Raw genomic sequence first — 115,343 nt, forward strand, 5'->3', positions numbered from 1 at the left:
AAAATAATATTTATATCTTCCTTATTTTCTTCCAGCACCTTTTTTCCAGTCTTAGTTTCCAAATATTTTACATAATCCTGATTATAAAGATTTTCATCTTGAAATTTAGCCTTCAGTCTCTTTAGAATAGACTCTTCAGGATTTACAAAGGCTAATTCAGGAGCTTTTCCATTTTCAGATCTGTCTCTTTTATACTCTTCGCTATCCCAAACTTCCTCAAATTTCTGTCCATTAAATGTGAATACTCCCACTTTGCTGGTATTTTCAACATTTTCTATTTTTGTAGTATTTGAGGTTGAAACAGATTTTTGCATTTGTACTGGTTTTGATTGAGAATTATTTGAAATATTATTTTTAGGTTTCTGCTGAACTGTAGCCTGTTTATTTATATTTTTATTATCAGTCTGAGTATGATTTTTCTCCACAACTTTATGTCCAACTTCACAATTATCCTTGAATCCAATAATTACTGATAAGTCATGTCCTGCTAAATTTTCAGCATAAAGCAGTGAAGGCATGGAATTTCCATCTACTGGTATTCCCCATACTCCTTTAAAGTTATTTTCCAAAGCATTAGACATTGCACCTTGTCCACATAAATGCGATGCTGCAAGCATTCCAGATGATGTAAGCAAAAAACTTTTTCCTCTCAAATCTTCTGCTTTATAGCCTTGATTTCTTTTTTTCATTATTATTGTTTTTACTCTTGCTTCAGAAGCTGTTACTTTTCCTGGTGCTTTGTAAACTGCATTTCTAGGAACTGCTACATTTTTACAAATTTTATCCTTATGTTTTTTCAAAGTTGCCCATCTCATTTTTACAGAACGCATAATTACTTCATCTTGTGCTGCTGGAGTATTCAAAAAACTTTGTTTTCCTGTTAACTTCCATTTTGTGGCACCTTCACCAATAAATCTGGCATTTGCCCAAGTTGATCCTTTTGGTAGCCATCCCATATCCATCAAAACATCAGTTCCTATTTGATATTTTCCAATATAGTATTTTTGGTCTGCTAAATCATATTTTCCTCCACTTTCCAGCTTGGCTAATTTTTCAAAAAATGCAACCGCACTATCCCCAATATCTACTCCATTAAATTTTCTATTTACCACAATCAATTTCCCCCTTTAAATCTTAAAACTTTCACAAAATTAATTTTATCAATTTAAATAAAATTATTACATTCCTTCTTTGTTTGCTATATTCTTATTTATAATTAATTTTATCATAAACTATTTTAACTGGCTTTTATGTATATATCCTTTCATATAATATCCCCCGTCTTTATTATAAAAATACACATATTTCCAGGCACCTTCATTTAAAATTTCCTCAACTGTAACGTTATTCGCTAATTTATGAATTATTGAGCTATCTGAACCATTGTTTTCTCTTACATTAACAACATTTTCCTTTGAAGTCGTTATAAAAATTTTACCTGTTCTCTTAGGTGATACTAGCCCAAAATCTCTAACTTCTTCACGCCATAAATGTTCACTTTTCATATCCGTTATCACATAATTGGTCCCCCCACTTGCTGCAACTATTGATAAAAACAGATTATTTCCATCAATGCTTTCCAATTGTGAATCTAAATTTACTATATCTTTTACTATTATTTTTCCATTTTTTGTAAAAAAAGTTTCACTATTTGATTGTCCCGCATAAGCATAAGGATATGTAAGAGTGTATATTGAGTAAATATTATTTGTAAAAAAAGCTGCCCCCTCCACTTTATCATCTGCTTCTTTAGAATTTTTATTATATTCATCAACTATCTTGTAAATTTCTTTTGGAAGTTTATCCAGTGCAATTTCCTTTGTAGAAAGCTCTTTTATAATCTTTACTGTTTCAAAACCGTTTATTTTGCTCTCAAATTCTGAAAAATTAGAATATTTTATCATATTTTCTCTCTTTGCAGTAAGTTCCGAGTATCTTTCTTCTATAAATATTTTTTTAGGAATCATAAAATTACGATAATTTTCATATACATAATCCACAATTTCTTTTGGAACTTCACGTAATTCCAGCCTTTTTAAGTTTTTTAATCTAGAAATTTCCTCAACTCCGTTTTTTAACGGATTAAAACTTACATCCAAGTGTTCGAGCTTTGCTAATTTTCCAATCCCTCTAATATCACTTATTTTATTGTTATGTATCCATAGTTCCCTTAAATTTGGCAAATTTAATAACGGTTTTACATCTTCTATCTGATTAAAATTTATTTTCAATACTTCCATTCTTTTTAGATTTTCTAACGGCTTTATGTCCTTTATTCTATTCCAACGTAAATCAAGAATTTTTAAATTTTTGTAATTTACAATGCAATTTATCTCTTCCAACCCTTTATTTCTCAAGTCTATTTTTTCAGCATTAATATTATATTTTTCTAGTTCAGTACAGCTTTTATCTTTTTTGGAAATTGTATGAATTTGTGCCATTTGTTCATTTGTATTTCTATTTTCTTTCAACTCATCACTTTTACTGTTACTACATGCTATAAATACTATAAAAATTGAAATTTTTAGTATTTTTCTCATTTTTCCTCCTATTATTTATATTATTATTTTAATTAATAAAAAATTTATTTTATATAAATATTTTTTAATATTTTTATATTTATTCATTTTATTTTAATCTATATAATGATACCTTATGTTTTAAATTTTGTCAATAAAAAAATGGTTTTTTCCTAAAAATTTTATATTATTTTGAAAAAGTGCTTGTAATTATAATAAAAAAGTGATATTATTAATTTAGAAAATAAATTTAAAACTTCAGGGCAGGGCGAAATTCCCGACCGGTGGTAAAGTCCACGAGTTGTTTTTATTTTAAATAAAATTAAAACGACATGAACTGGTGCAATTCCAGTACCGATAGTTACAGTCTAGATGGTAGAAGTGAAATGATTAATTTTTAATATGAATTTATTAAATAATTTTGTTGTATATAACTCAGTTATTTATGTAAAATTCAGAATTATAATAATTACAAATTAAAATTACCTACCTTTATATAAAAGCCTTGAATCTTAGTATTCTTGGCTTTTTTAGTTTTAAATGAAAATAAAAAATTAAATAATGAGAGGATGATTTAAAAATGAGAACTTTTGAAGGAAAATTTGATGGAAGAAATGTAAAAATATCTATTGTAGCTGGAAGATTTAATGAATTCATTACTTCAAAATTGATTGGAGGGGCTTTGGATGTATTAAAAAGAAATGATGTTTCTGAAGAAAATATTGATATCGCTTGGGTTCCAGGAGCTTTTGAAATACCACTAATTGCAAAAAAATTAGCAAATACACAAAAATATGATGCAATAATTACTCTTGGAGCTGTTATAAAAGGTTCTACACCACACTTTGACTATGTTTGTGCAGAAGTTTCAAAAGGAGTTGCCCAAATTTCATTGCAAAGTGAATTACCTGTAATTTTTGGAGTTTTAACTACAAACAACATTGAAGAAGCTATTGAAAGAGCCGGAACAAAAGCTGGAAATAAAGGCGCAGATGCTGCATTTTCTGCAATCGAAATGATTAATTTAATAAAAGAAATTGGATAAAAAATATTTTTGTAAAATTTTCAGAAAATTTTGATAAAAATAAAATTATAAATTTAATTGATAGCATCATGAATTATACTCAAACCTATTTAAAATTAAACTACTAAAAATTATATAAATTTAGGGTTTGAGTAAAATAGTCATAGCCTTTTGAGTTTAGTTTTAAATCAGTTTTACTATAATAAAGGAAAAAATAAAATGAGTGAAAATGTTGATGAAAAATATATGAAAATAGCAATTGAACTGGCAAAAAAAGGTGCTGGATCAGTAAATCCCAATCCAATGGTTGGAGCTGTTGTCGTTCAAAATGGAAAAATTATTGGAACTGGCTATCACAAGTATTTTGGAGGACCTCACGCCGAAGTTTATGCCTTGGATGAAGCTTCAAAAAACTCTAAAGATTTGTCAGATGCAACAATTTATGTTACATTGGAACCTTGCTCGCATTATGGAAAAACGCCGCCTTGTGCAGAAAAAATTGTAAATTTGGGATTAAAAAGATGTGTTATTGGCTCATCTGATCCAAATCCAAAAGTAGCTGGAAAAGGTATACAAATATTGAAAAATGCTGGAATTGAAGTTACTGAAAATATTTTGAAAGAAGAATGCGACAAAATAAACCAAGTGTTTTTCAAATATATTATGACAAAATTACCATATTTATTCTTAAAATGTGCGATTACTCTAGATGGAAAAATTGCTACAAAAACAGGAAATTCCAAATGGATTACAAACGAAGCGGCACGTGAAAAAGTACAATTTTACCGAAATAAATTTATGGGAATAATGGTTGGGATAAATACTATTCTAGCTGATAATCCAAGTCTTACTGCGAGAATTGAAAACGGTGTAAATCCATATAGAATAATTATTGATCCACATTTAAAAACTGAAAAAGATTATACTGTTATTAAGGAAAATATTGATGAAAAAACCATAATTATTACATCAGAAAAAAATAAAAATTCTGAAAAGCAGTTAGATTTTTCTAAAAATAACAAGGTTAAATTTGTATTTTTAAATGATACAAAATTTAGTTTTAAAGAAATCCTTGAAAAAATTGGAACCTTTGGAATCGACTCAATTTTATTAGAAGGTGGTCAATCTCTTATTTCACAGGCATTTGAAGAAGATGTTGTTGATGCTGGGGAAATTTTCATTGCTAATAAAATTTTAGGCGATATTGAAGGAAAATCTTTTATTACTGGATTTGATAAGAAAAATATGAATGAAGCTATTGTTTTAAAAAATGTAAAATATAATGTTTATAGTGAAAATGTTGGAATGGAATTTTTACAAAAAAATTATAATTAACAGATTGACTATAAGTACAGACTAATTTTCTATTATCATTTTAAACTGGAACTACTATAATTTAAAATAAAAAAATTAAAAATCAGGAGAAAATCATGTTTACTGGTTTAGTTGAAGAAACTGGAAAAATTATTGATATTGCAAAAAAAGCTGCAAGTATCGAAATTACAATAAGGGGAAAAAAAGTCGCTGAAAAAGCACAAATTGGAGATAGTATCGCTGTAAATGGCGTGTGTCTGACTGTTACAAAACTAAATGGAAATGACTTTACTGCCGATGTAATGTTTGAAACTATTGAAAAAAGCGGTTTAAAACGTGCTAAAGCTGGAGATATTGTAAATCTTGAAAAGTCACTTACACTTATGACTTTTTTAGGCGGACATCTTGTAATGGGAGATGTTGACTGTGAGGCTAAAATTGTATCAATTACAGACAAAGGGATTGCAAAAGTGTATGAATTCCAGCTGGATAAAAATTATAAAAACAATATGAAATACATTGTTGAAAAAGGACGTGTAACGATTGATGGAGCGAGCCTTACAGTAATTGATGTAAATGATAATGATGGAATTTTCTCAGTTTCACTTATTCCACATACAATTGAAAATATTACCGTTGGAATGAAAAAAACTGGAGATTTTGTAAATATTGAAACAGATTTGTTTGGAAAATATGTTGAAAAAATATTAAAGTTTGACAATTTTCAAAATATAGAAAATAAAGAAAAAAAATCAAATTTAACAATGGAATTTTTACAAAAAAATGGATTCTAATTGAAAATATAATAAAAGAAAGAAGTGATTTTAAATGTCAGAAAAAAAGATGAATTTTGACAGCATTGAAGCTGCCATCGAAGATTTAAAAAATGGTATTCCAGTAGTGGTTGTTGACGATGAAGAGAGAGAAAATGAAGGAGATTTTGTAATTCCAGCTGATGCAGTAACTTATGAAACTTTAAATTTTATAATTAATGAGGCACGTGGGCTTATGTGTGTCCCAATGTCTAAAAAACGTGCAGAAGAGCTTGAACTAAATCCAATGGTTCAGCACAATACTGATTATTACGGAACTGCTTTTACAGTATCAGTTGACGCGCTGGAAGGTACAACTACTGGAATTTCTGCAGGTGATAGACTAAAAACAATAAAAGACTTGGCAAATCCTCTAAAAACCGCAAAAGACTTTAGAAAACCAGGACATATATTTCCGCTAATCGCACGTGAAGGTGGCGTTCTTGAAAGAAAAGGACATACTGAGGCTGCTGTTGAATTATCTAAACTTGCTGGATTTTCTGATATAGGTGTAATTATGGAAATTTTAAGAGAAGATGGGGAAATGGCTCGTCGAAATGATTTGTTTGAATTTTGCCAAAAACATAATTTAAAATTAATTACAATTGATGATTTAATTGTTTACATAAAAAAAAACGAAATATTAGTTAAAAACGAAGCAGTTGTTGATATTCCAACACAATTTGGAAACTTTACTTTTGCAGGTTATAGTGACAAAATTGAACATAAAGAATATATTGCTGTTATGAAAGGGGAAATAAAGAATAAAGAAAATGTCACTGTCAGACTTCACTCTGAATGCCTGACCGGTGATGTTTTTGGTTCAAGACGGTGTGATTGTCAAGAACAGCTTCATAGAGCCTTATATGAACTGGAAGAAAGTGAAGAAGGTCTTTTAATCTATCTACGTCAAGAAGGACGTGGAATTGGTATTTTGAATAAATTAAAGGCATATAAGCTTCAGGATGAAGGCTATGATACTGTTGAAGCAAATCATAAATTGGGATTTTCTGATGATTTAAGAGATTATGCTGTAGCAGCACAGATTATAAAGGATTTAGGAATAAAATCAATTATTTTAAAAACTAATAATCCAAAAAAAATTGAAGGACTCGAAAAATACGGGATTAAAGTTGCTGGACGTACAGAAATTGAAATTACTGCAAATGATGTGGATAAAAGTTATTTAAAGGTAAAAAAAGAAAAAATGGGACATTTATTGAAACAAAATTTATAGAAAATTGATTCAATTAACTCAGGTATTATGGCTATTTTGCTAAAATATCTGAGTTTTTATTTTAAGCTTTTTATAAAATTAACTCTATTTTAAAGTAATTTCCATTATTTTAATTTAACTTTCAACAATTCTCCTTATTTATTTCTTAAATTTTTCATAATTTCCTTTTATAAAATATTCTTCAAGTAATAAAAAATTAAATGTCTTCTATAAGTTCTAAGCAAAAATCTAATTTTGAAAAAAATATTTCTTCATTCAAAATCTTCAACTCATAAATATTTTTAGATACTTTTTATCAATTATTAAATAATATTTTTATACAAAATAATTATAGGTATAAAAAAACATAATCCAAAAACTTTTGACTTTATCATCTAGTTTCTCAGATTATGTTTTAATGCTATTCTATATTTAAAATATATCTTTGTCAGATAACTTTGCATCTTTTGTTTTAAACATTTCAAGCAGTTTTTCCACCGTCAGTTTTTTCTTTTCCTCGCCTTTTATGTCAAAAATTACCTCTCCTGCATGAAGCATAATAAGTCTATTTCCATAAGTTATGGCATCTTGCATATTATGCGTTATCATAAGACTTGTTATATTATTTTTTTCAATAATTTCCTTTGTCTTTTCCAAAATTATTTCTGAAGTCTGAGGATCAAGTGCTGCTGTATGCTCATCCAGCAGTAATATATCTGGACGATTTAGAGTTGCCATTATTAATGATAAACATTGTCTTTGCCCACCAGATAGAAGTCCTACCTGTGTAAACAATTGATTTTCCAGTCCAAGTCCCAGACTTGCTAACTGCTTTTTATAAAATTCAATATTTTTTACATCTAATCCAAAAGTAAAATTAAAGCGCTTTCCTTTATTTTTAGCCATTGACAAATTTTCCAGTACTGTCATTGATGGAGCTGTTCCCATTGTTGGATTTTGATAAACTTGTGAAATCCATTTTGCTCTTTTATGCTGTTCTATATTTGTTATATCATTTCCATTTAAAACAACATTTCCTCCATCTGGAATAATTTGTCCATTCAAAACGTTTAAAAGTGTAGACTTTCCAGCACCGTTACTTCCAATAATTGTTATAAAATCCCCATCATTTATTGTAAAATTCAAGCCTTTAAATACTTGTTTTTCTGTTCCCAGTTCAGAGAAGAAAGTTTTATGTAAATTTTTTAACTCTATCATTAATTTGCCTCTCCCTTCTCAATCAATTTTACTTTTTTCTTACCTTTTTTAGTTTTTTGAATTAATTCATTCCATAAAATTACTGCAAGAATTATCGCTGTTATAACTTTTACATCTGTTGGTTTAACTTCCAGTATCTTTATAACATTATCACTGAAATGAAGCCCTTCATACATATTTCTTGTCCAGCTGTTTGACATCAAAGCTAGATTTATTATAAAATAATACATTAAAGATCCTATTGTAACAATGGAAATTTCGTTTATTACTTGTGATTTTTTCAATACTCCAAGTCCTAAAATAATTGCTGCAAGTCCAATAACAATTGTTCCTACTCCAGACTGCAAATCTGCAACTTTAATATTTTGTGCAAACAATGCACCTGCTAATGCCACAACTCCATTTGCCAGCATTAATCCAAATATTTTTAGTCTTTTTTCATTTACCCCAAGACTTACTACAAGCTGCTCATTATTCCCCAATGCTCTTAATGCAAATCCAAATTTTGATGTCAAGATATAATCAATAATCATTTTTATAATAAATGCGATAAGTATTGTAAGCATAAGTTTTACATCTTTTGTATTTGCAACATAAATTATCAGTCCAATTACAAAAGCAGTATAAACAACTAGACTTCTAATCATATATTTATTTTCTTTAATTTTATAGTCATAAAGCCCTTTCAATACAAGTAAAATTACAAATATAATTGAAAAAGGTATAAAGTTCTTTTCATAAGAAATTATTTCATAAATACTTCTTTCTGGCGATATAAATACATTAGGCATTCCAACAATTCTGGAGTTTATACTATAAAGTCCCGTCATTACTAAAATTCCTGAAAGCAGCCCGTTAATTTTTAAATAAACGTGCAAGGCTCCTGTCACATATCCTGCAATCATTCCACATATAACCGCTAGAATTAGCCCCATAATTGGACTTGTTATTCCAAAAAAACCATTTTTAGAAAGTGCAAATGCCGCAAATACAAATCCTCCAAGTGGAAATGTTCCATCCACTGACATATCTGGAAAATCAAGTATTTTATAAGTCAAATACACTCCCATAACCATTATCGAATATATAAATCCAGTTTTAAAAGCCTCTGGAAGACTTTGTAAAAATACTAATAATTCATTCATTTAACTTTTTTCTCTCTTTCTTTTCTGTTCTCTCCATTTAATTTATTATTTATTTTCCTACAAATTCAGCTCCATTAAACAATGGATTTTTTATATCCAGTCCCAATGCCTGTGCTGTCTTCTGATTTACATATAATTTCATTTGTTTTGAAGTTTCAAAAGGAATTTGAGAAACAGGTTTCCCTTTAAGAATTTCGATTGCCATTTCTCCAGTACGTTTTCCTAATGCGTAGTAGTCAAGCCCCATTGTGAACAATGCTCCCAGTTCTACAGAAGAGTTTTCACTTGCAATTACAGGTTTTTTAGCTGCAATCGCTTCGGAAGCGACAAAGTTTGCCCCTGATACAACAAGATTATCTGTCGGTAAATACAATGCATCAGTTACTCCCAATAAATTTTTAGTAGCCTGTGCCAATTCACCAAAATTGCTTATTCCCTGCAACACAACTTCTATATTTTTTTCCTTGGCAATTTTTTGAATTTCCTGAACTTGAACGGCCGAATTTTGTTCTGATGGATTATAGAGAACTCCAACTTTTTTTACATCAGGCTTTATTTTCAAAAGTAAATCCAATTGTACTGCAATATTTTCTACTTTATCACTTGTTCCTGTTACATTTGGATTCAGAAGTTTTGCACTTGCTGGATCTGTAACAGCTGAAAATAGCACTGGAATATCTGAAATATTATTTACCAACGCTTGTGCAGATGGTGTTGCGATCCCAAATACCAAGTCTTTTTTGTCTACCTTATAATTTGAAGCTATTAAATTTGCATTTGTTACTTCCCCATTTGCATTCTTTTCATCAAAATCTGCATTTATACCAGCTTCCTTGAATGCATCCTCAAATCCTTTTTTTGCCAAATTAAGTGATGGATGTTCCATAAACTGTGTTACACCAATTTTAAAAACTTGTTTATTATCAGCTGGCTGTGAACTATTTTTTCCACTGACAGTATCACTGTTTTTATTTCCACAAGCTAATACCATTAATAAACTTACAACTACTAATAATATTTTTTTCATTTCTCTTCCTTTCCCATTATTTTCTAAATCTTTTTATCAAAATTTTACTGAATAACCTGTGCCTTAGATTTTATATCCTCAGGTAATGAAATTCCAAGTGCCGCAAGTGTCTTTCCATTTACTACAATTTCATTTAAAGGCATTGTCTTAAATTGAATTTCACTAGGCTTTTTACCGTTCTTCAAAATTTCAATTGCCATTTTACCAGCTTCTTTCCCTATTTCATAATAACTTACACCTTGTGTGATCAAAGCTCCGCCTTTTACATGAGCCGCTTCCCCACCAAATACTATTTTTTTAGCCGCTGTTGCTTTGTCTGTAATCAAGCTTACAACAGATGCCACAAGATTATCTGTTGGCAAATAAATTGCATCTATTTCCCTAACTAGATTATCTACCGCCTGAGGTATTTCATTTGCTTGAACAATACTTTTTTCAACAATATTTATTCCTAGTTCCTTTGCCGCTTTTTTCAAATCTTCCACTTGAACCTTTGAATTTTGTTCCGAAGAATTATAAAGTACCCCAACTGTTTTTATGTTAGGACTTAATTTCTTTAACAATTCCAATTGTTGTTTTACATCCATTCTATCACTTACACCAGTCACATTATCCTTCAAAATTCCAGCCGATCGTGGATCTGTAATCGCCGAAAACACAACAGGTATATCATTTGTCGCTTGTGCCGCTGGTTGAGCTGCATTTGTTGCAATCGCGAATATCAAGTCCTCTTTTGAACTAACAAAGTTATTGGCAATCAAATTTGCATTAGCTGTTTCTCCATTTGCATTTTTCTCATCAAAATCAGCTTCAATTCCTGCTTCCTTAAAAGCCGCCTTAAATCCTTCCCTTGCACTGTCAAGTGCTGGATGTGATGCAATCTGTGTAATTCCAATTCTATACTTCTTAGAGCTTGTCCCAGCTCCACTACTACCTTTATTCTCACTACCAGAATTTCCACAGCTTAAAACCATAAGTGTCAATGCACTAATTAAAATCAATAATTTTTTCATCAATTTTTCCTCTCTTTCCTACTATCCTACAAATTTTCTCAAAACATCCAAAATAATTTTTTTAATTCTATTCCAAAGTTTTGAGTTAATAAAATATTATCTTCTCAACTAATTTTAGATAATATTTTTCCCTACTATGAAATAATAACATTTTTTTCTCTTTAAAGCAATATTATTATTTCCTTTTAATAACTTTTTTGATTTATTTTTTCATTTTTAAATTAAATAAAATCTTCTTTAATTTTTATTTTATTTAATCAATAAATATTTTTCCATAATTTTTAGATTTTTTCTTTTTTTGTAAATGTTTTTGATAAAAGATAAAAAAAAATAGTATCTCGAAATAATTAAAATATAATTTTTTAGTTTTAATAAACCGACGGAGCTTTTATTTGTTCAGTTACGACTGTTTGACGACTGCAAGAAGGAGTTTCGGAGGTGGACAAATAAAAGTCGGAGTCTAGCCATAGGTTGTAGGATTTGCGGCAATGAGCAATTCTACAAAAATAAAAAAGTTTAATGATTGTGAATTAGTTATCAAATAACTCTATTATAAAAATTTATTTCTATTTTAAAAGAGTATATAAATCAAAATAAAATGATATATAAAAAAACTATCTTGAAAAAATAAATAATCTTCAAGATAGCTTTAATTTATTAAAAATAAAATATTTTATTATTTAGTATCAGCAACTTTATCAGCTAATTTTTTCCCAACTTTGAATTTTACTACTTTTTTAGCGTCTATTTTGATTGGTTTACCAGTTGATGGATTTCTTCCTTCTCTAGCTGCTCTTTCTTTTACTTCGAAAGTTCCCCAACCTACAAATTGGATACTTTCACCTTTTACTAAAAATTCTTCTGTTGTTCCTAAAAAAGCATTAACTAATTCCTCTGCTCTTTTTTTTGTTTCTCCTGTTACTTTTGCATAAGCATCTACAAATTCTTTTTTTGACATTATATCTCCTCCAAACATTTTTAATTACATTGTTTATTATATGTTACCATATTTTATTCATTTGTCAAGTTATTTATCTCATTACGATTTAAAAAAATCTCAATTTTTTAAAGAATTATTCTGATAAATTTTCTCTTCCAAACTAGAAATTTTAATAATTTATTCTTCTATAACTTTATGAGTTTCAAAAATTCTCTCCATTGTTTTTTTGAATGTTGGAGAACCTACTAAATCATATTGCTTTTGTGTAGGTCTTTTACATACTGCTGCGTAGTAAAACTCGTGGATTTTATCTTTTCTACCATTAATATCACGAAGTCCAGTTTCACCTAGCATTTCATTAAATTGTTTAATTCCTTGTTGAACTTCTGCTAAAGTATGCGTCATTTTCTTACCATCTTTTATGTAGCTTTCTTCCATAATTATAGATCCAATTGGCACACAAGCGGCTACTTCTTGACCATCTTTGTTATAAAATTCTGTCCATTCCTCCTCACTCATAAACAACACACCTCTTTCATCTCTATAAGGCTCCGCTATTCCAAAAGCTGAAAATGCCAATAATCCCAATAAAATAAGTTTTTTCATTGTAAATCTCTCCTTTTTTCTAATTTTTTAATATTTTATATTCATAACTTTTTTATATTTGCTATTAGATAATTTTTTCTTTAAATATTTTCTATCTTCTAACGGAAAATTATTTTCATTCACTTTAAATTCAATATTTAAAAATTTCATAAATGATTCAAAGAGAAGTCTCAAATCTTTTATTAATTTTTCATAATTATAATCTAATTTTTTTACAATTTCATTTATTGAATCTGATATATCGATTTTATTTTTATTCTTAATATGTAAATCATCTGAATATTCAGAATATAAAGAATAAAGTGTATTTAAATACTCTTCTTTTATTTGTTTTTTTAATTTTTCTTTTAAGTTTCGATAGCCTATTTTTGAAATATTTTCATAATTTTGATCTTTTTCTATTTTATTCTGATAAATGAACTTTATACTACCTTCAATAACTCCTCTAAAACAAAAATTAATAGAAGGATAAAAATTATTAGGAATATTTAACAACAATCCCATTAAATGATTTGTAATAACTTCTATAAAATCAATTTTTATTTCATTTTTACAATTTTTTTCTATTAATACTAATACTACAAATATATTTTCTATTTCTATATATAGTTTTTCTAACTGTTCTTTAGTTACTTCAGATACTGTATTAATATCTATAAAATTATAATTTTGATTTAAAAATCTTAAATATTTATTATTTTTCATGAATTACCTACTTATTTCTAGAAAATTTTTGTAATAATTCTTCAATATAATTTTCTTCACCATTTTTTCTGATTTTTTTATTTTTTATGACTTCTTCTTCTGATTTTAATCCTTTAATTGCATCGTAAATTTTATTCGAATATTGAATTATCTCTTCATTTTTTGATAATGAAATTGTTTTTAAGACTTTGGATAATATCATTGGTCTACTTTTCATAATATATTCTTTAAAATCAAATCCTAAGCTATATATAAACTTTTTTAAGTCAGGATTACTTTTGAAATGTTGTTTTTCCTACACCACCTTTCATATTCAAAAATGAAATTACATTTTTTTTATTCATTAATACCTCCCCTTTCTATTGATTCTCTTTAATATTATACCCTAATTTTTTTATTACTTCAATAAAAATCATTTTATTTTTTCAATATTTCAAATATTATTTTAATATCAATCTTTATGTCTTCTCATTATTTTTCAAAAAACTATTGCTAAAAATTCAAAAAAAATATACAATATAAGCATTACAATACAATAAAAATTAAATATAGAAGGAGAAAATATGAGATTATCAAGAGCATTTTTAAAAACATATAAGGAAGCACCAAAAGAGGCTCAAATTGTGAGCCATCAGCTTATGCTTAGAGCATTTATGATTAAACAGCTTACGCGAGGGGTTTATACTTATTTACCATTTGGATACAGAGTTCTAAAAAAAATAGAAAATATTACAAGAGAAGAAATGGATAGAGCAGGGGCTCAGGAACTTCTTATGCCTGTACTGCAACCTGCTTCACTTTGGGAAGAATCTGGACGTTGGTTTGCTTATGGGCCTGAACTTATGAGATTAAAAGACAGAAACGAAAGGGAATTTTCGCTTGGACCTACTCACGAGGAAGTTATTACAGATGTTGTAAGAGATTCAATTTCATCGTACAAGGAACTGCCTTTTAACGTTTATCAGATTCAGACAAAATTTAGGGATGAAATGCGTCCAAGATTCGGTCTTATGCGTGGAAGGGAATTTGTGATGAAGGATGCTTACAGTTTCCATTTGACACAGGAGTCGCTTGACGAGGAATATTTGAACATGAAAGACACTTATTCAAGAATTTTTGAAAGAATGGGACTTAATTACAGGGCAGTTGAGGCTGATACAGGTTCTATTGGAGGTGATGCTTCGCACGAATTTATGGTGCTTGCAGAAAGTGGAGAAGATGATATTTTATACAGCGACTCTTCAGATTATGCGGCAAACGTTGAAAAAGCAACAAGCATTATTGAACTAAAAGAAAGCGATGAAGAAAAACTTCCAAAAGAATTAGTTGAAACTCCAAATGCAAAAACAATTGAAGAGCTGGCTAATTTCTTTAATATTCCTAAAGAAAAAACTGTAAAGGCAGTAATGTTAAAAGAAGTTCTTGAAGATGGGGAAAAATTTGTGCTGGCTCTAATTCGTGGAGATTTGGATGTAAATCCTATAAAATTAAAAAATGTAATTGGAGCTTCTACAGAACTTGAAATGATGAGCGAGGAAGAATGCGAAAAATTCGGGCTGGTTGCTGGATATGCAGGCTCTTATGAAAAAAAAGAAGGCTTATACGTTGTAATTGACGAAACTGTAAAATATGTAAGAAACTTTGCTTTAGGTGCTAATAAAGCTGATTATCACTATATAAACGTAAATCTTGAAGACTTGGCATACGACTTAGTTGCAGATATTAGAACTGCGAGAGCTGGAGATCTCTCCCCTGATGGAAAAGGATTACTAAAAATTGCACGTGGAATAGAAGTTGGACATATTTTCAAACTTGGAGAAAAATATTCAAAAGCCCTAAATGCTACTGTTCTTGATGAAAATGGAAAACAAGCCGTTATGAAAATGGGATGTTACGGAATGGGAATGTCAAGAATCATTTCAGCCGCAATCGAACAAAACCACGATGAATACGGTATAATCTGGCCAAAAGCAATAGCTCCTTACCATGTTGATGTAATAATCGCCAATATGAAAGACGAAACACAGGTAAATATAGGTGAACAATTGTATAATGAACTAAATCAAAATAAAATTGAAACTGTATTAGACGACAGAAATGAAAGAGCAGGATTCAAATTCAAAGATGCCGACTTAATAGGTTTCCCACTAAAAATAGTTGTTGGAAAAGGTGCAGCTGATGGAATTGTGGAAGTGAAAGATAGAAAAACTGGGGAAAGTACGGATGTAAAAGTTGAAGAAGTTTTGAATTTTGTGAAGAATTTTATGGCAGAATAAAAATCTTTGATATATAAATACTTGCTTTAAATAAAGGAGCCGATATTGTGTTTAATAGATTAAAAAACTTGTTTAAAAGGAAAAATATTAATTAGGATTGGGAGAAAGAAATGAAAATATTGAAAGAAAAATTAAAAAACAGTTATATCTCTATTCTTGATTATTTCAACGAAGCATTTAAACTATTCTGGTATTTTATAAAAAAAGAGAAAAGATGGATTTTTTTAATTTTTTCTATTTTGCTGATTTCTGCCATGTTGGAAAATAAACTACAAACTGATGTGGAATTAGATTTAAAAGAAAATACTAAATATATATTTTATAATCATTTTTTAACATACCCACTATATGCAACATACTGGGTTTTATACAGAAAAATTATTTTTAAGCTGACTGATAAAAAAGAAAACTATAATATTTTAAAATCTTATATAAGAGCATTTATTACAGTAATTATAATTTCAATACCTATTTTAATTATAACGATATGCAATTTTTATATGAATTTTTTTCAATATAATTATTCTTATCTATTATTTCTATTAACCAGTCAAATATTATTAATTACACTAATTTTTACAGCCATTATGGTTTGTGTATTTATTTATTTCTTACAAGTTCATATGTCGAAAGATTTATCTTTGAGAAAAACATTGAAATACACTTTAAAAGTTTCCAAATCAAACAGATGGCGATATATAGTCTGTTTTTTAATTGAAAATATTGCTTTTGTTATTATAAAAGAAATAATTAAAATAGTAGTAGCGTTCTTTATAATTTGGTTGCATATAGACATTAAAAATATAGGAATGTTAGTATTTAAAGCATTTATAGAAAATTTTGTCCCAGCTTTGTCCGCAATATATTCTATATCTTTAATATCAATTATTTTTGTAAATGTCGATTATCAAAAACAGAAAGAAAGTATAAAATAAAAAACAGTTAGAGGTGTAAACAAAATGGAAAATATAAATTCTAAAAAAATAAAAAATATAGTATTTGATTTAGGAAATGTTTTAATAAAATTTGATAAAGACACATATTTAAAAGAAAAATTACCTAAAGAAAAAAGAGAAGTATTTCATCAAAATGTAATTAATACAAAAGAATGGTTAATGCTTGACAGGGGAACTTTGACTTATCCTGAAGCTAAGAAGATTTTTAAGGAAAGAAGTCCATATTTGGCTACTGAAATTGATAATTTTTTTGACAAGGATTTTTTTGAATTGTTAAAGCCTATAAAACAAAATATTGAGCTTCTTTATAAATTAAGAGATCATTATGAATACAAATTATATGTGCTTTCAAATTTTCACAAGGACTCATACGAATATGTCTTTAAACACAACGATTTCTTTAGATTATTTGAAGGCTGCCTAATTTCATGCTATTTCAAACTTTTAAAGCCAGAAGAAAAAATTTATGATACTCTTCTTTATGAATTTGGATTAATTCCAGAAGAAACATTGTTTATTGATGATATGAAGGAAAATATTGAAGCCGCTGAAAATAAAGGAATCAAAGGACTTCATTTGCCAGATTATACTAAATTAGAAGAGGAATTGAAAAACATTTTGAAAATTTAATAAATTTAAAAATCAGGAAATATTTGAATAATTTCTTGATTTTTTATTTTAATTTTACTATTGACTTTGTGAAAAAATGCACTATAATATTATTAAAGAATTCTAAATTTTATAGGAGATGATTTTTTATGAGAAAGATTATTAATTCGCCCTCAAAATACATTCAAGGAAAAGATGAAATCTCTAATTTGGCATCTTATTACAAATTACGTGGTAACAGCGGAGCATATCTTTTAGTAGATAAATTTATTTTTGATAATTTTAAGGATAAAATTGTTGAAAGCTTTGAAAAAGAAGGTATTAACTACCATGTTGAAGTTTTTGGGGGAGAATGTTCAAAAAATGAAATTAACCGAAATATTGATATTTTAAAAGAAAAAAAATGTGATGCAGTATTTGGAATCGGTGGAGGAAAAACTCTTGATGCCGCAAAAGCAGTGTCGTATTACGAAAATATTCCTGTCTTCATCGTTCCAACAATTGCTTCAACAGATGCACCATGCAGTGCCTTGTCAGTAATCTACACTCCAAATGGAGAATTTGAAGAATACCTGTTCTTAAAGGCAAATCCTGATATGGTAATAATGGATACTGACGTAATCGTAAATGCACCTGCCAGACTTCTTGTTGCTGGAATTGGAGATGCACTTGCTACTTATTATGAAGCCAAAGCCTGTGTTGATTCAAATGCCTCTTCAATCGCTGGAGGAGGGATTACAAAAGCTGCTATTGCAATTGCAGAATTATGTAAAGATACTTTATTCCAAGATGGTTTAAAAGCCAAAATTGCAGTAGAAAATAAAGTGGTTACGCAAGCTGTTGAAAATATAATCGAAGCAAATACTTATTTGAGCGGAATTGGATTTGAAAGTGGAGGACTTGCGGCAGCTCACGCTATTCATAACGGACTTACAATTCTGGAAGAAGGACATCACATGTATCATGGAGAAAAAGTTGCATTCGGAACAATTACGCAATTAGTTCTGGAAAACAGATGTCTATGCGAAATCAAAAAAGTTGTAGAGTTCTGTAAGAGTGTAGGGCTTCCTACAACATTGGATGAATTAGGAATGGGAAGTGTTTCCAAAGAAAGATTATATGAAGTAGCAAAAGCAAGTACAGCTGAAGGTGAAACAATCCACAACATGCCATTCAAAGTTACTGCCGATGATGTTTTTGCAGCAATACTTGTAGCAGATAAACTTGGTGAGTAATGATTTTTGTTTATATTTTTAAAATTTCTTTTTTATAATGGAGTGTCATTATGGCATTCCAAAATTTTATCTAAAATTTTAAAAAAATAAGAAGTACCATTTCTGATACTTCTCTATTTTCCTAAGTTTTATTCAATTCCTAATCTATTTCTTCACATCATAAATCAATTTTTCCCCATCACTATCCAGCACAACTGTACTGTTTTCAGGCACTTCATTGCTCAAAATCATTTTTGATAAGTTAGTTTCTATATCTTTTTGAACAAAACGTTTTAGAGGTCTTGCTCCGTAAGCTGGGTCATACGCCTCGTTTACGATGTAGTCCAGAGCTTTGTCTGTAAATTCAATTTTTATGTATTGTTCCTTTAATTTATCGTTTATTTCATCAAGGATAAGTGAGATAATATTTTTTACGCTTTCTTTTCCTAATGCTTTAAATACGATAATATCATCAATTCTGTTCAAGAATTCTGGCTTAAATCTATGTTTCATTTCATTTAATACAGCTTCTTTTGTAGACTCTGAAACTTGCGGATCTTCTAATATGATTTCACTTCCAATATTTGAAGTCATAATGATAATTGTGTTCTTAAAGTCTACAACTTTCCCTTTACCATCTGTAAGCCTTCCATCGTCAAGTAGCTGCAACAGAATATTAAATACATCTGGATGAGCCTTTTCAATTTCGTCAAACAGGATTACTGAATAAGGTTTTCTTCTTACAGCTTCTGTCAATTGTCCACCTTCTTCGTATCCTACATACCCTGGAGGCGCTCCGATTAATCTTGTGGTGCTGAATTTATCCATGTATTCACTCATATCAATTCTAATAATATTGCTTTCGTCGTCAAACAGGTTAAATGCAAGAGTTTTTGTCAAATAAGTCTTACCTACCCCTGTTGGTCCTAAGAAGATGAATGAACCAATTGGACGGTTTGGATCTTTTAATCCAGCACGTGAACGAATTATTGTGTCACTTATTGTTGTGATTGCTTCATCTTGTCCGATTACTCTTTTCATCATCTGTTCTGCAAGATGTAAGATTTTTTCACGTTCTCCCTGTAATAATTTTGAAACTGGTATTCCAGTCCATTTTCCAACAATTTCTGCTATTTCTTCACTGTCAATTTCCTGTTTTAATAATTTATTTGCACTTGGATTTTGATTTTTGGCTTTTTCTTCTTCATCTGCTCTTTGTTTTTCTAGTTCTGGCAGTTTACCGTATTGCAGTTCAGCCAGTTTGTTATAGTCATTTTTTCTTTGTGCATCAGCAATTTGAAGTTTAATTTTCTCAATTTCTGTATTAATATTTTGAATTTTTTCAACTTCCTGCTTTTCACTTTCCCATTGTGCCTTAAATGCGACTTTTTTCTCGTTAAGTTCTGCCAATTCTTTTTCCAATGTAACAAGTCTATCTTTAGAAGCCTGATCTTTTTCCTTCTCAAGTGCCACTTTTTCAATTTCAAGCTGCATAACACGTCTTGTCACTTCATCCAATTCTGTCGGCATTGAATTAATTTCAGTCTTAACTTTCGCAGCTGCCTCATCAATCAAGTCAATCGCTTTATCTGGCAAAAACCTGTCATTTATATATCTGTCACTCATTGTAGCCGCTGTAACTATCGCATTATCCGTAATTCTGATTCCATGGAAAATCTCAAATTTTTCTTTCAATCCACGTAAGATTGAAATTGTATCTTCCACAGTCGGCTCATCTACCATTACAGGCTGAAATCTACGCTCAAGTGCCGCATCCTTTTCAATATATTTTCTATATTCGTCAATTGTAGTAGCTCCGATAACCTTTATTTCCCCACGTGCAAGCATTGGCTTCAAAAGGTTTCCAGCATCCATAGATCCCTCTGTTTTTCCTGCTCCCACAATATTATGTACTTCATCAATGAAAAGAATTATTCTTCCTTCACTTTTTTCAATTTCTTCCAATACCGCTTTTAATCTTTCCTCAAATTCCCCACGATATTTCGCCCCTGCAACCAAGGCACCCATGTCAAGCGAGAAAATTGTCTTATCCTTCAAATTTTCAGGCACATCGCCCTTTAGTATTCTTTGTGCAATCCCTTCTGCAATAGCTGTTTTCCCAACTCCAGGCTCACCAATCAGAATCGGATTATTTTTATTTCTTCTTGATAAAATCTGTATAGCCCGTCGGATTTCATTATCTCTTCCAATAATTGGATCAAGTTTACCTTTTCGAGCCAGTTCAACAAGATCTTTTCCAAATTTATCTAATGCTTCATATGTACTTTCTGGATTATCTGTCATAACTTTTCTACCTCCTCTTACATTTTCAAGTACAGTTTCAAACTGTTTCTTATTTATTCCATAATCTTTTAAAAAGCTGTTATTATCATGACTTGCCAAAAACAAATGTTCTGTACTAATATAGCTGTCTCCCATTTTCTTTGCAATATCTCTTGCTCCAACGAGAACTCTATTTAATTCACTATTCGCTCTTGGCTCACTATTTCCGCCTTCAATCTTAGGAAAACTTTCCAGTTTGCTTTCAATTTTCCTAATCATATCAGTCGTATCAATTCCCATTTTCTTAAGCACGCTAGGAATCAATCCATCCATCTGCCCCACAAGTGCAAGCAACAAATGTTCCACCTTTATATCAGAATGTCTATATCTAATCGCAAAGTTATTAGCCTCTGAAATAGCCTCAATACTTTTTTGCGTAAAGTTCTGTTCCATACACATCACCTTCTTTTTTAGTTTAAATTATTTTTATTTATTAGCACTCTTCTTTTATGATTGCTAACAAATATAATATATCACTATTTAATATTTTTGTCAACTCTTTTTTGAAAATTTTTTTAAATTTTTTCAAAAAATTTATAGTATACTCAACAAATACTGTAATTACAGTATTTAGAAAATATAAAATATTTTTTAAAATTTATAATAATAAAAAATCAGAGCTAAATTACTAATTATCTAAACTTTTTGTATAGCAAACAGAATATGGAACGTCTTAAATCAATCCAAAATGTAAAAGAGGGAAAAACTACATTAAAAGAATACGAATTAATTGAGGTGGAATAGTGAAAAAACTATGGTCTGATGAAGCATGGGAAGAATATCTACTCAGGACAAAAAAATTATAAGAAAAATAAATAATTTAATTAAAGATATAGATAGGAATGAATATCATTCTACAGGAAATCTGAACAATTATCTGAAAATCTTGTTGGATATTTGAGTGTCAGAATTGATAAAGCAAATCGAATTGTTTTTAAAATTGTAAATATACTCAAACCTATTTTAAATTAAACTGCTAAAATTATATAAATTTATCGTTTGAGTAAAATAGTCATAGCTTTTGAGTTTTGTTTTAAATAAATTTTACTATAATACATTAGAAATATGGCAATGCGGTTCACATTATCGAGATAAATAAAAAATTTAGGAGCTTTAAAGGCTCCTTTTTTAATTATAGTTCTCTTTCACAACTTCCACAGCCTTAATCGCTGAAAGTGATACAATTACATCAGAAATATCAATTTTTTCATCCATATTTACAGTAAAAATTACTGTATTCTCAGGTTGATTTTTATCTATTTGTGTTATTTTTATCAATTTCTGATTAAATACTTCGTATGTTGCCAAAAGCCCTTTGGCATAATTTTGATTTTCCATGAATTTTACTTCAAATTTTAAAACTTTTATTTTTTTTACAATTTTAGGCTCAAATTTTTTAAATATCACTATTATTACAAGCATAAACACTATTGCTGGAATTGCTAAATTATAAAATCCCCATCCTATTCCAAGTCCTGCACAGCCTGTTGCCCATATTCCAGCGGCAGTTGTCATTCCTCCAACAGTTTCACCCTTTTCTTTCATTATGCTTCCTGCACCTAAAAATCCTATTCCACTTACAACTTGAGCACCTAGTCTTCCCAAATCTGTTTTTATAACCCCAGTTAATTTTAAATTTACGCTAGCAAGTTCGAGAATATTAAGTCTCAACTGATCCTGTACCATAGAAATAACTGCCGCTCCAAAACATACCAATATATGCGTTCTAAATCCTGCAGGTTTATTATCTTTTTCACGTGTATATCCAACAATTCCTCCAAAGACAACTGCCAGCATCAATCTGAGAGAAACAACTTCTACAGTTAATTTATTTACAAAGCTATTTTTAAAAAGTTCATTCGTTATTTCAATAAAATTAATCATTATGTATCGTTTCCTTTTTATTTTTTACTAAAAATGATACCTGTAATTTTAAGCAAAGAATTAATATAACTAACCATAAAATTCTTCTTCTCTTTATTCTTTTTTCAATATTCTTTGCATTCTTTATATCTTTCTCATCCTTTAATTTGCTTTGTGGCAGTTCATAAGTATATTTATGCCAATTTGACAATTCTCTATCCGTCCCAAACTTATCTACAAAAAATCTAGGACTTTTTAAACTTAATTTTTTTAAATTAAATTTTCTCATTATTTCTTCTTTTGTCAAATGATATTTCGTCTCATTTGAAGTTACATAAAAATATCCTGAATGTTTATTTACATATTCTTCCACTACTAATCCATCTCCATTTGGTGGATTACTAGCATAAGCTGAACTTTCTTTTACAAGTTCATCAAAAGAATAAACATATCCTATCCACACATCTCCTTTGTTCATCAATCCTTTTACATACGCTCTTCCTACATCATCCTGCTCTTCCCCGCCAAAATTAATATTAAATAATAAATCACTACTCTTAACAATCGGATCAATTGTATTTGGAATCAATCTTCTATAAACTTTTTTATTGTGCAAGGATAAACTCATATTTTCAGTTATTGGAAATTTATAAAAATGCCAAATCGTAATCCACAATAAAATTACATTTATTCCTAAGAATACTTTTTTCATAATAATTTCTCCATTTCCCAAAAAATTTACTATTTTCAAATTTTTTTATATCAAACTATTAAAATTAAATAATTTTGAAATCTACGTAAAATTTATAATTTCTATTTTTTAACAAAGTTTACTACAAAATAATTTTACCACATTTTTATAAATAATAAAGAAATAATTGTAAAACAAAAAAACTTGAATTTCGTAAATTTACTACTCTTCAAGTTTTTATCATAATTTATTTTTTATTAATTTTCTTCATTTTCAGTATATTCTTTTGCAACTTCATCAACTTTATATTCTTCAGCAATTTTGTTAATTAAGTTGTTTCTTTCTTCAATTGCCTTATTATTTAATAATCCATTGGCAATTTGTTGATAAGCGCTATTTGGTGTTACATTTCCTAATTTTGCTTTTTCATTTTCATAAATTTCAGTAATTTCTTCTTGAGTAACTTTTACATTTTTTCTTACTTCTAAGTCTAAGTAATAGTTTATGTATACACTGTCTTTAATGATTTCAAGATCTTTTTTATTTTGTTCTTGTTCCTCAAATTTTTCATCAGCCATTTTTTTACCGATTACTTTACCAACAATTATAGTTTTAATTATATCAGGATTTCCTTTTGAGAATAATAGTTCTTTTTTTGTAATTTCTACACTATCACCCATTTCTTCAACTAATTTATTTAATTCTTCAGCTTCTAATATAGCAACTTGTTGATTCAACAAATCTCTTTGAATAATTTCCTTTGCTTGAGAGAATGGAATATTTTGTGCATCAAAACTAGGTTTGTTGTCAGTGTATAATTTTGTAACATCATTTTCATTTACAGAAATTTTGTCTTCAATCGCCTTTGCAACAAAGAATTTATGTTTTTCATTTTCAACGAGATAATCAAATTCTTCCTGTTCTTCATCAGTAAATTTATATTTTTTAGCAGCTTCTAATACAGCTTTATTAGTTAAAACTCTTTTTATCCCCTCGTTGTCTAATCCTTCTCTTTCTTCATCTGTTAAAGTTAATTTAATATCTTCAGCTTTCTTTTTTGCCATTTTTTCTCCTTAATTCTAATAATTTTTTATTTTTAGTTTTTTTAACTTTTACTATTTTACACTATTTTTTAAAAAATTTCAAGGAATATTTTTAGTTTTAATACTTTTTTAGTATTAATTTATAAATACTCCCAAGTTATTTACTTAACATTCTACTCAAAAATTCTTTAGTTCTTTCATGTTTTGGATTTTCAAAGATATTTTCAGGCTTGTCATCTTCCACAATTATACCTTGATCCATAAATACAACTCGACTCGAAACATCATGGGCAAAATCCATTTCATGCGTTACAACAATCATCGTAAGTCCACTTTTTGCCAAATCTTTCATTACTTTTAGAACCTCTCCAACCATTTCAGGATCTAGTGCTGATGTTGGCTCATCAAACAACAAAACTTCTGGCTGCATCGCCAATGCTCTTGCTATTGCCACCCGTTGCTTCTGACCACCCGAAATTTGATTTGGCTTTGCATGAACAAATCGTTCCATTCCTACTTTTGCCAAAAATTTTCTTGCTATTTTTTCAGCCTCGTCTCTTGACTTTTTCAAAACTTTCATTTGTCCAATTACACAGTTTTCTAAAACACTTAAATTATTAAACAAATTAAACTGCTGAAATACCATTCCTACTTTTTCGCGCAACGTAACAAGTGATACATCTCCTGCCATTGCATCTTTTCCATGAATTAAGACTTGTCCGCTAGTAGGCTTTTCAAGTAAGTTTATACATCTTAAAAGTGTTGATTTTCCACTTCCAGACGAACCAATTATACTTACAACTTCCTTTTCATAAACATCAAAGTTTACATCCTTTAAAACTGTTCTCTTTCCAAAATCTTTTCTAATGTTTTTTATTTCAATAACTTTTTTACTCATTATTTCTCCTCCCCATTAGCATCATCCAAAATTTCAAAATGTTGAGGCCCGTCAATTCGTTTTTCGATTTGTTTTAAGATTAATGATAATGTAAACGTTAAGAAGAAGTAAATCACACTTGTTATAATAAATACTTCATAATAACGCGAGTAAGTTCCCGCAACAGATTTTGAAATAAAGAATAATTCTGTCACACTTATCACATTTAATACAGATGTATCTTTAATATTTACAATAAGCTCATTTCCAATCATTGGTAAAATATTTCTAAACATCTGTGGAAAAATAATACTTTGCATCAATTGAAAATTCGTCATTCCAATAGCCCTTGCCGCTTCAAATTGTCCATTGTCAATCGAATCAATTCCTCCACGGATAATTTCACTCATATATGCACCTGTATTTATTGATACAATAAATAATGCCGCTACCATTGGCGATAAATTTATATTGAACACCTGAGATAATCCATAATAAATTACCATTGACTGCACTATCATAGGAGTTCCTCTAAATACAGCAATATAAATTGATGAAAGTACATTTATAAATTTAAGTCCATATTTTTTATATTTTTGTGTCTGCTCATCAGTTTCAGATTCCGAATGTCTAAATAACGTAACTACTAGACCAATCAAAAATCCAACTACTGTCCCTGTAATCGAAATAAATAGAGTTACAAGTGTCCCTTTTACAAACTTTTTCCAGTTTTTTTGAATAAAGTAAATTACCCATCCAGCAAATGAACGCGAATTTCCACCTGGCTGATTTTGTATAGCCTTTTCCATTATTTCCTGTCGCACTTTTGGAGTCAAATCCTCATCCAAAATTTTATTAACCTGCTCTTCCAGTTCTGTATTTCCCAATTTCATTCCAACTGCAACATTTACTTCTACTGTATCATACTTAAATCCTGTATTTTTATCAAATGAAATAAATTTTAAATCTGGATTTGAAAACTGCGCTGCCATTGCTCCTGGTCTTTCTGATATATAGCCATCAATTTTCCCTGAATTTAATGCTACTATCATAGCTGGAAAACTTTCCATTGCAGTTTGCTTTTGCACACCTTTCATCTGATCAATAACATCGTAATGAAGAGTATTTAACTGTCCTGTAATTTTCGCTCCCACAAAATCATTAATCGACTTGGCGTTTGCATATTTTCCATTTTTTTGCACAACTACTACTAAATCTGATTCATAATAAGATTTTGAAAAAGTCAGGCTTTGCCGTCTTTCAGGTGTTGCTGACATTCCCGCTATAACTAGGTCAACTTTCCCTGAATTAATAGCAGGTCCAAGTAAAGCATCCCACTCTGTTTTTACAATCACAAGATTCTTATTTAGTTTTTTTGCAATAACTTTGGCTATTTCAACGTCATATCCCCCACAATAACCTCCATCAACTTTTACAGCACCATTTTTAGCATCATTTTGAAACCAGTTGAAAGGAGCGTATCCACACTCCATCCCAACCTTTATATCATCACTATAGCCTGTTATGAAAGTTGCAACAAAAACTAATAATATTAATATTTTATTTCTTATTGTACTGAATTTCATATTTTATTATAATGCTCCTTTTTTTATTAAAGTTTCAGCTATCTGAATTGTGTTTGTAGCGGCACCTTTTCTTATATTATCTGCTACAACCCATAAATTCAAAGCATTGTCTGCTGAAAAATCTCTTCTAATTCTTCCAACATAAACTTCATCAGTATCCTGAGCATTTATCGGCATTGGATAAACATTATTCTTACCATCATTTTGTACTATAACTCCTTCTTTTTCCTCAAATGCACGAATTACATCTTCCAATTCAAATGGTCTTTCTAATTCGACATTTACAGATACCGCATGCCCATATCTAACTGGTACTCTCACACAAGTCGCAGTTGCTTTTAAATCTGGCAAATTCAATATTTTTCTAGTTTCATTAATCATTTTTTCTTCTTCTTTTGTATATCCATTATCTAAGAAAACATCAATGTGTGGCAATGCATTAAATGCAATTTGATGCGGATATCCTTTTGAAGGCTCTCCTTTTAGATTAGCTTCCAAATCATCAAGTCCTCTCTGTCCAGAACCTGCCACAGCCTGATAAGTTGAATAGATTACTCTTTTCAATCCATATTTTTCTTGTAAAACTTTTAATACAGGCATCACCTGAATTGTTGAACAGTTTGGATTTGCAATAATTCCTGGATGATTTTCTAACGCTTCTGGATTTGCTTCAGGAACTATTAACGGAATATTTTTATCCATTCTCCAAGCACTGCTGTTGTCTATAACAACTGCACCTTTTGCCTTAAATTTTGGAGCATATTCAAGCGATACTGCTCCACCAGCCGAAAATAAAGCCACATCAATATCCTCAGCTATTGCATCATCTTTTAATTCCATAACAGTATATTCTGTTCCATTAAATTCAATTTTTTTACCAGCTGAATTTTTTGAAGCATAAAGGTATAATTTTTCTACTGGAAAGTTTCTTTCCTTTAATACTTTTAGAAATGTTCTTCCAACAAGTCCTGTTGCCCCGACAATTGCTACTTTGTAATTTTTCATTATTTTTCCTCCTAAAAACTTTTTTGATTAAGGTTCTATATCTAAAAATTTGATTGTTTCTTTACATTACCCTAAATCTAATGTATATATAATACACTATTCTTATGTCTTTTTCAATATGAAAAATGAAATAATAAAAAATATGTATCCAAAAATACATATTTCTTAAATCTTATTAAACTTCTCTTATTCTCACACCGTATTTAAAATATTTATTCCAGTATGTATTTTCCAAAGTTGAGATTACAACTCCTTTTGAAGCTGAAGCATTAATAAAAAGCGTATCTCCTAAATAAACTGCTGTATGATTGTTTTTTTCTTCTGGTCTAAAAAACACAATATCTCCAGGTTTCAAATTTTCTTTTGAAACATGAGTTCCTACTTTTACTTGCTGCACAGTTTGTCTTGGCAGTTCGTATCCATAAACTTCACGATAAACTCTACGTGTTAATGCTGAGCAATCCATTCCATTTTCTGAATCTCCACCAAGCGAATATTTTGTACCTTTCCAATTACTATATGCCTTTAATAATTGATTTTGCAACTCTACTGTTTTTTTTTGGCTAAAAGTACCATTTAACAATATTTCTTGATGTCTTCTCTTTAATTCAGATAATTTTTGTAATACCAATTGTGAATTTGGCATTGAACGATCAACAAGTCTATTTTCATCAAATAACTTTGTTACTTTCAAATCATCTATTTTTTCATTTAATTCACTATATTTTTCAGACTTTCTAACTGTATCTGTACTTTTATGTGCACTCTTTTTTTGTTCTGAACTATTGTTTGAAGTAGAATAGTGATTTTCTATTTTTTCTTTTTTTCCTCCTATAATTTCAATAGTAATATTTTCATTTCCTAAATTATTTTTTGATGAAAAATCATTATTGTTTGTTTCTCCAGTTTTTCCCTTACTTGCTTCATTTGTCTGTAAATTAGCACATCCTACAGTCATTAGCATGCATGCCATAGTAAAAGTTGATTTTCGTACCATCTTTTCTCCTCTCTAAAATTATTTTGAATCAATTATTAAATTTACAGGTCCGTCATTTTCAGAAACAATTCTCATATATTGTCCAAATTCTCCAGTTTCAAATCTAATTCCTGTCTGTTCCAGTTTTTTTACAAAAAGATTATAAATTTCATAAGCTTCACTAGCTGGTGCTGAATCAGTATAACTAGGTCTTCTTCCTTTTTTTGTATTTCCATAAATCGTAAAATTGCTTACAATTAGAAGATTTCCATTTATATCTTTTACTGATAAATTCAGTTTACCATTTTCATCATCAAAGATTCTCAGATTAATCAATTTGTCAATACAAAAATCAATATCCTTTATAGAATCTCCATTAGTAACTCCAATATATGCAACTATTCCCTTTTGAATTTTTCCCTTAAATTTATTATTTACAAATATTTCTGCAAAATTTACTCTTTGAACTATTATTTTCATTTTTTCCCTTAATTTTTAAATTATAACGTTAATAATATCTTCTTTCTTGACCGATTATAGTATCAAAACCGTGTCCAGGATAAACTTTGATATTTTCATCCAATGTCAATAATTTCTTTAGCGATTTTCCCATTTCAATAGGATCACTGGTTGGTAAATCTACTCTTCCATAAGTTCCTTGAAACATTGTATCTCCAGAAATTAATATCTTGTTAACCTTATCGTAATAACAAATATCCCCTCTGCTATGTCCTGGCGTTTCAATTATTTCAAAATTAAATTCTAGACAGCTTTCAGGGACTTTCCCTTCTTTTCCGATTTTATCATTTTCCCTTAGTGTTACAATTTGAACATTTTCCTTATCTAATTCAAATTTTCCTTCTCTCCAAACAAAAAGTGACAATTCAGGATTAAACAAAAATTCATATCCGCCTTCACTTATATAAATTGGAACTTTTTTATATTCCAATATTGATGGAACTCCTAGAATATGATCCCAATGCCCGTGAGTAAGAAGTATTGCTAACAAATTTAATTTATTTTCACTAATATAACTAACAACTTCATTCATCTTTTCCTGACCAGGATCTACAACGTAGCAATCATTACCATAAGAAATCACATAACAGTTACTCTGTACCGCATTGTCATTCAAAAATTTCCTTATTTCCATAATTTCTCCTTCTATTTTCTATTATTTTCTGACTACTTTATATTAAACTGATAAAGTTAAAGAATACTTATATTAAATATTTTTTATATTTTATTTTCAAATTCTTTTATATGTACATCCATTTGTGGATAAGGAATTTCAATTCCAGCCTTATCAAATTCAGACTTGATTTTTTCATTTAACTTTAGTTTCAGATCTAAATAATTTTCTGAACGCGTATAAACATAGATATAAAAAATTATTGCAGATTCAGCTAATTCTCCGACTCCAATAATAGAATCTTTTGAAGCTAGAATCATCTTTTTATCCTCGTCGCTATCTTTTTTCAATATTACAGTATTTTGTATATTTTTACTATTTCTGGAAGTTTCTTCTTCTATTTTTTTAGTTACTTCATCTTCAGCTTCCTTCATTTTTTTTCTAGAAAAAATCGCTGAAAATAAATTGACTTTACTTTTTTCTTTATTTTCTAGTATTGTATTCTGAATTTTTGCAAGCAAGTTATTTTTTATTTTAGTTTCTTCTACTTCATCCATCGTTTCTTCTTTCACTATTCTTTCTAAGACCTTCTTTACTTTCTGAATATCACTCTTATACGAAACGCCAATTTTCAAATCAAGCCTACGCTCCCCATCCTGCTTAATGTTCCGGATTTCCGTATTCGTAACTATTCCATTTGGAATTATTACAAGCTCATTTTGTGGATTTAACATTTTTGTATAAAAAAGCTCAATCTTTTTAACCGTACCAATATAATTATTATACTCAATTGTATCACCAACTCGAAATGGCTTAAATGTAAGAATTATAAGTCCACCGCAAAAGTTACCCAAAGTTTCCTTAAAAGCAATCCCAAAAATTATCCCAGCCGCTCCTAGAAAAGTTGTGATGGAAGATGTGTTAATTCCAAGAATTCCAATAGAAGAATAAACTATAATAAAATAATATAAAATAGAATAAATTGAAAGTAAAAATGAAGCTAAACTTTTATCAACATTTGACTTTTCCATTATAATCTTTAATATTTTTTCAATTCTAGTCTTAAATATTTTTCCAATTTTTATAATTAAAAAGATTATAAACAGTCTAAATATATTAGTTTTCAAAAATTTAATTATATTCTCTAATTCCAAAAATTTTTGTAATTCTTTCATAAATATATACGACAGTATATAAAAGTTGTATAACTATATATACATTCCTTTCCTTTTATTTCTTTTTCATATAATTATTTAAAAGTTAGTTTTAAATATAGTACACGTCTTATTTTAAACTTTTTATTTTTAAAATTACTTTGATTATAAAGTAAAGTAACTTAGAAATAAAATTATATTAGCCCTGTTCGACAGTCTATAATCCAAAATTATAAATCTCATAAATTAATGGAAATTTCATGAAAAACTCTCTGTTTTTTATCTGTTTCATCTTATTTAACTCACTCGTAGATGATACTTTTGTAATATCATAGTCAAAGATAATATTTTCCATAGAACTATATTCATAATAAAATGAATACATAATTAAGCCTAGCAAGGATAGACAATTTTAGCTGATATTCCCTTCTTGAATGTCGATTCTGTATGCTTCATTCAAAAGTTCTAACATTTTATCAAAAATATTTTTTAATATCATAAATTGCAATATTAATTGCGACATTTTACCAAATTTTTTTATTCTTTCAATATTCTTTCAATATTATTTATTATTATAATCACCAATATTATTATATCCTAGTATCATTTTTTTAAAAAAGATTGTCGAACAGATTTATTACAAATTATACGAAAAAACACTATCTAACATATATTTAATTTCTAATAATTTAATTTAAAAAATATCTAAATAAATAATGAAAATTATTAAAGAATTTGCGTTTTTTTATTATAGCACATTTTTTTTATTCTGTCTATGAAAATATTTTAATTTTTATTATTTTTTTAACAAAATAAAAAATGTGATAAGTATATATTTTTACCTATCACATTTCATTATTTTCATTCTACTATTTTTTAACAAAATATCCTAAATTCTCTAATTTTTTTATACTTTCAGGAAAATATTCCTTAGCAGTTATCTGTATTCTTTCTCCAGTTGGCATTGTTCTATAAATATTTGTTTTTTCTAGTTCTTTTATAGCTTCTGCTTCTGTTTTTGGCTCTGATAAAATATCTGCAACAATTATATCTACATCATTTATATCACCTACTATTTCATTTCTAGAATTTCCAATTCCAATCGCTCCTACTCCTTCTCCAATAGTTAAAACTCTTATATAATTTCTAAATTTTTTAGGAATATAAACTTTATTTTCTTCATAAGTTATTATTTCATTTTCAGAACAGTAATATTTTATTTTACCATTAATCATACTATTTAAAACAAATTTTCTTAGATTCATGATAATTTCATTTCTCTCTTCTTCTGTTTTTTCCTCTTGAGAATTTTCTTCCCAATATTTTATAGCATCATTAATCTTAAAACTTTTATTTGGTATTTCTAAAAAATGAAGCATTATCATTTTTATATTTTCTTCATTTAAAGTTTCTAATTCTTCTTTTGTAAATGTTGATGTTAATAAAAATGAATCTATTATATCATTAGGGAAGGTTTCAGTAAAATTCAGTTTTTCTATTTGACTATTTTTGCAGATTAGTGATCTTCTAAATTTAGTATCAAGTATATAATCAAGACATTGTTCTTTTATTACATTATTACCTTGTGATAACTGATACAACTTTTCTTTTGTACTTTCATTATACACACTTATAATAGATAATCTTAATGAAATATCTGAGATGTATTCTAAATTTTCTTTTTTTAATAGATCTACAAATTCATGTAAGTAAATTGGTTTATTGAAATTTTCTAAGTACTCATGTCCAACATAATAATCTTGCATTCCTAAAATTTCTTCTATTTGTCGAACAAAATCTCCTTTTTTCTGAATAATATCTGCATAGCTTTTCATTTGTTCGGCTATAATTGAAATAAAAGTTTTTCCACGTTGAGTTTTATCTCCTAATGAAATTTCTGGAAAATATTTATTAGCATAAATCATCATTTCACGTATTTTATCAGGTTCTTTCCATCCAGGATATGTATTATAAGAAATATAAGCGATTCCTTCTTCAGCTAAATTCTCATTACATATTTTCACAATTTTTTCCTTCACAATTTCAGGAACCCATGAAAATACACCATGAACGATAATATAATCAAATTTTCCAAAATCTTCATTTATATCCAAAATATTTTTTTCAATTAATTTAATATTTTGTAATCCAATTTTTTCAATAACTTCATTTCCTTTTTTTACTTGTTCCGCTGTCAAATCAACTCCAATAAATTCAGCTTCAGGATTATACAACGCCTGTGTTATAATATTTCCTCCAAACGATGATCCTAATTCTAAGACTCTAGCTTTTCTAGAATCCTTTGGTGTCAATCCAAATAACTTTCCTTGAGCCTCTAGTAATGCTGGTATAGTGTAATTAAATGGATTAGATTTGTAAAGTACTTCATTATATGTATTTTTATTTTCCATAATTTTTTAATATAAGAAATCTAGATTAATAGTTTTCTAACCATTACATAATCTAAGATTTATTCTTATATTTAATCTCCTTTCAATATTTTATTAATTTAAATTTTTATTTAACTTTTTTAATTTCAATATACTTGATACTCATATTATGTTTGCTTAAAAACATTTCTTCAAATTCAGTTCTAATATTTTCATCTGCTTTTTCAGAATTATGTAAATCTTTCGTATGATAAATAGTCTTATAGTTATCAAGTCTATCTACTAATTCCAGGACATCTTCATAATATTGTTCATGATCAGTCTTAAAAAATAACATTCCACCTGATTTCATTATAATATCAAGTCTTACAAACAAGTTTTCATTTATTACCCTTTTCTTCTCTTCACCTTCCCAAGGATCAGGAAAATTAATGTAAACTCCTGTTATCTCGTTTTCTCCAATAAAATCCAATACTGTCTCTGCTCTTTTTCTTACAAACAGAATATTATTTAAATTTCTTTTTTTAGATTTTTTTGCACCTAAAACAAGTCTCTTAAATCGTAATTCTAAAGCAATATAGTTTCTGTCCTTAAATTTTTGTGCATTTACAACAGTGAAATTTCCACTTCCACAGCCAATTTCTAAATAAATATCGTTATTATTTTGAAAAAACTCATTCCATTTTCCACGATATTCATCAACACTTTTATTATTATACATCAAATGCTCAGGAAATTCAAGCATTTCATACATATATTTATTATAATTTTTTTTAGGCTTTTCAAAAAAGTACTTCCAAATCTCTTTTTCATTTATAATTTTACTTTTTTCAGCATTAATTTTTTTAAATTCATCATTTACTTTTTTTATTTTATTCCTTCGTTTCTGTTCAGCTTCTGTAATTTTTATTTTTTGTCCATTTTTTCCGATAATTTCAATTTTATTCGTATTTTCCATTTTTAATTATTTTCCTTATTTTTAAAATTATTTTTTCAACTTAAAAGTTAGAGTCTAGCCTTCTATTTTAATCTTAAAATAGAATCACCATGAAATTTTAGATAATATCAACCAAAAATTTCTTTCAAAATTTTATCTATCTCATTATTTTTTTCAAAAAATGTTTTTGTATCAATATTTTCAGACTTTTTCAAATATTCGATAATTTCATTTTCGTTTTCCACAATTTCAATAAATCCTAGCTCTTTTGCATACTTCACAATTTCCTCTATATTCTGAAAATATTTTCCAATAATTGGCTTTTTACCATAATATAGTGGCTCCAAAATCGAATGCCCCCCAATATCAGTGAGAGTTCCACCAACAAAGACAAAATCTGCCATCTGATAAAAATCCGTTAAAACTCCCATTTTATCGACTATAATTATTTTTTTATAATTTTGAATTTTATAATTTGATTTATCTTTTTCAATTTGTGTAATTAGCAAATAATCATCTTTTGAAAAATTTTCCAAAATAATATTTTCAATTTCACTAGTTCTTTCCAAATGTCTTGGTACAAGTACTAATTGATATTCATTATTAATATTTATCTGTTTAAATACTTCCAACCAAATTTTTTCTTCATTTGGACGTGTACTTCCACATACAATTACTTTTTTATTTTTATCTATAACTGTTTCATGATATTTTTTTATCTGTTCTTCCGTGATTTTATTGTATTTAATCGAATATTTCAGATTTTTATAAACTTTGATTTTATTCTTGTCAATTCCTAATTTTTCATATCTCTCTTTGTCAGGAAAGCTTTGCACCATTATTTTTTTAGCATAATTTATTACTTTCTTTATAATCCATTTAAATTTAAGATACGATTTTAATTTTTTTTCAGTAAGCCTTCCATTGATAATAAATAGTTCTCCATTCTTTGAAGCAAAATAATATAAATTTGGCCAAATCTCTGTTTCTATAACAATTGTTTTTTTAATTTTATATTTTTTATAAATTTTACGGATTGCAAAAAAATCATCAAGTGCAAAATAAAATATTTTAATATTCTTATTTTCATAATATTTTTTATTAACTGCCGAAAATCCGGTATCTGTCATAACAGAAAGAATTAATTTCTGTTTTTTATCTTTCAATATTTTTTCAATTAATTCCTGCGTTAGATTAAACTCCCCTACTGACGAGAAATGGATAAGTATTGTCTCTTTATTACTATTAAGGAAACTATCATTTCCCATTTTTTGAAATAGACGTGATTTAAAAAAAATTAACAGTTTTTTATTGAATATTGCCAGAATAGATATTATAAAATAAAGTAGAATTCGTAATAAATTATATAAAATCATATCTTCCTCATTTTTTAATTTAGTTTTAAGTAAAAAGACTATCTCTTAATGAATTTACATTAGAAATAGCCTTTTATTAATTTGCAAAGTAAAAATTATTTTCCTTCTGCTACATTATCAGCTAATTTTTTACCTACTTTAAATTTAACAACATTTTTAGCAGGTATTTTAATTTCTTTTTTAGTTTGTGGATTAATTCCTGTTCTTGCAGCTCTTTCTTTTACTTCAAATGTTCCCCATCCAACAAATTGAACAGAATCTCCTTTTAATAATGTTTCTTCAACAGTTTCTAAAAATTGGTTTACCAATTCTTCTGCTCTTTTTTTAGTTTCTCCTGTAGCTTTTGCATAAGCATCTACAAATTCTTTTTTTGACATATTAATCAAACCTCCAAATTATTCTTCTTTAATTAAAGTACTAAACTATTATACACTATTTTCAGTATTTGTCTAGTATTTTTTTTAAATTTCTCGATTTTTTTTCATTTTTTTATCATTCTATGTTTTTTCTAATTTTTTTAAAAATAAAATCAAATTATTTATTAAATTTCATGCTTTTATGTATATGTTTAAAATAAGATTCTAATTTTTTCGTATAAAAAAAATTTATTACTTCTTTTGTTTAATTATATATAAAATTTCATTTTTTACTTCCTCAATATTTTTAGAAGTTGTATCTACTTCAATTGCATCATTAGCTTTTTTTAGTGGACTCTCTTTTCTTGTTGAATCAATTTTATCCCTTTTCAAAATATTTTCATAAATTTTTTCAATTTTAACATTTTCCCCTTTTGCAACAAGTTCCTTATAACGTCTATTCGCTCTTTCTTTGGCATCTGCAATCAAAAATATTTTTACATCCGCATTTGGAAAAACAACTGTCCCAATATCACGCCCGTCTAGAATCACATTTTTCGATTCTGAAAATTTTCTCTGTAAATCGACCATTTTTTCACGAACCTCACGTATCGCTGCAATATCGGATACATTTTCTGAAACAACAGGTTTTCTAATTTCCTCACTCACATTTGTATCATCTAGATAAAATCCATTTTGTTTAATATCAATTCTCAAATCATCCAGCATTTTTATGATTTTGTCTAAATTACCCAAAATTCCATCATTTAAAACCTTTAACGTAACAAGTCTATACATTGCTCCTGTATCAAGATAAACAAGTCCCAGCTCCTCTGCAATCAATTTTGCGATAGTGCTTTTCCCACTTCCAGCAGGACCATCAATAGCAATTATCATATTCTTCCTACTTTCTTTTTTATTATTTTTATTTCATTTTCTATTTTTAAATTTTAATTATTTTAAAATTGAAAATTTTGACTATTTCACAAAAATAACGAGATTTTTCTACTTTAAATCAATTAGTTTTTATATTTAAAAACAAGTGAAACCCAGTTATTTTTTTCTTTTCTATCAACTTGTCTCAAATTATAATTTTCAGCCTTTTTCACAAATGCCTCTTCCTTTTCACTCAAAATTCCAGAAAAAATAACAGTTGCACCTTTTTCCAGAGTTTTTTCTATATCTTCAAGCAATTTTTCCAGAACATCTACCAAAATATTTGAAACAACTAAATCATATTTTTCGCTGATGTCATCTACCAAATTTCCAATTATCACTTCAAAACTATCATTTATGTCATTTTTAGAAAAATTTTCCAAAACAACATCTCGAACTTTTTCATCAATATCAATTCCAACAACCTTTTCTACACCTAATTTTTTCCCAATTAACATCAAAATTCCAGAGCCACAGCCTATATCCAGTAATTTCTTTTTGTTTTCAGAATATTTCTCTAAAAATTCCACACACAATGAAGTAGTTTCATGCGTTCCTGTCCCAAAAGCAAGCCCTGGATCAATTTCGATTACAATTTCATTATTTTCTGGTTCATACTTATCCCAACTTGGTTTTATGACAATATTATCAGTTATATTTACAGTGTGAAAATATTTTTTCCATTCATCTTGCCAATCTTCGTCATTGCATTTAGCTGTGTAAATTTCATACATAAACTCTGTATCTGAATTCTGAAATTCTTTTAAATTATTAAAAATAATATTTAATTTTGTATTTGCAAATCTATTATCAACAATATATCCAATTATACTCCAAACATCATTTTTTATTGCGAAATTAGCATTATAATCCAGTATATTTTCAGAAAAGTAATCAATAACTTCTATCTGTTTAATTCCAATTTCATCAAACATATTTACTAATTTTGTCTTCGTTTCTTTTAAGTTATCCGAAAAATAATCTACTTTTACTTTTATCCATTTCATTTTTTCATTTTCCTTTTTTTATATCTCATCATATCCCATGTTCACACGTTTAATTGATAATGCTCTACCGGTCTTTTCATTCACTTCCAGCTCAATTCCATTGATTCTCAAGTTTTCTTCACATACAGAATATCTTGTTGGCATTCCATCCTTAAATCTTTGTATACTTTCTTTTCTATTCATTCCTAGAATACCGTCATGTCCTCCAGTCATCCCTATGTCTGAAATATATCCAGTCCCTCCTGGCAAAATTCTTTCATCTGCCGTCTGTGTATGTGTATGCGTTCCATAAACTGCTGACACTTTTCCAGATAAGTTCCATCCCATTGCCTGTTTTTCTGAAGTGGCTTCTCCATGAAAATCAAGAATTATTATATCTGTTTGTTCCTTAATCTGTGGCAAAACTTCCTCAACTGCCAAAAATGGACAAGCAATTGGTGGCATAAATACTTTACATTGGGCATTTATAACTGCTACTTTCACTCCATTTTTTTCAACAATTGTATAACCGCTTCCAGGTGCTTCCTTTGTATAGTTTATCGGTCTAATCAAATTTTTCTGTTCATTTATGTATGAATAGATTTCCCTTTTATCCCAGCTATGATTTCCAAGAGTTATGACATCTACTCCCCGATTAAACATTTCTTTTGCAATCTTTACATTTATTCCAAAACCACCAGCTGAATTCTCTCCATTTACGATAATAAAGTCATAATTCTGTTTTCTTTTTTCCAAATATTTAAACAATGTAGTTCTACCTGGTCTACCGACAATATCACCAATTATTAAAAATTTCATGTAAAATCATCCCTTTGCATCTCAAATTTATCTAATATTTATTATACTACATATTATAATTTTTTTATAGTTTTTCTTAATTTATTTTTTTGATATTTTAATCTTTTTAGGCTGGTTTTACTATAAAAAAGAGCCTCCTGAATAAAAATTATCTTAAAAAAGATATTTTTAATGGATAAGCTCTCTTTTAGTTCATTTTTATTTATTTTGCATATTCCACAGCTCTAGTTTCTCTAATAACAGTAACTTTTATCTGTCCTGGATATTGCATTTTTTCTTCAATTTCTTTTGCTACATCTCTAGCAAGTATCGTAGCTTTGTCATCATCAATATTATCTGGATGAACAATTAATCTTAATTCCCTACCAGCCTGAATCGCATACGAACTTTCAATTCCTTCATGACTATTAGCAATTTCTTCCAATTGTTCCAAACGTTTTAAATAATTTGATAATGTTTCACGTCTTGCTCCTGGTCTTGATGCTGAAATTGAATCAGCTGCTTGTACTAATACAGCTTCTATGCTTAATTGCTCTACTTCATTATGATGTGATTCTACAGCATTTATTACAATTTCACTTTCTTTTGAAAATTTTCTTAAAAATTCTCCACCATTTATAGCATGTGATCCTTCTTGCTCATGCGAAAATGCTTTTCCTATATCATGCAATAATGCCGCTCTTTTAGCAATGTCAACATTTGCACCAATTTCTGCTGCCAAAGCTGAAGCTATATGTGCAACTTCTATTGAGTGCTGTAAAATATTTTGCCCAAAAGATGTTCTGAATTTCAAACGTCCAAATACTTTTAATACTTCACGTGGCAATGTTGGAATTCCCACTTCTAAAATAGCCTGTTCGGCAGCATCTAATATGCTTTCATCTACTTCATGCTGTGCTTTTGCTACAACTTCCTCTATTTTTGTTGGATGAATACGTCCATCTGAAATCAATTTTTCAAGTGCAATTTTAGCAACTTCTCTTCTTACTCCATCAAAAGAAGACAGTACTACTGCTTCTGGAGTATCATCAATTATCAAATCAACTCCTGTTGCGGCTTCAATAGCTCTTATATTTCTTCCTTCACGTCCAATAATTCTACCTTTCATTTCTTCACTTGGCAACTGAATAACTGAAATTGTAGAATCAACAACATAATCTGAAGCAGCTTTTCCAATTGCTGTTGAAATAATTCTTTTTGAAATTCTATCTTTTTCCCTGTCTAAATTATATTCATAATCTCTTATTAATACAGCTTTATCGTGATCTAGTTCATTTTCCAGTTTAGTCAAAATAATTTTTCTTGCATCTTCCTGTGTCAGTTCTGAAATTCTTTCCAATTCTTTTTCTTCATTTGCAATCATTTCTTCTAGTTCTTTTTCTCTTCGGAACAATTTTTCACGGTATTTCTCATTTTTAGCTTCTCTTTCTTCCAACCGTTCCATTTTTGTTTCTAATGTCTCTTCTTTTTTGGCAATTCTTTCTTCTTTTGTAGCAAGTTCTGATTTCATTTTCTTTATTTCGTCATCTGCTATTTTTTTCTCATTTAACAATTCTTCTTTTACTTTTAGTGTTTCTTCTTTTCTAAACGATTCAATTTCTCTTTCAACTTCTTTTTTTGATGTTTCAAGTCTTCTTTTAGCATCAACGATTTTTAATTCCAGTTCGTTCAAATCTCCGTATTTTTTCTTAAAAATTGAACTCCCAAAAAAATAAGCTATAAAAAAAGTTAAAAAAGAAAAAATAACAATCAACAAAATCGCTATTGATATGCTCATTTTTCTCCCTTCTTATTTTTTTTCAGCTACATTTGAAATCTTCCAAGTATTATCATTTGTTTTTTTCCAAGTTAGTTTATAATAATTGCTTGCTGTGGCAAAATTAACTACCATAATACTATTTGCCTTATTTTTAGATACGACATTAACATCAGAAAAAACAAATGTCAATCCCGAAAGATCGTATTCTTGCATTTTTTTTACAATAATATTATTTTTAAATGTAGGTAAAAAAACTTCTTTTAATTTATTATATTCGTTTGAACTGGCAGCATCTTTTAACTCTTCTGTAACTTGCATTATTTGAGAGCTAATTGTCTTAGCTTCAATTTGAGTTACTTTTTTTTCAGAGGCAGTAAGGCTGGTACAGCTCATAAGAATCAACAAAATAAATAGACATAAATATTTTTTCATATTTTCCTCCAAAAACTTCGTCATTTAATTTTATCACAATTTTTTCACATATTCAAGTTAGAAAAAATAAATTTTTTCGTTTTTTTCCACTATTTTTTCTTATTTCTCCATCTTTTATGCTGCCACATATACTGCTCTGGATATTCTCTAATAATTTCCTCAAATTCATGATAAATTTTTTGCATATTATATCGCATTGTTTCCTTTAATTTTTCTTGTTTTTCTATTTCAATAATTTTTTTATTCTTAACATATATCACATCTCTCTCAAACACAGCATAAGCAAGAACTATCGGTATTTTATGCTTCATTGAAAGCAAGACAGGTCCTGCAACTCCAGTTGTTTCACGTCCAAAAAATTTCACATCCACATCTTTTCCATAATGATCCGAAGCAAGAGCAATGATTGATTTTTCATTTATTGCTTTTCTCAAATTATCACTATCATGTAACGGCAAGGAATTAAGACCTCCCTCTTCACGCCATTTTGTCATCAAGTCATTAATTTTTTTATTTTTCTGATTTCTAAAAACAGCATAAAAATTTCTTATATTCCTCATTCTGCTCCCAGCTTCAAATCCACCAAGATGAAGTGAAACAATTAAAACCGCCTTTTCATTATTTTCACAAGCCTGTCCCATCAGCTCCTCATTTTCTACAACAGTATTTCCATCTCGTGTAATTTCTTCCAAAAAAATAGAAGTCATAATCATTTTTCCCATTGTTTTATATGATTCTTTTGCAATTTTCTCAATGTCTTCATCATTTTTTTCAGGAAAAGCATTTTTTATATTATCTATCGTAAGTAGCCGCCTTTTTTTTATAAGATAATATGCTGCTATCCCAAAACTTTCAAAAATTCTATATCTCATTTTAAGAGAAAAAATTGACAAAATCTTTTTTATCAAAATAACAAAAAATCCTGTTATTTCTTCACTTACTTTATATTTCATCTTATTTTTAAACTCCTTAAAAATTTATTTTTAAAAAAAGAGCATACATAAAATACGCTCTTTTATCTTAATTACTATTTTCTGATTCCTAATTTTTCGATTAATGATCTATAATCATCAACGTTTCTATTTTTGATGTAGTTTAATAATCTTCTTCTTTTACCAACCATTTTTAGTAATCCTACTCTTGAATGCACATCTTTAGGATGTGTTTTTAAGTGAGCTGTCAAATGACTGATTCTATCTGTAAGAAGTGCAACTTGTACTTCAGCAGATCCTGTATCTTGAGCATTTTTTCCATATGCTTCAATAATTTCTTTTTTCGGTTTTAATGCCATTGTTTTCCTCCTAATAATTATTATTTAAACCAAGAATATAGCGGCAAACTTATATTCATAGTATAAATTCAAATGTTATTCTATCATATATTTTTCTATTTGTAAAGGCTTCCAACTTCATTTTTTCAAAAATTTCCTATTTTGCAAACGAAGCTGTTAATGAATCAAAATCAACTGGCAACTCAAGCTTTTCTTCAACTTTACCATTATTTATTTTTAAATTATATGGAAATGCATCAACTGCAAACCCACGAGCAATTGAACCGCTTTCATCATAGTAGGCTGGGAATGTATACTCATTATCCTTTACATAAGTCTGTGTTTTCCCTAAATCAGTCTGAGAATTTGTAAATACAACTATTACATTAACTTTATCTTTATTTGCATCATAAAATTTCTGAACTTCAGGCAATTCTTCCTTACAATGTGGACACCATTCAGCAGCAACAATCATTAATGTTTTCTTACCATTGTTCATAATTTTTTCACTATTAACAGTTTTATTGCTATTTAACTCCTTCAATTCAAATTTTGGAACTTTCCCTTTCCCATCTACATCAACACTAAATTCTTTTCCACAAGATGCCACAAATAATAAAAGCAATGACATCATTAAAATTATTTTTTTCATTTTATATGTTTTCTCCTTTTTCTTAATTTTTTATTGTTTATACAATTTTGTAATTATACACTATTATTATTAGAATTTTCTGTCAAAATATTTGTTTTTATTTATCTAATCCAAGTGTTAAAACAGAAATAAACTCTAAATTTTTTTCTCCATCTAAAACCCAGTTATTTCCTTGTTTTTCCAAAATTATATTTATTGTTTTTTCACTATAAGATAACTTGTTTTCTTTTATTTTCTCATTAAAGAATTTAGTTGCTTCCTGAACAACTATCTTATCGATCTCTGATTTTGAAGCTATATTTGAAGATTTATATTTTTCAGTAATCATATTATGAAATTCATTTCCAAAAGTGCTGTAATCAGGATACTTTATAGTAACATTTACTGTGGCTATTTTATCTTTTGTCTCAACTTTATTTATTTTGTAGGTAATTTTTTTAAATCCTTCAAGTACAATTCCAATTCCAGGAATATTCATTGATGAATCCCATTTTTTTATCTTATTCATATCTCCAGATTGAATAATTTTCATATGCTGTTCAAACATTCTTTTAGCGACAGCATCCCTTCCACAGCTTATAGTCATTAGAATCATACTTAACAACAATAAGATATATTTTTTCATAATTCTCTCCTTCTAATATTTCATTTAGTTTACTAAATAAGCATCAAAAATTTCTCCAATATCATAGCCATTTTCTTTAGCGACTTTAAAATAGAATTTTGATTTTTGTTTATTTTTTTGATTATAATAATAAACTCCTAGATTGTAAAAGGCTGTTGTATTAAGTTTTGCAGCAGCCTGTAGATTCAGAATTCTTACCATCTTGTCAGTTTCAGGATAGTAAAGGCTCAAGTCAACCATTGAATAATCATCTCCGCTACTTGCAAGTCTTTCTAGTATTTTTTTTGCTTCTTTGCTTTGTTTTACTTGATTTTCCTCAGCTTTTGCTGGATTTTTCTCTTTTTCCATATCTTCTAGAATATAAGCAAGTTTATATCCAGCTGAGATTGAACCTAGTAAATATGCTTTATTATAAATATTTTTTGCTTTTTTTATTTCCTTTTGAGTCTCATATAGACGACCTAGATAATTCATTGCATCAATATCATTTTTATTTGCAGCTTTTTGATAAAGTTCTTCTGCTTTTGTAAAATCTTTTAAATTTTCATAGATAAATCCTTTATATCCGAGAATTAATACTTCGTCTGAGTTTGTATCTTCCAGTATTTTTAATGCAAGATCATAATTCTTTTCCCCTTTTACAAGCCTTGAAGCAAGTTCAAATGCTGCAAGATAATATTTATTCTGTGAAAATATCTGGTTGTAAATTTGTACTGCTTCCTCTTCTTTATCATCATTTTCCAGCAATTTTGCTTTCGCGTAAAGTGCAGGCGAGTAATTTTCAGACAAAAAATCTTTTAAAATATCATAGGCTTTTTCAGTATTAGAAACTTTTTCCAAAACTAAAGTTCCAAGTTCCTTTTTTTCTTCCACAGAAATACTTCCATTATTTAATTTTTTATTTAATTCCTCTATCCTTTTATAAAAATTCATCAAATTTTTATTATACTCATAAGAATACAGTGCATAAATTTCATTAGCGTCTCTTCCTTTTTTCAAATATTCCTGTGCCTTTGTAAATTCAAGCTTATTTTCATATATAGTTCCTATTACATAATAGGCTTTTACATTTCCCTGTTTTGCAGAACTTTCCAAAAGGTCTATGATCTGACTTTCGTCTCCATTTGTCTGCTGAAGTAAAAGTGCTTGATAATATTCAGCAAGCCCTTTACTTTTTTTCATATATCTATTAAAGAACATAGTTCCATTTTCAGCTAGATAAGTATAGGCAAGTCCATAAACATCTTCATTTCCAGCTTTTGCTGATTCATTTATATTTTTCATAATATATTCATAATCCTTTTTTCAAGAATTCCAATAAGTCCTTTTTCAAGTGCATCATAACCAGCATCTGTTTTTGAGCAAGCTACTGAAAATAATAATGCAATTATTATATATATCCATTTTTTCATACTTTTATCACATTTCCTATTCGTAAAAAAATTTCCCCCCGCTTTTACTTAGAATCTAATAAACCTAGAATTATTGATTTTTGATACTGCTATTTCACAGTAGTTCCAATTTTTATTTCATCGTCAATAATTATAAGTTTCGTTTTTTTCTTTTCAGTTGCTGTCAGTAGCATTCCTTGTGATAATTCTCCTTTTAATTCTACCGGTTTTAAATTCAGTATAGCCTGTACTTTTTTCCCAACTAGTTCTTGTTCATTTGGATACCATTTTGCAATTCCTGAAATAATCTGTCTCTTCTCTTTTCCAGTATTTACAATAAATTTTAACAATTTATCCGCATTTTCAATTTTCTCTACTTTTTCAATTTGAACAACTTTTATTTCAATTTTATTAAAATCATCTATTGTAATTGGATTTTCAATTTTCAAGTCCTCATTGTATTCTTTTTTAGGTTCCTCTTCCAATTCAATTCTTGGGAACAGCGGAACTGCTTCATTTAACCGATTTCCAAAGGGATAACTTTTCCATTCTTTTATATCATCTAAATGTAATTTTGTAATATCTTTTTCAAGTCCTAACTGATTTATCATTTTTTGTGCAGTTTCTGGCATGAATGGTGAAATAAGCACTGCAATTTTGTAAAGTGAATCCACTAAATTATACATGACTGTTGACAATCTATCTTTTTGGCTTTCATCCTTTGAAAGTTTCCAAGGCTCACATTCATCAATGTATTTATTCATTCTTGAAATAAATTTCCAAATATCCTTTAATGCCTCAGAAAATTGATAATTATTTATATGCTTATCCAAATCAATCAATGTATTTTTCCATAATTCCTTAATTTCAATATCAAAACTTTCTTCAACTTCATTTAATACAACTTCTGAATTAAAATATTTTTTTTGCATTCCAATCGTTCTATTAAGTAAATTTCCTAAATCGTTTGCCAAGTCAGCATTTATTCTCTGAACCATTGCCTTTTTAGAATAATCAGCATCCTGACCAAAAGTCGCCTCTCTCATCAGATAATATCTAAAAGCGTCAAGTCCGTATTTTTCAACTTCTTCCTCTGGATTAACAACATTTCCAAGTGATTTTGACATTTTTTCACCTTCTACAGTCCACCATCCATGTGCTGCAATCGTATCAGGCAACTTTATTCCAGCCGACATTAGCATCGCAGGCCAGATAATAGCGTGAAATCTCAGAATATCTTTTCCAACAACATGATTTACAGTTCCGTTAGTCCAGAATTTATCAAACTGCTCTGTATCAGTCGAAAATCCTGCACCAGTCAAGTAAATATTCAATGCATCGAACCAAACGTAGATTACATGCCCTTCTTCTAGTTCTAATGGTATTCCCCAGTCAAATGTAGTTCTTGAAATTGATAAATCTTGAAGCCCTTGTTTTATGAAGGCAATTACTTCATTTTTCTTACCTTCAGGCTTTATAAAATCAGGATTTTTTTCGATATGTTCTAACAGTGCATTTTCATACTTAGATAATTTAAAGAAATATGAAGTTTCTTTTACATCAATGACTTCTTTTCCCATATATTTTCCATCAACAAGCTGATTTTCAGGTACAAAAGTTTCTTCAGAAACACTATATTTACCAACATATTCTCCTCTATAAATATCTCCCTTGTCATGCACCCTCTTTATTATTTCTTTTACAGTTTTCAAATGTCTTTCTTGTGTTGTTCTCATAAAATCTGTATTTGAAATATTTAACTTTTCCCATAAAGTTGTGAAATTAAGAGACATTTTATCTACCCATTGCTGTGGCGTAAATCCATTTTTTTCAGCTGCTTCCTGAATTTTCTGCCCATGCTCATCGACTCCAGTCATAAAGCCAACTTCTTCACCAATTAACCTTTTGTATCGGGAAACAACATCACAAATTATTGTTGTATACGCTGTTCCCACGTGTGGTGCCGCATTAGGATAGTAAATTGGCGTTGTTATGTAAAATGCTTTTGACATATTTTTCCTCCCTCTAATTTTATAATTTATCAATATCTAAAAATTTATCTTTTTATTTAAAACTTTCTTCATTAAATTCAACATTCTTATTTTTGTTATATTTTTCACTGTAAATTTCAAATGCCTTATTTCCAGCCTGATGTATTTTTTCTTTTACTAATTTTATCGACTCTTCTAAAGTTATTTCCTTTGTTAAGTAAAATGGCTCTGCAACATAATGAACACATTTAGAAAATGGAACAGGTATTTCAAGTTTGTCCCACATATTTTTAAAAATCCATTTTTTACTGCAGTAAGAACTGACTGGAACAATCGGCATTCCTGTTTTTTGTGCTATAAAAATTGCACCCGCTTTTGGCTCAAAAATAGGACCACTCGGACCATCAATCGCAATTCCAAGAGTATAGTCTTTCTTGGCATATTTCATAGCTTCCTTTAAACTTTTTATATTGTCTCTATTCGACGAACCTCGTATTAATTCATTCCCTTCTCTTCTAAGTAATTCTGCTAAGATTTCTCCATCCTTTGAGGCACTTACGATGGAAGCCTTTTTATCAATAATTCGTGTAGCATTACATACTGTAAAAATTTTTCTGTGCCAAAAAACAATGATGTTAGGTTCGTTTATTTTAACGCTATCTGCATAAAAATATTCTTTTCTAGTCATAAAACTTAATATCCTGTATACAACATGAAGAATAGAACCTAAAAATTTATATTTATTCATTTTCACTCCCACTATTTTTAAATTACACCCAATCTTTATCAAATTAAATTAACCAAAATTGACTAAATCTTAATTTATAATTTCCATATTAAATTAGCAGATATTTAAATTTTTGTTATATTTGCATTTTAAAATGTTTCACTATATCGGAAATCTTATTTTCTATAACTTCATTAGTCTCATTTTTTCTATAATTTTCATCAAGTCTTGTACAAAGCATAGTTGCATAACCAAATAGAAAATACCATATTTTATTTATGACATTTTTAGCCTCTTCTTCCTCTAAAGCAGGAAAACTTTCCAGCAGATTTTCTTTTGTCAAGAACTCTCGAAGCGTTACTTCGTAAAGTTTTTCAAATCTTTCTGTTGTATCAAGAAAAATTGTCCTAAATAATTCCTTTTCTTCTCTAGCGAATATCACAAAACCAATTGCTCCACTCAATATTTTTCTTTCAGCATAATTTCCATATAAGTATTTTTTTAATTTTTCCTTACACATGTCTATAATTTCTTCTTTTAATTCATCTACTGTATTAAAGTTAAAGTAAATAGGCGCCGTAGAACACTTCAGATAACTTGCTATTTTTCTGACACTTACATTTTGGAAGCCTTCTTTTTTCATTAACTCATATCCAGCCTCAATTATCACTTCTTTCGTAAACTTAAGTCTAGGCATCGTTTTCTCCTTTTCAGATTTTCATCTGTTTTATCCATTAATTTTTTCATAAATACAAAATTTCCATCCATCGTGATTTTCCTCAGTCAAAGTTATCCATTTATCCAAATCTATCTTTGGAAAATAAGCATCTGCAGCTGTATCGGAAAAATCAATATAACTCATATAAATTTTACTAACAATTTCTAATTCTAATGATTTTTTATAAATTTGCTCTCCTCCAATAATAAAAATTTCTTCCTCTACATTTTCATATTGTTTAACAAACTTATAAAAATCATTACATATTTTTAGTTTTGTAGTTTTTGTTTCATATATATCTTTTTCTTCAGTTAGATTAAAAAATGATTTTGAAAATACAATATTTTTTCTATTAGGCAACGGCTTACCTATACTCTCATAAGTATGTCTTCCCATTACAACTGTTTTTCCTGTTGTAATTTCTTTGAATTTTTTCAAATCTTCAGGAATACGCCACAAAAGCTGATTATTTTTTCCAATTTCATTATTTTTCCCAACAGCAACTACTATGCTATACATTTTATACTCCTTAATTTTATAATTTAATCGAAGTAATAAAATATAGAAAAACCATTATCTTTTATTTAACTTTATATACTAGTTTAAAATACTGATTTTACTATATTCTACTACTTCTTAAACTTTTCCATTCTTAAACCGCAACTTCAAATTTAATTACAGGATGGCTTTCATAATCTTCTAACGTAATATCCTCGAATGTCAATTCATTAAATGGCTTGTCTGCTATATTTATTCTAGCAAGTTTTAACGGCTCTCTTGTCAGTTGTTCCTTTAGCCCTTCAATATGATTTTCATAAATGTGAGCATCAATTATTGTGTGAGCAAATTCTCCAACTTCATAACCACATTCTTTTGCAATCATCATTGTAAGCAATGAGTAACAAGCTAGATTAAACGGTATCCCAAGTGCAATATCCCCACTTCTTTGAGTTAAATGGCAGTTAAGTTTATTTCCAAGAACATTAAACGCAAAAGTATAATGACACGGTGGCAATTTACTAATTGTTGCATTTCCTGGATTCCAAGCTAAAACTATCATTCTTCTTCCATTTTTATGATTAGGATTTGTTTTCATTTCCTTCAGAGTGTCAACAATATACTGAATCTGGTCAAATACAAGCTGCCCATTTTTTTCTCTAGTCACCCAAGGATTATTCTCATCGGCAAAAACTTCTCCATCTAATGAAATTTCAGGTACTGGATATCTTCTCCAGAATCTTCCATAAGCCGTTTCTAGCCTTCCTTCCTCATCTGCCCAGGCATCCCATATTTTTGTCTTTTTTCGCAAGTTTTTAATATGCTCTTCTCCTGATAAATACCAGAAAAGTTCGTGCAACATTGAGTTAAAATACATTTTTTTTGTTGTCAAAAGGGGATAACCTTTGCTCAAATCTACTTTATATGAATAAGCAAAAGTAGAAATTGTATCAACTCCTGTCCTATTTTCTTTTTTTATCCCATTATCAAGTACATACTTAACCATATCCAGATATTGTTTCATTTTCTCTCCAATTCTATTTTTCTCACCTATTTTAATTTTATAAGGTTTAAATTAATATTCAAAATTATTCTGTCTCAAAGCTTCAAACAGCACAATCGCGACAGCATTGGACAAATTCAGTGAACGCCCAAGGGGAAGCATTGGAATCGTGATGTTGCTTTCCTTGTATTTATTTAATATTTCTTCAGGTATCCCACGTGATTCAGGCCCAAACATTATATAATCGCTGTCATTAAATTTCACATCTGTATATCTCTGTTTTGTTTTTGTTGTTGCAAAATAGATTTTTGCATTGCTGTTTTCGATGTTTTCCTGCCAGAAGTGTTCCCAATTTTCCCACACGAAAAGCTGTACATCTTTCCAGTAGTCTAGTCCCGCACGTTTTATTTTCTTATCATCCAGTTCAAAACCGAGAGGTTTTATTAAATGTAATTTTGTGTTTGTTAAGACACAAGTTCTTCCTATATTTCCTGTATTTACGTGAATTTCTGGATTTAATAGAACTATGTTCATTTTATCTACCATTCTTTCTATTCAAGTTTATTTTACCATACAAATCTATTTATTTCATCAATTTTTTATAATCTTCCAGTTTTATTCGATTAGAAGTAATTTTATTTAATTTTTTGGTAATGTTATCTCCTCTATCAAAACCACCAAATCCTATTTTGGAATTAATGTGAGTAATTGCTATAGCAAGTGCATCCGCAGCATCATCAGGTTTTGGGATTTCTTCTAATTTTAATATTAATTTTACCATTTCCTGAATTTGCTTTTTTTCAGCTCTACCATAACTTGCAATTCCCATTTTTACTTGAAGCGGAGTGTAACTGTATAAATTCAATTTATTTTTCTGCCCTACTAAAGTTATGACTCCACGAGCCTGTCCAACTTTTATTACCGTCTTCTGATTTTTAAAGAAAAATAAGTCTTCAATTGCCATATCTGTTGGCTTCCAAAGCTTTATAATATTTTCCAGTCCATCATAAATTTTTTCCAGCCTTACTGGCATATCCTCATCTTTATCCGTAAAAATACAGCCATAATCAAGTGGCACATATTTACCATTTTCATAATCTACAACGGCGTATCCTACTATTGCTGTACCAGGATCTATCCCTAAAATCCTCATGTTTCTCCTATTTATTTACTTTCTTATTTCTTTATTTTTTATTATATCACACCTAAAGGTTGTATGCAAGATTTCCGTATACGCTATTCAAAATATTTTTGTATATAGTTCCGAGTGTAGTCAACATAGCTTCTCAAGTCAATATCATCATAATTGACAAAGTCTTTTACATTTGTTTCAACTTTTCTTATTTTGTATAAATTGCTGTTTATATCTCCAAAACCGTATTTTTCATAATACTTTTCCTGTTTCTGCATAACTGCCTTGTATAGTCCCGTCTTTGAAAAATATAGTCGATATTTTCTAAATTTATACAACACTTCATTACTTTCAAAGTCTATCTTTCCATTTTCATCACAAGCATAGATATCTTCATAAACAGAAGCATATATGAAGAATATATCTGGATTTTTGGAAAAAACTTCTTTTACTGCCACTGATATTTCTTTTTTTTCCCAAAAATATAGTTTTAAAACTTCTGATATCCAAATATGATTTCTTGGCATAATTAACTTGCTGTAGTAAAATTCATCGGTTCCTATAACTTCATTGCCTATCCTATATAAGAACGAACTTTTATTTTTCAGGAAGTTATCAATATCCTTTATATCGAAAATATTTTTATATTGAACAGCTATCTTCTTTTTTATTTTATTCAGAATATTGCCGTTTATATTTGTAATAAAAATATCGTTTTCAAAAACCGCAACTATTTCTATATTTTCTTTTGCAAAAATTCTTTTTAACCGTTTTACAATACTTGTTTTATATCTATTTAAGGTATGTTTTGTAAATGATGAATTTAACAGCAAATCTCTTGGTGTTTTTTTTATTATATTTTTATCCTTTTCAATTAAAAGTTTACTTTCAATCAGCCATTCATACAGATAATCTTTTTGAATTGATAATTTATATACCTTTTTTTGAAGATAATTGTCATAATCATCCATCTTTACTTTTTTTGAATAGTTTATTCCAGACTGACTAGCATTTGTGAATCCGCTATCTAAAAGTAAAGTTATCAGCTTGTCATTATTGTACTTCAAATACTTTATCTTATTTTTAAGCTTCATACTATTGCTATAACTTCCTTTTGTAATAATATTCAAAAGATTTTCCTTTTCATCCCAGTTGCTTTTTTCTTTTATTATAAAATTATACATCTTTTCTGTTGCCAGTACATCCTGTAGACAATAGTCAATTACTTTGTCCACAATTTCATCATATATATTTTTTTTAATTACGTAATTAAAATTGGCAAAATCCTGTTCCTCAATACTGTCTCCACAATTAAACTCAAACCCTTTTACTCCGAGATTTAAGTTATATTCATAAGCCAAATCATAAGAGTAAAATTCGTGGTTTTCGTTTTTGTATTCATCTTTTGGCATATTTCTTATTTTTTTTATTTCGCTATTTAATTTATTTCTACTTACATTTGAATTCCTGTATTTCAAAATGTTATTAATCACAATATCATCAAATCCATGTCCTGCATACGAGATTAAAACATTTTTAGAAATTATGTCATACAAAAGTTTTTTCTGACGATTAAAATTATCCGAATCAATAATTAATATTTTGTCATCATTTAACTTTTTTAAGACAATACAGAAGTAATTTGGAAAAACTTCAATATCAAATACATATTTATTTGACTTTTTCATATATTATTATCACCGCTTTTCAGTTCTGAAAGTTACAAAAAATATTTATCTCTTTTCAAATAGATTTTATCTCCCCTAATATTTACAATTTTCACAATCCCTTTAAATTCTCTTACATTTGTGTTCTTATTTCTCACATATACTTTAAATTTCTGATTTTCTCTTACATTTACTCCTTTACTGATTTCCTTGCTTATATTTTCAAATTTTTTAAACGTATCAATTACGGTCATTCCATTTTTCAGTTTTCCATACTTCTCATTGGAAACATTTATTCCAAAGTAATCAAGTACATATTCTATGTCCACAAAGCAGACTATCTCCCTAATTTTTTCCGTTCTTATATCAATATCTTTTCTTACAGCCCAAAAAGACTCATTTTCTTTCTTTTCTTCAAAAAGTTCCTTCAATTTTCCAATTTCAGCTTCAACTTTTTCTAATGAAATTGCATCTTCAATAACATATTTATCAATTTTAGTTCTCACAAGTCTTGTCATTGTGGCAAAAACTCCTAATTTCTCTCCAATATCGTAAACTAATGAACGGATATAAGTTCCACTACTGACTTTTGTGTAAAATGAAATTTTAATATTTTGAGCATTTTCTGAATTTTTCTCTGGACGCACTATCTTTATTTCTCTAATTTCTGATATTTCTACATTCCTTTCGGCTCTTTCCACTTCAATCCCTTTTCTTGCCAAATCATAAAGTTTCTTACCGTCAATTTTTATTGCGGAATACATTGGCGGGACTTGTTTTATTTTACCTTTAAAACTATTTACAGCCTGTATTATTTCAGAATCACTTATATTAATTTCAGAATCATATTTTTCAACAACTGTCCCTTCTGAATCATAAGTATCTGTCTTATAGCCAAGTTCCATTTCCACATAATATTCCTTATCTTTTTTCATCAAACTGTCAGAAAATTTTGTGGCATCATTAATCATAACAATCATAAGTCCCTCGGCCATTGGGTCAAGGGTTCCAGCATGTCCAACTTTTTTGGCCTTTATCACTCTTTTCAGATGATTTATCGCCCCAAACGAACTTATCCCTTTGCTTTTATTTAAAAGTATCAGTCCATCCTTTGTAAAATTCTTCTCCATTTTACTCCTTCCTATACCCACCATATTCTTTACATTATCGGTGAAATCAGTTTAAACACAGAATTTCTTAGACGTTTTAAAAAAGTAACCTTTTTCAGCCTTATCTCGTCAAACCTTTCACACACTTCCAAATCTTCTATGAACTGTCCCTTTAAATCTCTGCTAATTTCTTGATTATAAAATACCGAGTTTACTTCATAATTTATTTCAAAGCTCCGCATATCAAAGTTGCATGTTCCCATTGTGGATATTTTTTCATCCACTATCACATTCTTGCTATGCAAAAATCCCGCCTGATAACGAAAAATTTCAACTCCAGCTTCTATTAGTTCACCAAAATAAGTTTCTGCTATCCAGTAAGGCATTTTCTTATCCGGCACTCCTGTAACCATTATCTTTATTTTGACTCCAGAAAGAGCCGCCATTTTCAGTTGTGAAATCAAATCATAATCAGGTACAAAATATGGACTTTGAATAAGCACTTCTTCTTTTGCCGTTGCAATCATTTTAGAATACAGATATTTCAAAGTCGTCCATTCAGTGTCAGGCCCGCTTGAGGAAACCTGCATCAGATATTCCAGTTTTTCTTGTTTATCTATTGGCTTTTGCTCTTCCAGTTCGTGAACTGCCTCTTTTTTTATATCTTCAATAAAATCGTCTTTCCCACCGCTGTTTAGCCAATCTGTAACAAAAATTGCCAGATACTGCCCAATTATTTCTCCTGTAATCCGAATATTCGTATCCCTCCAGCTGTCAAACCTCTTTCCGCCATCTATATATTCCTGCCCTACATTCATGCCGCCAGTATGCACTATATTATTATCGATTAACACTATTTTTCTATGATTCCTATAATTCATCTTGGAAATAAAAAATTTCACATCCAAAAACCATCTTATCTCAATTCCAGCGTTTCTAAGTTCCTTTTTATATTTTCTAGGCAATTTCCAAGTTCCCACTCCGTCAAAAAGAAGTTTTATTTTAACTCCTTCCTTAGCCTTTTTCAAAAGTGCATTTTTTATTCTTTCCCCAAGCTCATCGGCTCTCCAAATAAAATATTCCATATAAATCGTGCTTTTCGCATTTTCTATATCAAAAATAATCGAATCAAATGCCTCTTTTCCATGAAAAAATAATTTATACGAATCATTATTGGTCAAAAAGGTCCCTTCAGCCTTGTACAGCATTTTTACAAGTTCACTTTGCTGACTGCCTAAATTAATATTTTTTATCATTGTATCAATCTGATTCCGTATTGTAGCTTTTATTTCTGCTTCAGTCATTTTAGCTGTGTTTCCATCGACATTTTCAAGACGATTATAATAAAAAAAGTCCTGTGATCTAAAAATATCCGACACGTCCCGCTGCATAAAATTAAAAATCCTTGAATACAGCTTTTTTTCTTCCCCCTTCATCTTCTTAGAAATTATCTTATTCCTTCTCCAGTTAATCCCAAATAAAAGATACAAAACCGCTCCACCAAGCGGAAACGTAAAAATCGTAAAAATCCAGGCAAGCATCGCATTCGGCGATTTATCCGACAACAGTACTGATACTGTCAAAACAATAATTATCAGATAATGCAGCCTTTCAAATGGAATTATCCAACTTGAAATAATTATAGCCAGTCCATGCAGCATATTATCCCCCTCATTTTTTATTTATTAAATTAATCTATCTTTTAGCATTATATCTATAATTTTATCACTTTTAACAAAGATTTTCAATCATTCTTATTGAACAAATTCTAAAAACATGACATAACGAATTGAAATTAAAAAGTACATAAATTCACGTAAAAAACAGTTCATAATTTATTTAATTCATAAATTGCAATATTAATTGCGACATTTTACCAAATTTTTTTTAAAACTAATTTCGTGTAAAAATTTTTCAAATGGCGTTGCATAGTTTAAACATTTTCTTGGTCTCGAATTTATCAGCATTAAAGTTCTTATCAAGTCTTCTGTATCTATTTTTGATATGTCGGTCTTCTTTGGGTAAAATTCTCTTAGAAGACCGTTGCTGTTTTCGTTGCATCCTCTCTCCCATGAGCAGTAAGGATCTGCAAAATAGAATTCTATTCCCAGCTTCTCCACTTCTTCCCAGCATGAAAATTCCTTCCCCCTGTCTGATGTGAAAGTCTTGAATGCTCCTTGTGGAATACTGGCTGTCAGCCGTTTTATTGCTTCTAACACTGAATTTTTACTTCTATTTTTCATCTTTATTGCCACATAAAACCTTGTCTTCAATTCCACAAATGTTGCAAAGCAGGCTTTGCTTTCCCCTCTTGATGAAACTACCGATTCTAGCTCCCAATGCCCAAAAACTTCTTTTTTCTTGACTTCTTCAGGTCTATCGCCAATTGTCTTCCCAATATTGAATTTTCCTCTCATCTCCTTAGTTTTCACTTTCCTTCCCTTTCTTCTCAAGACATTCAGGGAAACATCTAGAAAATTACTGTACAGCCAGTTATAGATAGTTTTAAATAACAGTCTCCCCTTTAGTTCCCTGCCAGCAATTTGTTCAGGAGACCAGGTTTTACAGAGTCTGTCCTCTATCAGATTTTTCAATTCAGGAGTAATTTTTGAGTTTCTTCCTTTATTAGCAGATTTTGTATTGGCATTTTCTTGAGCATTTTCAGAAGAGTATTCGCCATTAATTCTTTTTATTTCACGATAAATGGTAGTCCTGTGCCTGTTAAGGATTTTGGCAATTTTAGAAATTTTGTAATTTTCCTTTAGCAGAACCTCTAGTTTATTTCTTTCATTTATGGTAAAATATTTATGGCTCATGATATATTTCCTTTCGTTAATGTTTTTGTCGTTACTAACATTTTAACACGAAATTATCATGAGTTTTTATATTTTTTTAGTTTGTCGCAATATATTTTACAATCTATGAATTAGTTAATTTCCTTATGTTAAAAATTTAAATTCCAGCTGTTTTTCCATTCTTTCCATTCCTTCGGAGTTACTGTTGCCAAATCAAAATCTTTCATAAAATCATATGAATCTTCATATTTTTCAAGAGGTGTTATATCTATCAATTCTTTTGGTGCCACTTCATGGTCTATTTCTAAATCTATTCCATGATATAATGCTATTTTGGCGTATATTATGACATATACATGCAAGTAAAATTCATAGTTTGGATTATTATCATTTGAAAATTTTCTTGCCACTTTCTGTTCCATCATCCCGTCTATCACTTTTTTCATTCCATCAATATCTTTATCTGCCAAAGCACTTAAAAATTCATAATGCAATTCTCCATATTTATAATAACTGTCTTTCAATGGATTTTCCAAATATGCAGTACATCTTTTTTTGACTTCTTCAAAATCTCCTCTTATTGCATGAAGAATTACACGAATTAAGAAAAATGTTCCATAATCATTTTTTAAATAGCCATATTCACTTTTTTCACTATCATAATCATCAGGCATTATCATATCTATATTATTTTTGAAAAATGTTATAAAATCTGGATTATTAGACATAAACATTTCAAACATTTGAGTTGGGTGAGTAACAAGCATACTTGACCTACTGGTTGATAGTATTCTCAATTTTCCACCTATATAACAATTTAATCTGTGTTCTTTGATATTTTTTTCTATTAATAAATTTATTGAAGAGAATTTATTATAATAATTGGATAAAGTCGACATACAGGCAAATTGATCCCCTTTCTTATTTTCTATATATTTCAATTCATCTTTATCAAAATCTTCTTCTTTTCTTAAAAAACTTGAAATTAAACTAATTCCTTTTTCGTATTTTTTTTCTCCTGCTAATACGTTTTTCATAATTCTTTCCTTTCTCATTATTATTTATTTTGTATTCCTACAGGTATAATACTATTTATTACCCATTTAAATAGCGAATGTTTAAATTACATACTATATTCTTTTTGTGCTTAGTATAGTTTCTATTTTATAATGGGGTTTAGTAGGGGTTTAGTATTAGATTATTTTATTTAATATTAGTTTTTTTCTTTTTTCTTTTCGTAGGATTGCTCATTGCCGCAAATCCTACAACCTATGGCTAGACTACGACTTTTATTTGCCCAACTCCGAAACTCCTCCTTTCAGTCGTCATACAGTCGTAGTTGAACAAATAAAAGCTCCGTCGGTTTATTAAAACAAAAAAATTATACCTTAATTATCTTAAAATCCTATAAAAAAAGATAACTTCAAGTTTCCCCAAAGTCATCTGTTTCATTTAAAAATTATTCTCCAAAATAAGCTATCGCTTCAATTTCCACCAAAACTCCTTTTGGCAATTTGTCTACCGCAAAGGCTGATCTTGCTGGATATGGTTCAGTAAAGTATTCTGCATAAATGTTGTTTACTGCTCCGAAGTCATTGATGTTGTCTAATAATACAGTTGTTTTTATAACATTTTTTGTTGTTAATCCGTTGTTTTCTAAGATTGCCTTCAAGTTTTCAAGAACTTGTCTTGCCTGCTCTTCTACTGTAACAGCTTCAATTTGCTGATTTTCAGGATTTATTGCAATTTGTCCTGAGATATATAAAAAGTCGCCTGCTTTTCTAAAGGCTGAATATGGTCCAACTGCTTCTGGTATTTTTTTCATTTCTTCCTCCTAATTTTTCGTATTTTTTAAATTTTACAATTTTATTCTATCATATTTTTTCAATATCAAAAAGATTTTTCTTTCATTTTGCTTACTATTCCCAAAATTATTATTCTGGCGAATATCCAAAGTTTATAATGTATCGCCAGCTTTCTCCGGGAACTTTTGCAAATCCAAAGTAAAGCGGAATTGATAAGGCTTTTACTCCAAGCCCAAATTTATAGCTTTCCTTTTCTTCAGTTCCAAAGCTGTAGGCTTTTTGAGAAATGTTTGCCCTTGAGTAAGTTGTATCTAAATATACAAGTTTTGACAAATTATATTGAGCTTTTAGGCTTCCAATAAAAATACTGTTCCCACGAATTTTATCTGCTGGCATTCCAGCAAATTCCAATGAATTGTCAGCTGTTCGTATTCCTCCCATTTTTGGCCTGTAAGTTTCTGGAATATTGCTTCCGTCTGTTGTCAAATAAGATACTCTTGGAGTAATTGTTATTTTTTCGCCAATCGGTATATTTATTTCTCCACCTGCACTTAATGAGTTAAATTTAGCCTCTTTTGAGTTTGCCAAAGTATAATTTGAGAAAAAGTAAATACCTTTTGTTGCAAAATTAAGGCTGTCTCTTGTATCATAATTTAGCTTAGCTTCATAATATGGAAAAGCTTTTCTTACATTTTCAGCATTATTCTGATGTTTTGTCACATCTGAAATTTGATAGCCTCCACCAATTGAGAATAACAGATTTTTATACATTTCAAATCCAATTCCTGCTCCGATTTTGAATTTTCTGTTTTCAAAGTTGAAATATCCGTTATTGTATTTCTGATTTTTTATAATATCACGTTTATATTCAAATTCGCTGTAAATCAAGGCTTTCGAATCTTTTCCAAGTTCCATAGTTGCCTTACCTCTTGCCCCATATTCATTTGCAACCGTTCCAGTTACTGAATATCTTACATTTGTATTATTTATAATTTTACTTCCCTGAAAACCAACATTTACTGTTGCCAAGTCCTCGTTATTTATATTTCCCGAAAGTGTCAGATAATCACTTGGTTTTTCCTGCACATTTATTACTAAATCATTGTCCTTCACTTCGTAATAAACCGTTGTAAAATCACCATTCTGATAAATATTATTAACAATTTTTTCCATATCCAGCCTGCTTAAAACACCAAGTTTTTTAGGCAAAAATTTATCAAAATATTCTTTTTTATATTTTTTGTTACCTTCTATTACGACTCCAGAAATATTATACTCATCCTTCCAAGTCCGTCTAAACTCTTTCCGTTTTTCTTCCAATTTTTCAAAAAGTTCAGGATTTGATAATTTTCTAATTTCATCTATATTTTCTCTTGCAATTTTCTCTCCAGCCGCAATAAGTTCTTTTACCTTTGAAAAATCATAAGACTCAAACTTTTCCAAATCTGGTTTCATATATAAATCAAGCATACGAATTTGCCGTTCCACTTCCTGCCTCCCAGCAATTGTTGTCGAATCTGAAATTACATCAACCAAATTCATTTTATTCTCATCTCTTTTTGTAAATCCGTCTCCTACATTCACTCCAATTGTATAATCAGCCCCAAGCACCTTCACATCCTGCACAGGTAAATTTCGTGTAACTCCCCCGTCAATGTAAAGTCTTTTTCCATCCCGAATTGGTGCAAAAATTGATGGCAATGACAAACTTTCCCTAATTGCCGTTGCAATCGAGCCTTTATCAATCATAACACCTTCTCCAGATTCCAAATCAGTAGCAACTGCCGCAAACTTTCTCGGAAACTTCCTAAAATCCTGTATTCCAATTGCTCCATAAAAAATTTCATTCAGCCTTTGACTCGCAGTTTTTCCTCCAACGACTCCACTAGGTAATTTTGGCATAAAATTTTTCATTGGAATTACCGTACTATTTCTATCTTCAATTGAATTTCTTATAGCCCCCTTGTCCTTTCTCTCGATTTTATCGCTAAAAAGCCCCATCCAATCCATACTAATCGCTATTTCTTCTATTTCCTGTGGTGTATATCCCACACTATACATTCCCGCAATAATGCTTCCCATACTCGTTCCAGTTGCATATTCTATAGGCACCTTTTCCTCTTCCAGCACCTTCAATATTCCAATATGAGCAAGCCCTTTCGCTGTTCCCCCACTAAGCACTAGCCCAATTCTCTTATTCTCCTGAGAAGTTATCTCTTTTTTATTTTCTAATTTTTTTTCTTTATTTAAAATATCCCTGTCCAATTCTATTTTAGGCTCATTTTCCAAAACTTCCTTTTTACTGTCTTTTTTGCTTTCCTGCAAATTTTGTTCATCTTTTTTTAGCACAAAATAATTTTCATCTTTTAAATTTTCAGAAATCCCAAAACTATTTACCAAAAGAAAAATAATTAAAAACAAAAAATTTTTTCTTTTTTCAGTCATTTATCTCATACTCCTTTTTACAAAATTTTTTCAAATTTATCATTAAAATTAATTTTTTTGCTTCCAAAAAACTGACCCTCTAGTCATTTTACTACAAAAAATTTTTATTTTTCTTATAAATTTACTAAATTTTTAAATAAATTTATAATATTTCAAACATCAAATTTTGTGTTTGGGTAATCTAAATCAACATAAAATTTGAAGTTAGTTTTTCATTATATTTATTTATTTTAAAACACTTATTACAGTATTTACTTTATAATTTGCATAAATATTTAATTTTCTAAGAAAATCTGTTAATTCCTCGTTTGTATTAAAGCGTGTTTCTAGCATATAACAAGTATCGCCTGAAATTCTATAATGATTTATAACATTTTTAGAATATTTTTCAACAAAATTCAAATAATTTTTGTGAGACATCTGAATCATTTTGACATGTATAAACTGATGTATAGACATTCCTAAAGCATTGTAATTAATCTTTATTGTAAATATATCTATAACTCCTGATTCTTCAAGTTTTATAATCCGCTGTGAAATAGCAGGTGCTGACATATTCACAATTTGTGCTATTTCTTTGACTTTTATACGGCTATTTTTCTTTAATAAATCAACTATTGTCTTATCTACACTGTCCAATTTTTTCTCCTTCTTCTGAAAATAAAGTAATTTTTCATTTTTGCTTTTTTTAAATTATTCACAAACAAAAAAAATAGTGATACAATTATATCATAATTTAATTAAAAAATTAATTTTAAATATTATTGGAGGGATTTATGGAAGTAACACAAATAAGAAATGCAACCTTAAAATTAAATTATGGAGGAAAAACTTTTCTAATTGATCCAATGTTATCAAAGAAAGGTGAATTACCATCATTCGCACCACCAATAGCACCTATGCCAATGTCTGGAAATACTGCAAAAAATCCACTAGTGGAATTACCAATGTCAGTAAATGAAATTTTAAAAGGAGTTGATGCAGTGATTGTAACACATTTACATGATGACCATTGGGATTTAGCAGCTATTCAAACTATTGATAAAAATATAACTTTGTTTTCTCAAAATGAGAACGATGAAAAAAAATTACGTGAACAAGGATTTAAAAATGTCTTTATCTTAGGAGAAAACATAAAATTTGGTGAAATTACAATGACTTATGTTGAAGGGCAACATGGGAGTACCCCTGAATTGCTTGAAATAGCTGGAAAATCCTGTGGGGTTATATTTCAGAATAAAAATGAAAAAACTCTTTATCTATCAGGCGATACTGTGTGGTTTAGTGAAGTTGAAAAAACATTAAAACAACATAAACCTGAAGTTGTCATTATTAATGCAGGAAACAATCAATTTATAGAAGGCGGTCCATTAATTATGGGAGCTGATGATGTTTTAAAAGTACATAAAACTTTACCTGAAGCACAACTTATGGCAACACATATGGAAGCTGTAAACCATGCATATCTGACACGTAAAGAATTAAAAAAATTTGCCATTAAGCATAATTTTTATGAAAAATTAAATATTCCTGAAGACGGAGAAACTTTAAAATACTAATACTATTCTTGATTTAAATAGCAAACATTTAATAAATTTTTAATTGTATGCTTTATTAGCAAAAATTAAAACTTTCTGTCCTTAACATAGTTCTATTTTTTTATAGAATTTTAGTATTAGATTATTTTGTTTAATAACAGTTTTTACTATTTCTATTATATTTTTTACAGGATTGCTCGTTGCCAAAAATCCTTATCTTGTAGTAAAGAGCTATCCTGATAATTATAATTGTGAAAAGATTACTACGCAAATTCGCTTAATTCCAAAACTTCTGCTTTCAATCGTCAAACAGTCGTAGTTGAATAAATGAAAGTTTCGTTAGTTTATTAGCATTAAAAATTATACTTTAATTATTTAAAAATACTAAATTTTTATTCACCTCTGAAAAAAATTGAAATAATTTCATTATTTAAAAGGAGTTTAGCATTAACTATAACTCCAATATAAAATTTATAATATTTCAAACAGCTCTTCCAACTTTCTCACTTCATACTTCGGAATAATCCCAGTATCATTTACATTATTTCGTAAATTTACCCAGCAAGTATCAATTCCAGCGTTTTGTCCACCTTTTATATCAGCTCCTAATGAATCACCTATCATTATAACTTCAGATTTATCCATTATTTCAAAATAATTCATTGCATATTCAAATATTCGTTTATCAGGTTTATTTACACCAACTTCATCAGAAATGATAATTTTATCAATGCATTTGGCAATTGTTGAATTTTCTATTCGTGAATGCTGTACTTCCTTTATTCCATTAGTTACAATTCCAACTTTGTATTTTGAATGTAAATATTCACATAGTTTTTCAGTTGCTTCAAATGGAAAAATCCCTTCTCCCAGTTTTTTCAAGTAAAGTTCGCTCATTTCATACGGATTATATTTCAAGTCAAACTCCTCAATTATTTTTTCAAATCTTACAACCTTTAATCTATCCTTATCCACAGCCCCTTTTTCCAAATCCTTCCACAACTGCAAATTCACATCTTTATATCTATCTTTTATCTTTTCATAAATTTCTTCTTTTTTCGCATTACCTAATTCACTTTCCATAAAAAATCCCAATTCTTCGAAAGTGTTCCTAAACGCTGTTTTTTCAGTTTTTGGATAATCAAAAAGTGTATCATCCAAGTCTATTAATACAAGTTTGTAGTTCATTTTTTTCTCCTTTATTTATTTTATCTAAAATATTTCCATCATTTTTTAATGTTTTTTTAAATTTCTTTTTTTCAGTTTGGGCATTGGAATATACCATATTGACAATGAAATAAATCCTATTATTAGCATAAGCATTGGATTAAATAGACCTATTACAAAAGAAGAAATTTGTAAAATCGTTGTTATTTTGTGTCTTTTAAGGCTTATTACTGTTTTCTTTAGCTTTATATTCTCAGGATCTGCCTTCACAAGTTCATTACAAAGCCATGAATAAATAATATTTTCTCCCAGCAGAAAAAATATATACACACATTCCACCAAATAACTGTAAGGATTTTCAGAAACCCACAATGTTATATATGGAAACAACGTATTTAAAAACAATAGAAGCATCTGTATTTTAACTATTTTAGAATTTATTTTCTCAACCTTGTCAAATATCATATGATGAGTATCCCAAAATATTACAAACAATGTAAATGTCGTTATATACGCAAAATAATTCACTCTATTTTCCCAAACGGCTGCCAATGTTGTACCTTTTATTTTAGGCAGCTCCAATACCAAAACTGTTATTATAATCGCTATAACTCCATCAAAAAAGCCTACTAATCTGTCCTTTTTCATCTTACTACTTATCCTTTCATTTCAATCCATAATAATAATTATAATTATACTAAAAAGGACTAATAAAATCCAGTCCATGTATTATTTTTTGATATTTTAATTTTAATATCAGCTGATACATATTTTAATTAACTAAAAAACTAGCAGTTAAACTACAAAACTGAAAAAAATCGAAAAAAGTTATCAATTATACAAAAAAAATTAATCTAAAAGTTGTAAAATAAAGTGTCATTATTTAGAAATAAAAAATAAGAACCATAAAAATTTTCTGTGGTATGATTAATTCACTACAAGAAATCAAAAAAGAAAACTAATATGGTTTGTAAACAAAAAACAACAAAAAGAAGAAAAGGACAACACTTAAAATTAATTGAGAAATGCTTTACATGGACACACTAATATGGTATTATATAACTAAAAGTGATAGAGGTACATATCGTAAAAAAATACAAGTCGTTTTATCAATAACTTAGAAATTTTAAAATTAAATAAAGGAGTGTGCTGTCATGAAATCTATGAAAAGGATTTTTTTAGAAATAATATTTTTGTTAACCTGTATTAATACTGCAGTTTTTGCAGGAGCTGAAGAATGTTCAGTATCAAATGCAAAGTTTCAAAAAAATTATAGCCCTATTAGCCATGCACTTCTTCCAAATAATGTATGGAGAAGTGAAAAGGAGAAGGAACTTTTCTTTAATTGTGTTCGTGCAGAGAAAAAATTTATTTATGAAATAATCGGAAAAGATGTTTCTATGCCATTAACAGTTAATATGCCAGTAGAGTTGGGACCTGACGGAACAGGTTCGTTAAGGCCTGGAAACACTCGTGATTTAAAAGTATATCCTGTTGAAGTCGAAGTTGAACCTGGTAAAGAGTACATAGCTATAATTCAATATTTAGGGTCAATGTCCTATGCCGCTCTGATACCATATTATTCAAGTGATGCCGTAGAGTTTATAAACAATAAGCAGGATATTTATGCTGGAGCATGGCATTTTTATGTTTATGATAATGGAACAGTGTACTATCCTAGATATTGGGATAGCATAAAGTTTAAAGTAAAAACGAAATACTCTAATGGTAAACCTGTTAAAAAGGCAATTGTGCGATTTATTGTATCAACTGCATATATGGAACAGCAAAGCAATAGTTTATTCGCTATAATGGAAACAACACATATAGGTGCTTCACAATTCTTAAATACACCAACTAAACAGGCAACTTATATTGATCCAAAAACTCATAAATTTTATTAGTCAATCTAATAACATACCAGTACTGACCCCAAAAAGGTGGAATTATACATACATATGAAATATATGTATGTTTTTTTTTGTGTTTAATGTAACAAAAATAAAATATGATTTAACAAAGAAAAATGTATATGATATATTCTCAAATTTGACAGTTAAAACCTCGAACTCTAACAGTATCAAGAGTTTGAGGTTTTTAAAAGTTGCACAATTTTTTCTACTTTTTATACTATTCCCCATTAAAACAAGGGAGTTTTTATAATTCTGTTTAGCAAGGGGGCAAGACCCCTTGTCAGAAAGTAAATGGATGGTATGACTACAATATTTCTATTCTTTTATAACAAAAAAAAGAAGCTGAACTCAAAATTTTAATCATTTTGAGACAGCTCTTTTTGTTCTACTTTAATTCAGGACCTGGGATTTTATAAACTGTAATTGTACCTGCTCCATTAAGTTGTGGATTATTTATCAAGCTTAACTCTAAATGTCCTTGAGTTTTAGGCAATACTTGAACAACATGCATGATTCCTTCTTTATTACCAATCATATTACGAGGCGCGCTATTGAAAATTCTTTTCCTAATTTCTATACCATATCCAAATTCAATACCTTCAGATTCATGTTCATATACTACATTAATAGCATTTGTTCTAGATACAGAATCTACCCAAATTAGATAATAACCAGGATCGAGATATTTATCAATATCTAATTTTTGAACTCCAATATTTAATCTGTCATAAAATACCTCTTCACCTTTAAATTGCATTGTACCTAAATCAATAAGTTCGTAATTACCTGTTGATGGTATAATTATTCCTTTTGCTCCTTTATAAGAAACTGGCTCTAGCTTTTCTTGATTTTTTATAGTATTTGTTTTTGACTTATTGGAAACAGAGGTTGGAGCTCCTGTATTTTGTATTGATTCTGACGATGTATTTTTATTGTAACCCGTATTACTATTATTTTTTTGATTTCCAACTTTCCCATCCATAACATCATTTACTGCTTTGTTAACCTTTCCAGAAATGTTAGTTTGTACAGTATTCGCTGCACCATTTACTATTCTTTGTCCAAGATTGGATAGCCACCCTGCTTGAGCAGGCACTGATAATACAACTAATGCTAAAATCCCAAATGCTTTTTTTGTCACTTTTTTCACGACACTCAGCTCCTTCTTTTAATAAAAAATTTTTTAATTAGTAATAAGACGAACAGTATTTTCCCATGATGTGTATTTCTATTATTTTCTTTTATATAATACCATATTAGTATAGTTATGTAAAGTTATTTCTAATATTCTTTTTTTAAAATTCTAATGTTAAAAGTTCTTCTTCTAGAAAATATTCACATTTTGGCAACGAAAAAAAAATACGCCAAATTTATGACGCATTTTATATTTTATAAGGAGATTAAATTCATATTTTTTATTATTCTTTCTCTTTCTGATACTGCGGTATTGTTTTCCCTGTCTATTTTTTAAATGCCCGATAAAAGGAAGAAGTTTCAGTATATCCAACCAGATAGGCTATTTCATCTATTGAAAGTTCCTTTGCTTCTAAATAGTTGAAGGTCATCATTTTTTGAATATCTTTTACCATCTGATTAAAACTGGTATTTTCTGCTGACAGATTTCTTTGAAGAGTCCTTCCACTTATCCCAAACTCTTCTGCTACATTTTCTAAGCCAAACTATCCACTAGGAATAAGCTGAAAAAATTTCATATTTCTATTTTTCCCTTCTTCTTTTTATTGCCTTATACTGTTCCGGAAATGCAATTCCAAATAAAGTAATATAAACACTTATCATCATTGCAGGCGGATAAAATATACACGATATTATTAACCCGATTATTTTTATACTTATATCAACTTTTATCCATCTTATCATTGTTTTTAATGATTCCTGCAATTCTTTATCATGTTTATTCACCTTTTCTATCAGATACAACGAGATTATATTGCAGAATGTAACAGCCAGAACTATTACCCCATAAAATCCTTGCGCTACACTACTGTTATAGTATGAAGTGACAAAAGAAGTCACATATGGAAAAAATGAGGAAAAGAAGAGTAGAGCTACATTTACCCAGACAATTGATGGTGTAATATATTTTATTTTATGCCATTCATTATGCAGATTTACCCACATTGTTCCAAGCCAGAAAAATGAAAGCGTATATGCAAAAAAATCTACTCTCAGATTCCAAAGTGCTTTTAAAGTTGCTGTTTCAGGTTTTTTCAGTTCTAATATAAGAATTGTCATAATAATTGCAAGTACAGCATCCATAAAAGCTGCCAATCTTTCTTTATTCATAATTAAACTCCATTCCATGATTTTATAATAATACAATTATATCATAAATCAGTAAGGAATTTAATTTTTAGTTTTTCATATATAATCTCCTTCATTTTCTTATTTTTATTTCCTTATCTTTATATAGTTATAATACTAAAATTTAAGATAAAAGTACAATACCGTTTAGAAAATGTGCTATAATTAAAATGCATACTAAAAATAAAAATTATATGAGGTGATTTATATGATAGAATTGGAACAACTTAAACAGCTTATCGCGTTTGCAACATATGGAACATTATCAAAAGCCGCTGAAGAATTGTATATTTCACAGCCTGCCCTTTCCCGTTCGATACAAAAGCTGGAAAAAACTTTAGGGGTTGAACTTTTTGACAGGAAAAAAAATAAGATGGAATTAAATGAAAATGGAAAAACTGTTATCCAGTACGCAGAAAAAATATTGAATCTTGTGGATGAAATGGAAGAAAAAGTTAATAAAAATAATCAGGTTCAAAATAATTTTTCAATTGGTTCATGTGCTCCAGCTCCATTGTGGGATATGATTTCATTATTTGGAAGATTTTATCCTGAAAAGTATATTCTTCATAAAATAGAAAATAATCTTCAGTTATTTGAAAAACTTAAAAATGGCAGTTATCAGATGATTATTCTTTCTGAACCTATTGATAATTCTGAATTTTTCTGCATAAAATACAAAACTGAACAATTATTTTTATCAGTTTCTTTGCAGCATCCGCTGGCTAAAAAAAAGGAAATACATTTTTCAGATATTACAGATGACAGAATGCTCTTATTCAATCCAATAGGAATATGGAAGGATGTAGTTTTAGAAAAAATGCCTAATATGAACTTTCTTATCCAAAACGACAGGATTATTTATCAGGAATTAGCTGAAATGCAAAATTTACTTCATTTCCGTTCAAATTTCACACTTGAACGTGAAGACAATTTCAAAAATAATATTTCAATCCCAATTGCTGACAAGGAAGCAAAAATAACTTTTTACTGTATTTGCAAGAAAAGTATAAAAAATGAAATTGAAAAAATTTTTGATAGTTTTTGTAAAAATTCTTAAAAAAATATGAGGGTGCATTTCCCTCATATCTTTATATACTCATATTTTCATTAGTTTATCATATAGCCATTTGAAAATCAAGAAAATTAAATTTTTGATTTCAAAACTCTTATTATAGTTTCCTTCCATTAAGCCATTTTACTATTTCTACATCATCATGGTTTAAAAATAAACTTTCCTTTTTATCAAGTTCAGATATTTTTCCCATATCCTCACTGTTCAATTCAAAGTCAAATACATTAAAATTTTCTTCAATTCTTTCTTTTCTGACTGATTTTGGTATTACAACTATATCTCTCTGAATTAGCCATCTTAAAATTACCTGAGCCACAGATTTATTGTATTTTTTACCAATTTCAGACAAAATTTCATTTGCAAATATTCCATTTTTTCCTTCTGCAAAAGGTCCCCATGATTCTATTTGAACCCCATATTCCTTCATTATTTCATTTGCTTTAACCTGCTGATTGAAAGGATGTGTTTCCACCTGATTTACAGCTGGCACTACTTCATTATTCATAATAAAATCAACCAGCCTGTCAGGATAGAAGTTACTTACACCAATTGCTTTTATTTTTCCTTCCTTATACAGCTCTGTCATCGCTCTCCAAGCTCCATATACATCATTAAATGGCTGATGTATAAGATATAAATCAATATATTCCAAATCCAATTTTTTTAAAGAAGTTTCAAATGCCAATTTTGCCTTTTCATAATTTGCATCACTTACCCATAATTTTGTTGTAACAAAAATTTCTTCCCTAGGTATACCGCTTCTTTTTATAGCTCTTCCCACAGCTTCTTCGTTTCTGTAGGACGCAGCTGTATCAATTAATCTATATCCTGCTTTTAACGCATTGTAAACCGCTTCCTCACATTCTTTCATATCATAAATTTGAAATACTCCAAATCCTAATATTGGTATTTTTACTCCATTGTTTAAAGTTACGTATTTCATAATATTTCCTCCTAATTTTATATATCCGTTTTCTAATTTATAGTTACACTACCAATCTTCTTGAACATATTTTACAAAAAAATTTTCCTAAAGTACAATATCAATTTTGCAAATTCACTATAACTAAAACACATACTAAAAAATAAACTATAAAAAAATTAGTATTTAAACGTCATCCCTTCACAATCTAAATTTCTTCCATCGTCAAATCCACAATAGTCCCCTTCACTACTTCAACTAGTTTTTCTGTTTCCACTTCCATCTGTAATCCTCGCCTACCAGCTGAAACCATTATTTTATCAAATTTTTCAACTTTCTTGTCAAAAAAAGTCCTAAACAGTTTTTTCATTCCTACAGGAGAACACCCTCCACGAATATATCCTGTTTCTTTTTCCAGTTCCGAAAGTGGCAACAAATCAATATTTTTCTCTTCGCAGGCCTTTGCCACCTTTTTCAAATCCAAATGTGCTTCTCCATGAATTACACACACATACAAATTTTTACTTTTCCCTTTCAAAACAATTGTCTTAAAAACTCTATCCGCTAGTTCAGGTAACTTTTCAGCAACACCAAGCCCTCCACTTTTATCCTCACTCCACTCATAAGTGTGAATAATATATGGTATTTTTTGTTTATCAAGCTGTCTTAATGCATTCGTTTTTGCAATTTTTTCTTTCTTATGTTTCATATTTCATTACCCCTATACTCGATTTTTTGTTATTTTCAGTATATCAAATTGACTTTTTTCAGTCAATAAAAAAAAATCTTTTTATACTTTAATTCATAATGTATTAAAGCAAATTATTAAAATAACTTTATTAATAAATTGTCATTTTTTTTCATTTATGTTATAATAACAACTGTTATACAAACAAATTATTTTAAAATCAAAATATTTTGATTTAAATTACTTACTTGGGAGGAGAAAAATGAATAAATTTATAAATGAAAATTTACTAAAAATGAATACAGAAGAATTTCTGTCTAATATAAAGAAGGCTTTCAATGATGTTTTTTCGAATGGAAATATTGAGAAAATAAATTTAATGAACTATTTGTCAGAGAAGAAATGGTTAAGTATAAAAAAATGTGGACTTTTACTGCCCTTTTTACCAGAAAAATTTGGAGGAAGAAAAAATAGTCAGCTCGAAATTCAGGAAGTGCTTAGAATTGCTGGGAACTATGGCGTACCAGTTACACTTAGAACAGGAATTGAAGGAGCATTAGTATTGCAGCCACTTCTTGAATATGGGAATAAGGAGCAAATTGAAAAAGGTCTGGAAATGATATTTAACGGAGAAGGGGGAGGACTGGCTATAACAGAGCCTGAAACTTCTGGATCTGCTATAGCAAAAGAAATGCAGTCTTACTATGAATATGTTGATGAAAATACAATTCATGTTAAAGCTGATAAATATTGGCAAGGAAATTCTCAAAGTGATTTTTTATTAATTGCAGCAAAGGAAAAGAAAGACGGTAAATTATCAAAAGTAATTAGCTTAATTTTAGTTCCAAGAGAATATATAACTTATGATGTGCTAAATTCGGAAGGTCTAAAAGCAGTAAGATATGCTGTAAATCATGTTGATGCAAAAATTTCTGCAAAATATATAATAAAACTTTCAGAAAGCAAGGCAAATTGTCTTAGAGAATTTCAAAATATCTTTATAAGAAGTAGATTGCAGCTAGTTGGAATGACACATGGAATTATGGAATATATCGTAAAAAATATAAATAAATTTGCTAAAAAAGAAATACCATTTGTTCAAAATGAATTAAATGAAATCGAAAATACTTATGATGTATCAAAAATTATGTATAGCTATACTTGTAACAATGTCTCTCCAGATAAGTCTGTTTCAGATAAATTAATGGAAGCAAATATTATAAAGAGCCTTGCTACTGAATATACTTACAAAGCAGCAAAAATTGCACAGAAACTTCTAGGGGCAAAAGGATTTGAAGCTGGGCATCCGATGAGCAATGTGGCAATTGACTTTAGGCCGTTTACTATCTTTGAAGGTCCGAATGATATGCTTTATGCAGAAATTTATGATCAGTTTTCAAAAGCTACGGCTGTGGAGAAGAAGGAAGGAATACGAATTAATAAAAATTCTACAATTTATGAAAGATTTATTTCGGATAGACGATTTAAAAATATATCTGTAAATAATATTGTTAATAAGGTAGACGATTTAATCAGTTTTCTAAAACATCAGACATTAAATGAGATGGATCATATAAAAAAAGTTTTTGTTGGTAAAATACTGGCAAGATTGTTTCTTTTAATTCAAACAGAATCAGATAATTTAATAAAATTTTTGATAAGAGATATTAGAAAAGATATTTTAGATTTTGAATATAACAGTTAAATTAATAAAAAAAGAAGGATAACTAATAAAAGCTATTCTTCTTTTGTTTTTTTATTCAAATATCTATTTGAAAAACTGTGTAAATATTGTAATAATACTGATATTTGCAAAGTCAATGAAAAGCGAACCAACAATTGGAATTACGAAAAATGCCATTTTTGAGTAGATATATTTTTCAGTAACAGCTTTCATATTTGAAATTCCATTTGGGGTTGCTCCTAGTCCAAATCCACAATGACCTGAAACCATAACAGCCGCATCGTAATCAGATCCCATCGCTTTAAATGTTATCCAGTTCAGATAGAAATAAATCAATATAACTTGTGCAACAAGTAAAATGAATACTGGAAGTGCCAAGTCAATAAGTTCCCATAATCGTAGTGTCATTAGTGCCATTGCTAGAAATAGGCTAAGTGCCACATCTTCAAGAATACTTATTTCTTTTGTCGGGGCATTCATTGCTTTTACATTGTCAGACAAATTTCTAATAATTGCAGCAACAATCATAGGTCCTATATAAATAGGAAAATGTGCTTCAAAGTTTGTAAAACTCATAAGATAGTCAATAAACATTGATAAATATGAACCAATTCCCATTGCAATCAGAATATAGAAAAATGCCATAGAAAAACGCTCTCCATCAAGAAAGGGCTTCTGTCTTTTTAATACTTCTTCATCAATATCTTCGTCTCCATGTTGTATCCCATCTTTTACAAAATGTTCTGGTAATAATTTATGTTTTTTTATAAGTCTGCTGGCAATAGGGCCTCCCATCGCAGATCCCACAATAAGTCCAAAAGTTGCTGAAGCTATCGCAATTGCATTTGCTCCTTTATATATAGGTCCAAGAGCTTCAATTGTTGGCGCTACGGCTGCAGATGTTCCATGTCCTCCAGTCATTGGAGTAGATCCTGTCATTAATGCCAATAATGGCGGAAGTCCTACAAATCTTGATAGTCCAACTGCAACAACATTCTGTAAAATACATAATCCAGCTGCAACAAAAAGAAAAATAGCAACTTTTTTCCCACCTTTTTTCAACACTTTAAGGCTAGCATTAAATCCTACACTTGTAAAAAACATTACCATAAAAAATTTCTGTAATGTATCATCAAATTTAATTTGAGCTACATTTGTCTGTCTTAAAATAAAAACAATTATTGAAAATAGAAACCCACCAATAACAGGTGCTGGAATACAATATTTCTCAAAAAAATTAATTTTTTTTCTAAGTCTTATTCCAATTAAAAGTAAAACAACTGCTAATCCAATTGTCTGAATCATATCCATATTAATTTTCGTCACAACTAATCACCTCACCATAAAATTTATAATTTATTGCTCAATTATACTATAAATCCTAATAAAGTGCAAATTTAAAAAGAAACTGTTTTTTTTTACTTAATTTGGAAAAAGCGATAAAATATGGTAAAATGTAATGAAAAACAAAAATAACAAAATATAAATAACAAAATATTTAATTTAAATTTAATAATTCGAAAGGTGGATTAAAATATGGATTTTACAAAAGTCAAAGAAAATGAAGAAAGAGCAATTTTAGAAAAAAAAGAAATTGTTGAAAAGGATTTTTGGCGACAAAAATATCATATTCAAGGAATTGTGGGGTTAATTAACGATCCAAATGGTTTTTCTCAGTTTAAAGGAAAATATCATATGTTTTATCAATGGAATCCATTAGGAACCGATCATAAAAATAAGACATGGGCTCATAGTGTAAGTAATGACTTGCTACATTGGAAAAGGCTAAAAACAGCTTTGAGACCTGATACCAGGTATTCTAAGGATGGCGTTTATTCTGGGAGTGCGATTGTAGATGATGAAAAACTTTATTTATTTTATACAGGAAATGTGAAAGATTCTGATGGAAATAGAGAATCTTACCAATGCTTAGCAGTTTCAAGCGACGGAGAAAATTTCGAGAGATGGGAGCCAAGCATTGTAAATCAGCCTGACGGATACACTCGACATATAAGAGATCCAAAAATTTGGAAAAAAGATGGGAAATTTTATGCGGTAATTGGTATTCAAAGTGAAGATTTGGAAGGAAAAGCAGTTTTATACAGTTCAGAAAATATAAAAGACTGGAAATTTGAAGGGGAAATTGCAGGAGCAAATCACGGAAAAATTAAAGACTTTGGATTTATGTGGGAATGTCCTGATTACTTTCAGTTAAAAGATGAAAAGACAGGAGAAATAAAGGATTTATTGGTTTTTTCACCGCAAGGATTAGAGCCAGAAGGAGATTTATACAACAATAAATATCAGACAGGATATTTATTTGGAAAATTAGATTATAAAAACCCTGAATTTGAAATCTCATCAAACTTTGTGGAAATTGACAGAGGAAATGACTTTTATGCACCACAGTCAATGGAAGATGATAAAGGAAGAAGGCTTATTGTAGGCTGGATGGGAATTCCAGAAGAAGAAGATTTTCCAACTGTAAAAAAAGAATGGCTTCACTGCCTAACTTTACCAAGAGAACTTAAAGTAATAGATGGAAAACTTTATCAAGTGCCTATAAATGAAATGGAAAGTATCCGTGGAGAAAAAATTGAGTTTAGTGGAAAAGTTACTGGAGAAGTGAAAGTTGGAACAGGAGTAACTTATGAATTAAAAGCTAAATTTACTGATTTTAATTCTGATTTTGGATTAAAATTACGAACTGGTAAAAGTAGTGAAACAGTTTTAAAATTTGACTATAATGATAAAAAATTCGTATTGGATAGAACAAAGGGAGAACAACCTGATAAAAGATTAAGAAAAGTTTATCTTGGAGATATTTCGGAATTAGAACTTACTGTGTTTGTAGATAGCTCTTCTATAGAAGTATTTATTAACGGTGGACAGGAAGTATTTTCTTCACGAATATTCCCTGAGAAAGATGCGAACGGAATAATCGTTTTTGCTGATAAAGATGTAAATGTGGAAATACAAAAATGGGAATGGAAATAAAGTTATGGCGAAAGAAACACATAAATGTGTTTAGTCGTTTTTATTCCAAAAAAAATCACGACATTTTAATTTTAGTGCAACAGATTGTTAAATAAATATCAAGCAAAATTTCGTTAAAGAAAAAATAACTGTTTGAGATTTTGGAATATATTTTAAATTACGTTCAGTTATTAATGTTAAAATAATCTTTTTTCAAAATCGAGTTTTATCTTTTCTTTATAAGAAAGTTTTGCGTAAAGCGGGTGTGCAGAGGTATGGCGTCTGATATCTCTGCGTAAAAAAACTAATATAAATATAAAATAAATTTAGATTGTTTAAAAATATTTATAAAAAATATTGTTATAAATTGTTTAATAAATTAGAAGGGAAGAAATTGGTAGAGAAAAATAGAAATAATATAAAATTAGACATAGTAAATTTACTGGATGAAATTCAGAATGGAAAATACAGTAATATCCAGTTAAATTACTATTTTTCTAAAAATAATTATACAAAAAAAGAAAAAATGTTTATTACAAATGTAATAAATATTGTGATAAAAAATTTGATTTATATTGATTATCTGATAGGGAAAAGTGTTAGAAATGTGAAAAAACGCAAAATAAAGCAGCTTTTGAGAATTTCGGTTGCTCAATTGTTTTTCATGGAATCGGATAATGCGGGAGTTATTTTTGAGGCTGGGGAAATTGCAAAAATTTTGAATGCACATCAAGCTGGATTTGTGAATGCAACTTTGCAGACGATTTTGAAAAATAAAGAAAAATTTGACGAGGAAATTCCAAAAGATAACAGGGAAAGTATTGTTTTGTCATATCCGCAATGGTTTGTGAATAAGATGAGAATTGATTATCCTGATGATTATTTGGAAATGCTTAAATCTTATAAAAAAAGAAGTTATTTGTCAATTAGATTTGATAAAAATAAAATTACGAGAGAAAAATTTGAGGAATTGCTGAAAAATATTAAGACAGATGTCTTATTTTCTGTTGGAGAAGTTTATTATTTATCAAATGCAAATATTTTTGATACAGAAATTTATAAAAATGGAGATGCTGTGATTCAGGATGCTTCGTCTTATCTAGCCGTGAGAAATTTAGGCGTGAAAGATGGGGAAACTGTACTTGATGCTTGCTCTGCTCCTGGTGGAAAATCCCTTGCGATTTTACAGCTGTTTAATCCTAAAAAGCTGATTTCTACTGATATTCATGAGCATAAAGTAAAATTATTGAATGAACTTAAAAATAAATATGGTTACAGCAATTTTGAAGTAAAATTAAATGACGCTACACAAATTGAGAATTTAGATACAATGTTTGATAAGGTACTTTTAGATATGCCCTGCAGTGGGCTTGGAGTTCTTCGGAAAAAGCCTGAAAAAATATATGATTTAACGGCAAATGATATAAAAAGTTTGAAGAAACTTCAGAAAAAAATATTTGAAAGTGCGTATAAATCTTTGAAAAATGGCGGAGAAATAGTTTACAGCACTTGTACATTTTCTAAAAATGAGAATACTAATAATATTCAGTATTTTCTCGAAAAATATGAGGATTTGGAAATTATGGAAGTAGAGATTCCTGAAAATATTGACAATATAAGAGATGAATTTGGGGGAATTTATATTTCATATAAAAATGAATATTTGGATGGGTTTTATATTGCAAAATTAAGAAAAAAATAAAAAATTTTTGAGTATAGTAAACTAAAAATGAAATTAAATTTTTTAGAGCTAGTTTATAAAATAGAAATAAATTTGGAAACGAAATATTCTATAAAAGTACCGAAAAAATAATTGAAAGGACATATTTGGAATGCGATTTGATTTGGATGATGATGTAAAATTCATATTGGAACAACTGAATAAAAACGGAACAGGATTTCTTGTTGGTGGAGCAGTTAGAGATAAAATTCTAAATAAGGATCCCGGTGATTATGATTTCGCAACTGATATAGGTTATTCAGAATTAAAAAGAATCTTTGCAGATTATAGCCCAAAAGAAATGGGTGCTCACTTTGGAATTCTTATGATAAATGTCAATGGAAAAAGTTATGAAATAGCAAAATTCCGTAAAGAAACGGGAGTTTATAACAGCAGATACCCAAAGGAAATAAAATTTGTAAAAACAATTGAAGAAGATTTAGCAAGACGTGATTTTACGATAAATTCGCTTGCTTACAGCAAGCAAACTGGGATAGTTGATTTGTATGGCGGAAGGCAGGATATTAGAAGAAAAGTTATAAGGTTTGTAGGAAAGCCTAAGATAAGGATAGAAGAGGATGCACTTAGAATTTTGAGGGCCTTTAGATTTGTTTCTAAGTTAGGATTTAATTTGGATAAAAAAACATCGGAAGCTATTTATAAAAAAAGAAAATTTTTGACAAAAATATCTAAAGAGAGAATTTTTGACGAATTAAGTAAAATTTTAATGGGAAAGTATTCAAAAAAAGCTTTTATCGAAATGAAAAAATTACGAGTTTTAGAAATAATAATTCCAGAATTTCGTTATGCCTATAATTTTAATCAGAATAACCCCCATCATCCTGATGACTTGTTTAACCACATTATAAAAGTTATCCATCTTTGTGATTACGATTTGATAACGAGATTTGCCGCACTTTTTCACGATTTAGGAAAAATAAATGTGAAAATTATTGATGCAAAAGGTATTTTTCATTTTTATGGACATGAAAAAGAAAGTGCATTAATCGCGGAAGAAGAGTTGAGACAGCTTAAAGCTTCTAATGATTTTACAAATTCAGTAAAAAAAATTGTAAGAAATCATATGTTAATCTATCAGGATGTTTCAGATAAGACGTTGAAAAAGCTGATTATAGAAATGGAAGAAAAAAATCTAAAAAGACTTTTCAATTTATTTTATGCAGATTTAAATTCTAAAGAAATTAGCAGAAAAAAAGAAAATGAAAAGATTTTGCAAAATTTTTGGGATAAAATTGAAAATATAAAAAAACAGGGGAAAATACCACAGTTTAATGACTTGGATATAACTGGAATTGATTTGATTAATCTTAAATTTAGCAATCGTGAGATTGGTGAAGTAAAAAATAAGCTATATGAACTTGTTTTAGGAGATGAAATTGAAAATGAGAAGGAAGCATTATTAAAATATATTGTAAAGCATTACAATTTAAATGATAAATTTGAGTATGAAAATTCATGTGGAGCGATTGTTTTTAATGAAAATACTGAAAAAATTTTGCTTGTGAAAATGCACAATGGTAACTGGGGATTTCCAAAAGGGCATATCGAAAACAATGAAACAAAGGAAGAAACAGCAATTCGTGAAGTTCACGAAGAAACAAATGTAAATATAAAAATTATTCCAAATTTTGAACGTGAAATAAAGTATATTCCAAACGAAAAAACTATTAAGAAAGTTACGATTTTTGCAGGAATTACACAAGATGAAGAGGTTAAGATTGATACTTTTGAAATTGAGGATTTTCAGTGGTGTACTTATGAGGAAGCATTAAAGCTGGTTACTTATAAGCTTCAGAAGGATGTACTGGAAAAGGCAAGAAAAGTATTTGTAAAGTCGAAGATAGGTTAGAGTTTAGAAAAATAAATGTATGAGGAAAATAAAGTAAAAAAATGAAAACAGAAAAAATTTTAGGTTATGAAGTTCACAGAAAAAAAGTAAAAAATATAAATTTGCGAATAAAGCCCAATATGGAAGTTTATATTTCTGTGCCAATGAATTTACATCGTGATTACATCGAAAATTTTATCCGTTCTAAAGAAGGCTGGATAAAAAGTGTTTTGAAAAAAGTTGAAGATGTGAAGAAAAAACAGAAGGGCTTTGAATACAAAACTGGCGAAATTCATAAATTTTTGGGAAAAGAATACAATTTAACTGTGAAAACAGGAAACTTTAATGGAGTGAATTTAATAAATAATGAAAAAAAGCCGAATATAATTTTAACAGTTAATGAAAACATTTTGGAAAATACCGACGAAAAGAAAAAAGTTATGGAAAAATGGTATTTTGAAAATGCAAAAAAGTTATTTCCGCAATTTATGGAAAAATGGCTGAAAATATTGGATGAGCATGTGGAAAAAGTGGCAATAAAGCCTATGAAGACTAGATGGGGCTCGTGCAATTATGTAAAAAAATATATAAATCTTAATACGGAGCTTATAAAAAGGACGCCTTTTGAGATAGAATATGTGGTTTTACATGAATTGACTCATTTAAAGTATCCAAATCACGGAAAGGGTTTTTATAATTATGTCGAACGATATATGCCAAATTACAAGATTGCTGAAAAAATGCTAAATGCTAAACATTATTATTAAATTTCAAATAAAAGTAATATTAAAAATATTTTTTTAAATAAAATAGGAACTACCAGTTAATAGCAGTTCCTTTATTTTTTATTAATTCAATTAATTAATATCATCAATGTCGTAATCGACTAAAATTTCAATTTCTCCATTTTCATGGACAAAAAGCCCAGTAACAGCCTCATGAGGTAAATCGTTGTGCATTTTCTCAGCTGCTTGTCGAATATAGCCTTTTTGTGTTTCATCATCAATAGGACAACCAGCACAGTCACTATGTCCTGCCACAAAGATATGGTCAGATTTATGTTTATTAACCGAAATTAAAACAACCTTATCTTCTATTTTTTTTAAATAACCCTCATCACTAACAATTTTATTTACCGCTCCTGCATCAGTAATGGTATCAACAAAAGTATATCTATAATTACTTCTGATATATTCATTCAAAATATGAATAAATCTCCCATCCATACAGCATACTAAAGTACAAAACATAATATCCTCCCTTATTCAAACAACTATAGATTTTAAATTATTACAAATTTGAAGTTGCTTGAAAAATATCTTAAAGATGTTGAGATTATAGCATATTTATTGGTAAAAATCAAAAATTTTAACTTAATAAATTTTCTAGAAAATATTCAATCACATATTCTGCACATTTTATCCCATCAACTGCCGCCGACATAATCCCGCCAGCATATCCTGCACCTTCTCCACAAGGCATAAGACCTTCAATATTTGAGAAAAATCTTTCATTTCTAGGAATTTTCACTGGAGATGAACTACGGCTTTCGACACCTGACAGAATTGCGTCATAATTAGCAAAACCCTTTATTTTTTTATCCATTAAGGTAATTCCTTCTTTTATGGAATCGTTTATAAATTGTGGAAAAATTTTATTTAAGTTTGCAAATTTGTAGCCTGCTAGGTAGCTTGGCCTTACTTTTCCTAATTTTGTTGAGATTTTATTATTTACAAAATCGCCAAATAGCTGAATAGGGGCTTTGTAATCTTTTCCACCAAGCTCAAATGCTTTTTCTTCCAATTTTCTTTGAAATTCGACTCCAGCTAAAACGCTTTCTCCTGGGAAATCTTCAGGAAATACATTTACCAAAATTGCAGAGTTTGCATTTTCCAAATCTCTCTGTGAATAACTCATTCCATTTACGACAAGTCTGCCTTCTTCGCTTGAAGATGGTACAACGACACCTCCAGGACACATGCAGAATGTATAAACTCCACGTCCGTTGCTTGTCTTTACATTTAATTTATATTCTGCAGCAGGTAATTTATCAGCAAATTTTCCATATTGCGAATAATTTATCATACTTTGAAGATGCTCAATTCTGACTCCTACCGAAAAAGTTTTCCGTTCCATTGTCACATTTTCTTCGTTCAGCATAAAGAAAGTTTCTCTTGCGCTATGCCCAATTGCAAGAATTACAATATTTGTTGGAATTTCATAAATTTTATTTTCATCAGAATTTTCTACATTTTCAACTAAAATGCTTTTTATTTTGTTATTTTCAGAATCAGGTTTTTCATAGTTTACTTTTACAAGTTTTGTGCTAAAACGGTACTCTCCCCCAAGACTTTCGATTTTATGCCTGATTTTGCGCATTATTTCAATTAATTTATCAGTTCCGATGTGGGGTTTGGACATATAATTTATTTTTGGATCAGCACCAGCGAGAATTAATTCATCATAAACCTTCTGAATCCGAAAATTATTTGTGTTCGTGTTTAGTTTCCCATCTGAAAATGTTCCAGCTCCTCCTTCTCCAAACTGTACATTTGAATATTTATCAAGTTTTCCAGTTTTGAAAAAATTATAGACATCCTTTTCACGCTCATCTACATTTTTTCCCTGCTCAATGATAATTGGCTTTAATCCAGCTTCGGCAAGCACAAGTCCAGCAAAAATTCCAGCAGGACCGCTTCCAACAATAACAGGACGTTTTACATTTTCAGTTTCTGTAAAGTTCTCAATTTTTTCCGTAGAATAAGGTTTTTTCTCAATTTTTCGCACATTTTTTACATTTTCAAATCTTTTCTTTTCCGTTTCCTCATCAAAGTTGAAGGAAATATCCACTGCATAAACAAATACAATATTATCTTTTTTTCTGGCATCAATCGCCTGTCCTGCGATTTCAAATGACTTTACTTCATTCTCATTGATTCTGTAAAGTTTGTAAACTGTTTTTTTTAAATCGTTTTCGCTGTGTTTTACAGGCATTTTTATATTATTTATTCTAATCATTTTTCTCCTTAATTTAGTTTAGCTGTTTTTAAAAGTTTGCAATATTATTTTTCATTTTAAATAGTAAATTTGCTATAAATCTATTTTAGAAATAGAGTTAAAAGTAAATAATTTATAAAATTTATTATTAATAGTGTTTAATTTAGCAACATTTTAAATTATACTTTTTTTTAAAGATTTTTTCCTAAAAAATATCCAGAAGTCCACGCCCATTGTAAGTTAAATCCACCGCATTCACCATAAACATCCAGTATTTCCCCAGCAAAATACAGATTTTTAACTTTTTTTGATTCCAGATTTTCCAGATTAACTTCACTTAGAGGAATACCTCCAGCAGTAACTTGAGCCGCTTTAAAGCCATTGGTATCAATAATTTTTATTCTATATTTTTTTAAAGTTGTACAAATTTTGCGAATTTCGTTGTCTGTAAGTTCATTTATACTTTTTGATAATTTTTCAATTCCTGCCGATTTTGTTAAAAATTGTCCTAGTTTTTTATTGACAACTCCATTAAAAAATTGTTCCATTGTAAAATCCTTTAATATTGTCCGGCGTTTTTTCAAAATTTCAAAAATTTCATTATAAGTAAATTTTGGCATAAAGTCAATTTCAAATTCCACATTTTTATAAATTGGGAAAACATACGAAATATTAAAAACCACATTTCCAGAAATGCCAAAATCAGTAAACAGCAGTTCACCATCATAAGTACAAATTTTTTCCTTTTCACCGTTTCTGTTTTCTCCAAAAGCTGTAATTTCCACATCCGACTTAATCCCTTTTAAACCTTTAATTTTTTCTTTTTCTGCCTTTAGCTGTACAATAACAGGCGTTAATTCTGTGACAGTATGCCCAAAGCATTTTGCCAGCTCATAGCCGCTTCCGTTCGAACCAAGTTCAGGATACGATTTTCCACCAGTTGCAAGCACTACCTTTTTGGCAATTATCTGCCTTTTATCCTCAGAAATTATCTTAAAATCAAACATTTCCTTCTCAATTTTTGTAACATAAAAATCTGTAATTATCTCTATTCCAAGACTTTGTGTATAAAATCTGAGTCCATCCACAATTGATGCAGCCTGTCCGCTAAGTGGATAAACTTTCCCTCGATTTTCCTCATTACAAATAATCCCGACTTCATCTTCAAAAAATCTCATTGCATCTTGTGAAGTAAAACTTTCTAAAATTTTCTCAATAGGCTGCTTCATTTTTTCAATTCCAAAATAATTTCTATTGGAAGCATTCACATTTGTCAAGTTACATCGTCCATTTCCAGTTGTAAGTACTTTTTTCAGAACCCTGTCCTTTCTTTCCAAAATGACAACATCCTTACCATTTTTTTTTGCAGTAATCGCTGTTAAAAAACCCGATGCACCGCCACCAATTATTGCTATTTCTTTTTTCATACTGTGATCCTATTCTCCTAAATATTTATTTGTTATAAATCTCAAAATCATAGTCAGTTCATTTAAAAATTGGAATAAAAATATGCAAAGGTTATAATTTTCTACTCTCATTTTAAACTATGATTTCTATATTATTAATTTCTTTGTTCAAAAGCTAATCTAAAATAAAAACGAGCCGTGTGCTCGTTTTTTTGTATGAAAGAAGTCTAAATGTAGAGATGGGGCGTCTCTATTAGACAGTTATTTATATCACATATAACTTTATTTGTCAATATTCTAAGAATCACTTTTTTAACTTCCTATTAAAAATTTTAAATTATAAAAGACAGTCAAAATATATCATTTCTATATAATGACTGTTTTTAAATTATTTATCTGATTTATTTTGATACATGACTCGTAACTTATTTTTTAATTTTATTTTTTATTTGCATCTTTTAAATTTATAGTTTTTGGAGTATTAGTTTTTATATCCTTTGTAGTAGTTTTTGGAGCTTTTGGTTCTTTCTGAGTTCTATTGGTAATTGCTCTTTTTAAAGCCCTACCTGCACTATTTCCTAATATTACTCCACTATCCATTACCATTCCCATGGCTCTTCCATCCTCACCTCCAATTATTCTACCTGCCTGTGCAAAAGTACAGCTGATGCAACTAGAAGCAATAATTGTTGTTAATAACAAAACTTTAAATTTAGATTTCATAACAATTCTCTCCTTTTTTTACAGTAATTAATTTTCTATTATTTTCAATAGTATATTACCATATATTTTTCGTAATGTCAATACTATTTTATGAAAAAGTTTAAAAATTTTTTGTTTTAATATAGTATTTAATTTACCGTATAAATATTGACTTTTATTTTATTTGTTATAATTATATCAATAACAGAATATTTTAAAATTCTATAATAATTAGTTTGATAGGTTTGTTAAAAAAATTGAATCTAATTTTTAAGTATCTAAATAAGAGATTTTTATTTAAATTTTGAAAAATTGCTTGTTGCTAATAAATATTTTTTCATAATTAAATGTTTTCTCTTTTTGTATAAGCAAGGGAAATCAATCGCCATTTCCCTTCATTTCGCAATAATAGTTATTCTAGTATATTTAAATAATAATATATTAAAGAGAATGGCGAAAGTGCTACGCACTAACCCTGGCTCGTCTAAGCATTTTTTTGAAATATTCCCAAATAAAATTTGGGAAAGTAGTTTAAACCTTATTATTTGGATAAAACCTTGATTACTACGAAAACGAAACTCGCTAACGCTCACTTTCGCAAATAAAGTTTAGAACAACTCTATAAAATATTTTTGCTATAAAGCTTTTGGCGAAAGAAACACATAAATGTGTTTAGTCGTTTTCATTCAAAAAAAATCACGACATTCTCTATTAAATTATAAAGATTATCATATTTAAATTTTAGGCTTTTGTATTTGGAAAATATTAAATAAGCAAAATTTCGTTAAAGGAAAAATAACTAAATATGAATATATTTCTTTCGCCATAATTTTTATAATGATAGAACTTATTTATGTTAAAATAACTCTTGTTTGCGAAAGTGAGTGTAGTTTTTACGAAGCGAGTTTTATTTTTTCTTTATAAGAAAGTTTTGCGTAAAGCGGGGTTATAAGGGCATGGCGACTGATGGCCTTACGTTATAATTTCTACTATTAAAATACGAAATAATATTAAATGTAAAGATACAAAATAATAAAAAATAATATAAGGAGTGATATTCTATGAAAAACATTTTTAAAATTCTAATTTTAATTTTAGTTGGGGTAAGTATGGCTAGTTGCGAACTTTTTAGTCCTTCACGATGGGAAGAATATAATCAGAGCCGAAAAGAAAGAGGAAGAGAATGTTATAAATACCCTAGTGGAAATGTTTATTGTGAAGATACAAAATAATTGAAAAAAGAAAAACTCCAGTCTAATAAACTAGAGTTTTTTTTTATAAACCAAGTACATCTTTCATTGTGTACAGTCCTGCTTTTTTTCCGGCAAGAAATTCTACAGCTTTAACTGCTCCGTCTGAAAACATCTTTCTTGATAGTGCTTCGTGCTTTATTTCGATAATTTCGTCATTTTTTGCATAAATTACGGTATGTTCTCCGACTATATTTCCGCCACGTATAGCGTGAACTCCTATTTCCTTTTCAGCACGTTTACTGTGTCCTTCTCTTCCGTAAATTGTTCTATAATCTTTTCCATCATTATCCAGATTTTCCTTGACAACTTCAAGTAAAGTATTCGCTGTACCGCTTGGTGCATCAATTTTTCTGTTGTGATGCTTTTCAATTATTTCAATATCAAAATCCTTTAATAATTTTGTCGCAAAGGCTACAATTTCATTTACGATATTTACTCCAACTGAAGTATTTGTCGCTTTAATTATTGGTATTTGCTTTGATGTTTCCTGGATTTTTGCAAGCTGTTCTTCTGAATGTCCAGTTGTAGCAATTAGAACTGGAACTTTTTTATCAATTCCCGCTTCAAGTACATCCTCCAGCAAACTAAAATGTGAAAAATCAATAATTGCATCAAAATCCACATCTTTTTTCTTCAGATTTTCAAAATCCCCATTTCCAAGCGGGTCAACCAGCCCAGCAAATTCATTTCCAGAATTTATTACTGATTCTTTTACATACTGTGCCATAACTCCAGCACCATATACTATTATCTTCATATTTTCTCCTTGCAGCTATTAAAATTTTGTATAAATAGTTTTACTATAAAAGACCGAAAATCTCGGTCTTTTCTTATTATATTTCTATTATTTGTTTTAAATATATTTTTATTATTAATTTTTTATTCTGCACGAATTACTTCCATACGGTAACCATCTGGATCCGTTACGAAATAATAATGTCCAGGTTTACCAGGCAAGCCCATAAGATCTGTTGTCTTGTATCCCATTGCCTTATGTTTTTCATTATCTCCTTCCAAGTCGTCCGAAGCAATTGCCAGATGTGAAAAACCGTCACCAATTGTATATGAACCGTGACCGTAATTATAAGTCAACTCAATTTCAAAACTTTCTCCTGGAAGAGCCAAATAAACAATAGTAAATTTATGTTCTGGAAAATCTTTACGTCGATCTTCCTTAAATCCAAATGCCTTTTCATAAAATTCAATAGATTTTTCTAAATTTTCTACACGTAAACAAGCGTGCAGCATATTTAACATAGCCATTTTAAATCTCCTTTAATTTTAATTTTTATAAAAACATTTATAAAAATGTTCTAACTGCTTCTTGATCCACCCATATCCAGTCTAAGATTTGGAAGTTTTCCTTTTATCACTTTTCTTTCGATTAATGATTCTGAAGCTCCTACTTTTGTCAATCTTTCTATAACTTCAATTATAAATTCATTATTTTCATCTACATCGTAATCCGCAGGTACTCCTAAAAGCTCTCTTCCTTCTGGTGTTGAAACTGGAGTATTTATATATTTTATAAGCTGATTTGTGCTTGGATCGAATTTCACTGTTCCCCATACTAAGTCAATATTATCAGAAACTTTATCATTTGGTGCGATGACTTCTACTGAGTGTGCTACTTCTGAAAAGTTTCCATATTGATCTTCATATCCGATAGACGCTTCATAATTTTGATTTACATCAATTTCAGTAATATAATGCGAACCAATTCTTTCGTGTCTTATAATTTTTCTATATTCGTGTCCGTCTTTAAATATTTTTATAACTACATTATCAATAACTCCGTTATTTCTAGCTAATCTTTCATAGGTATCATCACGAATTTCCCAATAAATGTATAATGTTGTAGGATTTTTTGGCATTAGGACAAGTTCATCTGTAAAATACGCTGCTGGTAATGGAGCCTTGTCAAAGTAAATATCTTCGTGATTTGATTTACCGTCAAATTCCACACCTTTTGCAAATTTTGAACGGTTAATTTCAGTTTCTACGTATCTACGTCTTATTTGTTCTAGCGAAATTTTTTCATAATTAAAATCTAAAGGGGTAAAAATTCTTCTATGTTTTCTACCTAGATTTCCTACTAATTTTCTATCAGCAAAGTTTCTGTAAAACGTTCTGCTTCTTTTAATAAAAAAGTATTTTATCAAAATTTTCTCAATAGTTTCCCTTTCGATAACTTCCATTGAAATAAATCTTTCTAATTTTTTCAATTCTTTTTTATTTCTATTCCCAACTAATTTTTCATTAACATAATTTCTATAAAATGTTCTCGTTCTATTTTTTTTCAATTGCTCCATTCCCATACCACCTTTACATTATTTATTTAAAATTATTACTAAATTAACTATATTTTATATTTATTATACCACATTTTTTAGAATTTCAAAATTTATTTTCTACTCAAATTGCTCTTAATACGTTTTTTTGTTCCCAAAATATCCTGATCTTCCTGTATTTTTTGTCTTTTTGCTCTTTCAATTGCTACTTCCCTTGCCATTCTTTCAGCTTCTGCTTTAGTTGCCTCAACAATATTTACTCCTAGAATGACAACTTTATCTTGTCTTACTTCCAAAAATCCACCTTCCAGATAGTATGTGACATCTTCCTTATCTTTTTCACGAACAAGCATTTCTCCTGCACCAATTGGTGTAATATAATTAATATGCTTTGCAAGTATTCCGATATCTCCATTTTCTGTACGTAATTTTACAAATTCAACAGGCTTTTCAAAAACTAATCTTTCTGGAGTTACTGCTTCCAAAATAAATTCTGCTGCCATAAAGCCTCCTTCTGTTCAAAGTATTCTTACTTTTAACTTTAAGTATTGGAAAACAGGGAGTGCATTATCCCTGTTCTTATTAAATATTATTTTAAAAATTATTCACTCATCAGTTCTCGTGCTTTTGCAACTGCATCGTCAATAGTGCCAACATATAGAAATGCTTGTTCTGGTAAATCATCGTGAAGACCGTCTAAGATTTCCTTAAATCCACGTATTGTTTCTCTTAAAGGCACATATTTACCTTTCATTCCTGTAAATTGTTCTGCTACTGAGAAAGGCTGTGAAAAGAATCTTTGGATTTTTCTAGCACGATTTACTGTTAATTTATCATTTTCATCCAGCTCATCCATTCCTAGAATTGCTATAATATCTTGTAATTCCTTGTATCTTTGTAATACTTTCTGAGTTTCCCTTGCAATTTTATAATGCTCATTTCCAACAATTTCAGGCTCAAGTATTCTTGAAGTTGAATCAAGCGGATCTACTGCTGGATAAATTCCAAGTGATGCAATTTGTCTTGACAATACTGTTGTTGCATCCAAATGGGCAAATGTTGTCGCTGGTGCCGGATCTGTCAAGTCATCTGCTGGCACATATACAGCTTGTACTGATGTAATTGAACCTGTGCTTGTCGATGTTATTCTTTCCTGCAAGGCTCCCATTTCAGTTGCCAAGTTTGGTTGGTATCCTACAGCTGACGGCATTCTTCCAAGTAAAGCTGATACTTCAGATCCTGCCTGAGTAAATCTAAATATGTTATCAATAAATAAAAGTACGTTTTGTCCTTCCTTATCTCTAAAATATTCCGCCATTGTAAGTGCTGTAAGCCCTACTCTTAGTCTTGCACCAGGTGGTTCATTCATTTGTCCATACACTAATGCTGTCTTGTCAATAACTCCACTTTCTGTCATTTCGTTATATAAATCACGTCCCTCACGTGTACGCTCTCCAACTCCTGCAAATACAGAAAGTCCTCCATGCCCTTTGGCAATATTGTTAATTAATTCCTGAATTAATACTGTCTTTCCAACTCCTGCTCCTCCAAACAGTCCAATTTTTCCACCTTTTAAGTATGGAGCAAGTAAATCTACTACTTTTATTCCTGTTTCTAGTATTTCAGAATCTGTTCCTTGTTGTTCAAATGATGGTGCATCCTTATGGATAGACTCCCTTAACACATCTGCATCCAATTTTTCACCATCATCAACCGCTTCCCCAAGAACATTGAAAATTCTTCCCAATGTAGCTCTTCCAACCGGAACTTGAATTGGTTTGCCAGTATCGATAACTTCCAGTCCACGTCTTAATCCTTCAGTTCCAGACATTGCAACTGCTCTTACAACATTGTTTCCGTTGTGGGCGTGAACTTCAGCTACTAATTTTTCTCCGTTTTCCTTGTATACTTCAAGTGCATTATAAATATCAGGCAATTTTTTTTCAAATTTTACATCTATAACTGGCCCAATAATTTGCACTAATTTACCTTTATTCATCGGTTACCTTTAACCTCCTTCTTAATTTATGCTCAGATTCTTTAAGTTTGTAAAAAAATTACTGTACTCCTAAAGAACCACTTATAATTTCTGTCAATTCCTGTGTTATTTTTCCTTGTCTTTCACGGTTATACTGTACTTCCAAATTTCTTATCATTTCAGAAGCATTATCGTTAGCCTGTTTCATCGCCGACATTCTAGCTGAATGCTCACTTGCCGAATTTTCAAGTAACGACTGATATAATTTTATATTCAAAACTTGTGGCACAAATGAGTTCAATACTTCTTCCTCTGACGGATCAAACACATATTCCTTTGTTGGCAATCCTTCCTTTTTTTCTATTGGAAGTAGTTTTTCCACCTGAATATTGTACTCAACTGCTGATACAAATTTTGAATAAATCATATAAACTTCATCATAAAAATCGTTTAAATAAAACTGCACTACATCTTCACTGATTTTTTTACCAGTTTCAAACATTGTTTCCGGAATCATCTGTGTATACTCACTATCCACATTAATATCCCGATTTTTACAATATTCTTTTGCTTTTCTTCCAATTGTTACAACTGAAACATCTTTTCCTTCTTTCTCAAACTGCTTTCTCATGCTCTCAAGCCTTCTAAAAGTATTTGAGTTAAAGCTTCCACATAACCCACGATCTGATGTCATCACTATAATTCCGACTCTTCTAACTTCTGGTTTTCCATCAAAAATTACAAATTTATTTCCCTTAAGACTTGCAACTAAATTATCAAAAGCCTCATTTACAGCATATGCATAGTTTCTAGATTTTAGAGTTAAAACCTGAAATTTTTTAAATTTTGTAGAAGAAACAATATTCATTGCGTTTGTTATTTGGCTTGTATTTTTTACACTGTCAATACGTTCCTTTATTTCTTTCATATTTGCTGACATATCATTTCACCTGCTTTACCATACATATTCTTTTTTAAAGTTCGTTATAAATTCATCTAGTCTGCTTTTCATTTCATCGTCTAATTCTTTCTTCTCACGAATTTCAGTTAAAATTTCTGAATTATTTTTAAGTACTTCTATCAGATCTTTTTCAAATGTTCTGACTTTTTCAGTTGGAACATCATCAAAATATCCATTTGTTACACAGTAAAACGAAATTACTTGTTCCTGAACTTTAAATGGAGTATATTGTGGCTGCTTTAATACTTCCATAATTTTAGATCCACGGTTAAGCTGATCTCTAGTTGCTTTATCCAAATCTGATCCAAACTGCGTAAATGCTAATAATTCATTGTATTGGGCAAGTTCCAGTTTTACTTTCGAAGCAACTTGCTTCATAGCCTTAATTTGTGCTGCTCCTCCAACCCTTGATACAGAAACTCCTGCATTTATCGCTGGTCTGAATCCTGAATTAAATAAATCTGTTTCCAAGAATATTTGTCCATCTGTTATTGAAATAACATTTGTCGGAATATATGCCGAAATATCTCCAGCCTGTGTTTCTACAATTGGAAGTGCTGTAATTGAACCTCCACCCAGTTTGTCGCTTAATTTTGCTGCTCTTTCAAGAAGTCTTGAGTGAAGATAGAAAACGTCTCCTGGATACGCTTCCCTTCCTGGCGGTCTTTTCAACAGTAATGACATTTCACGGTAAGCTACCGCATGTTTTGATAAATCATCATAAACTATTAGCACATCTTTTCCTTGATCCATAAAATATTCACCCATAGCAACTCCCGAATATGGTGCTAAATATTGAAGTGGCGCTGATTCCGAAGCAGTAGCCGCAACAATAATAGTATATTCCAATGCACCTGCCTCTTCAAGTTTTTTATAAATTTGTGCAACTGTAGATCTTTTTTGCCCAATTGCAACATAAACACATATAACATCATTATTTTTTTGATTTATAATTGAATCAATGGCAATCGCTGTTTTTCCAGTCTGTCTATCTCCAATTATTAATTCCCTTTGCCCTTTTCCAATCGGAAACATTCCATCTATTGCCTTTATTCCAGTCTGCATAGGCTGTGTAACAGGTTTTCTTGCAATAATTCCTGACGCCTGTCTCTCAATTGGCATATATTTATCAGCTGCTATCGTCCCTTTTCCATCAATAGGATTTCCAAGCGCATCGACTACTCTTCCGAGCAGCTCATTTCCAGCTGGAACTTCAGCTACTTTTCCCAATCCTTTTACTATACTTCCTTCTTTTATTCCTTGTGTCTTTCCAAAAATTACTGCTCCAATGTTACTTTCTTCCAAGTTTAGTGCCATTCCAATAGTTCCATTTTCAAACTCCAAAAGCTCTCCTGCCATAGCGTCACTTAATCCGTAGATTCTGGCAATTCCATCTCCCACTTCCAAGACCGTTCCAGTGTTGGAAATATCCAGTGAACTTTTGTAATTTTCGATTTCGCTTCGGATTATTTTACTTATTTCTTCTGGCTTGATTCTCAAAGAAAAGCACCTCCGTTTCTAAAAATTTTTCTTTATTTCTTCAATCTGATTTTTTATTGAACCGTTAATAACTTCATTTCCAATTTTTAAAATCCCTCCACCGATTATTTCTTTATCAACTTCAAGATTTAAAACAATTTTTTTACCGTATTTTTTTTCAAGTTTTTCTATTAGCAGTTCCCTTTGTTTTTCTGATAGCTCCTTTGCAAATATAGCAGTTATTGGAAGTTTATTATTTTCCTCATAATAAAGTTTTAAAAAATATTCCTTTATATCTCCAACTAACGATAGACGCTGTTTTCTTACGATATATTTAACTATCCCTAGCGATTCTTTTGTAAAGTGGTCAAACGATTTTTCTAAAAACTTTTCTTTTTCTGAAAATTCTTTTAGAGGATCTTCTAAAATCTTTCTGAATTCCTCTTCCTCCTCATAATTTTCCATAAAAATATTTAGTACTTCCCTAACTTCATTTATACTGTCAGAAGATTTTGCTATATTGTAAATTGCTGATGCGTATCTTTTTGCAATCTCATCCCTAGCCATTTTAATCTCCTATCTCATCAATAAACTTATTTATAGTTTCATCCTGCTTTTCATCAATATTTTCCTTAATGATTTTTTCTGCAAGTTCAACTGCCATTTCCCCAACTTCCTTCTGAAGTTCAAATTTAGCATTTTGCCGCATTTTTTCAATGTCAGCTTCCGCTTTCATCATCATTCTTTCACGATTACTCATAGCTTGTGATATAATCTGATCTTTTCTGTCATCTGCCTGTCTTTCGGCTTTTATTAGAATATCATTGGCACGTCTTTTGGATTCCTTTTTTAATTTTTCCATTGTTTTTTTCTGTTCTTCCAATTTTTCCTTTTCGTTTTCAACAATTTCCATTTCAGACAAAGCCAATTTTTTTCTATCTTCTAGCACTTTATCAATCTTTTTTGCAAAAGTTCGTGAAAAAAAATAGACTAATACTATAAAGTTTATTATCTGAATAGCCATCGTAAAATCAATGTTTACTAATCTTGCTCCTTCATTCATATTTACTCCTTAATTTACATTATTAATCCTATTTTTGTTTCTCTAAAATTTATTATTTTCTTACCCTTTTAAGAAAATTAACAAGAAAGCTATTACTAACGCATAAATTGCTGATGACTCTGTAATTGCAAGCCCTGTAATTAATGTTTGCATAATATCCTGTTTTGCTTCAGGCTGTCTTGATACTGCCTCTACTGCATAACCAGTTGCAATCCCTTGACCTAATCCTGCTCCAATTCCTCCTATCGCTGCAATTCCTGCTCCTAATAAAGCTGCTGCTTGAACTATTCCTTCCATTCTCTAATCCTCCTAATTTTTATTAATTTATTTTTTATTAAACATAATTTTTATATCATAATGCTCTTATTTATACAAAATCCCTAAAATTAAAGACTTTGAACATATAAAAGAATTACAAAACTGTAATTTTTAACTCTATTCTTCCTCACCTAATGCTTCACTTATATAAACTGAAGAAAGTATTGTAAATACAAAAGCCTGTACTATACCGATAAATAAATCTAAATATAGCTGTATAAGCATTGGCCATCCAACTGAAAACGAAAAACTTCCTTTCAGCATATTATTTGTCATGGACTGAAGCAATCCACGTCCAACAAGGCTATATAGTAGTCCTACAATTACAAGTCCTGCCAGCATATTTCCAAATAGCCGCATTGAAGTGTTCAGTACTTTTGAAAAAATATCCACAATATTTAACGGAAACATAAACCACATTGGCTCAAACAATGATTTTATATATCCTTTTAGACCTTTTTGCTTTATAGAAACTGCCAAGAAAACAACAATTACCACAAGAGATAGCCCAATTGTCGTATTTGGATCTGCTGTTGGCGTTCTAAAAAATGGTTTTACTGTTCTAATTCCATTTTCCTTAACTGACATCATAATAAATGGAAATAGGAAAGTACTTAAATTTGAAAACATTATAGATGCAAACAATGCTGCAAAAAATGGTATATAAGTTTTTTTATGTTTTCCAAAGGTAGTCAAAAAGGTATTTTCAATAAAATGATAGTATTCTTCCATAACAATTTGCATTTTACTAGGCTTTTCTACACTTATATTCTTTGTCCCTGCTCTTACGATAAATATAATTATCAGCATAACTGCCCAAGTATTAAGTACTGTCTGGCTAAGCGAAAATTTAAAGTTCCCAAAAACAAAATTAAAATAATGCGGTGCTTCAACAACTGAACTTGGTGATTCAAATTTTACTGGTAAAAATGTGGAAATAATTGATAAAATTATATTCACAACAATCATCATAAGAAATAAAAATCCCAAAAATTTTAAAATTTTATTTTTCATTATCTCCCTCCTTTCTCCCAACTTTGAGCAAAGATTCAATATTCTTTGTTACATAGAATTATTATACTCCAATTGAATTTATTTTGCAAATTTTATTCTTATTCAATTTATCCCTTTATTTAAGCACTTTTCTCTGTATTTTCCCATACCAAATAGCAAATTAATTAAATCACTTTCTTTTTGTTTTTCTCATTGCCTCCTTCAAACAGTACAATTAATTTATCATTTTTATTTAATTTAATCTTCTTATTCTTGTTTATATTTAAATGAACACCATAATCATTTTTCTTTTCCACTCTTTCATCCATATCTCTATATCCTAATAAAATAGTTTCTTCATTTGCTACAATTGTAGAAAGTTCTTTAAAAGTATATTCTCTGTCAAAATTTTCAATATAATTATCTGCTGAAAACATATAAATTTCACAGCCTTCTCCGCTAAATAATTCATCAAAAACATAATAAAGTCTTTTTTCTTCAGACAGCTGACTAATTACTGAACTTATTATAGTGTCACTTATTATATAATCAGACACTTCTGTTAATTCTACGATTTCTCTATTTTTTTCATCGTATATTTCGATGACAATGCTTTTTTCCTTCAATGAAGATTTACTATTTTTTTCCAGCATTTTTTTTATTAATAACATTGTAAGCATTGATTTAGCATCCTTTTCTTGTGTTTCAAGATCGTCATAACCTAAAATTATAATGCTTTCGTAACTTTCAAGATTGAATTTTTCTTCAATATACTCTTTTTCAGAAATTCTGTAATCTGTTATATCTTCATTTTTTACATTTTCGTACCCCAAATTATCCTTTAAATGTTTTTCCACTTCCTTATCCATCTTTGCAATTATATGAACTTCTGAATCTACACTCACATATTCGTAAAGTTCGTCAATTATTTTATATATTCTTTTATTATACCCTAAAATTAATGTCTTGCTTTTAGGCAAAATTACATCTTCCGTACCACTTTTCCATTGAAATTTTTCTATTTTTAACTCTTCAAAACGAAATTCAGGATAACCATCGTCAGACTGAAAAAGAATAAGCTCATCTCCTTCCTCTATTACACATCCTATATTTTCACCATCTATTATATTATTATTAAATTTTTCGTAAGGATTTAAAATTATATTTTTTTGTATTCCTGATAACTTGCCCTCTGCCATTTCTGTTTGATAAATTTCTTTCAAGTTATTTTTATCCAAATTTTTCTTACATATTCCTAATACAATGCTTGTAACGCAATTTAACGAAATTTCCTTAAATGTTTTCCCTATTAGCTCCTTACCAACTTTAGAAAAATAAATTTCATCATTATCATAATTTAAAATTTCTGTTGCAATAACACTAAATCCTGGCTGTCTACTTGCTTGTGCTGTAATCCGTGATAACCACTTTTCACTTGGAATATAAAGTATATTCTGATTTTTTTCATTTTGGAAGCAAAAATCCATCAGTTCTTTATTATGTTCATCTTTTATTTCTGTAATTATCTTTTTAGCTTTTTTTCTTAACGCTAAAATACATTTTATAGTATTTATATCTTCTCTATCTTCTTCTGAGGAAAGTATAATTATTGATTCTGCGTTCTCAGGATGAACAATATTTAAGTCATCTATATCTATTATACTTCCTGAACGGCAATATATTTTAGTTTGATAAGTTTTATGACTTTTTCCATCCAGAGAATTATGAAAATTTTTCAAAAGTTCTTTTTGATTTATTCTTAAATTTATTTCGTCTTCCATTTTTATTTTATCATTTTTAGAAAGTATCACTATTTTTTTATTTTTATGATTTGCATTTGAAATCACTAGTTCGCTTATTATCTTAAATATTGTCGGATTCCATCCCAAAATAAGCGTAAAATCTTTTTTTACAATCTCTGTTTTTCCTTTACGAATTTCAATGAATAAATTATCAAGCCCTGTTGTCAAAACCCCAACTAATGCACCAAAGATTAATACTCCAAGTAATGTAACTACAGCAGATACTATTCTATATCCCCATAACCTGTCATTCTGCAATCCACCTGGATCTATTACACGCAGAAAATTTTGCCAAATTGCTTCAATTAAACTTAAACTTCCAGTTTCATTATCAGGCCTCAAATTCATCAAAACTAATACAAATGAAAATACAACAACTGTAAGAATCATTGTTACAGCAAGCCATGCTATTATTGATACAGTTCCTTTGGATAGTGTGTCTTCTAACATTCCCTGTATTTTGTTTTTCAGTTTAATTCTGTTAAAAGAATCAGATTCTTTTTTCATAGTACTTTCCTCCTGTTTTTAATCCATTTCAAATATTTTAAGCTATATATAAATTTATTTAATAACAAACTATAAGATAAAATAAATATTTTTTCAAACAAGATTTTGATATTTTTTGAGTTTATAATTAAATTTTTCTATTCAATTTGAAAAACTGCCTTACAAAAAACACAAACTTATTTTTATATTTACACTCTATATTATATCCAATTTTTTATATTTTTCAAATTTTATTCAAATTTTTTATAAATTATCAAAAAAAATCAGCACTCCTAAAGTTACGAAAACTTTAGTATTACTGATTTTTTTATTTTTTAATTACATAATTAAAATTCTTGGTTCTCACTATTAGCATAAGGACCTTGTGCTAAACTGTTTGTTGCATTTTTAGGATTTGTCAATAATGATTTATAGCTAAAGAATATACTTCCTTTTACTTCTGGATAATTTCTGTTGAAATTTACCTGATTTATTAATTCTTTTGCATTTTGCCAATCATTAACTTTGTATGCAGCTTGTCCTATATATAGATTTGTTTTTGTCTGACCTGCATATTTACTCCACCATTTCACAAGTGTATTGTACTCAGCAGCTTTATGACCCTGATTCCAGTAAATTTGCGGTGCTACATAATCTATCCATCCTTTATTCATCCACAATAAAATATCTGCATATAAATCATCGTAGTTTTGAACTCCAGCTTTTGTTTCAGAACCTCTAGATGGATCAGTAGACGCATTTCTCCATACTCCAAAAGGACTTATTCCAAATTCTACATTTTCATTTTCTTTTTTTATAGAAGAATGCAATTTCTCAACTAATTTATTTACATTGTCTCTTCTCCAGTCACCAACTGATGAAAATTTGTGTCCATATTTCTGATACTGTGCAGAATCAGGATATTCTTGATTTTTAACTTTATATGGATAAAAATAATCATCCATATGAACACCATCAACATCATAATTTTTTACAACTTCAACGATACTGTTCACAACATAATCATTAACTTCAGGAATACCTGGATTTAAGTACAATTGTCCTCCGTAAGCTACTGTCCATTCTGGTTTTTTACGTCCAATGTTATCTTTTGATAATTTGTCTCTTGAACTGGATACTGAAAGTCTGTATGGATTAAACCACGCATGAAATTCAATTCCTCTCTTATGTGCTTCTTCTACCATGAATTTTAGCGGATCGTATCCTGGATTTATCCCTTGAGTCCCTGTTAAGTACTCAGACCAAGGTGCATATTTAGATGGATAAAAAGCATCTCCTGATGGCTTAATTTGCACAAATACTGCATTCATATTCCATTTTTTCACATTATCAAGAATTGTTAAAAATTCTCTTTTTTGCTGCTCAACACTAAGTCCTTTTTTTGACGGCCAATCAATATTACTTACACTGGCTACCCACACTCCTCTTAATTCTTTGCTCTTTGTTACTTTTTGATTATCAATTTTTGATGCATTATGATTATTTCCCATAATAATATTAGAGGCATTTAATGTAGTTGCCATTAAAACCGTAATCGCTAATACTGATATTTTTTTTATAATTGATTTCACCAATATCTCCTTTCTGAATATTAAATCTTCAATATCATTTTAGTACATTTTTCCTAAATTTTCAATATATTATTCTTATTTTTTTACATTTTTTCAATTTTTCTTATTCTTCCCCCAAAGTTGCCACCATAACTGCCTTAATCGTATGCATTCTATTTTCCGCCTCATCAAATACAACGGAATTTTTACTTCTAAACACTTCATCAATAACTTCCATTTCCTTAATTCCGTATTTCTTTTCAATTTCTTGTGCAACTTTTGTATTCAAATCATGAAATGCAGGAAGGCAATGCATAAACAAATAGTCATCCTTTGCGTGTTTTACAAGCTCGCTATTTACCTGATAATACGAAAGTCTATTTATTCTTTCATTCCACACATCGTAAGATTCTCCCATAGACACCCAGACATCCGTATAAATCACATCTACATGCTTAACTCCACCAATTCGATCATCAGTAAATGAAACACGCCCTCCATTTTCTTCAGCCAGTTTCAATGCAGTTTCAGCCAGTTCCTTATCTGGAAAATATTCTTTCGGAGCAATAATTGTAAAATCCATCCCAAATTTTGCTGCGCCAATCATAAGCGAATTTGCCATATTATTTTTTCCATCTCCAAGATACGCAAACTTAATTCCCTTCAAAGTTCCCTTTTTTTCTAAAATAGTCAAAAAATCCGCCAAAACCTGTGTTGGATGAAACTCAGTCGTAAGCCCATTCCACACAGGCACGCCAGAATGTTTGGCCAATGCTTCTACTGAATTCTGTCCATATCCACGATACTCAATTCCATCATAAAATCTTCCCAAAACTTTTGCAGTATCCTCGATTGACTCCTTATCATTCATCTGAGAAGTAGAAGGCCCAATATAAGTAACATTTGCCCCCTGATCATAAGCCGCAACTTCAAATGCACATCTAGTCCGTGTTGAAGTCTTTTCAAAAATTAATGCAATATTTTTCCCAGTCAATTTTTTCTTTTCACTCTTATTGCTCTTATCTTCCTTCAATTTTTTTGCCAAATCCAGTAAATATTGCAATTCTTCTGTTGTAAAATCTAATAATTTTAAAAACGAACGTCCTTTTAACATGCCTTTACCTCTTTTCTTAATTTTTATTTTTTATTCTAAAATACTCATCTAACACATCTTTTTCAATTCCTTTCAATTTTTGCACATTTTCAACAATTTTTTTATTCTCGCCAACATACCGAATCAATTTCATATTTTCATCAAAATAGTACCTCTTTTCAGAAATTTTTGATTTTTTGTTGTCAAAAACTTCTCCAACTTTCATATTATCTCTTTTATACCAGTCAGCGTTCACATAATATGGAACATTATATTTTTCAGTTTTATCAAAAATAAAATAAACCTTCCCATTTTTTATGTAGTACTCAGTCAATCCATTCCAGCTTTCTCCATAATGCTCAACTACAATTTTTTTAACAATTCCATTTTGTGAATAATATTTTACAATGCCACCCTCTGTACTTCGGTCAGAATCATCAGCTTCTCTAATCGCATAATTTTTTGCAGCATTTGTATTCATAAAATCTTTCCTAATTTGAGCAACCCTATTTTCAATATTTAAAGCGCTAAAACTAGCCAAACTAATCAAAACAGCTATTATCAGACTTTTTCTAAAAATTTGCATAAAATCTCCCCTTTAAATTATAATTTTTTATTTATTCAATATAATTTTACCTCAATAACTTCTAATTTACAATATTATTTAAAAAAAATTAAATTATTTTTAAAAATTTATCCAAAATTAAAATTGCCTCGTCAATTTCTTTCTTGCTCACATTAAATGGCGGAAAAAATCTCACAACGTTATTTCCAGCTCCAACTAACAACAGACCATTTTCCAATGCTTTTAAAACAACATCTTTTCCCAAGACTCTGCTTTCATCAAATTTTATTCCCAAAAGCAGTCCTTTTCCACGAATCTCCTCAATAAAATTATATTTCTCCTTCAATTCTTCCAATTTTTTAATAGAATACTTCCCTTTTTCCACAACATCTTTCTCAATCAATTTATTGTCAATCAATTCATGCAAAACAGCATTTGCGACAGCACAGACTAGCGGATTTCCCCCATAAGTCGAACCATGATCCCCAGGCTCTAAAACATCGTTTGCCTTGCCCTTTGTAAGAGTTGCTCCAATTGGAACACCGCCACCAAGCGACTTTGCCACAGTAACAACATCTGGAATAATCTCAAAATTTTCATAAGCAAACAATTTCCCAGTTCTTCCCATTCCGCATTGAATTTCATCAAAAATCACAAGTGCGTTATATTTTTCACTCAGTTCCTTTATCGCCTGCATAAATTCAGGCGTTGCACTTTCCAGCCCACTTTCCCCTTGAATCGGCTCCAAAATTATGGCTGCTGTTTTCTCACTCACTTTTGCCTTCAAATCTTTCACATCATTAAAATTACATTGTGTAACATTGGAAATCAAAGGTTCAAAAGGCTTCTGATACTTAGGCTGCCCTGTTATTGCTAACGCTCCTGTTGAACGTCCATGAAATGAATTTTTCATATAAATTGTTTCAGTTTTCTCAATGATTTTATTTCCATTTTCATCATACGATAAATTATTTCCATATTTATGAGCAATTTTTATTGCCAGTTCAATTGCTTCTGTTCCACTGTTCGTAAAAAATACTTTCTCCATCGCACTATTTTCTGTAAGTTTTTTTGCCAACTCTAATTGAGGCTCGCTGTAATAAAGATTTGAAATATGTATCAATTTTTTACTTTGTTCAGTCAAAGCATTTATAATTACTGGACTTGCATGCCCCAGACAGTTCACCGATATTCCTGATACAAAATCTAAGTATTCATTCCCTTCATTGTCATAAATGTATGTTCCTTTTCCTTTTTCAAATATTTTATCATAACGGTTATACACATTTAATAACATTTTTCTTCCTTCCTTTCTAAAATTTAATTTATTTTTTTATTAAAGTTCCAGCTCCTTCCTCTGTAAACAACTCCAATAATAATGAATGTTCCAGCTTACCATTTAAAATAACTACATTTTCCACACCATTTTCAATCGCATCTAGGCAAGTATTCACTTTAGGCAACATTCCACCACTAATAATTCCTCGTTCAATTAAATCATTCACTTTTTCCACATCAATTTCATCAATAAGCGTCTGTTTATTGTTATAATCAAGTAAAATTCCATCAACATCTGTCAAAAATATCAATCTATCTGCTTGTAATTTTCCAGCAATCGCGCCTGCCACATAATCGGCATTAATATTGTATGTCTGACCATTCTTGTCAACTCCAATAGACGAAATCACAGGAATCACATCATTCGACTCCAACAATTTTATTACTTCCGTATTAATTTCCTTAATTTCTCCAACAAACCCAATATCAATCTTCTCTCCATCAGCTTCAACAAACTTCTTCTCAACAAACACCATATTCCCGTCTTTTCCACTAAGTCCAACAGCTTTCCCACCATATTTATTAATATCCGCAACAATTCCTTTATTTACTTTTCCAGAAAGCACCATTTCCACAATCTCCACAGTTTCTTCATCAGTTACACGATTTCCATCAATAAATTTGCTCTCTTTTCCAATTTTTTGAAGCATTTCATTAATTTCAGGCCCGCCACCATGCACAATCACAGGATTTATCCCAACATATTTCATTAGAACTATATCTTGAATAAACTGCTCCCGTGCAACAGGATTGACCATCGCACTTCCACCATATTTAATCACAATCGTTTTATTATGATACTTTTTTATAAATGGCAACGCTTTTACCAAAATTTTTGCTTTATCTAAATTTGAAATCATATTTTCCCTTTCTTTTTATCAAAATTTTCTCATTTCTTTAATTTTTAAAAAAAATTAACTATCTTAAAAAATCTAACAAACAAATAATTCTCAAAATTATAAAAATTATTAAGTATGGTACTCCGCATTTATTTTCACATAATCATAACTCAAGTCACATCCCCACGCAGTCGAAGAAAACTCTCCATCATTCAGTTCAATCAAAATTTCAACTTTTTCATTTTTCAAAATTTTAACAGCCTTTTCGTTGTCAAATTCTATTCCCATACCATTTTTTGCAACTTGGACTCTTTTTTGTAAAGTATTAATATCATTTCCGAGAAAAATATTTATTTTATCAACAATAAGTTCTGCTTCAGAATAACCTACAGCACAAAGGATTCTTCCCCAGTTTGGATCTTCCCCAAATACAGCCGCTTTGAAAAGGCTTGAAGTTATTACTGATTTTGCAACTTTTTGTGCGTCTTTTTTACTTTTTGCCCCAGTTACAGTAACTTCAATTAATTTTGTCGCCCCTTCCCCGTCTTTTGCAATCAGCTTTGCTAGCTCCTGATTCACAAAATAAAGTGCCTCTTTAAATTTGCTGTATCCTTCAGAATTTTCATCTACAATTTTTTTATTTTCAGAAGCTCCATTAGCAATAACACAAGCCATATCATTTGTGCTTGTATCTCCGTCAACTGAAATCATATTAAATGTGCTGTCTGTGATTTCGGAAAATATTTTTTGCAGCAACGATTTTTCAATATTTACATCTGTTACTGTGAAAGCCAGCATTGTAGCCATATTTGGATGTATCATCCCAGAACCTTTTGCCATTCCCGCAACTGTTACTGTTTTTCCATCTATTTCAATTTCTGCACAAATTTGTTTTGTAAAAGTATCTGTTGTCATAATCGCTGCCGCTGCGTCATTTCCTCCATCTTTCGATATTTCTTTACAAATTTTGCTAATTCCAGTTTCTATCTTTCTCATATCCAGCTGAACTCCAATAATTCCAGTAGACTGCACCAAAATTTCTTCTTTTTTAAGTTCCAGCTCATTTGCTGCAAATTCCGTCATTTTTTTAGCATTTTCAAATCCAGTTTCTCCTGTACACGAGTTAGCATTCCCGCTATTTACAATAATCGCCTGTGTATTTCCATTTTTTATATTTTCCATATTTAAAATAATCGGAGCCGCTTTTACAAGATTTTTTGTAAACACTGCAGCTGAAACTGCCTTTTTCTCGCTATAAATCAATGCCAAGTCTTTTTTACCGCTTTTTTTCAACTGTGCCGATATTCCTGCTGCCTTTATCCCTTTAACATTAGTAATTGTCCCATCTTTTATTATTTTCATAAAAATCACTCCTTTTAAAAATTAAATATACATTGATAAAAATTCCAGCCCCATATTTTCTTCAAGCTCAAACATAATATTCATACTTTGAACAGCTTGCCCTCCTGCACCTTTTATGAGGTTGTCAATCGCAGAAATTACAACAATATTTCCAGTTTTTGAGTCATAACGGACACCAATTTCACAAATATTGCTATTTTTCACATTTTTTATCTCAGGCAAATTTTCAGTAACTCTTATAAAATACTCATTTTTATAAAAATCATTATAAATTTCATAAATTTTTTCTTCTGTCAAGCTTTCCTTCCATTTTTCATTCACTTCCAAATAAATTGTTGAAAGAAGCCCTCTATTTATCGGTAATAAATGTGGAGTAAACACTACATTCATATCGCTTTCTGATAATTTATCCATTTCCTGCTTTATTTCAGGCGTATGTCTATGCTTTAAAACTCCATAAGCCTTAAAATTTTCATTTACTTCTGTAAAAATCGTATCTATTTTGGCACTTCTCCCTGCTCCTGAAACTCCAGATTTTGAATCAATTATTATTTTATCCGTTTTTACAACTTTATTTTTTAAAAGCGGCGCCGCTCCCAGTATCGCCGATGTCGGATAACACCCAGTACAGGCAACAACTTGACTTTCCTTTATTCTTCCCCTATTCAGCTCAGGCAAGCCATAAACTGCACTCTGATTAATTTCAGGAAACTCATGCTTAACATCATACCATTTTTCATAAGTTTCCAAGTCATCCAGCCTGAAATCTGCTCCTAAGTCAAAAACTTTTACATTATTTTCAAGTGCCTTCTTAGTCATCTTTTCCGACAATCCATGTGGCAATGCCAAAAACAGTACATCAATTTTTCCAAAATTTTCCTCAGCCTCTTCCTGCGAAATTAATTTCTTCTCAAAATATTTTTTATAATTTGCATACACTTCGCCCATATTCTCTCCAGCATTTGAATACGAAGAAATAAATTCAATCTTCACTTCTTTATGATTATTCAATATCCATACAAGCTGCTGCCCAGCATACCCAGTCGCTCCAATAACTCCAACTTTTATCATAATTACCATCTCCCTGCATTTTTTTATAAAAAAAAAAGCCCTTTTTACAGGCTCTAAATAAAATTATACAAATTGTATATAAAAACAAAGAGCCAACAACCCAAAAGTCATTGGCAAAAGTAAAATTTTTATGTAAAACAGGAATTCATTATAAAAATGATTATACACCATCTGACAAGGGGTTATAATTTAATTGTGTAAATTTATTATCCCTTATCCTTCTTATCATTTTCATAATCTTTTCCTCCTATCATTTTAATTTGTTTTTTGATAAATCTATTATAGCAGAAAAATAATACAAAATCAATATATTAAATATATAAATTTTAAATAATATCATTAATAAAATTAATTCTTTAGCTTTTATAATTTTTTATTTTACAATTTCAAAATCAACTAATATTGGCAAATGATCTGAAAGCTGAGTTTGTATAACTTCATAACTTTTTACTTTTATTTCCTTTGAACAAAGTATAAAGTCAAGTTCCCGCTTTGGATTCCAGCTCGGAAAAGTTGGCTCTTTCCTTATGTTTATATTTTGCAGATTAGAAGCCTGTAAAAACATCTCAATTTCCTCTTCTCCCCAGAACACATTAAAATCTCCAGCAACTATTACTGGCTTTTTACAGTTTTTCACAAAATTATAAAGCTGCACAATCTGTTTCTGTCTTGTTTTTCCACCAAGTGCCAAATGAACTAGAAACACTACTACATCTTTTGTTTCCACCTCAATAATCAATTTTTTCATTCCAATATCCAGATAATGAAATTCTTCCCGTAAAACAGGTTTTTTAGAAAGTAAGGCATTTCCCTGCTTTCTTACCATCGGGAATTTCATATAATTAGAATCTTCCTCATATTTGTACTGATAAACATTATTATTTCTAGTAATTCTTCCAAGAAGCGTAGCTTGATTTTTGCTGTACATTCTAAACGAGCCAAGATCAACTTCTACAAGTCCCACAATATCAGGCTTATATTTATTAATAAATTTCCCAATCCGATAAATATGCCTTACAGAGCGTCCCAAATACCCCCGTATATGTTTAAACGGCTGATTCAGATACTTTCCTGTTCCATATCGAATATTATACAAAAGAAATTTCATTTCCTCTCACTTCTCTTTCCCGTATTTACAAAATTGTATTATATTAAAATTACTTTATAACAATTCCAGTTTAAAATAAAAGCAATAAGTTATATGTAGCTATAAATACTCCATTACTTTTTACACATTTTTATTTTAATTTTATCAAATAATAAGTATTTATTTTTTTACTATCCCAACTCCATCTCCAAACGAAAGCAATACAAAATTATACTCTTCATTCAATTTTTCTATAAATTCTTTAAGCCTTTTTACAATTGTCTTATATCTTTTCGGAATTTCTTCCTTATCTGTTGCAACCAGTCCACGAAACATTAGATTATCAATAAAAATAATTCCATTTTCATTGAGAAGTTTATAACTCATTTCAAAAAACTTCAAATACTGACCTTTCGATGCATCAATAAAAATAAAATCATATTTCACATTCTTATCAAGTTTCGGAATTTCTTCCAAAGCATCTCCAAAAATCATCTTATTCTTTTCGAATAATCCAAGTTTCTTGAAATTTTCCACAGCTTTTCCATAACGAATTTCATCAATTTCCATTGTTGTCAAAAAACCGCCATTTTCATTAGCGATTTGTGCCAAAAATAGTCCTGAGTATCCTGTTGCAGTTCCAATTTCCAAAATATTTTCAGCTTTAATATTTCTAGCTGTAAAAATCATATAATTTAGCACTTCATCTGTAATAATTGGTACATTTTGTTCCAAACTTTCGTTCTTTATCTTCTGTATAATTTCATTCTTTATTTTAAACAAATTCTGTGCATATTTCGATGCTTCTATAAAATTTTCTATCATAAATTTCCCTTTTTTCTTTTATTGTATATTGACATCCATTTAAAATTAAATCTGTAAAATTTAAACAGCATACTTATTTTAAACTATCTTTATTATAATCCAAATTATTTTAGATAAACCAAACAATTTATTCCTATTTTTAAAAACATATGTTATATTTATTTTATTCACTTATAATAAAAGCCCTGTCTCCCCTTTATTAGAATAGTTCGTAATAAATCCTGTATTTTAACAAAGAATATCATTATTTGTATTAAATCTAAAATTCTAATTTCCAACTTTAATCTTTCATATTTTTCATTTAATATTTACAGCATTTCTCCCATTTTAAAAATAGGCAGCATAACTGAAAATACAATAAGCCCAATAATTATTCCAATAAAAATTATCGAAAGCGGCTCAAACATTTTCAAAAACCATTTTATTTTCTCACTAACTTTTTCGTAATAAATTTCATTCAAATTAAAAAATGATATTTTCATTTCGCCAGTCTTTTCTCCAATTGCAAGGAAACTTACGTATTCATTATCAAAAAAAGTCGTATTTTTAAAGGATTTTTGAATACTCTCACCCTTTTCTATTTTCAAAATAATTTTTTTCAGTTCCTCATTTAAAATATAACTTTTAGAATTTGTACACATTTTTAGGGATTGAATCAATGGAACATTGGCATCTGTCAAAGAATACATATTTCTAGTAAAATTCAATATGCAAATATTTTTATACATTTGCCCAATCATTTTTGTTTTTAAAAAAATTTTTTCAAAATTCTTTTCATTTTTTTCTTTCCAATTCTTTAATCCAAAAATTAAAAAAATTATGGCAATTAAAATAAAGACACCATATTTATCCGTTATTTTACTAATATTTATTACAATTTGCGTAATTTTTGGCAATTCCTGCCCAATGTCAGAATAAATTAGGACAAATTTAGGTACAACAAACTTTAACAATATAAACACAATTACTAATGCTGTAACTATAACTGTTACTGGATAAATGCTCAAATTTTTCACATCTTTTTTTATTTTCTGATTAAACTCGTATTTTTCATACAGATTCTTAAAGACTATTTCCAAATTTCCAGTTTCTTCCCCAATTTTTATCATTTCCATAAATTCCTTATTCATAGTAATCTTTGAAAAAGCCCTATGAAGAGGAACTCCCTTTTCAATTTGCTGTTTTGTAACAATTATCTTACTTTTCAAATCTCCGCTATAATTCTGTGCAACAATTCCAAGCGTATCAATTAGTGAAATTTTACCATTTAATAAATAATATACACTTTTAGTAAATGATAACAATTCTTTTTCATTAATTCCACTTTTATTATTCTTTACAATATTTATCATTTTAATTAATCCCCCCCCCCTTGATTAATTACAAATCAATCATTATTTTTTACTGTTTTCCAATGCAATTTTTCCCAATGCAATCGATCCGATAAATCCAGCTTCATCTCCAAGCCCTGGATAAACAACATAATCTTTAATTTTTTCTAAAATTTCCTCTTTTTGAACATAACCGTTTAAAAATTCCAGTACATATTTTCTAATTAATGGGAACAATTGCTGCTGTTTCATAACTCCTCCACCCATAATTATTTTTTGTGGCGATAAAATTAAAGTGTAATTCACAACAGCCTGAGCCAAGTAATATGCTTCCATGTCCCAAACTTCATCTCTATCAGCAAGTTCAAATCCTTTTTTTCCCCATCTATCTTCTATTGCAGGCCCTGCTGCCATTCCTTCCATACAATCCTTATGGAAAGGGCATCTTCCTTCGAATTTATCATCTTTATGTCTTTTCAAGAATATGTGTCCCATTTCAGGGTGAGTCAAACCTTGAAGCATTTTCCCATCAACAACTGCTCCAGCCCCAATTCCAGTTCCAACAGTAATGTACATAACATTTTTCAAATTTTCTCCAGCACCCCACCAGCTTTCCGCAAGCGCCGCTCCATTTACATCTGTATCAAATTCCATCGGAACATCATAATGTTTTTTCAACTCTCCTATCAAATCATAATCGCTCCAGTAAGGTTTTGGAGTTTTTGTAATATATCCGTAAGTTTTAGAGCCTTTTACAGGATCAATCGGTCCAAAACTCCCAACACCCATTACATCAAATTCCTTGTCTTTAAAATATTCAATAACTTGTGCCATTGTTTCTTCAGGAGTTGTAGTTGGAATACTTACTCTATCAATGATTTTCCCATCTTCAGTTCCCAATCCACAGATAAATTTTGTTCCCCCAGCTTCAACTGCTGCAATAATTGCCATAATTTCACTTCCTTTTCTTTTTAAATTTTTATTTGTATTTTTTTATTTTAAAACACCTTTAAATCAAAGGACATTTCATTTTTATATATTTTTTAATATATTGTCATTATCCTTGTAAAATTCTATTATTTCATCTTGCGTTGCAGTAGCAGTTCCTATTTTTGCCACTACAATTCCAGATGCCATATTCGCAATTACCCCAGCCTCATACAAATCCGCTCCAGCACATATCGAAAGTAAAAATGTTGATATAAAGGTGTCTCCAGCCCCTGTAACATCATAAACTTCCCTTGCCACAGTCGGTATCCTCTTATGTTTTGCTCTAAACAGCGAAACTCCCTCTTCACTTCGAGTAAGCACAACGCTGTCCAGTTTTAAATCATCCTTTAACTGAGCCATTTTTTCAGCAATTTCTTCCTCGCTCGTAAATTTTTTCATTCCAAAATAATCCAAAATTTCTTTTCTATTTGGAGTCATTGAAGTTGCTCCAACATAATTTTTAAAATTCTGCGGTTTTGGATCAACCATTACTTTTTTATTGTGTTTTTTTGCTATTTCTATAATTCTTTCTGATAAATGTTTTGTAAGCAACCCTTTATTGTAATCAGAAATCAATACTGCATCAATATTTTCAATGTTTTTTTCAAAATTTTCCAAAAGTTGATTTTGAATATCTTGTGAAATATCAGCATCTTTTTCCCAATCCAGTCTAAGTAACTGTTGACCTTGTGACAAAACTCTGCTTTTAATAATTGTTGGACGTGTTTCATCCTTCACAATTCCAGCAGGATTCACATTTTTATCTTCAAGCTCCTTTATAAATTTTTCTCCATTTGCATCATTGCCAATTACTCCATAAACAAAAACTTTTCCTTTAAGCGAAGTCAAGTTGTTCGCCACATTTGAAGCTCCTCCCAATACAAATCTTTCCTCTTCAATATTCACAATTGGAACAGGTGCTTCAGGAGAAATTCTGTTAACCTTCCCAATTAGATACTCATCTAGCATCATATCACCAATTACAGCAATCCTAACACTGTTAAATTTTTTTATTATTTCTTCAAGTCTTTGAATTGAAATCATTTTTTTCCTTTCCTTAATTCAAATTCATTAATTTAAAATTTTCAATTATATTTTTAATTTTAAATCTTTATTTAGTATTATACTACATATTTTGGAAATTTGCAGTATAATTTGTAAAGTTTTTCATTTGAACTCAAAAAAATTTAAAATGATTATTTTTTTATTAAGTTTTATCTTGAATTACTGCTTCAATTTCAATGTAAATATCCCGCATTTCCCTATTAGTACGTCGATACTTAAACAATGGACCAATTATAGGAATTTTTGATAATACTGGTACTCTTCTTATCGTTTCCTTGCTCACATCCTGCTTTAGCCCTCCAATAAAAGTTGAGCCACCATTATTCAACGTAATTGTTGTTTTAGTCTGATTCTTCTGTTTAGCTCCAGAAGATGCGTTATAGCTTGAAGTTAGCTTAAAGTTGCTTATTTCTGTATCAATTTTAAGCAGAATTTTCTTTATTCCATTAATTTTTCTAATTTCAGGATTTATCCTAAAGACTATACCTGCTTCAGAAAAAATCGGCTCTACATATTCCGTATCTTTCTTTGTAGTCTTTTTTTCTCCAACAAGCACTTCCTCCGTAACCTTTAATTCCCCTTCCTCATTTTCCATAATCATAAGTGTCGGCATTGCTTCTATCCGTATATCTCCATTTTCTTTCAGCAAGTTAAAATCTATTCCTAAAAATCGTCCTCCTTTTGAAAAAATTGACGCAATCGAAACTTCTCCATTCAAAAATTTTGCCACCAGATTATCCTTAGTCGCATTAGAATTATTACTATTTATGCTCCAGTCGATTCCAAGTCGCTCAAACAGATTTGAACTTGTATCAATTATAGTTCCCTTTATTATAATCTGCTCCTTTTCCTTATCCAGCGACTTTATAATCCTTTTCATCTCCTCAACTTTACTCTCATCTCCACTAAAAATTATTTTATTATCAATTCCAATAACTTCAAATCCAAAAAATCCATTAAGTGCCTCGGTAATATCCTTTACATTTCTGTATTCCAAGTCAACTTCCCCAGTTTTCTTTTTTACTTCCTTTACAGTCTGCTGTGCATTATTCTGATTCTGTCCCTGATTCTTATTTTCCTCTTTTTTAGTTACAGGATTATTATCTTTATTATCCTTTTTATTACTGTTTTTCCCCTTATTATCACTATTTTCCTTTTTTTCAGCCTGCACTTTCTTCGGAACTTCATAAATAAATATTTTTTTAGCATTTTCCACATCGCTCTTATTTACGTAATCAGCCGTTTTTGCTCCAAAAACATTACTCAAAGCAATCCAAAAAGCAAAAAAGCAAACAATTAACAATCTGTAACTTCTCTTTTTTTTCAAAATTCTAATCCCCACTTTCAAATATGTGATTTATACAATTTTCCCTTTATTTTCAACATTAATTTTCTTTTTGTCTATAACTTTCTCTATAAAGCCAAGCGAAATTTTAAATCCATCGCTTGTAAGTTCCATAAACATTTTGGAAGTATCGATATATTTTCTGCTTTTATTCACAAAATAAATAAATTTCCCAAAATCATTAAGACTTCCGTACATTGTAAAATGAATATATTTAAGTCTGTATCCATTACGTTCCCACACATTTTCTGACTTTGAGATTTCCTTCATTTTAAGCCCGCTGTCATGCGAAAACACATAAATCATCTTTTTAAATTCAGATTCATTTTTTATTGACAAAAACGACAATCTTTGAGTCAATGCCAATATTTGATTGTATTCGCCTATAATTCTTTCACGTTCTGACTTTTTCTCCTCCACTACATCTACAATCTTACTTTCCAGATTCCTTTTATTCTCAATCAAAATCTTTCTATTATTCAAAACCTCTTTATATTTCCCATACTTTTTGTTAATACTTATCAGCATAAAAATAACTCCAGCCACAAGTATCAATATCTTCAAATTTAATTTTATCATCTTATTTCTTCCTATATATCTTTATTCTATTAAAAAGTTTAATTACGCACTAAAACTTAAAAATTTCTGACTATTTGGCTTAAACTATTTAATATTTATCAATTTAAAATGGTTCAAGTACATACTCAAAAACCGTTGCAGTATCATTATCCTTCAAATACCCCAATTCAGAGCTTGGATATTTTCTCAAAATATTATTCTCAAATTTTTCAAAATTACTAAAATTCTCCATCTCCCCCTGTACAGTCCACTTTGTATTCTCATAATTAATTTTCGTATAACCAATACCATTTTTACTATTTTCAATCAAAAATTTTATAACCGAATAATATTCTCTCCTTTTTATCGCTCCATCAATTTCACGAAGTGTAGCAAGCTCCTTTGAATAATCTGGAATTTCCTCAGCCTTTTTCTTCAAATAATCCTTTTCTAGCGATTTTATCTCCTTCTGAATAATCTCATTTTCAACAGTTTTTTTCTCAAGTGGAATTGAATTATAAATCCAAAAATACCCAATGATACAAATTCCAGCAATAACAACATCAGAAAATTTTATATTTTTTACGCTCTCTTTATCAAAAATTGCCGTTTTATTCACAAAATCAGGACTATCCGAAAGTTCAGCCCCTGCAAATATAACTTTTACATCATTTTCTCCACTTCCAACAACTATCATATCTCCAAAATCAAAGTTTTCAACATCATACATATCCTCAGTTTTAAGCTCAATTTTTTCTATTTCAGTAATTTTTTCATCCACAATTAAAATTCTAAGGCTATTTTCTTCCCCAATCTGCAAAATATCTATTCTATCACTTTTATTCACTGACTTTACACCATTGCTAAAAATCTCTTGATTATCCCTACTCTCTTCATTTATATCAATTTCCTCTATTTCACCAAAATTCCTATCGATATCTAATTTTTCAATAACTCCTGTTTCCTGGACACTTTCAAAATTTCCTATCACATTATGAAAATTTTCTTCATTTCCAAAAAAATTATTTTCATTTTCAAAATTTTCATTCTGATTTATTTCAAAATTTCCGTCCCTATAGTAATTATAAACAGCCTCAAAATCTATTTTCAGCTCTGAAATTATCACAGAATATTTTTTCAGGCAATTTTTTACTTTATTAATCTCCCTTTTATCCAAATAAATATCTAAAAATTGATCTTCCAAATGATTTATAACCAATTTTCTATTCACAAAACTAATTTTTTTCTTAAAAATTTCCGAAATATCTTCCAAATTTATAGACTTTTTCTCTAACTTTTCAACATTATTTTCTTTTTTATGAGATTTTTCCACATTTTCTCCAAAATTACTAAATAAGAAATATGAAAAATGTAAAATTACAGTCGCTTTCGTATTTTTTTCAATCTGATTTTCCTCAAAAAACGATTCTAAAGCCATTTCAAGCTCCTGATTTTCAAAAAAATATATTTCTTCATTAAAATATATATAAATCTTATTTTTACTTCTTATATATATTTTTATTTTTTCTCCCATCACTCCCCCTTTAATATTTTATCTTATTTCTAAATATTTCATTTTGAACAGTTCTATAAAAAACCTGATTCCAAAACCCTCATTTCCACTTCTAGTGAACTTAATCTCCTAAATTCTACCTTTTCCTGAAACAATATCTCTTCATTCAAAATTTTCCTTGCAAAAACAACTTTCAATTCACTATAAACCTTATTTTCTTCAAGTGGTAAGTAATATTCATTATCACTACTGTCTCTTATTGACTTAACCTTATAATTCCCAACACTTTCAGCATCTTTTGCTAAAAAAATCAAATTTTTTATCTCAATAGCCTGCCCATTTTTTTTAAGAATACTGTCAAAATACCGCTCTTTCCTATCTAACAAAACTGTATTCCCATCGAATAAAAACCCTTTATTCAAAATTCGTTCTACATTCTGATTTTCCTTCTGTACCAAAAATTTCTTCTCAACCTTATTTTCCTTTTGGCTTTTTAAAAATACCATTTCCTTTTTTTGTCGCACATAGTAAGCAAAATTAATTGAAAATGCTGAAATTATTGACAAAATTACCAAAACATAAACAAGGCTAGCACCCTCATTTCTTTTTTTTATATTCTTATTTTCCCCCCAAAGTTTTATATTTTTCAATAACCTAAAATATCTATTCCCCATTATCCAAAACCTCAATTTAAATTCTCACAGCCCTAACACTATCATTTTTATCACTATTTAACTTAATAATCAGTAATTCCCCCACTTTCTCAAACCTTGCCTCACGAAATTTTCCAACTTCAGCTCTACTTCCAAATTTTTTCAAATCTTCCGCATCAGAAATATACAATTTTCCTTTATCAAATTCAATTTTGTAAAATAGCTCATTCAATTTAAAAACTATTTGATTTTCTTTAACAAAAATATTATTATTCTCTCCTTCATAAGAAAATCCCTGAATATCCCTATTCTTTATATCCAAAACAATTTTATCGATCGAAAAATACATTTTCTCATACATTTTTTGATTATCCTTCTTTGCCTTTTCCACAATAACCACACGTTTTAAGAACACAGAAACTACGAATACAAGCACAGAAAATATAAACATGCTTATTAATATTTCGACTAATAAATATCCTTCTCTTTTTTTCATTTATTTTCCTCCTGCAAACTAATTTTTTAACTATTTTCATCAATATTTGGAAAATAATAATCCCTTATTTTATCAATATTTATTTCAAAAATATATTCCTTCTGTCCAAGCTCATTCATAAAATACCCATCCGTCCTCTTTATTTCCAAATTTATTTTATCTTCCTGAAATTTTCCCTTTTTATCTCGTTTTTGTTCCAATTTTTTCAAAAATTGATATTTTTTCTCAATTGCAAATCTATTATAAAAATCATCTACTTTTGAAATCTCATATTTTCCAATAAAATTTACAATTTCATTATATTTTTTTGCCTTTAATATTTCAGCCATATTTTCAATATTTACATTCTTTTCATTTAAATTATCGACTTTGATATCCGTTTTAAATGTCTGTAAAAATAAATTTGCAACTGGTACAATGATAACTGTTACAAAAAACATCGAAATTAAACTCTCAATTAAAGTTTCTCCCCTATTCTTTCTCATATTTTCCCCAACTTTTATTTTCCAAAAATCTCAAAAATTACATAACTTATGATTATAAACGGTGCAAATGGAATATATTCATACTTTTTCCACTTTTTTAGAAATAAAAATAAAAAAGCAACTATTCCAGAAAAAATATACAAAATCATATAAAAATTTACAATCTTCTCCACTCCAAAATATCCCAAAATACCGCCAATCCCCATCATCAGTTTCACATCCCCAAAGCCTATCAGCGTTTTTCCAAAATAATCTTCTAAAATATAAAGTACTATCATGGGCATTGAATAAGCACAAATTCCCAGATAATAACCTTCTAAATTGGTATTTTCAATTGCTAATATAAATCCTAATACAAGTAAAATAACAAAACTTTCTTCAGGAATAATCCTTTTTTTCAAATCAATCCAGATAATTCTAAAAAAAATACAATATTTCACAATTTCAAGCACAATATTCATTATTTCCTAATTTCTTCCCCTGCAAAAGC

Annotated in this window: 111 protein-coding genes, 1 pseudogene and 1 riboswitch (2 of these 113 running past the window's edge); of the genes and pseudogenes, 17 read left to right on the forward strand and 95 right to left on the reverse strand. The window is 29.3% G+C overall.

Annotated features, from left to right (window positions below; genetic code table 11):
* Both AB8B23_RS08790 and AB8B23_RS08795 read right to left on the reverse strand, forming a co-directional pair.
* Positions 1-1,112 carry the beginning of a PAAR-like protein gene (locus AB8B23_RS08790; protein ID WP_369712427.1) on the reverse strand. 2,887 nt of this gene lie to the left of the window's left edge, so the window shows 1,112 of its 3,999 coding nt (coding positions 1-1,112); the start codon lies at positions 1,110-1,112; the stop codon falls past the left edge of the window.
* A gap of 120 nt (positions 1,113-1,232) precedes the next feature.
* Positions 1,233-2,540 carry a leucine-rich repeat domain-containing protein gene (locus AB8B23_RS08795; RefSeq protein WP_369712428.1) on the reverse strand — a complete coding sequence of 436 codons (1,308 nt, stop codon included), beginning with the start codon at positions 2,538-2,540 and terminating at the stop codon, positions 1,233-1,235.
* A gap of 229 nt (positions 2,541-2,769) precedes the next feature.
* Positions 2,770-2,907: riboswitch (FMN riboswitch) on the forward strand.
* Positions 2,908-3,099: 192 nt separating this feature from the next.
* Here AB8B23_RS08795 and ribE point away from each other — a divergent pair.
* From ribE to AB8B23_RS08815, 4 genes are all read left to right on the forward strand, one after another.
* A complete protein-coding gene (gene ribE / locus AB8B23_RS08800) occupies positions 3,100-3,564 on the forward strand; it encodes a 6,7-dimethyl-8-ribityllumazine synthase (RefSeq protein WP_369712429.1) in 465 nt (154 codons plus the stop codon).
* Between the two features lie 198 nt (positions 3,565-3,762).
* A complete protein-coding gene (gene ribD, locus AB8B23_RS08805; RefSeq protein ID WP_369712430.1) occupies positions 3,763-4,878 on the forward strand; it encodes a bifunctional diaminohydroxyphosphoribosylaminopyrimidine deaminase/5-amino-6-(5-phosphoribosylamino)uracil reductase RibD in 1,116 nt (371 codons plus the stop codon).
* A 95-nt stretch (positions 4,879-4,973) separates the two neighbouring features.
* Positions 4,974-5,651: a riboflavin synthase gene (locus AB8B23_RS08810; RefSeq protein WP_369712431.1), complete on the forward strand. Its 678-nt coding sequence runs from the start codon at positions 4,974-4,976 to the stop codon at positions 5,649-5,651.
* 34 nt (positions 5,652-5,685) lie between these two features.
* On the forward strand, positions 5,686-6,906 hold the full coding sequence (locus AB8B23_RS08815) for a bifunctional 3,4-dihydroxy-2-butanone-4-phosphate synthase/GTP cyclohydrolase II (protein WP_369712432.1): 1,221 nt from the start codon (positions 5,686-5,688) through the stop codon (positions 6,904-6,906).
* Positions 6,907-7,317: 411 nt separating this feature from the next.
* Here the strand turns inward: AB8B23_RS08815 and AB8B23_RS08820 are convergent, their stop codons facing one another.
* The 8 genes from AB8B23_RS08820 to AB8B23_RS08855 form a co-directional block, all read right to left on the reverse strand.
* Positions 7,318-8,103: an ABC transporter ATP-binding protein gene (locus AB8B23_RS08820; protein WP_369712433.1), complete on the reverse strand. Its 786-nt coding sequence runs from the start codon at positions 8,101-8,103 to the stop codon at positions 7,318-7,320.
* Complete coding sequence (locus AB8B23_RS08825; RefSeq protein ID WP_369712434.1) at positions 8,103-9,248, reverse strand: ABC transporter permease; 1,146 nt, start codon at positions 9,246-9,248, stop codon at positions 8,103-8,105. Before AB8B23_RS08825 ends, AB8B23_RS08820 begins: the two co-directional genes overlap by 1 nt.
* A gap of 49 nt (positions 9,249-9,297) precedes the next feature.
* Positions 9,298-10,275, reverse strand: a complete 978-nt coding sequence (locus AB8B23_RS08830; protein ID WP_021743074.1) for an ABC transporter substrate-binding protein — start codon at positions 10,273-10,275, stop codon at positions 9,298-9,300.
* Positions 10,276-10,319: 44 nt separating this feature from the next.
* Complete coding sequence (locus AB8B23_RS08835) at positions 10,320-11,288, reverse strand: ABC transporter substrate-binding protein (protein ID WP_369712435.1); 969 nt, start codon at positions 11,286-11,288, stop codon at positions 10,320-10,322.
* Between the two features lie 676 nt (positions 11,289-11,964).
* Positions 11,965-12,246, reverse strand: a complete 282-nt coding sequence (locus AB8B23_RS08840) for an HU family DNA-binding protein (protein WP_369712436.1) — start codon at positions 12,244-12,246, stop codon at positions 11,965-11,967.
* A 159-nt stretch (positions 12,247-12,405) separates the two neighbouring features.
* Positions 12,406-12,834: a hypothetical protein gene (locus AB8B23_RS08845; RefSeq protein ID WP_021743071.1), complete on the reverse strand. Its 429-nt coding sequence runs from the start codon at positions 12,832-12,834 to the stop codon at positions 12,406-12,408.
* Positions 12,835-12,861: 27 nt separating this feature from the next.
* Positions 12,862-13,539 (reverse strand): hypothetical protein, encoded by a 678-nt coding sequence (locus tag AB8B23_RS08850; RefSeq protein ID WP_369712437.1) that lies wholly within the window; start codon positions 13,537-13,539, stop codon positions 12,862-12,864.
* A gap of 7 nt (positions 13,540-13,546) precedes the next feature.
* Complete coding sequence (locus tag AB8B23_RS08855; protein ID WP_369712438.1) at positions 13,547-13,756, reverse strand: hypothetical protein; 210 nt, start codon at positions 13,754-13,756, stop codon at positions 13,547-13,549.
* Between the two features lie 346 nt (positions 13,757-14,102).
* Between AB8B23_RS08855 and AB8B23_RS08860 the strand changes: the two genes are divergently transcribed.
* From AB8B23_RS08860 to AB8B23_RS08875, 4 genes are all read left to right on the forward strand, one after another.
* Positions 14,103-15,815: a proline--tRNA ligase gene (locus tag AB8B23_RS08860; protein WP_369712439.1), complete on the forward strand. Its 1,713-nt coding sequence runs from the start codon at positions 14,103-14,105 to the stop codon at positions 15,813-15,815.
* Between the two features lie 110 nt (positions 15,816-15,925).
* Positions 15,926-16,750 carry a hypothetical protein gene (locus AB8B23_RS08865; protein WP_369712440.1) on the forward strand — a complete coding sequence of 275 codons (825 nt, stop codon included), beginning with the start codon at positions 15,926-15,928 and terminating at the stop codon, positions 16,748-16,750.
* 24 nt (positions 16,751-16,774) lie between these two features.
* Complete coding sequence (locus AB8B23_RS08870) at positions 16,775-17,401, forward strand: HAD family hydrolase (protein ID WP_369712441.1); 627 nt, start codon at positions 16,775-16,777, stop codon at positions 17,399-17,401.
* Between the two features lie 128 nt (positions 17,402-17,529).
* Positions 17,530-18,615 carry a glycerol dehydrogenase gene (locus tag AB8B23_RS08875; protein WP_369712442.1) on the forward strand — a complete coding sequence of 362 codons (1,086 nt, stop codon included), beginning with the start codon at positions 17,530-17,532 and terminating at the stop codon, positions 18,613-18,615.
* Positions 18,616-18,759: 144 nt separating this feature from the next.
* On the opposite strand, the gene clpB is transcribed toward AB8B23_RS08875, so the two are convergent.
* The 41 genes from clpB to AB8B23_RS09080 all read right to left on the reverse strand — a co-directional run bounded on the left by clpB (position 18,760) and on the right by AB8B23_RS09080 (position 61,722).
* Positions 18,760-21,330: an ATP-dependent chaperone ClpB gene (clpB, locus tag AB8B23_RS08880; RefSeq protein ID WP_369712443.1), complete on the reverse strand. Its 2,571-nt coding sequence runs from the start codon at positions 21,328-21,330 to the stop codon at positions 18,760-18,762.
* A gap of 735 nt (positions 21,331-22,065) precedes the next feature.
* Positions 22,066-22,821 (reverse strand): MgtC/SapB family protein, encoded by a 756-nt coding sequence (locus AB8B23_RS08885; RefSeq protein WP_369712444.1) that lies wholly within the window; start codon positions 22,819-22,821, stop codon positions 22,066-22,068.
* Positions 22,814-23,512, reverse strand: a complete 699-nt coding sequence (locus tag AB8B23_RS08890) for a hypothetical protein (protein ID WP_369712445.1) — start codon at positions 23,510-23,512, stop codon at positions 22,814-22,816. The genes AB8B23_RS08885 and AB8B23_RS08890 overlap by 8 nt, the downstream gene beginning before the upstream one ends.
* A gap of 236 nt (positions 23,513-23,748) precedes the next feature.
* Complete coding sequence (locus AB8B23_RS08895; protein WP_369712446.1) at positions 23,749-24,555, reverse strand: viral A-type inclusion protein; 807 nt, start codon at positions 24,553-24,555, stop codon at positions 23,749-23,751.
* Positions 24,556-24,691: 136 nt separating this feature from the next.
* Positions 24,692-25,432, reverse strand: a complete 741-nt coding sequence (locus AB8B23_RS08900) for an amino acid ABC transporter ATP-binding protein (RefSeq protein ID WP_369712447.1) — start codon at positions 25,430-25,432, stop codon at positions 24,692-24,694.
* Positions 25,432-26,997, reverse strand: a complete 1,566-nt coding sequence (locus tag AB8B23_RS08905; protein ID WP_369712448.1) for an ABC transporter substrate-binding protein/permease — start codon at positions 26,995-26,997, stop codon at positions 25,432-25,434. The genes AB8B23_RS08900 and AB8B23_RS08905 overlap by 1 nt, the downstream gene beginning before the upstream one ends.
* 6 nt (positions 26,998-27,003) lie before the next feature.
* Positions 27,004-28,002 (reverse strand): aspartate-semialdehyde dehydrogenase, encoded by a 999-nt coding sequence (locus AB8B23_RS08910; protein ID WP_369712449.1) that lies wholly within the window; start codon positions 28,000-28,002, stop codon positions 27,004-27,006.
* 175 nt (positions 28,003-28,177) lie between these two features.
* The gene (locus AB8B23_RS08915) at positions 28,178-28,999 is read right to left on the reverse strand and encodes a C40 family peptidase (RefSeq protein ID WP_369712450.1); all 822 of its coding nucleotides are present in this window, start codon (positions 28,997-28,999) and stop codon (positions 28,178-28,180) included.
* Between the two features lie 18 nt (positions 29,000-29,017).
* The gene (gene dtd, locus AB8B23_RS08920; protein WP_369712451.1) at positions 29,018-29,458 is read right to left on the reverse strand and encodes a D-aminoacyl-tRNA deacylase; all 441 of its coding nucleotides are present in this window, start codon (positions 29,456-29,458) and stop codon (positions 29,018-29,020) included.
* Positions 29,459-29,486: 28 nt separating this feature from the next.
* Complete coding sequence (locus AB8B23_RS08925; protein WP_369712452.1) at positions 29,487-30,131, reverse strand: MBL fold metallo-hydrolase; 645 nt, start codon at positions 30,129-30,131, stop codon at positions 29,487-29,489.
* An 83-nt stretch (positions 30,132-30,214) separates the two neighbouring features.
* A complete protein-coding gene (locus AB8B23_RS08930) occupies positions 30,215-31,285 on the reverse strand; it encodes a mechanosensitive ion channel family protein (RefSeq protein ID WP_369712453.1) in 1,071 nt (356 codons plus the stop codon).
* 848 nt (positions 31,286-32,133) lie between these two features.
* Complete coding sequence (locus tag AB8B23_RS08935; protein WP_369712454.1) at positions 32,134-33,675, reverse strand: methyltransferase regulatory domain-containing protein; 1,542 nt, start codon at positions 33,673-33,675, stop codon at positions 32,134-32,136.
* Between the two features lie 106 nt (positions 33,676-33,781).
* Positions 33,782-34,612, reverse strand: a complete 831-nt coding sequence (gene trmB, locus AB8B23_RS08940) for a tRNA (guanosine(46)-N7)-methyltransferase TrmB (RefSeq protein WP_369712455.1) — start codon at positions 34,610-34,612, stop codon at positions 33,782-33,784.
* Between the two features lie 107 nt (positions 34,613-34,719).
* Complete coding sequence (locus tag AB8B23_RS08945; protein WP_369712456.1) at positions 34,720-35,967, reverse strand: 3-deoxy-D-manno-octulosonic acid transferase; 1,248 nt, start codon at positions 35,965-35,967, stop codon at positions 34,720-34,722.
* Between the two features lie 95 nt (positions 35,968-36,062).
* Complete coding sequence (locus tag AB8B23_RS08950; protein WP_369712457.1) at positions 36,063-36,344, reverse strand: HU family DNA-binding protein; 282 nt, start codon at positions 36,342-36,344, stop codon at positions 36,063-36,065.
* A gap of 231 nt (positions 36,345-36,575) precedes the next feature.
* Positions 36,576-37,220, reverse strand: coding sequence for a (d)CMP kinase (gene cmk / locus AB8B23_RS08955; RefSeq protein ID WP_369712458.1), 645 nt, complete (start codon positions 37,218-37,220; stop codon positions 36,576-36,578).
* A 122-nt stretch (positions 37,221-37,342) separates the two neighbouring features.
* Positions 37,343-38,266, reverse strand: a complete 924-nt coding sequence (prmA, locus tag AB8B23_RS08960; protein ID WP_369712459.1) for a 50S ribosomal protein L11 methyltransferase — start codon at positions 38,264-38,266, stop codon at positions 37,343-37,345.
* Positions 38,267-38,284: 18 nt separating this feature from the next.
* Complete coding sequence (locus AB8B23_RS08965; RefSeq protein WP_021743045.1) at positions 38,285-39,064, reverse strand: TIGR00282 family metallophosphoesterase; 780 nt, start codon at positions 39,062-39,064, stop codon at positions 38,285-38,287.
* 202 nt (positions 39,065-39,266) lie between these two features.
* Positions 39,267-40,841 carry a ribonuclease Y gene (rny, locus tag AB8B23_RS08970; RefSeq protein WP_369712460.1) on the reverse strand — a complete coding sequence of 525 codons (1,575 nt, stop codon included), beginning with the start codon at positions 40,839-40,841 and terminating at the stop codon, positions 39,267-39,269.
* Positions 40,842-40,853: 12 nt separating this feature from the next.
* Complete coding sequence (locus tag AB8B23_RS08975) at positions 40,854-41,255, reverse strand: hypothetical protein (RefSeq protein WP_369712461.1); 402 nt, start codon at positions 41,253-41,255, stop codon at positions 40,854-40,856.
* Between the two features lie 89 nt (positions 41,256-41,344).
* Positions 41,345-42,208, reverse strand: coding sequence for a lysophospholipid acyltransferase family protein (locus AB8B23_RS08980; RefSeq protein WP_369712462.1), 864 nt, complete (start codon positions 42,206-42,208; stop codon positions 41,345-41,347).
* Positions 42,209-42,282: 74 nt separating this feature from the next.
* Positions 42,283-42,546, reverse strand: coding sequence for a 30S ribosomal protein S15 (rpsO, locus tag AB8B23_RS08985; protein ID WP_021743041.1), 264 nt, complete (start codon positions 42,544-42,546; stop codon positions 42,283-42,285).
* Positions 42,547-42,682: 136 nt separating this feature from the next.
* Positions 42,683-43,177: a TlpA family protein disulfide reductase gene (locus tag AB8B23_RS08990; RefSeq protein WP_369712463.1), complete on the reverse strand. Its 495-nt coding sequence runs from the start codon at positions 43,175-43,177 to the stop codon at positions 42,683-42,685.
* A 97-nt stretch (positions 43,178-43,274) separates the two neighbouring features.
* Entirely contained in the window at positions 43,275-43,802 is a 528-nt protein-coding gene (locus AB8B23_RS08995) for a DUF5105 domain-containing protein (RefSeq protein WP_369712464.1), read from the reverse strand.
* Between the two features lie 24 nt (positions 43,803-43,826).
* Entirely contained in the window at positions 43,827-45,086 is a 1,260-nt protein-coding gene (locus AB8B23_RS09000) for an SLEI family protein (RefSeq protein WP_369712465.1), read from the reverse strand.
* The gene (locus tag AB8B23_RS09005; RefSeq protein WP_369712466.1) at positions 45,083-45,214 is read right to left on the reverse strand and encodes a hypothetical protein; all 132 of its coding nucleotides are present in this window, start codon (positions 45,212-45,214) and stop codon (positions 45,083-45,085) included. The genes AB8B23_RS09000 and AB8B23_RS09005 overlap by 4 nt, the downstream gene beginning before the upstream one ends.
* Before the next feature lie 89 nt (positions 45,215-45,303).
* Positions 45,304-47,205, reverse strand: coding sequence for a methionine--tRNA ligase (gene metG, locus AB8B23_RS09010; protein ID WP_369712467.1), 1,902 nt, complete (start codon positions 47,203-47,205; stop codon positions 45,304-45,306).
* A 52-nt stretch (positions 47,206-47,257) separates the two neighbouring features.
* Positions 47,258-47,932: a lysophospholipid acyltransferase family protein gene (locus AB8B23_RS09015; protein ID WP_369712468.1), complete on the reverse strand. Its 675-nt coding sequence runs from the start codon at positions 47,930-47,932 to the stop codon at positions 47,258-47,260.
* Positions 47,933-48,047: 115 nt separating this feature from the next.
* On the reverse strand, positions 48,048-48,608 hold the full coding sequence (locus AB8B23_RS09020; RefSeq protein WP_369712469.1) for a TetR/AcrR family transcriptional regulator: 561 nt from the start codon (positions 48,606-48,608) through the stop codon (positions 48,048-48,050).
* A gap of 30 nt (positions 48,609-48,638) precedes the next feature.
* Positions 48,639-49,148 carry a dihydrofolate reductase gene (locus AB8B23_RS09025; RefSeq protein ID WP_369712470.1) on the reverse strand — a complete coding sequence of 170 codons (510 nt, stop codon included), beginning with the start codon at positions 49,146-49,148 and terminating at the stop codon, positions 48,639-48,641.
* A gap of 133 nt (positions 49,149-49,281) precedes the next feature.
* Positions 49,282-50,151, reverse strand: coding sequence for a thymidylate synthase (gene thyA / locus AB8B23_RS09030; protein ID WP_369712471.1), 870 nt, complete (start codon positions 50,149-50,151; stop codon positions 49,282-49,284).
* A gap of 51 nt (positions 50,152-50,202) precedes the next feature.
* On the reverse strand, positions 50,203-50,664 hold the full coding sequence (locus tag AB8B23_RS09035; RefSeq protein ID WP_039900861.1) for a tRNA (cytidine(34)-2'-O)-methyltransferase: 462 nt from the start codon (positions 50,662-50,664) through the stop codon (positions 50,203-50,205).
* Positions 50,665-50,713: 49 nt separating this feature from the next.
* Positions 50,714-51,283 (reverse strand): crossover junction endodeoxyribonuclease RuvC, encoded by a 570-nt coding sequence (gene ruvC, locus AB8B23_RS09040; protein WP_369712472.1) that lies wholly within the window; start codon positions 51,281-51,283, stop codon positions 50,714-50,716.
* A gap of 83 nt (positions 51,284-51,366) precedes the next feature.
* Positions 51,367-52,950 (reverse strand): hypothetical protein, encoded by a 1,584-nt coding sequence (locus AB8B23_RS09045; protein ID WP_369712473.1) that lies wholly within the window; start codon positions 52,948-52,950, stop codon positions 51,367-51,369.
* Positions 52,951-52,982: 32 nt separating this feature from the next.
* A complete protein-coding gene (gene truB / locus AB8B23_RS09050) occupies positions 52,983-54,059 on the reverse strand; it encodes a tRNA pseudouridine(55) synthase TruB (protein ID WP_369712474.1) in 1,077 nt (358 codons plus the stop codon).
* A 29-nt stretch (positions 54,060-54,088) separates the two neighbouring features.
* Positions 54,089-55,699 (reverse strand): cardiolipin synthase, encoded by a 1,611-nt coding sequence (cls, locus tag AB8B23_RS09055; RefSeq protein ID WP_369712475.1) that lies wholly within the window; start codon positions 55,697-55,699, stop codon positions 54,089-54,091.
* Between the two features lie 198 nt (positions 55,700-55,897).
* Positions 55,898-56,854 (reverse strand): IS30 family transposase, encoded by a 957-nt coding sequence (locus tag AB8B23_RS09060; protein ID WP_369712476.1) that lies wholly within the window; start codon positions 56,852-56,854, stop codon positions 55,898-55,900.
* Between the two features lie 128 nt (positions 56,855-56,982).
* A complete protein-coding gene (locus tag AB8B23_RS09065) occupies positions 56,983-57,870 on the reverse strand; it encodes an Imm49 family immunity protein (RefSeq protein WP_369712477.1) in 888 nt (295 codons plus the stop codon).
* Positions 57,871-58,292: 422 nt separating this feature from the next.
* Positions 58,293-58,658 (reverse strand): Rid family detoxifying hydrolase, encoded by a 366-nt coding sequence (locus AB8B23_RS09070; RefSeq protein WP_006803498.1) that lies wholly within the window; start codon positions 58,656-58,658, stop codon positions 58,293-58,295.
* Between the two features lie 109 nt (positions 58,659-58,767).
* Positions 58,768-61,083, reverse strand: coding sequence for a patatin-like phospholipase family protein (locus AB8B23_RS09075; protein ID WP_369712478.1), 2,316 nt, complete (start codon positions 61,081-61,083; stop codon positions 58,768-58,770).
* A gap of 225 nt (positions 61,084-61,308) precedes the next feature.
* On the reverse strand, positions 61,309-61,722 hold the full coding sequence (locus AB8B23_RS09080) for an Lrp/AsnC family transcriptional regulator (protein ID WP_369712479.1): 414 nt from the start codon (positions 61,720-61,722) through the stop codon (positions 61,309-61,311).
* A gap of 137 nt (positions 61,723-61,859) precedes the next feature.
* On the opposite strand from AB8B23_RS09080, the gene AB8B23_RS09085 reads away from it, so the two are divergent.
* A complete protein-coding gene (locus AB8B23_RS09085; protein ID WP_369712480.1) occupies positions 61,860-62,642 on the forward strand; it encodes an MBL fold metallo-hydrolase in 783 nt (260 codons plus the stop codon).
* 450 nt (positions 62,643-63,092) lie between these two features.
* On the opposite strand, the gene AB8B23_RS09090 is transcribed toward AB8B23_RS09085, so the two are convergent.
* A complete protein-coding gene (locus tag AB8B23_RS09090) occupies positions 63,093-63,809 on the reverse strand; it encodes a YjjG family noncanonical pyrimidine nucleotidase (protein ID WP_369712481.1) in 717 nt (238 codons plus the stop codon).
* Between the two features lie 45 nt (positions 63,810-63,854).
* On the reverse strand, positions 63,855-64,436 hold the full coding sequence (locus tag AB8B23_RS09095) for a TMEM175 family protein (protein ID WP_369712482.1): 582 nt from the start codon (positions 64,434-64,436) through the stop codon (positions 63,855-63,857).
* Between the two features lie 545 nt (positions 64,437-64,981).
* Between AB8B23_RS09095 and AB8B23_RS09100 the strand changes: the two genes are divergently transcribed.
* Positions 64,982-65,692 carry a hypothetical protein gene (locus AB8B23_RS09100; protein ID WP_369712483.1) on the forward strand — a complete coding sequence of 237 codons (711 nt, stop codon included), beginning with the start codon at positions 64,982-64,984 and terminating at the stop codon, positions 65,690-65,692.
* Between the two features lie 394 nt (positions 65,693-66,086).
* Here the strand turns inward: AB8B23_RS09100 and AB8B23_RS09105 are convergent, their stop codons facing one another.
* The 3 genes and pseudogenes from AB8B23_RS09105 to AB8B23_RS09115 all read right to left on the reverse strand — a co-directional run bounded on the left by AB8B23_RS09105 (position 66,087) and on the right by AB8B23_RS09115 (position 68,005).
* Positions 66,087-66,851: a hypothetical protein gene (locus AB8B23_RS09105; RefSeq protein WP_369712484.1), complete on the reverse strand. Its 765-nt coding sequence runs from the start codon at positions 66,849-66,851 to the stop codon at positions 66,087-66,089.
* A 310-nt stretch (positions 66,852-67,161) separates the two neighbouring features.
* Positions 67,162-67,350, reverse strand: a pseudogene (locus AB8B23_RS09110) (helix-turn-helix domain-containing protein); the annotation flags it as partial.
* Positions 67,351-67,417: 67 nt separating this feature from the next.
* Positions 67,418-68,005 carry a TMEM175 family protein gene (locus AB8B23_RS09115; protein WP_369712485.1) on the reverse strand — a complete coding sequence of 196 codons (588 nt, stop codon included), beginning with the start codon at positions 68,003-68,005 and terminating at the stop codon, positions 67,418-67,420.
* A gap of 226 nt (positions 68,006-68,231) precedes the next feature.
* Here AB8B23_RS09115 and AB8B23_RS09120 point away from each other — a divergent pair, with 226 nt between their 5' ends.
* Positions 68,232-69,083 carry a LysR family transcriptional regulator gene (locus AB8B23_RS09120; protein WP_369712486.1) on the forward strand — a complete coding sequence of 284 codons (852 nt, stop codon included), beginning with the start codon at positions 68,232-68,234 and terminating at the stop codon, positions 69,081-69,083.
* Positions 69,084-69,195: 112 nt separating this feature from the next.
* Here AB8B23_RS09120 and AB8B23_RS09125 read toward each other — a convergent pair whose 3' ends face one another.
* Positions 69,196-70,041 (reverse strand): aldo/keto reductase, encoded by an 846-nt coding sequence (locus AB8B23_RS09125; protein ID WP_369712487.1) that lies wholly within the window; start codon positions 70,039-70,041, stop codon positions 69,196-69,198.
* Positions 70,042-70,228: 187 nt separating this feature from the next.
* A complete protein-coding gene (gene ybaK / locus AB8B23_RS09130) occupies positions 70,229-70,729 on the reverse strand; it encodes a Cys-tRNA(Pro) deacylase (RefSeq protein WP_369712488.1) in 501 nt (166 codons plus the stop codon).
* Positions 70,730-70,970: 241 nt separating this feature from the next.
* Here ybaK and AB8B23_RS09135 point away from each other — a divergent pair, with 241 nt between their 5' ends.
* Positions 70,971-72,413 (forward strand): acyl-CoA dehydrogenase family protein, encoded by a 1,443-nt coding sequence (locus tag AB8B23_RS09135; protein WP_369712489.1) that lies wholly within the window; start codon positions 70,971-70,973, stop codon positions 72,411-72,413.
* 63 nt (positions 72,414-72,476) lie between these two features.
* Here AB8B23_RS09135 and gltS read toward each other — a convergent pair whose 3' ends face one another.
* Positions 72,477-73,718 (reverse strand): sodium/glutamate symporter, encoded by a 1,242-nt coding sequence (gene gltS / locus AB8B23_RS09140; protein WP_369712490.1) that lies wholly within the window; start codon positions 73,716-73,718, stop codon positions 72,477-72,479.
* Between the two features lie 210 nt (positions 73,719-73,928).
* On the opposite strand from gltS, the gene AB8B23_RS09145 reads away from it, so the two are divergent.
* From AB8B23_RS09145 to AB8B23_RS09160, 4 genes are all read left to right on the forward strand, one after another.
* A complete protein-coding gene (locus AB8B23_RS09145; RefSeq protein WP_369712491.1) occupies positions 73,929-75,389 on the forward strand; it encodes a glycoside hydrolase family 32 protein in 1,461 nt (486 codons plus the stop codon).
* A gap of 373 nt (positions 75,390-75,762) precedes the next feature.
* The gene (rsmB, locus tag AB8B23_RS09150; protein ID WP_369712492.1) at positions 75,763-77,070 is read left to right on the forward strand and encodes a 16S rRNA (cytosine(967)-C(5))-methyltransferase RsmB; all 1,308 of its coding nucleotides are present in this window, start codon (positions 75,763-75,765) and stop codon (positions 77,068-77,070) included.
* 130 nt (positions 77,071-77,200) lie between these two features.
* Positions 77,201-78,958 (forward strand): NUDIX domain-containing protein, encoded by a 1,758-nt coding sequence (locus AB8B23_RS09155; protein WP_369712493.1) that lies wholly within the window; start codon positions 77,201-77,203, stop codon positions 78,956-78,958.
* Positions 78,959-78,999: 41 nt separating this feature from the next.
* Positions 79,000-79,704, forward strand: coding sequence for a M48 family metallopeptidase (locus tag AB8B23_RS09160; protein WP_369712494.1), 705 nt, complete (start codon positions 79,000-79,002; stop codon positions 79,702-79,704).
* A gap of 90 nt (positions 79,705-79,794) precedes the next feature.
* Here AB8B23_RS09160 and AB8B23_RS09165 read toward each other — a convergent pair whose 3' ends face one another.
* The 4 genes from AB8B23_RS09165 to AB8B23_RS09180 form a co-directional block, all read right to left on the reverse strand.
* Positions 79,795-80,187, reverse strand: coding sequence for a carbonic anhydrase (locus tag AB8B23_RS09165; protein WP_369712495.1), 393 nt, complete (start codon positions 80,185-80,187; stop codon positions 79,795-79,797).
* A gap of 118 nt (positions 80,188-80,305) precedes the next feature.
* Positions 80,306-81,955, reverse strand: coding sequence for an NAD(P)/FAD-dependent oxidoreductase (locus AB8B23_RS09170; RefSeq protein WP_369712496.1), 1,650 nt, complete (start codon positions 81,953-81,955; stop codon positions 80,306-80,308).
* Positions 81,956-82,125: 170 nt separating this feature from the next.
* Positions 82,126-83,361: an NAD(P)/FAD-dependent oxidoreductase gene (locus tag AB8B23_RS09175; RefSeq protein WP_369712497.1), complete on the reverse strand. Its 1,236-nt coding sequence runs from the start codon at positions 83,359-83,361 to the stop codon at positions 82,126-82,128.
* Between the two features lie 417 nt (positions 83,362-83,778).
* Positions 83,779-84,063: a hypothetical protein gene (locus AB8B23_RS09180; RefSeq protein ID WP_369712498.1), complete on the reverse strand. Its 285-nt coding sequence runs from the start codon at positions 84,061-84,063 to the stop codon at positions 83,779-83,781.
* A 1,040-nt stretch (positions 84,064-85,103) separates the two neighbouring features.
* Here AB8B23_RS09180 and AB8B23_RS09185 point away from each other — a divergent pair.
* Positions 85,104-85,274, forward strand: a complete 171-nt coding sequence (locus AB8B23_RS09185; RefSeq protein WP_369712499.1) for a hypothetical protein — start codon at positions 85,104-85,106, stop codon at positions 85,272-85,274.
* 43 nt (positions 85,275-85,317) lie between these two features.
* Here the strand turns inward: AB8B23_RS09185 and dapB are convergent, their stop codons facing one another.
* The 32 genes from dapB to AB8B23_RS09345 all read right to left on the reverse strand — a co-directional run.
* Positions 85,318-86,052 carry a 4-hydroxy-tetrahydrodipicolinate reductase gene (dapB, locus tag AB8B23_RS09190; protein ID WP_021745090.1) on the reverse strand — a complete coding sequence of 245 codons (735 nt, stop codon included), beginning with the start codon at positions 86,050-86,052 and terminating at the stop codon, positions 85,318-85,320.
* A 122-nt stretch (positions 86,053-86,174) separates the two neighbouring features.
* On the reverse strand, positions 86,175-86,558 hold the full coding sequence (locus AB8B23_RS09195) for a VOC family protein (protein ID WP_369712500.1): 384 nt from the start codon (positions 86,556-86,558) through the stop codon (positions 86,175-86,177).
* 50 nt (positions 86,559-86,608) lie between these two features.
* Positions 86,609-87,607 (reverse strand): DUF4912 domain-containing protein, encoded by a 999-nt coding sequence (locus tag AB8B23_RS09200; protein WP_369712501.1) that lies wholly within the window; start codon positions 87,605-87,607, stop codon positions 86,609-86,611.
* Between the two features lie 92 nt (positions 87,608-87,699).
* On the reverse strand, positions 87,700-88,089 hold the full coding sequence (gene atpC, locus AB8B23_RS09205; protein ID WP_021745093.1) for an ATP synthase F1 subunit epsilon: 390 nt from the start codon (positions 88,087-88,089) through the stop codon (positions 87,700-87,702).
* 98 nt (positions 88,090-88,187) lie between these two features.
* Entirely contained in the window at positions 88,188-89,585 is a 1,398-nt protein-coding gene (gene atpD, locus AB8B23_RS09210) for a F0F1 ATP synthase subunit beta (RefSeq protein WP_369712502.1), read from the reverse strand.
* Between the two features lie 58 nt (positions 89,586-89,643).
* Entirely contained in the window at positions 89,644-90,504 is an 861-nt protein-coding gene (gene atpG / locus AB8B23_RS09215; RefSeq protein WP_006803458.1) for an ATP synthase F1 subunit gamma, read from the reverse strand.
* A 15-nt stretch (positions 90,505-90,519) separates the two neighbouring features.
* A complete protein-coding gene (gene atpA / locus AB8B23_RS09220; RefSeq protein ID WP_369712503.1) occupies positions 90,520-92,025 on the reverse strand; it encodes a F0F1 ATP synthase subunit alpha in 1,506 nt (501 codons plus the stop codon).
* Positions 92,026-92,043: 18 nt separating this feature from the next.
* Complete coding sequence (gene atpH / locus AB8B23_RS09225) at positions 92,044-92,571, reverse strand: ATP synthase F1 subunit delta (RefSeq protein ID WP_369712504.1); 528 nt, start codon at positions 92,569-92,571, stop codon at positions 92,044-92,046.
* Between the two features lies 1 nt (position 92,572).
* On the reverse strand, positions 92,573-93,067 hold the full coding sequence (gene atpF, locus AB8B23_RS09230; RefSeq protein ID WP_021745098.1) for a F0F1 ATP synthase subunit B: 495 nt from the start codon (positions 93,065-93,067) through the stop codon (positions 92,573-92,575).
* 60 nt (positions 93,068-93,127) lie between these two features.
* Positions 93,128-93,364 carry an ATP synthase F0 subunit C gene (gene atpE / locus AB8B23_RS09235; protein WP_021745099.1) on the reverse strand — a complete coding sequence of 79 codons (237 nt, stop codon included), beginning with the start codon at positions 93,362-93,364 and terminating at the stop codon, positions 93,128-93,130.
* Between the two features lie 138 nt (positions 93,365-93,502).
* Positions 93,503-94,399, reverse strand: coding sequence for a F0F1 ATP synthase subunit A (gene atpB / locus AB8B23_RS09240; protein WP_147005154.1), 897 nt, complete (start codon positions 94,397-94,399; stop codon positions 93,503-93,505).
* A 164-nt stretch (positions 94,400-94,563) separates the two neighbouring features.
* Positions 94,564-96,687, reverse strand: a complete 2,124-nt coding sequence (locus AB8B23_RS09245; RefSeq protein WP_369712505.1) for a CASTOR/POLLUX-related putative ion channel — start codon at positions 96,685-96,687, stop codon at positions 94,564-94,566.
* A 326-nt stretch (positions 96,688-97,013) separates the two neighbouring features.
* On the reverse strand, positions 97,014-98,258 hold the full coding sequence (locus AB8B23_RS09250; protein WP_021745102.1) for a glycoside hydrolase family 10 protein: 1,245 nt from the start codon (positions 98,256-98,258) through the stop codon (positions 97,014-97,016).
* A 103-nt stretch (positions 98,259-98,361) separates the two neighbouring features.
* Positions 98,362-99,351: an ornithine carbamoyltransferase gene (gene argF, locus AB8B23_RS09255; RefSeq protein WP_369712506.1), complete on the reverse strand. Its 990-nt coding sequence runs from the start codon at positions 99,349-99,351 to the stop codon at positions 98,362-98,364.
* Between the two features lie 16 nt (positions 99,352-99,367).
* Entirely contained in the window at positions 99,368-99,916 is a 549-nt protein-coding gene (locus tag AB8B23_RS09260) for a hypothetical protein (RefSeq protein ID WP_369712507.1), read from the reverse strand.
* Between the two features lie 88 nt (positions 99,917-100,004).
* Positions 100,005-101,192: an aspartate aminotransferase family protein gene (locus AB8B23_RS09265; protein WP_369712508.1), complete on the reverse strand. Its 1,188-nt coding sequence runs from the start codon at positions 101,190-101,192 to the stop codon at positions 100,005-100,007.
* A 28-nt stretch (positions 101,193-101,220) separates the two neighbouring features.
* Positions 101,221-102,093, reverse strand: coding sequence for an acetylglutamate kinase (argB, locus tag AB8B23_RS09270; RefSeq protein WP_369712509.1), 873 nt, complete (start codon positions 102,091-102,093; stop codon positions 101,221-101,223).
* Between the two features lie 108 nt (positions 102,094-102,201).
* Positions 102,202-103,434, reverse strand: coding sequence for a bifunctional glutamate N-acetyltransferase/amino-acid acetyltransferase ArgJ (gene argJ, locus AB8B23_RS09275; RefSeq protein ID WP_369712510.1), 1,233 nt, complete (start codon positions 103,432-103,434; stop codon positions 102,202-102,204).
* A 21-nt stretch (positions 103,435-103,455) separates the two neighbouring features.
* Entirely contained in the window at positions 103,456-104,505 is a 1,050-nt protein-coding gene (gene argC / locus AB8B23_RS09280) for an N-acetyl-gamma-glutamyl-phosphate reductase (protein WP_369712511.1), read from the reverse strand.
* Between the two features lie 373 nt (positions 104,506-104,878).
* Positions 104,879-105,613: an endonuclease/exonuclease/phosphatase family protein gene (locus tag AB8B23_RS09285; RefSeq protein ID WP_369712512.1), complete on the reverse strand. Its 735-nt coding sequence runs from the start codon at positions 105,611-105,613 to the stop codon at positions 104,879-104,881.
* A 159-nt stretch (positions 105,614-105,772) separates the two neighbouring features.
* Positions 105,773-106,417 (reverse strand): O-methyltransferase, encoded by a 645-nt coding sequence (locus AB8B23_RS09290; RefSeq protein ID WP_369712513.1) that lies wholly within the window; start codon positions 106,415-106,417, stop codon positions 105,773-105,775.
* A gap of 308 nt (positions 106,418-106,725) precedes the next feature.
* The gene (locus tag AB8B23_RS09295; RefSeq protein ID WP_021745111.1) at positions 106,726-107,769 is read right to left on the reverse strand and encodes a type II secretion system F family protein; all 1,044 of its coding nucleotides are present in this window, start codon (positions 107,767-107,769) and stop codon (positions 106,726-106,728) included.
* 42 nt (positions 107,770-107,811) lie between these two features.
* Positions 107,812-108,699: an ROK family protein gene (locus tag AB8B23_RS09300; RefSeq protein WP_369712514.1), complete on the reverse strand. Its 888-nt coding sequence runs from the start codon at positions 108,697-108,699 to the stop codon at positions 107,812-107,814.
* A gap of 81 nt (positions 108,700-108,780) precedes the next feature.
* A complete protein-coding gene (gene rfaE1 / locus AB8B23_RS09305; protein ID WP_369712515.1) occupies positions 108,781-109,782 on the reverse strand; it encodes a D-glycero-beta-D-manno-heptose-7-phosphate kinase in 1,002 nt (333 codons plus the stop codon).
* Between the two features lie 163 nt (positions 109,783-109,945).
* The gene (locus tag AB8B23_RS09310) at positions 109,946-111,130 is read right to left on the reverse strand and encodes a type II secretion system protein GspD (protein ID WP_369712516.1); all 1,185 of its coding nucleotides are present in this window, start codon (positions 111,128-111,130) and stop codon (positions 109,946-109,948) included.
* Positions 111,131-111,160: 30 nt separating this feature from the next.
* Positions 111,161-111,727 (reverse strand): hypothetical protein, encoded by a 567-nt coding sequence (locus AB8B23_RS09315; protein WP_369712517.1) that lies wholly within the window; start codon positions 111,725-111,727, stop codon positions 111,161-111,163.
* Between the two features lie 103 nt (positions 111,728-111,830).
* Positions 111,831-113,240: a hypothetical protein gene (locus tag AB8B23_RS09320; RefSeq protein WP_369712518.1), complete on the reverse strand. Its 1,410-nt coding sequence runs from the start codon at positions 113,238-113,240 to the stop codon at positions 111,831-111,833.
* Between the two features lie 53 nt (positions 113,241-113,293).
* Complete coding sequence (locus tag AB8B23_RS09325; protein WP_369712519.1) at positions 113,294-113,893, reverse strand: hypothetical protein; 600 nt, start codon at positions 113,891-113,893, stop codon at positions 113,294-113,296.
* Between the two features lie 16 nt (positions 113,894-113,909).
* The gene (locus tag AB8B23_RS09330) at positions 113,910-114,368 is read right to left on the reverse strand and encodes a prepilin-type N-terminal cleavage/methylation domain-containing protein (RefSeq protein WP_369712520.1); all 459 of its coding nucleotides are present in this window, start codon (positions 114,366-114,368) and stop codon (positions 113,910-113,912) included.
* A 26-nt stretch (positions 114,369-114,394) separates the two neighbouring features.
* Positions 114,395-114,853, reverse strand: a complete 459-nt coding sequence (locus tag AB8B23_RS09335) for a type IV pilus modification PilV family protein (protein WP_369712521.1) — start codon at positions 114,851-114,853, stop codon at positions 114,395-114,397.
* Between the two features lie 14 nt (positions 114,854-114,867).
* Positions 114,868-115,314, reverse strand: coding sequence for a prepilin peptidase (locus tag AB8B23_RS09340; RefSeq protein ID WP_369712522.1), 447 nt, complete (start codon positions 115,312-115,314; stop codon positions 114,868-114,870).
* On the reverse strand, positions 115,314-115,343 hold the 3' end of the coding sequence (locus AB8B23_RS09345; RefSeq protein WP_369712523.1) for a type II secretion system protein. Its footprint extends 420 nt past the window's final position; 30 of the gene's 450 nt are visible here — the last part of the coding sequence; its start codon lies beyond the right edge, outside the window; it ends in the stop codon at positions 115,314-115,316. Before AB8B23_RS09345 ends, AB8B23_RS09340 begins: the two co-directional genes overlap by 1 nt.

It is taken from the genome of Leptotrichia sp. HSP-342, from assembly GCF_041199995.1.
In the GTDB taxonomy this organism is placed as follows: domain Bacteria; phylum Fusobacteriota; class Fusobacteriia; order Fusobacteriales; family Leptotrichiaceae; genus Leptotrichia; species Leptotrichia mesophila.

Excerpts from the sequence above, each read along its gene's own strand:
- AB8B23_RS08795 (WP_369712428.1), bottom strand. The coding sequence starts at position 2,540 with ATGAGAAAAATACTAAAAATTTCAATTTTTATAGTATTTATAGCATGT.
- ribE (WP_369712429.1), top strand. The coding sequence starts at position 3,100 with ATGAGAACTTTTGAAGGAAAATTTGATGGAAGAAATGTAAAAATATCT.
- ribD (WP_369712430.1), top strand. The coding sequence starts at position 3,763 with ATGAGTGAAAATGTTGATGAAAAATATATGAAAATAGCAATTGAACTG.
- AB8B23_RS08810 (WP_369712431.1), top strand. The coding sequence starts at position 4,974 with ATGTTTACTGGTTTAGTTGAAGAAACTGGAAAAATTATTGATATTGCA.
- AB8B23_RS08815 (WP_369712432.1), top strand. The coding sequence starts at position 5,686 with ATGTCAGAAAAAAAGATGAATTTTGACAGCATTGAAGCTGCCATCGAA.
- AB8B23_RS08820 (WP_369712433.1), bottom strand. The coding sequence starts at position 8,103 with ATGATAGAGTTAAAAAATTTACATAAAACTTTCTTCTCTGAACTGGGA.
- AB8B23_RS08825 (WP_369712434.1), bottom strand. The coding sequence starts at position 9,248 with ATGAATGAATTATTAGTATTTTTACAAAGTCTTCCAGAGGCTTTTAAA.
- AB8B23_RS08830 (WP_021743074.1), bottom strand. The coding sequence starts at position 10,275 with ATGAAAAAAATATTATTAGTAGTTGTAAGTTTATTAATGGTATTAGCT.
- AB8B23_RS08835 (WP_369712435.1), bottom strand. The coding sequence starts at position 11,288 with ATGAAAAAATTATTGATTTTAATTAGTGCATTGACACTTATGGTTTTA.
- AB8B23_RS08840 (WP_369712436.1), bottom strand. The coding sequence starts at position 12,246 with ATGTCAAAAAAAGAATTTGTAGATGCTTATGCAAAAGTAACAGGAGAA.
- AB8B23_RS08845 (WP_021743071.1), bottom strand. The coding sequence starts at position 12,834 with ATGAAAAAACTTATTTTATTGGGATTATTGGCATTTTCAGCTTTTGGA.
- AB8B23_RS08850 (WP_369712437.1), bottom strand. The coding sequence starts at position 13,539 with ATGAAAAATAATAAATATTTAAGATTTTTAAATCAAAATTATAATTTT.
- AB8B23_RS08855 (WP_369712438.1), bottom strand. The coding sequence starts at position 13,756 with ATGAAAAGTAGACCAATGATATTATCCAAAGTCTTAAAAACAATTTCA.
- AB8B23_RS08860 (WP_369712439.1), top strand. The coding sequence starts at position 14,103 with ATGAGATTATCAAGAGCATTTTTAAAAACATATAAGGAAGCACCAAAA.
- AB8B23_RS08865 (WP_369712440.1), top strand. The coding sequence starts at position 15,926 with ATGAAAATATTGAAAGAAAAATTAAAAAACAGTTATATCTCTATTCTT.
- AB8B23_RS08870 (WP_369712441.1), top strand. The coding sequence starts at position 16,775 with ATGGAAAATATAAATTCTAAAAAAATAAAAAATATAGTATTTGATTTA.
- AB8B23_RS08875 (WP_369712442.1), top strand. The coding sequence starts at position 17,530 with ATGAGAAAGATTATTAATTCGCCCTCAAAATACATTCAAGGAAAAGAT.
- clpB (WP_369712443.1), bottom strand. The coding sequence starts at position 21,330 with ATGGAACAGAACTTTACGCAAAAAAGTATTGAGGCTATTTCAGAGGCT.
- AB8B23_RS08885 (WP_369712444.1), bottom strand. The coding sequence starts at position 22,821 with ATGATTAATTTTATTGAAATAACGAATGAACTTTTTAAAAATAGCTTT.
- AB8B23_RS08890 (WP_369712445.1), bottom strand. The coding sequence starts at position 23,512 with ATGAAAAAAGTATTCTTAGGAATAAATGTAATTTTATTGTGGATTACG.
- AB8B23_RS08895 (WP_369712446.1), bottom strand. The coding sequence starts at position 24,555 with ATGGCAAAAAAGAAAGCTGAAGATATTAAATTAACTTTAACAGATGAA.
- AB8B23_RS08900 (WP_369712447.1), bottom strand. The coding sequence starts at position 25,432 with ATGAGTAAAAAAGTTATTGAAATAAAAAACATTAGAAAAGATTTTGGA.
- AB8B23_RS08905 (WP_369712448.1), bottom strand. The coding sequence starts at position 26,997 with ATGAAATTCAGTACAATAAGAAATAAAATATTAATATTATTAGTTTTT.
- AB8B23_RS08910 (WP_369712449.1), bottom strand. The coding sequence starts at position 28,002 with ATGAAAAATTACAAAGTAGCAATTGTCGGGGCAACAGGACTTGTTGGA.
- AB8B23_RS08915 (WP_369712450.1), bottom strand. The coding sequence starts at position 28,999 with ATGGTACGAAAATCAACTTTTACTATGGCATGCATGCTAATGACTGTA.
- dtd (WP_369712451.1), bottom strand. The coding sequence starts at position 29,458 with ATGAAAATAATAGTTCAAAGAGTAAATTTTGCAGAAATATTTGTAAAT.
- AB8B23_RS08925 (WP_369712452.1), bottom strand. The coding sequence starts at position 30,131 with ATGGAAATAAGGAAATTTTTGAATGACAATGCGGTACAGAGTAACTGT.
- AB8B23_RS08930 (WP_369712453.1), bottom strand. The coding sequence starts at position 31,285 with ATGAAAGAATTACAAAAATTTTTGGAATTAGAGAATATAATTAAATTT.
- AB8B23_RS08935 (WP_369712454.1), bottom strand. The coding sequence starts at position 33,675 with ATGGAAAATAAAAATACATATAATGAAGTACTTTACAAATCTAATCCA.
- trmB (WP_369712455.1), bottom strand. The coding sequence starts at position 34,612 with ATGGAAAATACGAATAAAATTGAAATTATCGGAAAAAATGGACAAAAA.
- AB8B23_RS08945 (WP_369712456.1), bottom strand. The coding sequence starts at position 35,967 with ATGATTTTATATAATTTATTACGAATTCTACTTTATTTTATAATATCT.
- AB8B23_RS08950 (WP_369712457.1), bottom strand. The coding sequence starts at position 36,344 with ATGTCAAAAAAAGAATTTGTAGATGCTTATGCAAAAGCTACAGGAGAA.
- cmk (WP_369712458.1), bottom strand. The coding sequence starts at position 37,220 with ATGATAATTGCTATTGATGGTCCTGCTGGAAGTGGGAAAAGCACTATC.
- prmA (WP_369712459.1), bottom strand. The coding sequence starts at position 38,266 with ATGAAATGGATAAAAGTAAAAGTAGATTATTTTTCGGATAACTTAAAA.
- AB8B23_RS08965 (WP_021743045.1), bottom strand. The coding sequence starts at position 39,064 with ATGAAATTTTTAATAATTGGTGATATTGTCGGTAGACCAGGTAGAACT.
- rny (WP_369712460.1), bottom strand. The coding sequence starts at position 40,841 with ATGAGCATATCAATAGCGATTTTGTTGATTGTTATTTTTTCTTTTTTA.
- AB8B23_RS08975 (WP_369712461.1), bottom strand. The coding sequence starts at position 41,255 with ATGAAAAAATATTTATGTCTATTTATTTTGTTGATTCTTATGAGCTGT.
- AB8B23_RS08980 (WP_369712462.1), bottom strand. The coding sequence starts at position 42,208 with ATGAAATATAAAGTAAGTGAAGAAATAACAGGATTTTTTGTTATTTTG.
- rpsO (WP_021743041.1), bottom strand. The coding sequence starts at position 42,546 with ATGGCATTAAAACCGAAAAAAGAAATTATTGAAGCATATGGAAAAAAT.
- AB8B23_RS08990 (WP_369712463.1), bottom strand. The coding sequence starts at position 43,177 with ATGAAAAAAATAATTTTAATGATGTCATTGCTTTTATTATTTGTGGCA.
- AB8B23_RS08995 (WP_369712464.1), bottom strand. The coding sequence starts at position 43,802 with ATGAAAAAATATATCTTATTGTTGTTAAGTATGATTCTAATGACTATA.
- AB8B23_RS09000 (WP_369712465.1), bottom strand. The coding sequence starts at position 45,086 with ATGAAAAATATAAATGAATCAGCAAAAGCTGGAAATGAAGATGTTTAT.
- AB8B23_RS09005 (WP_369712466.1), bottom strand. The coding sequence starts at position 45,214 with ATGAAAAAATGGATATATATAATAATTGCATTATTATTTTCAGTAGCT.
- metG (WP_369712467.1), bottom strand. The coding sequence starts at position 47,205 with ATGTCAAAAGCATTTTACATAACAACGCCAATTTACTATCCTAATGCG.
- AB8B23_RS09015 (WP_369712468.1), bottom strand. The coding sequence starts at position 47,932 with ATGAATAAATATAAATTTTTAGGTTCTATTCTTCATGTTGTATACAGG.
- AB8B23_RS09020 (WP_369712469.1), bottom strand. The coding sequence starts at position 48,608 with ATGCCTAGACTTAAGTTTACGAAAGAAGTGATAATTGAGGCTGGATAT.
- AB8B23_RS09025 (WP_369712470.1), bottom strand. The coding sequence starts at position 49,148 with ATGTATAGCATAGTAGTTGCTGTTGGGAAAAATAATGAAATTGGAAAA.
- thyA (WP_369712471.1), bottom strand. The coding sequence starts at position 50,151 with ATGAAACAATATCTGGATATGGTTAAGTATGTACTTGATAATGGGATA.
- AB8B23_RS09035 (WP_039900861.1), bottom strand. The coding sequence starts at position 50,664 with ATGAACATAGTTCTATTAAATCCAGAAATTCACGTAAATACAGGAAAT.
- ruvC (WP_369712472.1), bottom strand. The coding sequence starts at position 51,283 with ATGAGGATTTTAGGGATAGATCCTGGTACAGCAATAGTAGGATACGCC.
- AB8B23_RS09045 (WP_369712473.1), bottom strand. The coding sequence starts at position 52,950 with ATGAAAAAGTCAAATAAATATGTATTTGATATTGAAGTTTTTCCAAAT.
- truB (WP_369712474.1), bottom strand. The coding sequence starts at position 54,059 with ATGGAGAAGAATTTTACAAAGGATGGACTGATACTTTTAAATAAAAGC.
- cls (WP_369712475.1), bottom strand. The coding sequence starts at position 55,699 with ATGCTGCATGGACTGGCTATAATTATTTCAAGTTGGATAATTCCATTT.
- AB8B23_RS09060 (WP_369712476.1), bottom strand. The coding sequence starts at position 56,854 with ATGAGCCATAAATATTTTACCATAAATGAAAGAAATAAACTAGAGGTT.
- AB8B23_RS09065 (WP_369712477.1), bottom strand. The coding sequence starts at position 57,870 with ATGAAAAACGTATTAGCAGGAGAAAAAAAATACGAAAAAGGAATTAGT.
- AB8B23_RS09070 (WP_006803498.1), bottom strand. The coding sequence starts at position 58,658 with ATGAAAAAAATACCAGAAGCAGTTGGACCATATTCAGCCTTTAGAAAA.
- AB8B23_RS09075 (WP_369712478.1), bottom strand. The coding sequence starts at position 61,083 with ATGACTGAAAAAAGAAAAAATTTTTTGTTTTTAATTATTTTTCTTTTG.
- AB8B23_RS09085 (WP_369712480.1), top strand. The coding sequence starts at position 61,860 with ATGGAAGTAACACAAATAAGAAATGCAACCTTAAAATTAAATTATGGA.
- AB8B23_RS09090 (WP_369712481.1), bottom strand. The coding sequence starts at position 63,809 with ATGAACTACAAACTTGTATTAATAGACTTGGATGATACACTTTTTGAT.
- AB8B23_RS09095 (WP_369712482.1), bottom strand. The coding sequence starts at position 64,436 with ATGAAAAAGGACAGATTAGTAGGCTTTTTTGATGGAGTTATAGCGATT.
- AB8B23_RS09115 (WP_369712485.1), bottom strand. The coding sequence starts at position 68,005 with ATGAATAAAGAAAGATTGGCAGCTTTTATGGATGCTGTACTTGCAATT.
- AB8B23_RS09120 (WP_369712486.1), top strand. The coding sequence starts at position 68,232 with ATGATAGAATTGGAACAACTTAAACAGCTTATCGCGTTTGCAACATAT.
- AB8B23_RS09125 (WP_369712487.1), bottom strand. The coding sequence starts at position 70,041 with ATGAAATACGTAACTTTAAACAATGGAGTAAAAATACCAATATTAGGA.
- ybaK (WP_369712488.1), bottom strand. The coding sequence starts at position 70,729 with ATGAAACATAAGAAAGAAAAAATTGCAAAAACGAATGCATTAAGACAG.
- AB8B23_RS09135 (WP_369712489.1), top strand. The coding sequence starts at position 70,971 with ATGAATAAATTTATAAATGAAAATTTACTAAAAATGAATACAGAAGAA.
- AB8B23_RS09145 (WP_369712491.1), top strand. The coding sequence starts at position 73,929 with ATGGATTTTACAAAAGTCAAAGAAAATGAAGAAAGAGCAATTTTAGAA.
- AB8B23_RS09155 (WP_369712493.1), top strand. The coding sequence starts at position 77,201 with ATGCGATTTGATTTGGATGATGATGTAAAATTCATATTGGAACAACTG.
- AB8B23_RS09160 (WP_369712494.1), top strand. The coding sequence starts at position 79,000 with ATGAAAACAGAAAAAATTTTAGGTTATGAAGTTCACAGAAAAAAAGTA.
- AB8B23_RS09165 (WP_369712495.1), bottom strand. The coding sequence starts at position 80,187 with ATGTTTTGTACTTTAGTATGCTGTATGGATGGGAGATTTATTCATATT.
- AB8B23_RS09170 (WP_369712496.1), bottom strand. The coding sequence starts at position 81,955 with ATGATTAGAATAAATAATATAAAAATGCCTGTAAAACACAGCGAAAAC.
- AB8B23_RS09175 (WP_369712497.1), bottom strand. The coding sequence starts at position 83,361 with ATGAAAAAAGAAATAGCAATAATTGGTGGCGGTGCATCGGGTTTTTTA.
- AB8B23_RS09180 (WP_369712498.1), bottom strand. The coding sequence starts at position 84,063 with ATGAAATCTAAATTTAAAGTTTTGTTATTAACAACAATTATTGCTTCT.
- AB8B23_RS09185 (WP_369712499.1), top strand. The coding sequence starts at position 85,104 with ATGAAAAACATTTTTAAAATTCTAATTTTAATTTTAGTTGGGGTAAGT.
- dapB (WP_021745090.1), bottom strand. The coding sequence starts at position 86,052 with ATGAAGATAATAGTATATGGTGCTGGAGTTATGGCACAGTATGTAAAA.
- AB8B23_RS09195 (WP_369712500.1), bottom strand. The coding sequence starts at position 86,558 with ATGGCTATGTTAAATATGCTGCACGCTTGTTTACGTGTAGAAAATTTA.
- AB8B23_RS09200 (WP_369712501.1), bottom strand. The coding sequence starts at position 87,607 with ATGGAGCAATTGAAAAAAAATAGAACGAGAACATTTTATAGAAATTAT.
- atpC (WP_021745093.1), bottom strand. The coding sequence starts at position 88,089 with ATGGCAGCAGAATTTATTTTGGAAGCAGTAACTCCAGAAAGATTAGTT.
- atpD (WP_369712502.1), bottom strand. The coding sequence starts at position 89,585 with ATGAATAAAGGTAAATTAGTGCAAATTATTGGGCCAGTTATAGATGTA.
- atpG (WP_006803458.1), bottom strand. The coding sequence starts at position 90,504 with ATGTCAGCAAATATGAAAGAAATAAAGGAACGTATTGACAGTGTAAAA.
- atpH (WP_369712504.1), bottom strand. The coding sequence starts at position 92,571 with ATGGCTAGGGATGAGATTGCAAAAAGATACGCATCAGCAATTTACAAT.
- atpF (WP_021745098.1), bottom strand. The coding sequence starts at position 93,067 with ATGAATGAAGGAGCAAGATTAGTAAACATTGATTTTACGATGGCTATT.
- atpE (WP_021745099.1), bottom strand. The coding sequence starts at position 93,364 with ATGGAAGGAATAGTTCAAGCAGCAGCTTTATTAGGAGCAGGAATTGCA.
- atpB (WP_147005154.1), bottom strand. The coding sequence starts at position 94,399 with ATGAAAAATAAAATTTTAAAATTTTTGGGATTTTTATTTCTTATGATG.
- AB8B23_RS09245 (WP_369712505.1), bottom strand. The coding sequence starts at position 96,687 with ATGAAAAAAGAATCTGATTCTTTTAACAGAATTAAACTGAAAAACAAA.
- argF (WP_369712506.1), bottom strand. The coding sequence starts at position 99,351 with ATGTTAAAAGGACGTTCGTTTTTAAAATTATTAGATTTTACAACAGAA.
- AB8B23_RS09260 (WP_369712507.1), bottom strand. The coding sequence starts at position 99,916 with ATGCAAATTTTTAGAAAAAGTCTGATAATAGCTGTTTTGATTAGTTTG.
- AB8B23_RS09265 (WP_369712508.1), bottom strand. The coding sequence starts at position 101,192 with ATGTTATTAAATGTGTATAACCGTTATGATAAAATATTTGAAAAAGGA.
- argB (WP_369712509.1), bottom strand. The coding sequence starts at position 102,093 with ATGATTTCAAATTTAGATAAAGCAAAAATTTTGGTAAAAGCGTTGCCA.
- argJ (WP_369712510.1), bottom strand. The coding sequence starts at position 103,434 with ATGAAAATAATAAAAGATGGGACAATTACTAATGTTAAAGGGATAAAG.
- argC (WP_369712511.1), bottom strand. The coding sequence starts at position 104,505 with ATGATAAAAGTTGGAGTTATTGGAGCGACTGGGTATGCTGGGCAGCAG.
- AB8B23_RS09285 (WP_369712512.1), bottom strand. The coding sequence starts at position 105,613 with ATGAAATTTCTTTTGTATAATATTCGATATGGAACAGGAAAGTATCTG.
- AB8B23_RS09290 (WP_369712513.1), bottom strand. The coding sequence starts at position 106,417 with ATGATAGAAAATTTTATAGAAGCATCGAAATATGCACAGAATTTGTTT.
- AB8B23_RS09295 (WP_021745111.1), bottom strand. The coding sequence starts at position 107,769 with ATGATAAATATTGTAAAGAATAATAAAAGTGGAATTAATGAAAAAGAA.
- AB8B23_RS09300 (WP_369712514.1), bottom strand. The coding sequence starts at position 108,699 with ATGGCAATTATTGCAGCAGTTGAAGCTGGGGGAACAAAATTTATCTGT.
- rfaE1 (WP_369712515.1), bottom strand. The coding sequence starts at position 109,782 with ATGATTTCAATTCAAAGACTTGAAGAAATAATAAAAAAATTTAACAGT.
- AB8B23_RS09315 (WP_369712517.1), bottom strand. The coding sequence starts at position 111,727 with ATGATAAAATTAAATTTGAAGATATTGATACTTGTGGCTGGAGTTATT.
- AB8B23_RS09320 (WP_369712518.1), bottom strand. The coding sequence starts at position 113,240 with ATGGGAGAAAAAATAAAAATATATATAAGAAGTAAAAATAAGATTTAT.
- AB8B23_RS09325 (WP_369712519.1), bottom strand. The coding sequence starts at position 113,893 with ATGGGGAATAGATATTTTAGGTTATTGAAAAATATAAAACTTTGGGGG.
- AB8B23_RS09330 (WP_369712520.1), bottom strand. The coding sequence starts at position 114,368 with ATGAAAAAAAGAGAAGGATATTTATTAGTCGAAATATTAATAAGCATG.
- AB8B23_RS09335 (WP_369712521.1), bottom strand. The coding sequence starts at position 114,853 with ATGAGAAAGAATAGGGGAGAAACTTTAATTGAGAGTTTAATTTCGATG.
- AB8B23_RS09340 (WP_369712522.1), bottom strand. The coding sequence starts at position 115,314 with ATGAATATTGTGCTTGAAATTGTGAAATATTGTATTTTTTTTAGAATT.